The organism is Streptomyces sp. NPDC091280 (assembly GCF_044768565.1).
Classification (GTDB): domain Bacteria; phylum Actinomycetota; class Actinomycetes; order Streptomycetales; family Streptomycetaceae; genus Streptomyces.
In genome coordinates this window covers 1-115,343 of record NZ_JBIVUZ010000012.1, presented here as the reverse complement: position 1 = coordinate 115,343, position 115,343 = coordinate 1, and the positions used below count along the sequence as shown (strand labels likewise).

The following is a 115,343-nucleotide window of genomic DNA, read 5'->3' as shown; positions in this document are numbered from 1 at the left end:
GCGGATCAACAACAACGACGCCATCGCGCAGAGCGTCGAGGAGGCGTACCGGCTGACCGAGATGGGCTGCCGCGGTCTGATCGCGTACGACCTCGGTGTCATCAGGCTCCTCTCGGACATGCGGGCCGCCGGCGAACTGCCCGCCGACCTCATGCTCAAGGCGTCCTCGCACTGCATCGTGTCGAACCCGATGACCTCACGGATCTACGCGGAGAACGGCGCGGACAGCGTCACCACCACCCACGACCTCGGGCTCTCGGTGCTCCAGGAGATCCGCCGGGGCAACCCGGAGCTGACCATCGACCTGCCGACGGACGTCTACGGCAGCAAGGGCGGCTTCATCCGCTTCTACGAGGTGCCCGAACTGGTGCAGATCTGCGCGCCGATGATGCTGAAGATCGGCGCGAGCGCGCAGTCGCACCCGCACGACCCGGTCAACGAGAACACGATCCGCCAGCGCGTCCAGCGGGTCGCGCTGTGCCTGGACTACCTGGCGAAGTCGGGTATCGAGGCGAAGTACATCAGCGATCTGTCGCCGCAGCGCTGCGTGCCCGCGCAGGTGTGAGGCGGGGATGAGGCTGGTCGACGCGCAGGTCCACATCTGGGGCGCCGACACACCTGCCCGACCGTGGCCGGCGGGTGGTGCGGCGACCGCCCACCGCGTCCGTCCGGTCACGGCGGACGAGACCCTGGCGGTGCTGGACGCCGCCGGGGTCCACCGCGCGGTGCTCGTGCCGCCGTCCTGGGAGGGCGACCGCAACGATCTGGCCTGGGCGGCGGCGGCACTGCATCCGGACCGGCTCGCGGTGATGGGCCGTGTCCCGCTGACCGGCCCCGCGGACGCGGGACGGCTGGTCGGCTGGCGGTCCCGCCCCGGCAGCCTGGGCATTCGCCTCACGCTGCACCGCGAGCCGTGGCTGAGCCGGTTCCGGTCCGGCGACCTGGACTGGTTCTGGTCGGCCGCGAACTCCGCCGCGCTGCCGGTCATGGTCTACGCCCCCGGCCTGAGCGAGGAGTTGGGCGAGGTCGCCGGGCGGTTCCCGGACCTGAGTCTGATCGTCGACCACCTGGCGGTGCCGGTGGACGCGCGGGCCCCCGAGGCGTTCGCCCACCTCACCGATCTGCTCGCGCTCGCCCGGCACCCGCGGGTCGCGGTCAAGGCCACGGCGCTGCCCTGCCACGCGCGGCTGCCGTTCCCCTTCCGCGATCTCCATGAGCCCCTGGAGCGGGTGTTCGACGCGTTCGGCCCGCGCCGGATGTTCTGGGGCAGCGACTGGACACGGCTGCCGTGTCCGTACCGCGAGAACGTCGAACTGTTCACCGAGGCCCTCACCTTCCTGAGCCCGCCCGACCTCCGGTGGGTCATGGGGGACGCGATCCTGGAGTGGCTGAACTGGCCTGCCGCCGCCTGACGGTCCGACACCTGACGGTCCGGCGCCTGAGGGTCCGACACCTGGCGGTCCGGCGTCTGACGGTCCGGCGTCTGACTGTCCGACGCCGGATGTTCTCTCCCGCCCGGCCCGTGCGAAAGCTCAGGCCGGGCGTGGGAAGCCGGCTTCGGTCGTGCGGCCCTCGGTGAGCCCGGCGTCCCGGGCTATCAGGGCGGCACGCACGCGGTTCCCGCAGTCCAGCTTGGTCAGCAGCCGGCTGATGTGCGCCTTCACGCCTCCCTCGCTCAGATGCAGGGCGCGTCCGATCTCGCTGTTCGCCATGCCCTGGGCGACGAGCGCCAGGACCTCGCGCTCCCGCAGGGTGAGGCAGCCGATGAGTTCACGCGCCCGCTCGAAGCGCTCGGTGTCGATGCGGGCGACACGGTCCAGAACGTGCTTGGCGATCTCCGGGTAGAGGACCGCTCCGCCTCCGGCCACCACCCGTACGGCCGCGACCAGGTCCTGCGGGTTGCCGCTCTTGAGCAGACAACCGGCGACCCCGGCCCGCAGGATGCGGTCGATGTGGCCGCCACCCGGCGAGGACGCGAGCACCAGCACGGCCGTCGAGGGCGACAGCCGTCGTACGGTGTGGGTCACCCAGGCCCCGTGCGTGCCCGCCATACCGCTGTCGATCAGCAGCACGCGGAGCCGGTGGCGCAGTGTCATCTCGATGACGGAGCCCGCGTCACCGGTGTCGGCGACGACATCGATGCCGTGGGCCTGTTCGAGCGCGGCCCGGATTCCGCCGCGCACCAGCACCTCGTGGTCGGCGATGCCCACGACGACGGTGGCCTCGCCGGACCGCGCGACACCCTCGGGCGGTGTCACCTGAGGCGGTGTCACCTGAGGCGACGCCGTTCTCCGCACGGCAGTCCGGACGTCGTGTACGGCGGCGGGCCGTGCGGCCTTGACCGGGCCGAACGGCCACTCGGTCCGGAGCGGGGGTTGTGCCATGTCGTCTCCTCACAAACGCGTGGTGCGACGGGCAGCGCCCCCGGCGCCGCTGCCGGTCTCTGCCCGCTGGGACGGGACGTACTTCGACGGGTGGTCCATGAACATCGTCTGCACCGCGGGGACCGCACCGATGCGGGCCCTGCTGTCGACACGTCTGGGAGGCGGAATCGGTTCGGTCGGATGTGCGAGGTATTCGCCCCGATCTCCGGAGCCGTTCACCGAGGACGGCCCGGATCCGGCCACTGCCCACGTTCACGCGTCCCGCCCGGGTCCTTCCGGCCACGCGCTCCAGGGTGAGTGACGCGGGGTCAGACCTTGACGGACACGTAGAGCTTGCCCTCGCTGTTCTCCACCAGAACCTTGAACACGTCGGCGATGGGGACGTCCGCCGAGCCGTCGAGGTTGGCGCCCTTGGTCCGGTCCGCGACGACCCAGCTCCCCGCGATCTCGCGGCGGCCGTCCTTGGACTCCACGATCAGGCGGCAGTGCTCGCCCACCGGGATGCCGGCGACGGAGGCGTTCACCCGGACCCAGGAGGCGGCCGGGGTCACCTGAACCGTCATCCGGCTGCCGGTCGCGGTGCCGGTGCCGGTGGCCGTCCTGGTGCCGGCGGGGGGCAGGGTGGCGGGTGCCGAGACCGGGGAGCGCGGGGGTTCGGCCACCTCGCCCGTGGTGCCGCCCATGCTCTTCCCGAGGAGTACTCCGCCGCCGAGGAGGGCCGCCGCCGCGACCGCGGCCACGGCGGCCAGCAGGGCGCCGCGCCGACGGGTCTGGCCGTCGTGTTCGGCGCGCACCTGCCGCAGCGTGCGCCGGAGCAGCAGATCAGCGCCCTCCGGCGGGCCGTCGAGGAAGATCTCCGGGGGCACTTCGCCGAGCGCCCGCTCCATCTCCCGCAATCCGTCCAGTTCCCTACGACATCGGTCGCACGAGGCGATGTGCGCGTCGACCGCTCGTCTCTCCCGGTCGTCGAGGGTGCCGAGGACATAGGCGCCGAGCAGCGCGCTGTCGTGTTCCTGGATGCTCATGCCACCACCTCCTTCAGCGCGACGAACTCCGTTGCCGTGGGACTGTCCTTGTACATGTCCCGCAATTGTTTCAGGGCGTAGTGCGACCGGGACTTGACGGTACCGGGTGGTATCCCGAGGGACTCGGCCGCCTCGGCGACGCTGCGGCCGTGGAAGTAGATCTCGTTGAGCACGTCCCGGTGGTCCGGGGAGAGCCGGTCGAGGGCCTCCATCACGAGCATCGAGTCCACCACTCCGTCCGCGTGGTCCTTCTCCACCGGGGTGACACTCACCGACTCGGCGACCTCGATCGGCCGCGCGGCCTTGGCGCGGTGGCGGTCGGTGACGATGTTCCGGGCCACGGTCAGCAGCCAACCCCGCACCGAGCCCTTGCCGTTGAGCAGCGCCTCCTGGTTCTTCCAGGCGCGGATCAGGGTCTCCTGTACGACGTCCTCGGCGGCGGCGTGGTCGTTGGTGAGCCGTCGGGCGTAGGCCAGCAGCGCTCCGCCGTGCTCCTCGAACAAGGAGCGGATGAGCACTTCGTCAGTCGTCCTCTGCTTGTCCCGCCTGCGGGACCACAGCGCGGCCATGCACGTTCTCCCGTCCGCTCCTGGGCTGACGCGTGGTACACGCATGACAGCCGGAGCCGGTTCGATCCGGTGGGGACTTTCCTCAATGCTTCGATCGACGCGGCCCTCAGGCCGCCAGGCAGTGCCTGCCGCTGTTCAAGCAGTCGACCAGTACGGACATCTGACGGTCCGTCATGACGTCGATGAACATGCCGTGGTCGGTCCTCGGGTCGCGTTTCTCCTCCGGGAAGGAGTCCACCGCGTAAGGGACGCCGGACGGCAGGGAGTAGGTGATGGTGACGCGCAACTGCGGGATGGCGAAGGTCGCGTGCGGGCACAGTCCGTCGTCCGCCGGGAACACGACATGGGTACGGTGGTCGGGGCTGTCGGTGGACAGACCGTCCCAGCAGCTGGGGAAGTCCAGGGTGCGGGTCGGTCCACTGCCTCCGGGGCACAGGGTGTACCTGGTGGTGAAGCGGTCCGGGTAGCCCGAACACCCCCACTGGGCACGGATGTCGGAGCCGTCCGAGTACAGCGCGACGGCGTCGCCGGTGGCCAGCCGCAGGAAGCGGGGCATGGCGACGACCTTGCTGACCGGGTTGCCCCGGTACTCGATCACGACCTTGGACGGCGTCAGGATCCGGCCCATGTTGCCGTCCACACCGCCGCCGACCGCGTGGGCGTCGCTGCCCATCCGGTCCAGTCGGCGCAGCACGGGCCAGTAGTACGTGGACCGGTCGCCGCCGGCGCAGGTGGTTCCGGCCGCGGCGAGATCGGCGTTGCTGGACAGGGCGTTGGTCGACACGTTGCCGACGTAGTCGTGGACGTGATGGGCGGAGCCCGTGACACCCGGCGACACCAGCAGGTTGTCGGCGTTGCGGTGGGCGTCGAGGTTGCGGCCGCAGTCCTCCCGGTAGGTGCCGGTGGCGGCGTCCGGGCCGAGGGCGGGCAGCGGGGCCCGCGGGACCGAGTCGATGCCGACGTAGCGGTCGGAGGCCGGCCCGGCCATGGCCACGGCGGGCCGACCGGAGACGAGGACGAGCCCGGCCCCGAGGACGGCCGAGACGCCGACCGCCGCGGGGACGAGGATACGGAGCAGACGGGCTCTCAAACGGAAGAGTCGGATCCACACGCATGCAGAGTGACAGGGTTGTCCAGACCAATTCAAGTTGGCGGTTCAACCATGACGGAATCTGTACCTTGCGTGGCCCGAGTACCTCCCACTGTTGAACGGCGAGTCAGTAAACAGTCAGGTTTCTCCCGGACAGTCAAGAGGTGGCGGTGGTCGTGAAGTCGGCGAAATCGTCCTCACTCGGGTAGCCCGGGTTGGCGGCGGTGCCGAAGACGCCGACGTCCTGGGCGGTCGCGGCGGAGGGGACGTCCGCGGTGCTCAGCCGGGTCCAACTGACGTTGTCGGTCGAGTAGTAGCCGGTGTAGGTGGTGCCGGAGCGGACCAGCCGGATCCAGCTGGGCAGCACGGGCTTGCCGACGCCGGAGCCGTTGGCGGCCGTGCCGGAGTCGAGACGCCCGTCGCCGTTGGCGTCCCACTGCATGAAGTAGCCCTTCTTCGCGCTCACTCCCACGGTCACGAAGCCCGGTGAGCCGTCGGCGCCGGTGATGTCGTTGCGCACCATGATCCCGGTCTTGGCGCCGGAGCTCTGGTACCGCTGCCAGGTGACGCGGACGGTGGTGGTGGAGCCGTCGTGTTCCGCGCCGGGGAGGTAGAGCGCGCCGTACTGGTTCTTCGATCCGTAGACGTCCGAACCGGCCGCGCGGATGCCGAGGGCCGGGCCGACCTGGGAGAAGTCCGCGGGTTCGGGCGTGGAGGCGAAGGTGCGGAACGGAGCCTGGACGGGCGCGTGGAGCAGGACGGACGTGTGCCCGGTGGTGGAACCGGCGCCCTGCGCACCGGGCTTGGTGTACCAGCGGAAGCGGGCGGTGGCTTCGAGGCGTGCGGTCGGGAAGAGCTGGGTGCCGGACGCCGGTGCCGTGACGCGGAACGTCACGCGGACGGTCGCTCCGGGCGGGACGGAGGCGAAGGAGGCGGGCGACGCGGCGGCGGCCTTCCAGCCCTTCGGCACCGGCAGGCTGACCCGGACTCCGGTGGCGGCGGTGGTGCCCCAGTTGGTGAAGTCCGCGGTGACGGTGGCCTGTTGGCCGGTCTCCACGGTGGCGGGGGCGGTCACGGTGAGGCCGGTCTGTGGACGCCCGGCGGCCGGGCCCGTGCCCCACGGGCGCACCCGGAGCAGGGCGACACCGTGCGACGGGACCGAGGCCGCGACGGTGGCGCCGGAGGAACGCGTCACCTCGTGCGTCCACAGGTTGTCGAGGCGGTACGAGGAGGACGCGGGCAGACCCGCCGCGTCCGCGCCGACGGACACGGTCTGCGCGGTGGACCCGGTGTTGAACAGCCCCAGGACCACCTCGCCGTCCGGCTCCGTCTTCGCGAAGACCTGGGCGGTCGCGCTCCTGCTCACCCGGGAGGCGTCGACGGCGTCCTGGTCCACGGCGATCACGGCACGGTTCGTCAGCAGCTTGAGGTCGGCCGCGTCGAGCCTGGTGAGATCGGTGCCGAGGAGCAGCGGGGAGGCGGCGAGCGACCACAGGCTCAGCTGCGTCTGCCGCTCGTCGGGGGTCAGCCCGCCGTCGCTTCCGTTGCCGACCTCGATCGAGTCGTAGTCGTTGAACGCGCCGGGGCCGCCGTACGGTTGCCAGGCCGCGACCTGGTCGAAGCGGGCCGACATGCGCTGCCAGCTGGTCAGCGGGGTGCTGGATCCGTTGACGCCGCAGTAGCACTCGATGTCGCCGCCGGTGCGCCAGCCGTTGCTGGTCGCCTGCCAGGTCGCGACGTCGGCGATGCTGAGCGAGTTGGACAGCTCCAGGTGCATCGGACGGCCGGTGGTGGCGATGGCCCGGTGCCACGCGGTCATCTCGGGGCGGTTGTCGGCGGGGACGAGGCCGCCGCCGGGACCGACGAAGTCCATCTTGATGTAGTCGACGCCCCAGGAGGCGAACAGGTCGGCGTAGCCCTGGATGTACTCCTGGGCACCCGGCTTGTCGAAGTCGATGCGGTAGGAGTCGTTGTGGGTGTTGCCGGGCTGCGTCGGGTCCGCGATGTCCTGCATGTGGTACGGGGTGCCGTAGACCGGCAGGTTCTTCTGGTACGCCTCGATCGGGACGCCCGGTGTGAGGTAGATGCCGAACTTGAGCCCCATGCGGTGCAGATACGCGGCGAGGGCGGGGATGCCGTCGGGGAAGCGGGTGGTGTTCCACGCGGCGCGTCCGTAGGCGTCCAGATGGTCGGACCAGCCGGCGTCGATGTTGATGTACCGGTAGCCGTACCGCCGCAGTTCGTCGTGCATGACCCGCGCCTGGGCCTTGATCCCGTCCTGCGTCAGGTCGCCGCCTTCACGCAGCGCGCTCCAGCTGCTCCAACCCATCGGCGGCGTGGCCGAGTTGGAGGCGGAGGGGTCCGTCGAAGCCCCGGGCGCGGGCACGGCCGTCGCGGGCGACGTTCCCGACGCCAGCCCGAGAAGGAGGAGTAACGGCAGCAGACATCTGAGCAATCTCACACGCATCGAACGGCTCCTCAGGGTGGCCAACAGCAATGTGCCTTGTCCTTACCGGTCGAACCGCACATGTTCTATGCGCGATCCGCCGCCACGTCAACACATTCATCCGATGAATCACCGAGGACATTGCGGGCTCGAAGATCCCTCACTCCGGCCGGCGCCCGCTGCTCTCCCTCACCACCAGCTCCGTCGCCACTTCCACCCGGGTCGTCTCCGGCCGTTCCCCGGACAGCAGTCGCAGCACCATCCGGGCCGCGAGCGCGGTCATGTCGGCGAGGGGCGTGCGGATCGTCGTCAGGCGCGGGGTGACCCAGTCGGCGAAGGGCAGGTCGTCGAAGCCGACGACACTGACGTCGGCCGGGATGCCCAGGCCCAGTTCGGCGGCGGCCCGGTAGGTGCCCAGCGCCTGGTGGTCGCTGCCGGCGAAGATCGCGGTCGGGCGGTCGGGCAACGCCAGGAGTTCCAGGGCGTGTTGGTGGGCGAGGCCGTGGGCGAAGTCGCCGTAGCGCACGAGTTGGGGGTCGAAGGGGAGTCCCGCCTCCGTGAGGGCCGAGCGGTAGCCGTCGACCCGCGCCCGGGAGGTGAGCCTGCGCTCCGGGCCGCTGATGATGGCGATGCGCCGGTGGCCCAGTTCGATGAGGTGCCGGGTCGCGGCCAATCCGCCGGGCCAGTTGGTCGCGCCCACCCAGGGTGTGCCCGGCGCGGGTTCGTCGATCGGCATCACGAGGGCGTAGGGGATGCCGAGCCGGTTCAGTTCCTCGTGCTGCTCGGGTGTCAGTTCCGGTACGACGAGGATCGCGCCGCGCGTGGAGCGGGTGGCCAGCGAGTCCAGCCACTGCCGGGCGCGCCTGGTCCGGCCGTGGGTGGAGGAGACGACGAGTCCCATGCCCGCGTCGTGCAGCACGTCCTCCGCGCCCCGGATCAGCTCGACCGCCCAGGGGCTGTCGAGTTCGTTGATGACGAAGTCGATCAGGCCGCCGGGCGGGGCCGTGGTGGCCGCCGGGTGATGTCTGGCCAGGTAGCCGTGCTGTTCCAGCAGCCGCTGCACCCTCGCGCGCGTCTCCGCCGACACATCGGATCTCTTGTGGAGCACCTTGGAGACCGTGGACACCGACACGCCTGCCTGCTCGGCAATTTCGGCCAAGGTACGCCGTCTTCCGTCGCTGGATCCTGTCCGAACCGTTGACGTCATCGGATGAATCTCCTACGTTGCCGGTCGTTCTGATGTTGCGAAAACTATCGCAATCACCGTTCCGGGAGTAAGGCGCATCGGCCGCGGCGCATCGGCCGACCGGACGGTCCCGCGCGGGAAGGCCCCCACGCGGGACGGTTCCCGTGCAGGACAGCCCCCCCTTGAAAGGTGGTCCCCCATGAAGAGTTGGCGTATGACGTCCCTGGCCGCGACCGCGGCCGTGGCTCTGCTGCTCTCGGGCTGCGGCGGCACCGGTGGCGGTGACGGCGGCGGATCGGGCGGCGGCAAGGGCGAGTTACTGGTCTGGGTGGACAACACCCGGATGCCCGCGGCCCGGCAGTACGAGAAGGCCCACCCCGACGTGCGGATGCGCCTCGTCACCATCCCGCCGGACGCGGGCTACGTACCGACCAAGATCTCCCTCGCCAACCGCACCAGGAGCGGCTGGCCCGATGTCGTCTTCCTCGCCAACCCGGCCGAGGCCGCGACCCTCGCGAGCGCGAGATTCGGCTACGCGGCGCCGCTCGACGGCCTGGTCCCGAAGTCCGTCCGCGACGGCTTCACCCCCGGCTCCCTCGACACCTGCACCTTCGGCGGGAAGACCTACTGCCTGCGCAACGACATCGCCCCCACCGTCCTGTGGTACGACGCGAAGCTGATGCGGCGATACGGCTACCCGGTGCCCAAGACCTGGGCCGAGTACCGGAGGACCGGGCTGAAGGCGGCCTCCGAGCATCCCGGGACCATCGTCGGGGCCATCAACGGCAAGTACGGCGCCGGCGTCTACTTCGGCGGCAGCGGCTGCCCCACCCGCGACACCCTCAGCCTCACCGAGGTCCACATCGACCTCGGCCGGCCGGACTGCACGCGGGTCGCCGACCTGCTCCAGCCGCTCGTGCGCGCGAAGGCCGTCACCACCGTCGCGCCCATCGACCCGGGCTTCGCGAAGTTCGGCAAGGACGGCAGGATCCTGATGCTGCCGGCCCCGGCCTGGTTCGGCGACTTCATGTTCGCGCCCGCGTTCAAGGTGCCCAAGGGGCGGATCGCCGCCGCGCCCATGCCCACGTGGCCAGGTGAGCGCAGGTCGTACGCCGGGCAGGTCGGCGGCGGCGCCTTCCTCGTCTCCTCGCACGCGGGCGGACGCACAAACCAGGCGGCGGCCCTGGTGCAATGGATGACCACCGACGTCAACCTCCAGGCCCAGCAGCCCACTTACCCCGCGTTCGCGGCGGCGGCGAAGAAGTGGGGCGAGGCCAAGTCGAAGGACCCGTACTACGCCTCCGATCCGATGCCCGCCCTCAGCGCGGCGGCGAACTCGCTGCGTCCCGGTTTCGGCGCGGTCCGCTTCGAGGCCGACTGGCAGAGCAGCTTCAACGACACGTTCGTCAAGGCGGCCGACTCCGGCGGCAACCTCCTTGATTCCCTGCGGAGTTGGCAGAGCAAGCTGAAGGCGGCGGCCGAGACCGCCGGGTACACGGTCGGATGAGGACCCTCACACCCGCCCGTCCGCCCGCGGTCGCCGTCGCGCACCCCGTGACGCCCCGCCGCCGACGCACCCCCAGCGCGGCCGTCTGGATCCTCGTCGGCCCCTACGCCCTGTTCCTCACGGTCTTCGGGCTCGCGCCCGCCGGATACGCCCTGTGGACCTCCTTCGTCGTCAACGGCGCGTTCTCCGGCGGCCATTGGGCGGCCGTCCTCCACGACTACCGGCTGCGCGACGCGGTCACCCACGTCACCACCTACCTGCTGCTGTGGCTGCCGATCCTGCTGCTGACCGTCCTGTCCCTCGCGTTCACCCTGCACGCCCGCCCGGGCCGCACGTCGAGCGCGCTCCAGCTCGTCTACTACCTGCCCGGCGCCGTGACCGGCTCGGCCGCCGCCCTGCTGTGGCTGTTCATGGTCAGCCCCGACAGCAGCCCGTTCTCCCCCCTCCTCAAGCTGCTGGACATCCACAGCGCCACGGACGCGCTGTCCGGCGGCAGCCTCGTCGCCGTCCTGACCGTGATGGGCGTCGCGGTGCACGCGGGCGGCTGGATCGTGGTCCTGTACGGGGCGCTCAACGCCCTCCCGAAGGACGTCCTGGAGGCCGCGCAGGTCGACGGCGCCTCCGCCTGGCGGACCATGTGGCACGTCAAGCTGCCCATGGTCCGTACGTACGTCGCCTTCGTGCTGATCTCCAGTTTCGCGTCCGGCAGCCAGGTGTTCGTCGAGCCCACCGTGCTGTCCACCGGCGCCCCGGGCCAGATCAGCCCGACCTGGTCCGTCAACCAGCTCGCCTACGTCTACGCCACCCAGGACGGCGACTTCGGCAAGGCCGCCGCGCTGTCGCTGGCCATGCTCGGCGTCGGCGTACTGGCCGCGTGGATCGTGATCACCCGTACGCGCATGTACGCCACCCCCCACTCCCCCGACTCCCGGTGAACGAGGCGATGACCGCTCTCTCGCGTGGCGCCCGTGCCCTGTTCCTGCTCGGCGCGGCCGTCTTCTTCGGACTCCCTCTGCTGTGGCTGCTGTTGGCCCCCACCCGCACGGCCGACGACCTGACCACCGGCTCCCCGCTCGGCTTCGGCTCCCTGGGCAACGTAGGTGACGCGTGGTCACATCTGATGTCGTACGACGACGGTGAGATCACCCTGTGGATCGGCAACTCGGTCATCTACGCGGCGGCGAGCGTGGCCCTCGCCCTGCTGCTGTGCGTGCCCGCGGGCTACGCGCTGGCCAAGCACGACTTCGCGGGCCGCCGGATCCTGCTCACCCTGTCGATCGTGACGATGATCCTGCCTCCGGCCGCGCTGGTGCTGCCCCTGTACCTGGAGATGTCGGCGGTCGACCTCACCGGCACGGTCTGGTCGGTGATCCTCCCGCTGTCCTTCTATCCCTTCGGCGTCTATCTGGCCTTCCTGCACTTCCAGGCCCATGTGCCCGACAGCCTGCTGGACGCCGGACGCATCGACGGGGCGGGTGAACTGCGGCTGTTCTGGTCGGTGGCGATGCCACTGGGCCGACCCGCCGTCGCGCTGATCGCGTTCTTCGGCTTCGTGCGGTGCTGGACCGACTTCTTCCTGCCCTTCGTCATGCTCTCGGACGACCGCACCTTCACCCTCCAACTCGGGCTGATGTCCCTGCTCCAGTCGACCGGCGCCGTCAACAACTCCAGCGGCTTCGCGGACCTCGACATCCACCAGCCCGAGGCGGCCCTCGCCGGACTCGTCGCGTGCGCGCCGCTGTTGATCGGATTCGTCCTCGCCCAGCGTTTCCTGCGCACCGGGTTGCCGGCCGGAGCGGAGAAGGGCTGATGGACGACGCACGTACCGAACTCACCCGCTCGGTGCGGGACTTGACCGCGCCCCCGACATCGCGCTTCAGCGCGGGCCGGGCCCGCGTACGGCTCGGCGTGAACACCGCGATCCACGACGACACGGCCGCCGAACTGGAGGCGTTCGCCCGCCCCCTGTGGGGGCTCGCACCTCTCGTGGCGGGCGAACAGGCCGTGCCGCACGCCGAGTTGTGGGTCGAGGGGCTGGCTCACGGCAGCGATCCCGCGCACCCCGAGTACTGGGGTGAGCCGGTCGACCGCGACCAGCGCATCGTCGAGATGGCCGCCATCGGCTTCGCACTCGCGCTCACCCCCGAGCAGTGGTGGGACCCGCTCAGCGGCCCCCAACGCGACCGCCTGGCAAGGTGGTTGCTCAGTGCCCTGCCCCGGGACACTCCCGACAACAACTGGCTCTTCTTCCCGGTACTGGTCGCCCTCGGCCTCGACCGGGTGGAAGTCGCCTACGACCGCTCACTGATCACCGCGCGCCTGGACCGCCTGGAGACCTTCTGGCTCGGCGACGGCTGGTACGCGGACGGACCCACCGAACGGCGGGACTACTACGTCCCGTGGGCCATGCACTTCTACGGCCTGCTCCACGACACCCTCACGGGCAGCGACCGCTTCAAGAACCGTGCGGCCCGGTTCGCCGACGACTTCCGGCACTGGTTCGCCGACGACGGCGCCGCCGTCCCGTACGGCCGCAGCCTCACCTACCGCTGGGCACAGGCCGCCTTCTGGGGCGCGCTGCCCTTCGCCAACGTCGACGTCCTGCCGTGGGGCCAGGTGAAGGGCTTTCTGCTGAGGCATCTGCGCTGGTGGGACGGGCGACCGGTGACCGGACCCGACGGACTGCTCTCCGTCGGGTACGGCTACCCGCAGCCGGCGCTGGCCGAGCAGTACAACGCGTTCGGCTCCCCCTACTGGTCCCTCAAGGCGTATCTGCCGCTGGCGCTGCCCGCCGGGCATGCCTTCTGGGCGGCGCCGGAGGAGCCGCCGCCCGCACTGCCCGCCGTCAGCGCCCAGCCGCACGCCGGGGCGGTCCTGATGCGCACGTCCGGGGACGTGACCCTGCTCGCCGGACGTCAGCATCACCCGTGGGTACGCCACGGTGCCGAGAAGTACGCCAAGTTCGCGTACTCGACCCGCTTCGGCTTCAGCCTGCCGAACGGCACCCTCGGCCTCGAACAGGGCGCCCACGACTCGATGTTGGCGCTGAGCGACGACGGCGGAGCCCACTACCGGGTGCGCGAGGAACCGACCGGTCCCGAGGTCACGGCGGACACCGTCCGCAGTAGCTGGCGACCGTGGCCGGACGTGGAGATCACCACCTGGCTGACGGCCGCCGCGCCCTGGCATGTGCGCATCCACCGCATCCGCACCGGGCGCGCCCTGCACACGGCCGAGGGCGGCTTCGCCGTCGACCGCGACGCGGGAACGGACCGTGACACCGGTCCGGCGTACGCGAGGGTGTCGGCTCCCGCCGGGCTCACCGGACTGCGCGATCTCGACGGCCGGCGCGAGGGCGGGGTCATCGACTGCCTGCCCGGCACGAACGTCCTCGCCCGGCGCACCGCGCTGCCCGTACTGACCGGTCAACTCCCGCCCGGCGAGCACTGGTTGCGGTGCGCCGTACTCGGCCTCCCGGCGGGGCCCGCAGCCGGGACGGCCTGGCTCGAACCCCCGGCCGCGCCGCCTCTCCCCGACCCGCCCCAAGCCCCGACCACCGCACATCCGACGATCGGAGACGGAACGTGAGGCTCAGACACCTGTCCGTACTGGCCGCCGTGACCGCGCTGTTGGCCTTCCCGGTCCAGGCGCACGCGGCACCGCCCGCTCCTTCCGGCCGCGTCTACTACGTGACTCCCCAGGGCAGCGATCACGCGTCCGGCACGCAGAAGAACCCCCTGCGCACGATCGGCGCGTGTCTGCGTCACGTCCGCCCCGGCGACACCTGCCTGATCCACCACGGCACCTATCGCGAGCAACTCACCCCGCCCTCCGGCACGAAGAGCGCGCCGATCACGATCGCCGCCTACGGCGACGGTCCGGTGACCGTCGACGGGACCGAGCGGGTGACGGGCTGGAAGGACGCGGGCGGCGGACTGGTCGCCGCCGACACCGACCTGCCGCCCGACCCCGCCTTCAACGCGGTGTTCCTGGACAACAACCGTGCGGCGGAAGGCCGTTGGCCCAACTCCGGTGCCGATCCGCTGAACACCACCTGGGCCGAGGCCGACAGGACCTCCACCGACCAGCGCATCGACGACACCGACCTGCCGGACGCCGACTGGGCCGGGGCCACCGTGCATCTGTGGGCGGGCTCCAACCCCTGGGCGCAGCAGACCGGCACGGTCACCGAGAGCGCCCCCGGCACGCTGGACTTCAAGGGCGGCAACTACCGCTGCCCGCCGCTGTGCATGGGCGACCAGACCTACCGCAACTACTACCTCGTCGGCTCGAAGGCCGCCCTCGACCGGCCCGGGGAGTGGTACTACGACAAGGCCGCGCACCGGCTGTACATGGTCCCGCCCAAGGGTGGCATCGCCGGGCACACCGTGACCGCCAAGCACCGGCTGTGGGGCGTCGACCTCGGTGGCAGCTCGTACGTCACCGTGCGCGGCCTCAGCCTGTGGGGCACCTCCCTGCGAACAGGCCCGTCGAGTACGGGAGTTGTGGTCGACGGGCTGCACGCCACGTACATCTCCGAGTTCTCGACGCTGCCCATGCCACCGGACGGCGACCTGGCGATCCCGCCGTTCGAGGGGCACATCGTCGCCTCCCGCATCCTCGACTCCGGGGTGCAGATCCTCGGGACCGGCAACACCCTTGAGCACAGCGAGATCTCGCGGTCGGCCGGTGACGGCGTCCTGGTCCGCGGCACCGGCAACACCGTCACCGACAACTACATCCACGACGTCGGGTGGATGGGCAGCTACACACCCGGCATCGAGATCAACGGCAACGGCCACACGGTCACCCACAACACGATCCGCCGCACCGGCCGGGCCGCCATCGACACCGCCTGGCAGCTCAACGGCACCGAGTTCCACGACAACCGCATCGCCTACAACGACCTCTCCGAGGCCATGCGCACCTCCCGCGACGGCTCGCCCTTCTACGTCTGTTGCAGCCTCGACGGCTCGGGCACCTCCATCGACCACAACACCGCGCACGACGCCGACGGACAGAACGGCTACTACGTCGACAACTACTCCGGTCACTTCCGGCTGCACCACAACGTCGCCTGGAACACGGGCAGTCGGGGTGCCTTCTTCAACGGCCACACCGGACCCAGCATCGCCAACGAGGACCACAACTCCAGTTACGGGGTGGGCATCGACGTCGCCTCGGTCGCGCTCAGCGGCGCGACGGACGCGTCCGGCTCGTACTTCAGCAACATCGTCGGACCGAAGCCGGTCACCGCGACCCGGGCAGGGGACCCGCTCCCGGTCGTCCGCTCCAACCTGATCAGCGACCGGCCCGGCTACACGGACGCCGTCAACGGCGAACTGTGGCTGACACCGGGCTCACCCGCCATCGACGCGGGCGAAACAGTGGACGGCATCACCACCGACGTCCTGGGCTCGGCTCCCGACCAGGGCGCCTACGAGTTCGGCGCTCCCGTCTGGTCGACCGGCTGCGATCTCCCCGGCTGCCAGGAGCGGGTGCGGCACGGCGACTGGACCGCCACGGCGAGCGACTCCACGGATGCCTCCGCCACCGTCGACGGCGACATCAACACCCGTTGGACCAGCGCCCTTCCGCAGACCGCCGGCCAGTCCCTGACCGTGGACCTGGGCGAGGACAAGACCTTCGACCGGCTCTCCCTCGACGCCGGCCGCGACACCGACGGACAGCCGTACGGCTTCACCGTCTCCGTCAGCCGCGACGGCAGGCACTGGGGTGAACCGCTCGCCCGGGTCTCCGGCCGCTCCTTCACCCAGGACGCGGTACTCCCCCACCAGACCACCGCCCGCCACCTCCGCATCACCCTCACCGCGAGCGGCCCCACCCCGTGGGTCGTCAACGACATCCGGCTGTACGGCGACGGTCCCGACGCCTCCTCGACGCTCCAGGCGGAGCAGGCCACGGAGGTCCGGGGCGCGGAGCGAGGCAGCGCGTCGGTCGCCCTCCGCGGTGGCGACCGGGTGGGCTTCCATCGGGCGAACATCAGCGGCGGACACCTCACCGTGCGCCTCGCCCCGGCGTGCGCGCACGACTGCTCGCTCCAACTGCGCCTGGACGGACCGGACGGTCGCGTGGTGGCCGAGGTGCCGGTGTCCGGCACCGGGGACTGGCAGGAGCGGTCCGTGCCCCTCACCCGCACGGTCACCGGATCGCACGACCTGTACGTGGTGGCGAAGGGTACCGGCGAGGTGGCCGGGCTGGACTGGTTGACCATCAGACCTTGACCGGCGCAGCCGGGGGGGGGGCGGCACGCTCGCCCCCCGGCTGCGCTACGGCTGCGCTACGGCTGCGCTACGGCAGACCCCAGGCCGGGCCGGGTTCGGTGACGGTGACAGGCGCGATGACGAGGTCGGGACGGGAGCCGGAGTGGACGAGCACCTCACGGCCCCGGGGCAGGTCGATGGCGAGGGTGCCGTCGCCCAGGTCGCGGGTGCGGGCCGGAGTGCCGTCGTCCAGCAGCACGGTGAGGGTGCCGGTGAGGCCGTGCCGGAGCTTGAGCGGTTCGCCAGCCAGGCTCCTGATCCGGATGAACCTGGTCGTCCCCGCCTGCCGGACGGCGCTGACGAGGAACGCTCCCTGCGTGCGGAAGTCGTGCAGAGTGACGTCCGCCCAGGCGGACGGGACGGCCGGGAAGACACGGATCACTCCGCCCCAGCTCTGGCAGAACATGTCGTGCAGGGACTGCGAGGCGGACAGCGGTGTCTCGATGACCGGACCGGCCTCGGTGTAGTGGGTGTTGGCTCGGCAGGGGTAGCGGGTGGTGGGGTCGAAGAACTTCCGCAGATAGGTGATCGCGGTGTCGCCGTCGCCGGTCATCGCGTACATGGAGGCGGCCCCGGTGTAGCTGTAGCCGCGATGGGCGCCGGTCAGCGCATGCCAGTGGGCGACCGACTTCGCGATCAGGTCCCGGCTGCCGGGCTGGTCCCAGTTGACGAGGTACAGCGGGTACACCATCAGCAGGTGCGAGTAGTGCCGGTGCGACTGCGCGTAGGGGGTGTCGGCACCGATCATGAAGCCGTTGGCGTCGACCGGGTAGGGCGTGAGCCGAGCCAGCACCTCCTGCCAGCGCGGGGTCAACTCGTCCTCGATGCCGAGCAGTTCGGCCGATTCGATGAGGGTCTGGCAGCCCCAGCGGATCAGCGCCAGGTCGTAGTTGGTGTCCTGCGGCGGCACGACGGGGTACTCGGGCGAGAGCGTGCTCGGCAGGTGCAGCTTGCCGTCGCTGCCCGGGGTGAGGAAGTGCAGGTAGTAGTTGATCGCCCGGCGCAGCACGGGGAAGACCGTGTCGCGCAGCAGTGCCTTGTCCATGCTGTGGCGGTAGGACAGCCACACGTTGTGCAGGGCCCAGGTGAGGTCGCCGGTCTCGGCGCCGGTGCCCGGTTCGCCCACCTCGCGGTCGGCGAACATGTCGGAGCTGCGGCCGATTCCGGAACTGTCGGTGCGGTAGGCGGCGGGCACGTTGGCGGTGAGCTGTTCCTGGTTCTGCCGCAGGGTGGTGGCCAGCGAGTCCAGTTCCGGGTGGTTGAAGCCGTGGATGAGCCAGTACTCCAGCTGGACGTTGAGGTTCCACCAGACCGCGGGCCAGGGCGTGGGCTCCAGCCAGGGCCCGGAGGTGGCCATCACGGGGCCGCCCGCACGGCTGGCGGAGGCGACCTTGTAGAGCTGGATCCAGTGGAAGCTCTGAAGGCGCTGGTCGGGGAACGAGACGAAGCTCTTGCGGTAGAAGGCGTGCCACCACTGGGTGTGCCGTCGCCTGAGGGCGCTGTACGAGGCGACGCGTCGCAGGTTGCGCAGCGAGGCGGCTTCGGCGGCGGTGTCGGAGGGCGAGCTGTGTCCGACGCTGAGCAGCAGGTCACGGCCGGTGCGACGGTAGGCGGTGGCGGTCTGGCCGCCTCCGGTGAGCGGCTGGAGCACCTGCTCGGTGCCGTCCGCGGCGGTGCGGCTGGTCCAGGGCGGGTTGGTGGTGTAGCCGGCGGGCGGGGCCTCGCTGATGCGCCGGGGGCTGAGGGCGTCCTCGGGGTGGAACGTCCAGGTGACCCGTTCCGCGCCGCCGGCCGTCACCCGGGCGGCGAGGACCTCGTCGTGGATGAGGGCGGAGAGCGTGAGCGTGCCCGCGGTGGTGGTGATGGTGCCGGTGAGTTCGGCGTTCCACAGGCTCAGCCGCCAGTCGACGGACGTGATGGTGCCGACCGGTTCGAGCGTGAGGTGGCCGACCGGCAGACGGCACGTGCCCCAGCCGCTGCCGAACTCGGGCCGGTGGTCCTGGACTCGGCCGTGCTGGACGGTGAAGCGGACCTGGTTGGTGCCCGGCTCCTGGTACACCATGCTGCCGAGCAGCCCGTCACCGAGGAAGGGACCCTCGTACCAGAGGGCGGGCAGTCTGCTCCACAGCAGATCCTGGCCGCGCAGGAATCCTTCCCAGGCGCCGTCGCCGCTCATGGTGTCGCGAAGTTTCCAGGGTTTGTGGCGGACCCGGTCCACCGCGGCGCCGCCGCCGGACCGCACGGCCCGTCCGGTCTCTTCGGCATGGGCCGTCCCTCCGGGCAGGGCGGCCACGGCGGCTCCCCCGAGCGCGGTGCCGAGTACGACTCTGCGGGGCACCGGCGCGCGCTCTCCCGGCTGCGAGGTCATCATCGTCCTCCAGAACTGACGGTCGTCGATACATCGGGTGTATCGAGGAACGTAGGCATGCCTCGCGCGGCTGTCAACGCCCCTGACGCCAGCGAGAATTACGACGTAGAGCGCATCGGAGCCATCCCCCGAGGCAACATGCGCGCACCAACAATCATGGTCGAAGTCCTTGACTCATCCGATGTATTGCGGTTGCCTGCGGCCGTCCCCAATGGCCCAACGGCCTAACGGCCCAATGGAAGGACAGGCCATGAACAGGAGATCCCTCTTACGGGCCGGTACCGGTCTGCTGACCGGCGGTGCCGCGCTCGCCCTTCCGCAGGCCCCGCCGGCGGCAGCGGCCACGGACCCCACCGACGGCTGGACGCAGACCTCGTTCACCTACAGCTGGCAGAAGCCCTGGAACCTCGATCTCAGCGACCGGCACAGCAGCAGCGGTGGTGTCGACCGCATGTGGGTGTACGCCACTGACGAACCCTTCGAGGAAGGCAGTTCCACCGACCCGCGCACCGAGATGCGCTGGAAGGTCGACTACACCACGGGCAGCCACATGTGGGACGCCGACGTCTACCTGCCCTCCGGCACCGACGGCGCCTCCTTCGTCCAGATCCTGCGCAGCGTCCACCCTGCGGGGACCCCTGCGACCGACATCATGCTCAACGTCTACGACACCGGCGGCGGGACCGTGCGGCGCTACGACGGCACGGTGCTCAGGACCGGCGCGTACGACAGCTGGTTCAACGTGAAGATCGCTCACCGGGCGAGCAGCGGGACCGGAACCATCAGGGTCTACTTCGACGACTCCCTGGTCCTGACCGCCGACGACCGCGGGCCCGCCACCCGTTACTTCAAGAACGGCGTCTACAACCACGGTTCGGGCCGCGCCGAGGCCCGTTTCCGGTCCATCCGCTACTGGACGGGCGGATCACTCGCCTGACGGCTCGTATTCCGGAAAGGGGCCCGGTCTCGAAGACCGGGCCTCATGGAGTGCCCTTGCTCGGGGATCTCACACACGTCACGCGGTCGTCCTCGTGTCCGTGGGAAGCGTCGATCGGTTTTCAGGGGGAACTCGTTACGTCATCAGCACCCGGGGTTCCGCGCCGACCAGGGCGGAGCCGTCCGGTGCCAGCGCACGGGACGAACGAGGTACTCACCGTGGAAAGCCGCAACGAACCCGACGGCGTGACGCTGTCGTCGTACGAACTCCTCGCCCTGGCACGGATCGAGGCCGGGCTCCGCGAGGACCGGGACCTGGTCCGACTGATGCGTCACCCCGCTCCCCGGCCGTGGCTGCCCCTGTCAGTGGCCGCCCTGACCTGCGCCTCCCTGCTCCTTCTCGTCGTCGGAATCCTCTCCCCCTACGCGGCCGTGCTGTGGTGCCTGCTCGTGCTGTGGCCGTTCGCCGTCATGCTGGCGTTCCGGATGCTGCGCCGTCCGGTCGACGGCACGGGCCGTACCAGGTCCTGGCCGTGAACCACCCTTCACCGCACGGCAGTTCACAGCGGCACGGCCGCTCACCCGTCCCCCGGTCGGGACGCGTCAGGCGTCGGCGCGGACGAACACGGGCTTGAGGTGCTTCTCGGGCAGTGCGTCCGGGAGTTGCTCCCAGTCCAGGACGTGGGACACGACCCGGGCCGGGTCGACCGCTCCGGAGCGGGCCAGGTCGAGGGCGTCGGGGATGTGGACGCGGACGTTGTCGCGGGCGACGCGCAGCGTGACACCGGTGAGGTACATGTCGAGCAGCGGCAGTTCGCCGGGACGGAAGTGGTTGCCCGCGGACTCGCAGATCCCTTCCGGGGCGAGGGACTTGACGGTCAGGGCGAGTTGGTCGACGCGTCCGGTGGCCTCGACGGCGATGTCGAAGCCGTGCCGGACCGGTTCGAGCGTCTCCGCGGTACGGGCGCCGAAGCTCTCGGCGAGCTTGCGGTGTTCGGCGTCCGGGTCGACGTAGAGGACGTCGGAGGCGCCGAGCGCGCGGGCGATGTCGCAGACGTACAGGCCAATGCTGCCGCGCGCGACGACCAGCAGACGCGCGCCGGGCCTGTTCTTCAGGTGGGGCGCGACCAGCCGCCAGGACAGTGACCAGTTGTCGCTGGCGGACGCCATGGCGACCGGGTCGAGGCCGTCCGGCAGCGGTACGAGCATGGCGTCCGCGTAGGGCACGCGGACCAGGTCGGAGAAGAGGCCGCCCCAACTGCCGCCGATCGGGGCCCCGTACATGGCCATGTGCGGTACGGCCGTGCAGTGCGCGGTGAGCCCGGCGCGGCAGTGGTCGCAGGCACCGCAGTTGATGGACCAGGGGACCACCACGAGATCGCCCACGGCTACGGCCGTGACGTCGTCACCGGTCTCGACGACCCTGGCCACGCACTCGTGGCCGAGGGCGAACGGCGGGTCGATGAAGCCGTGTCCGGCCAGGATCGCGGTGTCGACGTCGCAGGAGGTCGCCGCCACCGGGGCGACGATCGCCTCCTGCCCGGACCTCGGCCTCGGGTCGGGTGCCTCGCGCCATTCGACGGTGTTGCGGGCGACGTAGACCAGTTCACGCATCGGTCCGCTCACCCTTCGCGAGGGCGACCAGGTCGGAGTGGCGGACGATGGAGCCGCCCGCGCCCCAGGTGCCGTCGGGCTGCTCGTGCACCAGCACCCACACCCGCAGGGCGTCGTCCTGACCGAGCCCGGCCGCCGCGAGGACGGTCCTGGTGGCGTCCTCGACCAGACCGGCCCTGCGCCGCTCGGACAACGCGCCCTGCGGCACCGTCACTTCGACGAGGTAGCGCGACGCGTCGTCCTCGGCAGTGGTCTGCGCTCCCTCGGGCAGCTCGACGAGATAGCTCCACGCCTGCGCGCGGAAGAACGCGGTGTCGGGCGCCCCCTCCCAGCGCAGCAGTACGGCGGCCAGGTCGCGTCGGACGGTCTTTCGGCCCTCCTCGGTCAGGGCGCCGGACGGGACGGTGAGCCGGATCATCGGCATGGCCATGTCTCCTCTCGTGCTCCACGCACGCTCTATGACGACTGTTATAAACGGAGGTCACGCTAGACTATGACGAGCGTTATAGCCAGTGGGGTCCAGACGGGAGCACGATCGTGGGCAAGTCCGGCGCGCCGTCGCGCGAGCGCATCCTGATGGGTGCCGCCGACCTGATCAGCAGGCGCGGCCTGAGCGCGGCGAGCATCCGGGAGCTGGCGAAACACGCCAAGGCGCCGCTCGGCTCCACCTACCACTACTTCCCCGACGGCAAGCAGCAACTGGCCACCGAGGCGGTGCGGTACGCGGGTGGCACGGTCGCCCGCGTGCTCCGCAAGGAGCTGGCGGCGGGTCCGGTCGCCGGGCTGCGGGCCTTCCTGGCGCTGTGGCGCGGCATCGTCGTCGACAGCGACTTCCGGGCCGGTTGTCCCGTACTGGCCGTCTCGGTCGAGGAGCCACCGGCCGACGAGAACCCGCCGGCACTGCTCGCCGCCGCCGAGATGTTCGAGGACTGGGAACGGCTGCTCGCCGACGCGCTACGAGAACACGGTGTCGCGCCCGAGCAGGCCCGGGGCATGGCGGTCCTCGTCGTCGCCGCCGTCGAGGGCGCCACCGCCATGTGCCGCGCCAAGCGCAGCGCGCAACCCCTGGACCAGGTCGCCCAGCAGCTCGAAGCACTGATCACCGGGGCGCTCGGCCCGTCGAACTGACTGTCCGGCCCCTACGGCGTCCCGCCTCGCCCTTCCTTCGTCCCGAGCCGCAGGTCGACCTCCTTCTCCTGGTCGCCCGACGCGGCGCCCCAGTGCTCTATGGCGAACGTGGTGCTCAGGGCTTCGAACAGTTGGTCCACCGCGACGTAGTCGCCTTGCAGCGTGGCGGAGACCGACCCCTTCAGAGGCATCGGATCGGTCGGGATCCACTCCTGCGTCGGCTCGAACTCCGCGCTCCACACGGCGGAGCGGTCGCCCAGCCGATCCTGCGGCACGTCGTCGAAGGCGCGGTCGGTGGGGAACGCCGTTCGCAGTACGGCGAAGACGGTGGCGGCATCTTCCTTGGACGCTCCGGTGAGGGACACGGTGGCCATCGGAGACACTCCTCGGGTACTCGGGGATTTCGCGTGCGGGTACCCAACTCATGCCATTTCAGGCGGGTGGGTGTCCCGGGTACCCACGCAACCGCCTCGTACCGGTGACCATCTCGCACCTTCGCGCGCGGCACCTCGTCGGGCTCACGTATCTCCTGGATCCCGAAGTGGCCCACAGATCTGCCATAGAAATGGACCATACCTATGGGCTACTCGGCGCCTAAGTTCGGAGGCATGGCGACGGACGGAGAGCAGTCCGGCTGCCGAAGCTCCGCCCAACAGACAAAAGACCGAGGAAGCGATTCCCATGAAAGCGATCGTGGTGACGGACCAGGCTGCGGGCACGGCCGGGATGACACTGGTCGAGCGACCCGAGCCGCAGGCGGCGATCAACGACGTCGTCGTGCGGATCCACGCGTCGGGCTTCGTCCCGACCGAGATGGAGTGGCCGTCGACCTGGACCGATCGCGCCGGCCGGGACAGGACACCGTCGATCCCCGGCCACGAGCTGGCGGGAGTGGTGACCGCCCTCGGCTACGGCACAACGGGTCTGTCGGTCGGGCAGCGGGTGTTCGGCCTGGCCGACTGGCACCGCGACGGCACCCTGGCGCAGTACGTGGCGATCGAGGCGCGCAACCTCGCACCGCTGCCCGGTGACGTCGACTTCCAGGTGGGCGCGTCCTTGCCCATCTCGGGACTGACCGCGTGGCAGGGGCTGTTCCAGCACGGCCGCCTCCAGGCCGGCCAGACCGTCCTCGCCCATGGCGCGGCCGGGGCGGTCGGGACGATGGTGACCCAGCTCGCGCGCGAGGCCGGCGCCTACGTCGTCGGCACCGGACGCGCCGCCGACCGCGAGAAGGCGCTCGACTACGGCGCTCATGAGTTCGTGGACCTTGAGAACGACTCCCTGGAAGACGTCGGTGGCGTCGATCTGGTCTTCGACGTCATCGGGGGCGACGTCCAGAAGCGGTCCGCCGCGCTCGTCAAGGCGGGAGGGACGCTGGTGTCCGTCACCGGCCCGGTCGAGGCGCGGCCCGCTGCCGGGCTGGCGGTGGACTTCGTCGTCGAGGCCGACCGTGCCGAACTGGTCGAGATCGTGCAGCGCGTGCGGGACGGACGACTGCGAACGAACATCGACGGTGTCTCGCCCCTCGACGATGCCGTCGCCGCCCTCAATCCGACCGAGCGGCGCAAGGGAAAGACGATCATCCGCGTCGGTCCGTGAGGACACGGGAACGGGCGCGGGCGCTCCCCGCCTCATGAACGGGCGGTCGGAAAACCCTCGGCCGAAGACATCGAGAATGTCCAGGGCATCCAGGACATACCGCGGCCCCGAGGCGATCGAAGCACTCGGGGCCGCTCTGCGCGTTGCGGGAATGGAGGGCGGTCGCCTACGCGGCGATGCGCTCTGCGGGGCTTCAGCCGGACGATCGTCCCCGCAGGCAATAGGTGAGGCCCGGGGACACTGTCCCCTCCACTCCCACGGTCCTTCCAACCACGCCGCCCCACCGCGCATTCCCGGGCGGCGGAGCCGCGTCCACGCTCAGGAAGCGGGCCTGTCCTTCGGGCCCGGCTTCCACTCCTCGACCAGGAGCCCGAGCAGCACCTCGTCGACGAACTCCCCCATCACCCAGGCCGCCGCCCGCAGCACTCCCTCACGGACGAAGCCGTTGCGCTCGGCGGAGCGCAGCATCGCGTCGTTGTCCGCCAGCGTCTCGATCTGCAACCGGTGCAGGCCGCGGACGACAAAGCCGTAGTGGCACAGCACCGCGACCACGTCGGTGCCATAGCCCTTGCCACGGGCGGAAGGCAGCAGCCCGAGGCCGATGTGCGCGATCCGGTTGTGCTCGTCGATGCCCCACAGCGCCGCGCTGCCGAGCAGGGTGCCGGAGTCCAGGTCCACCACGGAGAACGGCGCGTTCCCCCGCTCCTTGTCGTCCACCGCGAACGGCGAGTCCTTGGAGCCGGGTGTGATCGGCCGCCATGGCTTGCTGTTGGCCCGCGCGTGGGTGGCCACGTCGTCGTAGAGCTCCGAGTCCAGGAGGGGAATGTCGTCCTCGTGCCGGGCCCTGAGCCCGACCTTGTCGCCCTTCAGCATGTGAGATTCCTATCCGGGCGGGCCGACCGGCGGCAAACAGTTATCGGGCTTCGTCGGCGAGCGGTTCGGAGGCCGCCGGTTTCGTACCCTGGCGGCATGCGCATGCGTCCCACTCTCAGCTGGACCCCGCCCGGTGACCTCCCTCCGGGCACCACGGATCTGGGCGTGGTCACCGACCTGCTCAGCGCCGGGGGTGTGCTGGTGCTCAGCGGCGCGGGCATCTCCACGGAGTCGGGCATCCCCGACTACCGGGGCGACGGCGGAAGCCTGAGCAGGCACACGCCGATGCTCTACGAGGATTTCGTCGGCAGTGTCCAGGCGCGGCGCCGGTACTGGGCGCGCAGTCACCTCGGCTGGCGTGTCTTCGGCCGTGCCCGCCCGAACGCCGGGCACCGGGCGGTGGCCGCGTTCGAGCGGCACGGGCTGCTGACCGGAGTGATCACGCAGAACGTCGACGGCCTCCACCGGGCCGCCGGAAGCGTGGGTGTCGTGGAGCTGCATGGCGGCCTGGACCGCGTCGTCTGCCTCACGTGCGGTGCCGTCACTCCGCGCGGTGATCTCGCCCGCCGGCTGGAGGAGACCAATCCGGGCTACGGGCCCGTGGCCGCCGGTCTGAATCCGGACGGTGACGCGGACCTCACCGACGACCAGGTCGCCGGCTTCCGGCTGGTGTCGTGCGCGGACTGCGACGGCGTTCTCAAGCCGGACGTGGTGTTCTTCGGCGAGTCCGTGGCCCCGCAGCGGGTCGAGCGCTGCCGTGAGCTGGTCCGGGACGCTTCCGCCCTGCTGGTCCTGGGTTCGTCGTTGACGGTGATGTCCGGGCTGCGGTTCGTACGCCAGGCGGCCGAGGCCCACAAACCCGTACTGATCATCAACCGGGACCCGACCCGGGGCGACGCGCATGCCGTCGCCCGCGTCGAATTGCCGCTGGGGTCGGCGCTCACCACCGTGGCCGAACGACTGGGCGTCCCGCTCCACGACCAGCCGGAGAGCGACGGTTGACCGGCCCGGTCCGGCCGGAGGCGACGCGGTCGGCCGTGGACGCCCCCGCCGTGCGGACGACGGTCGGGTACGTGTCCTGAAGCGCTCGTGAGCCGGACAGCAACCTGATTGGATGGGCCACGTACCGGCGGGAGGTCACGCGGCAGGCCGTCACGGTTCGTAGTCCAACTGGTGTGTGACACAACCGAGTTAGGAACCACGCGATGAGCACCCCGGACGGGTTCCCCCTGAAGCCCGTCGCGATCCATGTGTCCGACGCGGTCCTCGACGACCTGCGCGCCCGCCTCTCGGCGACCCGTCCGCCCCTGGACGAGGGGAACGAGGACTGGTCCTACGGCGTCCCCGACAGCTATCTCCGCGAGCTTCTCGCCTACTGGCGGGACGGCTACGACTGGCGCGCGGCCGAGGCGGCCATCAACGTGCACGAGCACTACGAGGTGAGCGTCGCCGGTGTCCCGCTGCACTTCATGCGCAGGCCCGGCCGCGGCCCCCGCCCGATCCCGTTGATCCTGACCCATGGCTGGCCTTGGACGTTCTGGCACTGGTCGAAGGTGATCGGTCCGCTCGCCGACCCGGCCGCGTTCGGCGGTGACCCCGCCGACGCGTTCGACGTCATCGTGCCGTCGCTGCCCGGTTTCGGCTTCCCCGGCCCGCTCACCGGCTTTCCGGACGTCAACTTCTGGAAGGTCTCCGACCTTTGGCACACCCTGATGACCGAGACCCTGGGGTACGACAAGTACGCGGCCGGGGGCTGTGACATCGGCGGTGTCGTCACCAGTCAGCTCGGCCACAAGTACGCCGACGAGCTGTACGGCATCCACATCGGCTCCGGGTTGCCGCTCGACTTCTTCAACGGCCCCCGCGCCTGGGACTTCGGCAGCAGAAGGCCGCTCACCGACGACCAGCCCGCCGATGTCCGCGCCCGGATCATGCAGATGGACCGCCGCTCGGCCTCCCACCTCGCCGTGCACATGCTCGACGGCGCCACCCTGGCCCACGGTCTCAGCGACTCCCCCGCCGGACTGCTCGCCTGGCTGCTGGAGCGCTGGAACGCCTGGAGCGACAACCACGGTGACGTCGAGTCCGTCTTCACCAAGGACGACCTGCTCACCCACGCCACGATCTACTGGGCGAACAACTCCATCGCCACCTCGATGCGCTACTACGCCAACGCCAACCGCTACCCCTGGACACCCGCCCACGACCGCACGCCGGTCGTGCAGGCCCCGGTCGGTCTCACCTTCGTCGCCTACGAGTACCCACCCGGCGTCCACACCACCGAGGAGCGCGTCGAAGCGTTCGAGAACGGCCCGGCCGGCGCATGGTTCAACCACGTCAACGTCAACGCCCATGACCACGGCGGCCACTTCATCCCCTGGGAGAACCCCGACGCCTGGGTGAACGACCTGCGCCGCACCTTCCGCGACCGCAGGCCCTGAACCGCGCCGGGTACCGCACCCGGGACCGCTCCCCGCGCAAAGAGGACACCGGGTGGCCGGGCGCCGAGTGGGCGGGCGCCGAGTGGCCCGGCATCCGATCCTCAGGTCTGCCGCTCAGGTGCATACGCGCTGGCGTCCAGGCCGAAGGTCCAGGCGACCCCCGCTCTGGCCGTGCGGGTCGACGGCGGCACGCGCAGCCAGTAGGTGCGGTGTGTGCCGTCGGGCTCCGGTGTGGAGTTGACCACCTCCACCATCACCACGGGCTCGTCGTCGGCCAGGTCGATCCGCCACAGGATCCCCGTCTCGTCCCGGTGCAGGGGGCGGGCGTCCGAATCGCTCAGGTAGCGGTCGTAGCCGTAGTACTCCAGCATCACGCGGCGCAGCTCGGCGTTCTCCTCGGCCCGGATGCGTTCGGGGGTCAGCGTGGACAGTTCGGCCAGGAAGGCGGCCGGGACCGGCATTCCGCGCCAGGCGTGCAGGGCGAAGCCGTCCGGGTACGCGAGGGCCGGGCCGTCGCCGTGGTCGAGTCGTCCCGCCTCGTCGCGGTGGAGCGCGGAGGGGCGTTCCGACAGCACCGCGACCCGCGCGAACGGCCACCACCAGCCGGCGCCTCGGCACACCTCGGACAGCGCGTCGATCGGACCGTCACCGGCCGGGAAGGCCGCGAGCCACGGCGCGTCGTGCTGCCCGAGCACGGCGTCCAGGAGGATCAGCCGGATCTCCGCGGCCTCCTTCCCGGTGTCCCTCCCGGCCAGGTCCTCGATCACGCCCGCGCGGATCCGGTCCACCAGGGCCTGCGCCGACGGCCACAGCTGTCCACCCGTCGCCGCCCAGTGCGCCGACCATCCCGCGGGCCCCAACTCGGCGTGCAGCCGCCGCCTCGCCGCCGCCCACGGCGCGCTGCGCACCGCGTCCCGCACGCTCGGGCCCCGGTCGCTCAGCTCCCGGACGAGAGCGACCGCCGCGCGCGGTGAACCCGCCCAGACCACACGCTCCGGTTCGACGAGTCCCGCCAGCCGGTAGGCCCGCCGGACGCCCTCCTCCGCGCCCGCCCGGTCCGCGGGGCCGGTCGCCGTGGCCCACGCCCGCCACCGCGCGAGGTCGGCGGAGAGGTCGAACGGCGCAGCCCCGTCAGCGAGTTGGGCCCCGTCACTGCCCGGCTCCACGACCGCGGCCGTCACACTCCCCGCTCCCGCGCCCGACGCCCCGCCCGATGTCCAGTCCATCGTCCTGCCGTCCGCTCCCATGTCAGCCCCGCCCACGTACCTGTCCTCCACGCGCCTGTCCCGTCCTCCACGTCCCTGCCCGGCACTGTCGTAGCGCCTCCCGGTCCCTCAGTCGGCCACGATCCGTACGGACCCCGGTACGTACTCCCGCTGTCTGATCACCCGGAACCATCCCTTGGGCAGCACGATCACCGCGTGCTCCTCGTGCACCACCCGCCCGCCCTGCGGGAGATGGAGCAGCAACGGGCCGTAGGGGCCCGGCTCGCGCACCAACTCGCCCGGTCCGACGACCGCGTGGGCGTGGCCCGTCACCTCGCCCAGCGCCAGTACGAGCCGCCCGCGTCCGTCGCGTCGCTCGCGCGGGGCGTGCGCCGCGTGGGCGGGCACCGCGTCCTGCGCGACGGGCACGATCAGTACGTCTCCCTGTCGGTACATGGCTGTCCCCTCACCGCCGGGTGCTCCGCGCACCGGCCTCATGACCACGACGTTAGGCGCCGCCACTGACAACGCCCGTGCCGTGCCCCGCCGATGGGCGCTGTCAGTGCCGGTTGGTAGAAAGGCGCAGCACACACCACGCACTCTTTCTCCCAGGAGCGACCGCATGACCATCGGTGAGCACCTCGACGCGCTGTACGGGCTGCCGTCGTTCACCTTCCCCGGGCCGGGCGCCCCGGCCGACCGCCTGCCCGAGCCGGACTCGGTCGCCTGGCGCCTCGGCGGAGAGGTGTACGACAGCGACGAGGCATGGCCCGACACGTTCGCCCGCTTCCGTGCGGCCGTCGACACGACCCGGGTCCGGGCCGTGATCGTCGGTGGCTGGGAGGAGGCCTACGACACGGCTCCGACGCCGATCGTCGAGGCGTTGGTGGAGGCCCGGGACGCCTTCCCCGCGCTGCGCGCGCTGTTCCTCGGCGACCTGGTGATGGAGGAGTGCGAGATCTCCTGGATCCACCAGTGCGACGTCAGCCCGCTGCTCAACGCCTACCCGGCGCTTGAGGAGTTCGGGGTGCGCGGCGGTACCGGGCTGGAGTTCACCGCGCTGCGGCACGGCGCGCTGCGCCGGCTGGTGGCGGAGACCGGCGGGCTGCCCGTCGAGGTGGTGCGCGGCATCGGTGCCAGTGACCTGCCCGCGCTGGAGCACCTGGACCTGTGGCTCGGCACGCCGGACTACGGCGGGGACAGCGAGGCCGCCGACCTGGAGCCGATCCTGTCCGGTGCCCGGCTGCCGCGTCTGCGTCATCTGGCCCTGCGCAACAGCGAGATGCAGGACGCGGTGGCCGCCGCGGTCGCCGCCGCTCCCGTGGTGGAGCGCCTGGAGGTGCTGGACCTGTCGATGGGTGTGCTGACCGACGAGGGCGCGGTCGCGCTGCTGGGCGGGCAGCCGCTGACGCATCTCAAGAAGCTGGACCTGCACCACAACTACCTCAGCGAGGACATCGCGGAGCGCGTCCGGCAGACGCTGGTGGCGGCGGGCGTCGAGGTCGATCTGAACCGTGACGACGCCGACGAGGACACGGAGGACGACGGTACGGTCTGGCGCTACGTCGCCGTCGGGGAATGACCGCGTCCGCCGCGGCCGGACCTCTCGTCGCCGCACCGGCCGCCCGTACCGGTCCCCGGTTCGCCGTGGTCGGCAACCCCGAGAACCGCAGGGTGTCCCTCTTCGCGGACGCCGTGCGCGCGGCCGGGCTGCCCGCGCCCCGGGTCGTCGCCTGGTCGGACGTGCTCCGCACGCGGGGGGCGCGGTTCGCGGCCGACGAGTTCGTGCGGGTCGACTCGCCCGGTGAGAACCCGGAGGTCGACCGGCTGCTGCGGGGTGCCGCGAATCCGACCCGGGTGGAGGGTTCGGCCCGCTGGTACACGGGGTTCACCGCCGCGCTGCGCACCCTGCGCGGCGGTATCCCCCTCGCCGACCCGGACGACCTGGCGGTGCTCTTCGACAAGCGGGCCTGCCACGCGGTGCTGGACGCGGCCGGTGTGCCCGTCCCGGACTCGCCCACGTCGGGCCCGCTGGGCGCCCGCGTGGAGGGCTGGGACGACGTACGGGCGCTGATGCGCGAGCACCGGATGCCCCGGCTGTTCGTCAAGCCCGCGCACGGGTCGTCGGCGTCCGGTGTCCTCGCGGTCGAGACGGCGGGCGGTGGCCGGATCAGGGCGACCACGTCCGTCGAGACCGGTCCGGGCGGCGCGCTGCACAACTCCCTGCGGGTGCGCCGGTATCACGACGAGCGGGAGGTCGCACGCATCGTGGACGCCCTGGCACCGGACGGACTGCATCTCGAACGCTGGGTGCCGAAGGCCTCCCAGGCGGGCCGGGCGGCGGATCTGCGGGTGGTCGTGGTGGCCGGCCGGGCCACCCACGCGGTGGTGCGCACCAGCCGCGGGCCGCTGACCAATCTGCATCTGGGCGGCAGCCGCGGCGACCTCGACGACGTGCGGCGGGCCGTCACCGGCGCGGGCGCGCGGTGGTCCGACGTCCTGGACGTCTGCGAGCGGGCCGCGGCCTGCTTCCCGCGCACGCTGTGCGTGGGGGTCGACCTGCTGCCGGCCGTGGGCTGGCGGCGCGCCTTCGTCGGCGAGGTCAACGCCTTCGGCGACCTGCTGCCCCGGCTCACCGGGCTGCCCGGCAGCGGCGCGGAGGGTCTGGACACCTACGGCGCGCAGGTGGCGGCCGTCCTGCGCGCACCGGCCACGAGCGGCCCGCGTCACCCGTACAGAACAGGAACACCCCATGCCTGAGCCCGACATGAACGCGGTCGTCGGCGACCACGACATCCTGCTGGTCACCCTCGACACGCTGCGGCACGACGTGGCCGCCGAGTTGGCGGCCGAGGGGCGCATCCCGAACCTGGCCCGCCATCTGCCGGGCGGGCGCTGGGAGAAGAGGCACGCCCCGGGCAGTTTCACCTACGCCTCGCACCAGGCGATCTTCGCCGGGTTCCTGCCCACTCCGGCCCGACCAGGCCCGCATCCAAGGCTGTTCGCGGCGAGCTTCGCGGGCAGCGAGACGACCGCCGAGGGCACCTTCGTCTACGACACCCCCGACCTGGTGTCCGGACTGGCGGCGGCCGGTTACCGCACCGTGTGCGTCGGAGGCGTGGGCTTCTTCAACCGGCGCGGCCCGCTGGGCTCCGTCCTGCCCGGCCTGTTCCAAGAGGCGCACTGGGAGGAGGAGTTCGGCGTCACCTCGCCGCACTCCTTCGAGAACCAGATCGACCGCGTGGAACAGGTGGTGCGTCAACTGCCCGCCGAACAGCGCCTGTTCCTGTTCGTGAACGTGTCGGCGCTGCACCAGCCCAACTGGTTCCATCTGCCGGGCGCGACCCGGGAGGCGGGTGACACCCGGGAGACGCACGCCGCCGCGCTGGAGTACGTCGACCGGCACATCGGACGGCTGTTCGCCGCCGCGAGCTCCCGGCGCCCCTGCTTCGTCATCGTCTGCTCCGACCACGGCACGGCCTACGGCGACGACGGCTACACCGGCCACCGCCTGGGCCACGAGTCCGTGTGGACGGTGCCGTACGCCCACTTCTTCCTGGACCCCGCGGAGGCCGTCCGATGACCACCGCGCAGCGGACCAGTCCCTACCAGCACTACGTGTACGCCTATCCGCACAAGACGGCCTACCGTCGGCTGCAAGAGCGGCCCGCGCTGCGGAAGTTGTGGGCGTCGGAGGACCGGAGCGCGCTGTCGCTGTACGCGCACATACCGTTCTGCGAGGTCCGGTGCGGGTTCTGCAACCTCTTCACCCGCATCGGCGCCCCGGACGGGCTGACCGGCGCCTACCTCGACGCCCTGGAGCGGCAGGCCGACGCCGTGCGGGCCGCGCTCGGCGACGCGGAGCCGGTGCGCTTCGCCACCGCGGCGTTCGGCGGCGGCACCCCGACCTTCCTCACCGCGTCCGAGCTGGAGCGGCTGTGCGACATCGCCGAGCGGCGCATGGGCGCCGACCTGCGCGCGGTCCCGCTCTCCGTGGAGGCCTCGCCCGCCACGGCCACCGCGGACCGGCTCACCGTCCTCGCGGAACGCGGCGCGACCCGCCTCAGCCTGGGCGTCCAGAGCTTCGTCGACTCCGAGGCCCGAGCCGCCGTACGCCCGCAGCGCCGCGCCGACGTGGAGGCGGCGCTCGGCCGGATCCGGGACTCCGGCGTCCCGGTCCTGAACATCGACCTCATCTACGGCATCGACGGCCAGACCGAGCGGAGCTGGCGCGCCTCGCTGGACGCGGCCCTGGCCTGGCGGCCCGAAGAGCTGTACCTGTATCCGCTCTACGTCCGCCCGTTGACCGGCCTCGGCCGCCATCAGGGGGACGCCGGAGCCGACCCGGAGTGGGACGAGCAGCGGCTGCGCCTGTACCGGGCGGGCCGCGACCACCTCCTCGCGCACGGCTATGTCCAGCAGTCGATGCGGATGTTCCGCCGGGCCGACGCCCCGCCCCAGGGCGCCGACGACTACGCCTGCCAGACGGACGGCATGATCGGGCTCGGCTGCGGGGCCCGCTCGTACACGTCGGCGTTGCACTACTCGTTCGACTACGCGGTCGGCATGCACGAGATCCGCGGCATCATCGACGACTACGTCACGACGGACGACTTCGCGCACGCGGAGGTCGGCTACCGCGTGGACGGACACGAGGCGCGTCGCCGCCATCTCCTCCAGTCCCTCCTCCAGGCCGAGGGGCTGTCCGTCGCCGACTACCGCGCCCGCTTCGGGAGTTCACCCGGCGACACCTTCGGGCCGGAGCTGGACCGGCTGGCCGGGCGCGGCTGGCTGACCGACCCGAGGGGCGAGCGGCTCGTGCTGACCCCGGAGGGGCTGGCGCACTCCGACGCCATCGGCCCGGAGCTGTTCTCCCCCGAGGTGCGGTCCGCCATGGCCGCCTACGAACGGAAGTGACGGACCGTCATGGATCTCACCGTCCTCTACCGGGGCCCTCTCGCGTCCTGCGACTACGACTGTCCCTACTGCCCGTTCGCCAAGCGGCGCGACTCGACCGCCCAACTCCGCGCGGACCGCGAGGCGTTGGACCGCTTCGCACGCTGGGTGACGGAGAGCGAGGACGACCTGTCGATCCTCTTCACACCCTGGGGCGAGGGGCTGGTCCGCTCCTGGTACCGGCGCACCCTCACCGAGCTGTCCCGGCTGCCGCAGGTGCGCCGGGTCGCCATCCAGACCAACCTGAGCTGCCGGACCGGCTGGCTCGCCGACGCCGACCTCGACACACTCGCGCTGTGGTGCACGTACCACCCGGGCCAGACCCCGTACGACCGTTTCCTCGCCAAGTGCCGCGAACTGGCCGACCGCGGGGTGCGGTTCAGCGTCGGCGTGGTCGGCCTGCCCGCCCATCTGGCGGCGGCCCGCCGGCTCCGCGCCGACCTGCCCCCGCACGTCTACCTCTGGATCAACGCGGCCGAGGGGCACACCTACGGCGACGCCGAGGCCGACGACTGGACCGCGCTCGACCCCCTGTTCCCGTACAGCAGACACCCGCACCGCAGTGCCGGACTCCCGTGCCGTACCGGCGAGTCCGTGATCTCGGTGGACGGCGCCGGCACGGTCCGCCGCTGCCACTTCGTCCGCGACGAGCTGGGCAACCTGTACGACGGCTCCTACCGGGCGGCGCTGCGCCCGCGCGCGTGTCCGCTGGCCGTCTGCGACTGCCACATCGGCTATGTCCACCTGGAGACGCTGCCCCTGTACGACGTCTTCGCGGGAGGTGTCCTGGAACGGGTCCCCATGTCCGGGTCGTGTCCTCAGTGATCCCGTCCCTTCTCAGCCGTGTCTCAGGAGTGTCATCGGCTGAGGGATCGCCCCGGGGGCCCCGTGATGGAGGGAGAACGACCGCGGGGCAACCGCGGATCGGCCATCACGGGGAGAACACACCACATGAAGCTCAAGCGCTACGGCACCATCGCCGCGACCGCGATCAGCACCGCCCTGCTCCTGACCGCCTGCAACGGCGTGGACGGGGCGGCCGACACCACCGTCTCGCACCAGGCGGCAGGGACGGCGCAGGCGGCGGGTGCCCTCGGCCGCTACTCCGAGAACGCGCCCGGCGCGACGTACTTCACCTCGATCCTCACCGGCGACAACGAGGTGCCCGTCAAGGGCAAGCCCGCGGTCGGTGACAAGGACGGCAGCGCGGTGGCCCTGATGCGCATCCAGGGCGACACGGTGTCCTTCGCGTTCGCGTGGAGGGGCATCGACACTCCGACCATGGGCCACCTCCACCAGGGCGCACGCGGCACCAACGGCGACGTGAAGATCCCCTTCTTCATGGAGAAGCTCAAGGGAGGCACGCCGTTCGTGTTCGGGACCGTCAAGGTCAAGGACTCCGGCCTGCTGCGGAACATCAAGGCGCATCCCGACCGGTTCTACTTCAACCTGCACACCGCCGAGTTCCCCGGCGGCGCGGTCCGCGGACAGGCCCTCGCGCTGCCGGGCGCCGTCTCGCTGCCCGACGCCATCCGGCACTCGGCGCTGGCCGGCGTCGTCAAGGGGGCCCAGATCTACGCCTGCACCAAGCAGGACGACGGCTCCTACGCCTTCACGCAGGACAACGTCGACGCCACCCTCCAGGGCGGCATCCAGCACAGCTTCGCCAAGCACGGCCCCGCCGGCCCGCCGCAGTGGATCGCGCCCGACGGCTCCTCGGTGACCGGCACCGTCCTCAACAAGTTCCCCAACGGCACGGGCAACATCCCCCAACTCCTGCTCCGCGCACAGCAGACCGGCAAGAGTGAGGGACTCCTGTCCAGGACCACCTCGGTCCTGCGCCTCAACACCGCCGGCGGCGTCGCCCCGGCCGGCACCTGCGACCCGGCCACGGAGCCCACCGCCCGCGTCCCCTACACCGCGGACTACCTCTTCCTCGCCACGAAGTAGGGCGCCGCCCCGACCGTCCGCCCCGGACACCACCAGGTGATGCGAGTCCCCGCGGACTCGCATCACCGCGTGTGTCCGACAGCGTCACACGACATCCTCGATGTCGGGCTCGGCACCCTCCTCCGAACTGACCAGGGAGGAGATCGCCGCGAAGAAGGCGGCGATGCCCGGCAGGTTCGCCCCTTTGTCCCGGGAGGCCGCGAAGTCCTCCGGGCTGCGCCAGGTCACGATGTCCAGCCACTCGTCGTCCGGCAGACGGACCAGCCGGGCTCCGAGGAAACCGTCCCGATCGGCCCGGAAGTCGGCGAGCATCGCCGGCCTGCTGTCCAGCAACTCGGCCACCCTCGCGGGGTCGACACGGAAGCGGGTGAGTTCGACGGTCGGCATGAAACCTCCAACGGGGATCGGCACTGCCTCATGACACCATGGTCGGCGACGCGTGATCACTTCACCGCGGGACACCGACGTGCACCGCCGTACACCACGACGGCGCACCCCCGTCCGGGATCGGCGGTCACCCCGCCGTGTCGGTCAGCATCCGCCACCCCGGTGCGTAGTTGCCGTGCAGCACCAGTGAGGCCGCGCCCACCGCGCCGACCGTGTCCCCGATGACGCTCTGCTCGACCGTGACCGAGCGGATCGTGCGGGCGACGGACGTGCGGTTGACGGCGGTCTCGATCTCCTCCCGCATGATCGGCTCTATCCCGCGCAGCGCCTCGCCGCCCAGGACGACCCGGCTGACGTCGAGGAGGCTGGCGGCGCCCCGGGCGGCCTCACCGATCCGGCGCGCGGCTCGTCGTACGACGTCACAGGCGTCGGGGTCGCCCGCCCGGGCGGCGCGGCGCAGGGTCTTCCAGTCGTGGTGGACGGAGTCGGGGGTGCCGGTCAGGCCGAGGCGGTCGGCGGCTGCCCGGCCGTGCAGGCGCAGCAGGTCGTCGATGATCGCGGGCGGGCTGACGTAGGGGCCCAGGCAGTCGAGGGCGCCGCAGTGGCAGACGCGGTCGCCGGGTTCCACCGCCATGTGGCCGAACTCGCCCGCGTTGCCCGAATCGCCGTGCAGGACCGTGTTGTTGAGGACGACTCCGGCGCCGATGCCGGTGCCGAAGTAGAGGAAGAGGAAGCTGCCCGCGCGTTCGGCGCCGCCGATCCAGCGCTCGCCTATGGCCGCGGCGGTCGCGTCGTTGTCGAGGGCGACGGGCAGGCCGGTGGCGGCGCCGAACATGTCGGCGAGGGGGACGCGGCCCCAGCCGGGGAAGTTCGGCGGGGAGACCACCGCGCCGGTGGTGCCGTCGAGCGGGCCGGGCGCGGCGATGCCGAGGCCGAGCAGCCGGGCGCGGTCGACGCCGGTGCGTTCGACGAGCCGTCCGGCGGCGCGGGCGACCCGGTCCACGACGTCGGCGGGGTCGCCCGCGTCGGCGAGTCGCAGCCGTCGGCCGCCGATCACCTGGCCGGCCAGGTCGACGACGACGATCACCGCGGCGTCGGGGTCGAGGTGGACGCCGACGGCACAGGCGCCGTCGGCGCGGATGGTGAGCAGGGTGCGGCGCTTGCCGCCGCTGGAGGGGGCCTGTCCCGATTCCAGGACCAGTCCGGCGTCGAGGAGTTTGCGGACGACGTTGGAGACGGTCTGGTTGGTGAGGCCGGTGAGCTGCGCCAACTCGACCCGGCTGACCTGCCCGGTGGTCCGGATGGCGTCCAGCACGACCGCCTGGTTGTAGCCGCCGACGCGCGGCAGGTTCGTACCGCTGAGCGTCGTCACCTGTCACTCACCTGTGCCCCCTGTATGAGACCGGCCCCCGTGACCTTGCCGTGCGGCCGTCGGGAGGCATTCCGGCGGGTGCGCCGGTGGCGGAAGTTTACATACTCGAAGCATTGACTTCATCCATCAAATGGATTTAGCTAACGCCCACCAAATCCGGCCAACCAGGCCAGACAGCGCAGGGCGGCGCCGAGTGTGGGACGCCGTTCGTCTGGCCTCCCGTCCGGAAAAAAATCCCGGTCTTCCCTCAGGTTTCGCGTTCCGGAGGAACCACTGTGCGCTCATCGAGAATCGTCACCGTCGCGGCCGTCACAGCCGCCACCGCCCTGGTCGCCACCGGCTGCGGCTCGGGCTCCTCGGGCAGCTCGTCCAAGTCGATCAAGGTCGTCTACTGGCAGAACCTGGACAGCACCAACAAGCTCCAGGCCACGTTCCTCGCCTCGATGGTGAAGCAGTTCACCAAGGCCAACCCGGGCACCAAGGTCACCCTCGTCCCGGTGACGGCCTCCGAGAACGACTACTACACCAAGATCCAGCTCATGATGCGCTCCCCCTCGACGGCGCCCGACCTGGTCTACGAGGACACCGCGCTGATCAACTCCGACATCGCGGGCGGCTACCTCAAGCCCCTCGACGCCTACACGGCGAAGTGGAGCGACTGGTCGCAGTACGCCAAGGCCGCCAAGGGCGCGGTGACCGGCGCGTCGGACGGCAAGACCTACGCCGTGCCGGACGACACCGACACCCGGGGCATCTGGTACAACAAGGACCTCCTCAAGAAGGCCGGGGTCGCCGTGCCCTGGCAGCCCAAGACCTGGGCCGACGTGATCGCCACCGCCAAGAAGGTCAAGGCGAAGCTGCCCGGCGTCACCCCGCTGAACCTCTACACGGGCCAGGCGGGCGGCGAGGCGTCCTCCATGCAGGGCTTCGAGATGCTGCTCTACGGCACACCGGCGGCCGACAAGTCCCTCTACGACGCCTCGCAGAAGAAGTGGGTGGTGGGCAGCCAGGGCTTCAAGGACGCGCTGGACTTCGTGCACACCGTATACAGCCAGGGTCTCGGCCCGTCCAAGGAGCAGGCGCTCGGCGCCAACTTCGGTACCACGGTGGGCACCGAGCTGATCCCCGAGGGCAAGCTCGCGATCGACATCGACGGCTCCTGGATGCCGAACAACTGGAGCTCGGCGGCGGCCAAGCCGTGGACCGAGTGGCAGTCGGTGATGGGCACGGCGGCCATGCCGACGCAGAACGGCCAGGCACCCGGCCGGACCAGCATGTCCGGCGGCTGGGCCTGGTCGATCCCCGCGAAGGCCGGCAACGCGGATCTCGCCTGGAAGTTCCTGTCGACCACCCTCCAGACGAAGACCAACGCGGCGCAGTGGAACGCGACCAACGCGAACATCGCGGTCCGTACGGACGTGGCGACGGACGAGACGTATCTGAACTCGGTGCCGACCAACAAGTTCTTCACCGAACTGGTCGCCGACACCCACTACCGGCCCGGACTGCCCGCCTACAACCAGGTCTCGACCGCCATCCAGAAGGCGATGGAGTCGGTGACGACCGGTCAGGCCTCCGTCGACAAGGCCGCATCGACGTTTGATAACGATGTCAAGGCCGCGGTGGGCAGCGCCAACACCGTCGAGGGCAGCTCGTGACCGCCCTCGCCCCGTCGCCCCGCGGGACCGGCGCGCGCCGGTCCCGCGGGGCGTCCGCCCCCGCCGCCCGCTCGCTGCTGCGCGGCCTGCCGACGGTCCCGGCCGTGATCCTGCTCGCCGTCTTCCTGGCCGGGCCGATCGGGTACTGCGTGTACTACGCGTTCACCGACATGCAGCTCACCGGGGCCTCCGGGACCCACTTCATCGGTCTGGACAACTTCACCCGGGCCTTCAAGGACAGCGACTTCCTCAACTCCGTCAAACTCACCCTGGTGTTCGTGGTGGGCTCCGCGGTGATCGGCCAGAACACCTTCGGACTGGCCCTCGCGATCCTGATGCAGAAGGCCACCAAGCCGGTACGGGCGCTCGTCAACGGCGTCGTCATCGCCGCCTGGGTGCTGCCCGAGGTGGTCGCCGGCTACCTGATGTACGCCTTCTTCTACAACCAGGGCTCGCTCAACTCGCTGCTGGACGCGGTGGGTCTCCCGCAGCAGAACTGGCTATACACCATGCCGATCCTGGCGGTGTGCCTGGCCAACGTGTGGCGTGGCACCGCCTTCTCGATGATGGTCTTCACCGCCGCCATCAACGACGTGCCCGGGGAGCTGACGGAGGCGGCGGAGATGGACGGCGCCAACGCCTGGCAGCGGCTGTGGCGGGTCGTCCTGCCGGTCATCCGGCCGTCGATCCTGACCAACCTGATGCTGATCACCCTCCAGACGCTCTCCGTCTTCGGGCTGATCTACACCATGACCCGCGGCGGACCCGGCAACCAGAGCGAGACACTGCCGATCTTCATGTACCAGCAGGCGTTCCAGAACAGCCTGATCGGCTACGGCACCGCCATCGCGCTGGTGCTGCTCGTGGTCGGCGCCCTCTTCTCCGTCGTGTACATCCGGCTGCTGAAACTGGAGGACGACTGATGGCCGCCGTCGCCACGCCCCCCGCCACGTCCGCCGCCCGCACCGCCCCGGCGACGAACTCCCCGCGCCGGCGCCGCGTCCGGGCCGGCCGGGTCGCGGTCAACGTCGTACTCCTGGCCGTGTCCCTGCTGTACGTGCTGCCGATGCTGTGGATGGCGCTCGCCTCGGTGAGCGACACCAACTCCTTCCAGCTGCGGATGCCCTCGTCGCTGACCCTGGACAACTTCGACGCGGTCCTCAACGTCGACACCACTTACCGGCCGATGCTCAACAGCCTGCTGCTGTGCGGCTTCGGGACCGCGGTGACCGTCGTCGTGTCCGTGCTCGCCGCCTACCCGCTCTCGCGCTACCGCTCGCGGCTGCGGCGCCCGTTCCTCTACACGATCCTGTTCTCCACCGGTCTGCCCATCACCGCCGTGATGATCCCGGTGTACAGCATGTTCGTGCAGGTCAACCTGATCGACTCGATGCCCGCCACCACCCTGTTCCTGGCCGCCTCGGCGCTGCCGTTCGGCATCTGGCTGATGAAGAACTTCATGGACGGCGTGCCCGTCGTCCTGGAGGAGGCCGCCCGGATCGACGGCGCGAACACCATGCAGGTGCTGTGGCGGGTGGTGCTGCCGCTGATGCGGCCCGGTGTCGTGGTGGTCACCATCTTCACGTTCATCGGTATGTGGGGGAACTTCTTCGTCCCCTTCATCCTGCTGCTCTCCCCGGAGAAACTCCCCGCGTCCGTCAGCGTGTTCACCTTCCTCAGCGCCCACGACCAGACGCAGTACGGGCAGTTGTCGGCGTTCTCCCTCATCTACTCCATGCCCGTGGTCCTGCTCTATGTGCTGCTGTCCCGCAAGCTGGGCGGCGGATTCGCCCTCGGCGGCGCGCTCAAGGGCTGAACTCCCCCCACCTGTAAAGAGATAGAGACACCCATGCACAACGACCGTGATGTCATCGAAGCGCGGCTCGCCCGCGTGCTGGACGAACGCATCCGGCCCGCCGTCCACGCCCGGTCCGTCCCCCTGGACGTGGAGATCTGGAGCGTGCCCGGCGAACCGGTGCCGGTGCGCGAGGGACTCGCCGCGCCCTACGGTCCGGCGCGGGTGGGCGACCGCTGGGGGCCCGCCTGGTCGACGAGCTGGTTCAAGGTCAGCGGCACGATCCCCGCGGACTGGGCCGGCGAGACGGTCGAGGCCGTGCTCGACCTCGGGTTCGCCACCCACTCCCCCGGCTTCTCCGCCGAGGGGCTCGTCTACCGGGCCGACGGCACCGCGGTGAAGGCCCTCAACCCGCGCAACACCTGGGTCCCGGTCGCCGAACGGGCCGTGGGCGGCGAGGAGTTCACCGCCTATGTCGAGGCGGCGGCGAATCCCGTCGTCATGCACACCGCCCCCGACGAGCTGACCTTCGGCCCCACCCCCGTGGGCGGACGGGCCCCCTGGCTCGGCGACGGCACCGACGCCCCGGGCGAACCCCTGTACCGGCTGCGCCGGCTGGACCTCGCCGTCCTCGACCGCAACGTCCATGAACTCGTCCAGGACCTCGACGTCCTGGGGCAGTTGATGCACGAGCTGTCTCCCGACTCGCCGCGCCGCTGGCAGATCCTCCAGGCGGTGGGCCGCGCCCTGGACGCGATCGACCTCCAGGACGTGGGCGGCAGCGCGGCGGCGGCCCGCGCCCTGCTCGCCCCCGCCCTCGCGGCCCCGGCGCACGCGAGCGCGCACCGGGTGTCGGCCGTCGGGCACGCGCACATCGACACGGCCTGGCTGTGGCCACTGCGCGAGACGGTCCGCAAGGTCGCCCGGACGGTCTCCAACGTCACCCAACTCATGGACGACCACCCGGAGTTCAAGTTCGTGATGTCCCAGGCCCAGCAACTGGCCTGGCTGAAGGAGCACCGCCCCGAGGTGTACGCGCGGGCCCAGGAGAAGGTGAAGTCGGGGCAGTTCCTGCCGACCGGCAGCCTGTGGGTGGAGCCCGACACCAACATCACCGGCGGCGAGGCCCTGGTGCGCCAGTTCGTCCACGGCAAGCGGTTCTACCTGGAGGAGTTCGGGGTCGAGACCGAGGAGATGTGGCTGCCCGACACCTTCGGCTACAACGCGGCCCTGCCGCAGCTGATGAAGCTGGCCGGGGTGCGCTGGTTCCTCACCCAGAAGATCTCCTGGAACACCACCAACAAGTTCCCGCACCACACCTTCTGGTGGGAGGGCATCGACGGGACCCGCATCTTCAGCCACTTCCCGCCCGTCGACAGCTACAACGGCGAGCTGTCCGGCACCGAAGTCGCCCACACCGTACGGAACTTCCAGGACAAGGGCCCGGCCAACAGCTCCCTGATCCCGTTCGGCTACGGCGACGGCGGCGGCGGCCCCACCCGTGAGATGCTCTCCCGCGCCGAGCGCCTGAGGGACCTGGAGGGCTCCGCCCGCGTGGAGATCGAGCGGCCCACCGACTTCTTCGAGCGCGCCCACGCCGAGTACGAGGGGAACGGCGGCGCCCCCGTCTGGTCCGGCGAACTGTATCTGGAGTTCCACCGCGGCACCCTGACCAGCCAGCTCGCCACCAAGCAGGGCAACCGGCGCAGCGAACACCTCCTGCGCGAGGCCGAGTTGTGGGCCACGACGGCGGCCGTACGGCTCGGGCTGCCCTATCCGTACGAGGAGTTGGACCGGCTGTGGAAGACGGTGCTGCTGCACCAGTTCCACGACATCCTGCCCGGGACGTCGATCGCGTGGGTGCACCGGGAGGCCGAGGAGACATACGCCGAAGTCGCCCGTGAACTGGAGGAGTTGATCGGAACGGCGCAGCGGACGCTGGCCGGTCCGGGCGAGGGGACCGTCGTCTTCAACGCGGCGCCCCACGACCGTGCGGGGGTCACGGCGTTCGGCGCGCAGCCGCGTCCGGTCTCGCCGGAGGCTCCCGTGGCGCCGGTCGGCGACGGGGACGGATTCGTGCTCGACAACGGCCTGGTGCGGGTGGTGATCGACGGCCGGGGGCTCATCACCTCGGCCTACGACCACACGGCCGGCCGGGAGGCCCTGGCGCCCGGCGCGGTCGGAAACCTCCTCCAGCTGCACCAGGACTTCCCCAACCAGTGGGACGCCTGGGACATCGACGTCTTCTACCGCAACACCGTCCGCGACCTCACGGAGGCGGAGTCCGTCACGTCGACCGGCGACGCCGTGCGGGTCGTCCGCGCCTTCGGCGCCTCGCGCGTCGAACAGACCCTCTCGCTCGCCGCAGGCTCACGGCGCCTGGTGGTCGACACACTCGTCGACTGGCACGAACGGGAGAAGCTCCTCAAGGCCGCGTTCCCCCTGGACGTACGGGCCGCGTACTCCACGGCGGAGATCCCCTTCGGCCATGTCGAGCGCCCCACGCACACCAACACCAGTTGGGACGCGGCGAAGTTCGAGGTCTGCGCCCACCGCTTCCTGCACGTCGGCGAGCCGGACTGGGGTGTCGCCGTGGTCAACGACTCCTCCTACGGCCACGACGTCACCCGTGACGTCCGCGTCGACGGCGGTACGACCACGACGGTCCGGCTCTCCCTGCTCAGGGCGGCCCGTTTCCCCGACCCGGACCAGGACCAGGGCACCCACCGGCTCGGCTACGCGCTCCTGATCGGCGCGGACGTCACCGACGCCAGGCGCGAGGGCTACCGCTTCAACCTCCCGGAGCGGGCGGTGCCGGGCGGCAGCGCGGTCGATCCGCTGGTCACGGTCGATCAGGAGGGTGTGGTCGTGGAGGCGGTCAAGCTCGCCGACGACCGCTCGGGAGACGTCGTGGTACGGCTCTACGAGTCCTGCGGCACCCGGGCCCGCGCCACCCTCACCACCTCGTTCCCCCTGTCGGCGGCCATCGCCACGGACCTCCTCGAACGTCCCGTCGACGACCCGACGAGCCACCGGCGGACCGGCGACGGCGTCGAGGTGACCCTGCGTCCCTTCCAGATCCTGACGCTGCGGTTGCGGTCCGCCTGATCGGACCCCGTGGTCCGCGGTGCCTGCGGGCGCCGCGGACCACGGGCCGAACGCCGTGCCCCACAGGGGCCCGGTGATACGACAGGCCTAGCAGGTCCGGTAGTTGTAGCCGGCGATGCGGCCGGCGCCGGTCCCGTCGAGGAAGTGGTAGTAGCCGTCGCTGTCACGGGTGACGTCGATGATGAACTCGGTGCCGATGTACTTGGCCACGGTGCCGTCCGTGCCGTAGGACGAGTTGCGCAGCCAGTTGCCGGCCGCCGTCCAGGTGTTCTTCCCGGCCGAACCGTCGCTGGTGACCTGGAACTTGGTCTGCCATCTCTCGGTCGCGGCCTCGGTGTTGGGCCCGAAGTCGCCGTCGATGCCGGAGGCCGAGAGCTCGCCGTCCGCCCAGAGGATCTTCTGCCACAGGCAGGTCGCGTTGGACACGGTGTTGTGGCTGGTGTCGACGATGCCCTCGTTGTCCCAGTCGTCGGTGAAGACCCCGGCGCCGTAGACGTAGGCCAGGCCGCTGTAGCTACCGCTCGCGGACGCGGGGGAGGCGCTCAGGGCGAGGACTCCGGCCGTCAGCGCTCCGATGGTGCCGGCGGTCACTTTGGTTCGCTTCGAAAACACGCGTTCCTCCAGGTTCGGGCGGTCGAACATCGGATTCGGCCATGGTCGCGTCGTGGCCTTGCGGCACCTTGGCAGGGCCTCATCAACGGCGACACACTCTTGCGCCTGAGTGCAAATGTGGAGTTCCTCGGGGGGAATCACGTGCTCCGTATTCACTTCACCGAGGTGGATCTCGCCCGCCTCCGCGTGAGCGCCGAACCCGACCCGATGTGGGAAGTCCTCTCGACCCTGCACCGGTTGCAGTCCCGCGGCGGCCGTTGGCAGTTCGCGGCCTGGCACCGGAAGGTCCGGGCCGACCTCGACGCGGCCGGACTGTCCCGATCCGTGCGCACCATGCTGTTCCCGCTGTATCCCCTCGGGCCGTACCTGCCCGACTTCCTGACACCACCGGAGTCCGAGGGCGGGACCGCCGCGGCCTTCGACGCGATCCTCCGCCTGCCCGGACGGCAGATACACGCCGAGCTACGGCTCCTGGACCGGGTGTCCCCGGTGCCGGCCTGGGCACGGCGGCTGGATCAGGACGCCGAACGCCGGGACTTCACCGAACTGATCCGCCGGTACCACGCGGTGGCCGTCGCGCCGTTCACGGAACGCGCCACCTGCGGGATCGTCGCGCACCGGGCCCTCCTGGCCCGCGCGCTGCTCAACCGAGGCGTCGAGGGACTCCTGTCGAGCCTGGGGCCCCGGTTCCGCTGGCACCCGCCGGTCCTCGAAGTGGACTACCGGACGGACCGCGACCTGCATCTGCGCGGACGCGGCATCAGGATCGTACCGACGTACTTCTCGTGGGGAACGCCGGTCGCCCTCGCCGATGCCGGGCTGCCGCCCGTGCTCTCGTACCCGCTCACCCATCCGGCGCTGCCCGAGGACGCGCTCCCCGCGGAGAACGTGCCGCTGGGCGCGCTCCTGGGGTGCACCCGCGCGCGGGTCCTGCGGTGCGTCGCCGACGGGCCGACCACGGGAGAACTCGCACAGCTTGCCGGGATCTCGCTGTCCGCCGCCAGCCGGCACGCCTCGGTGCTCCGCGACGCCGGACTGACGACCAGCCGGCAGATCGGCCCCACGGTCCTGCACACCCTGACCCCGCTCGGGGCCGCGCTGCTGCGGCAGGCACGCGGCGCAGAGCACGAGAGCGGGGCTGCGCCTCGGGACCTGCCCTGACACAAGGGATCCTGACGCAAGGGATCCGGACGCGAGGGATGTCGAGCGGCACGGCCGTGACCCGGGTACCGGCCCTCACTCCGACGCGACCAGTTCGGCCGCGTGCGCGAGCATGCGGGTGCGGTCGGGCTCACGGCCGGTGAAGAGCCGGAAGGCGTCCGCGGCCTGGAACACGAGGAGGCCGACACCGTTCGACGCGGTGCACCCCCGGGCGCGCGCGACGCGCAGCAACTCGGTCTCCAGCGGCCGGTACACCACGTCGACGACCCACAGACCGGAGTGCAACAGCTCGGCGGGCAGCGGAAGTCCGGGGTGGGCGGCCGTGCCCGTGGGGCTCGCGTGGACGAGGCCGACCGCCTCGGCCATCGCCGCGGGGAGACCGTCCGGAGCACAGGGGTCGGCCCGGCCGTCGCCGAACCGCCGGTTCAGGGCGGCGGCGAGCGCCTCGGCCCGGTCCGTCAGCGGGTCGACGACGGTGAGGTGCCCGGTGTCCCGGGTGAGCAGGGCGTGGGCGACGTCGGCCCCCGCTCCCCCGGCGCCGAGCTGCACGACGCGTTGCCCCGGCGCGTACGCCGGTTCCCGGTCGAGGCAGGCCACGAAACCGGTGACATCGGTGTTGTGTCCTACGGCCCGGCGGCTGCCGCCCTCCCCTTCGAAGACGACGGTGTTGACGGCACCGATCGCCGCGGCCTGCGGAGCGAGTTCGTCGAGACTGGCGATCACGCGCTGCTTGCAGGGGTAGGTGATGTTGAGGCCGCGATAGCCGAAGTCCCGTGCGGCGCGCACCAGTTCACCGACCCGGTCGGGCGCTGTCCCGGTGCGGTCGAGGTCGATCAGGCGGTAGAGGTGGCGCAGGCCGTGCCGGTCCGCCTCCCGCTCGTGCAGCACGGGGCTGAACGAGTTCGCGATGCCCGAGCCGATCAGACCGACGAGATACGAGTCCCGGGTCGTCACCCCGCGCCCGTTCACAGGCCCAGGTAGATCTGCCGGACCCGGGCGTCGCGGCCGAGTTCCTCGGAGGTTCCCGTGATGGCGACGCTCCCGTTCTCCATGACGAGGCAGTGCGTGGTCGCGCCGAAGGTGAGTTTGGCGTTCTGCTCGACCAGGAGCAGGCTCAGGCCCTCCTCCCTCAGTCGGCGCAGGGTGTCGAGGATGAAGCCGACCAGTTTGGGTGACAGGCCCATCGACGGTTCGTCGAGGAGAAGGAGGCGCGGTCCGGCCATCAGGGCCCGGCCGATCGCGAGCATCTGCTGCTGTCCCCCGGACAGGGCACCGGCCGGCCGGCCGCTCATCTCCCGCAGTACGGGGAAGAGTTCGTGCACCTCGTCCAGGGTGGCCCGGGTCTTGTCGTCCCAGCGGCGCGCGTAGGCGCCGAGCAGCAGGTTCTTCTCCACGGACAGCCCGGGGAAGACATGCCGGCCCTCCGGTACGTAGCCGATGCCGTGCCGCACCATGTCGCGGGCGCGGACCCGCGTCAGGTCGTGGCCGCCGAGCGTCACGCGCCCGCCGCTGCGCGGGACCAGGCCCATCAGCGCCTTAAGCGTCGAGGTCTTGCCCGCGCCGTTGGCGCCGATGATGCCGACCGAGGCTCCGGGCTCCACGGTGAAGGAGATCGAGCGGACCGCGCACACTCCGCCGTAGTGCACGGAGAGGTCCTCCACGGCGAGTGCGGCGGCGGTCGTGTCGCGGGAAGCGGGGGATGTCCTCACCGGGTCGTCTCCTTCGGAGCGGGGGCCTGTGGCGGCTCCGGCAGCGGGACCTCCGCCATCACGGAGTCGCCGAGGTACGCCTCGATCACCTCGGGTGCCGCGACCACTTCGGCGGGCGTGCCCTCCGCGATGATCCGGCCGCTGGAGAGCACCGTGACGCGCTCGCACAGCGACATGACCAGGCCCATGTTGTGTTCGATCAGGACGACGGTGGTGCCGCTGTCCCGGATGGAGCGCACGATCTGCGCGAGTTGCCGCACCTCCTCTCCGTTCAGGCCGGCCGCCGGCTCGTCGAGCAGCAGGAGCCGGGGCCGGGCGGCCATCGCGCGGGCGATCTCGATGCGGCGCTGGATGCCGTACGGGAGCGAGCCCGGCGCGGCCTCCGCGAACTCGGAGAGGCCGAAGCGTGCCAGGAGTTCGTGGGCCTGTCCGCGCAGTCGGCGCTCGCGGCGCAGCACACCGGGCTGCCACAGCGCGTACTGCCAGACCGTGTAGGTGCGGGTGCGGTCCAGGGCGACCAGGATGTTCTCACGGACCGTCAACTGCCGGAACAGGCGCAGGTTCTGGAAGGTGCGGGCGAGCCCGAGCAGGGAGAGCGTGTACGGCCGGGCGGTGGTGGTGTCGCGGTCGGCGAAGCGCACACGCCCCGAACTCGGCCGGTAGAAGCCGCTGATGACGTTGAACAGGGTGGTCTTGCCGGAGCCGTTGGGACCGACGACACCGCGGATCTCGCCCGCGCCGACCGTGAGGGAGACGTCGTCCAGGGCGCGCAGGCCCCGGAAGTCCTTGGTGACGGACCGGATTTCGAGCAGGGGCGTGTCCGTGGCGGCGGGCGGGGCGACCGCGTCGTAGGGCTGGAAGGGGCCCAACTCCGGGCGCTGGGCGGCTCGTCCGCGTGCGCGGCGGACGAACTCCGCCGCCCGGGAGGGGATGCCGGCCAGGCCGGTGGGGGCGAAGACGACCATGAGGACGACCACGACGCCGTAGCCGAGCTGTGCGTATGTCGAGAAGTCCGAGAGCCACTCGCGGACGAGGGTCAGTCCGACCGCGCCGACGACACAGCCGATCAGGGAGTGCCGGCCGCCGATGACGACCATGGCGAGGAGGATGAACATGTTGGCGATGGAGAAGGTCTCGGGGGCGACGAAGCGGATGAGGCCCGCGTACAGGACGCCGGCCAGACCCCCGTACAGGCCGGCGAGGACGAAGGCGGTCATGCGCAGCAGTGGGATCTCGGCGCCGGTCGCGCCGGCCGCGAGGGAGTCGTCGCGCATCGCGCGCAGGCGTCGTCCGAGGGAGGTGCGGACGACGAACAGGCCGAAGCCTAGGCCGAGGGCGCAGACCGTCAACTCCAGGTAGTAGTAGAGGTATTCGCTGGAGAGGTCGATGCCCGGGAGGGTCGGCAGGGGGATGCCGGAGATGCCGTCGGCGCCGCCGGAGATCGAGGCGTTGGTGATCCAGTTGATGAAGCCGAGCGCCAGGCCGAGGGTGACGATGCCCAGGTAGTGGGACTGCATGCGCAGGGCGGGGATGCCCACGAGCAGGCCGGTCGCCACCGTCGCGAGCAGGGCGAGGACGGCCGCCGTCCAGAACCCGTACCCGGAGTGGGTGGTGAGGATCGCCAGGGTGTAGGCCCCGACGCCGAAGAAGGCGACCTGGGCGAGGTTGATCTGTCCGGAGACGCCCATGGCCAGGCCCATGCCGATGGCCAACAGGGCATAGATGATGGCGATGTTGACGACGTGGATGGAGTAGCCGCCCAGGCCGTACGGCAGCAGCCACGCCGCCACGGCCAAGGCTCCGAGCGAACCGATGCGGACCTTCACGCGCGGCTCACCGTCCTCTCCCCGAAGACGCCCGTCGGGCGGATCATGATGGCGGCGGTGAAGACCAGGAAGGTCACGAGGACCGAGTAGCCCTGGAAGTGGCCGGCCGCGTAGGAGTCGAGGACGCCGATCGCGAGGCCGCCGACGACGGCTCCGGGGACGGAGCCGAAGCCGCCCAGCATCGCGGCGGCGAAGCCCTTGATGCCGAGGGCCCCGCCGAGCGAGGCGTCGACGTACAGCATCGGGCCGACGAGACCTCCGGCCAGGGCGGCGAGACCGGCGCCGATGGCGAAGGCGAGCGCGTTGCTGCGGCCGACGTCGATGCCGACGGCGGTGGCCGCCTCGTGGTCCATGGCGACGGCCTGCATGGCCGCGCCGCGCTTGGTGCGCGCCAGGAACCAGGCGAGGCCGGTCACGGCCAGCGCGGCGACGCCCATGACGAGGAGGTCGTAGGTGCGGACCCGGATGCCGAACAGGTCGAGCGGGGCGGCCCGGACGGGCGAGGGGACGGCCCGTCCGGTGGTGCCCCAGATGAGGATGGCGACGGCCTGGAGGACGATGCCGAAGCCGATGGTGCCGATGAGCATCAGGTCGAAGTCCTTGTTCTCCAGCGGGCGCAGGACCCGCTCGATGACCAGGCCGATGGCGCCGGTGACGACGATCGCCACGGCCATGGCGACGGCGAACGGCAGCTTCGACGTGAGATAGAAGGTGGAGGCCGTGTAGGCGCCGATCATGGCGATGTCGGCGTGCGCGAAGTTGACCAGGCCCATGGTGCGGTAGACGAGGGAGAACCCCATGGCGACCAGGGCGTAGACCGCTCCCAGGCTCAAACCCCCGACGAGTGTTTGCAGTGTCTCTTGCACGGCGTGCTCCCGTTGCGCGTGGCCGGATGCCGGACGACTACTGCTGCGCGACGAGCTTGCCGTCGCTGATGACGCCGATCGTGGTCTTGGTGATGCCGACCCCGGTGGTGTCGTAGGCGAAGTCGCCGAGCAGGCCCTGGTAGGCGGTGGCGCGGATGGCGTCCGCGAGGGCCTTGCCCGTGGCGGCCTTGCTGGTCTTGAGGGCGGTGAGCAGGATGTTGGCCCCGTCGTAGGCCTTGGCTCCGTGCAGTTCGGCGTCCTTGCCGTACGCGGCCTTGTAGGCGGCGGCGAACTTCTTCGAGGCGTCGCTCGCGTCGTTGCTCAGATAGGGCGAGCTGACGATGGTGCCCTCGACGGCGGCCTTGCCCGCGGTGTCGATGAAGACGGGGGTGCCCTGCGGTGCGGCGCCCGCGAAGGGCGCGGTGATGCCCAGGTCGCGGGCCTGCTTGACGATCAGGCCGGCCTCGACCTCCTCGGAGCCGATGAACACGACCTGGGGCTTCTTGGAACGGATCTTGGTGAGGGCGGCGCTGAAGTCCTTCTGGTCGGTGGTGACCACCTGATCGGTGGACGGCGAGACGCCAAGTCCCTTGGCGGCCTTGAGGAACGCGTCGTGCTCGCCCGTCCCGAAGGAGCCGTTGTTCGTGATCATCGCGATCTTCTTGTAGCCCTTGTCCTTGATCAGGTACTGGGCGAGCGTCGAGTCGTAGGTGGTGCTGGTCGGCCCGTTGAGGAAGAGGTACGGGCTCTTCAGTTCGACCAGCTTGTCGGACTGGCCGGAGGTGATGTTGGGGATCTTCGCCTGCTGGAGCACCGGTGCCATGGCGATGGTCACCGCGCTCTCCGCCGTACCGAGCATGGCGACGTACTTCTCGTCGGCCAGTTTGCGGGCGATGTTGGTGCCGGCCGTCGGGTCGCCCTGGTCGTCGAAGAGCTTCAGCTGGATCTTGCGGCCGTCGATGCCGCCCTTCTTGTTCCACTCGTCGACGGCGAGCTTGGCGCCCTTGTACTCCCAGTCGCCGAGCGAGCTGAGCTGTCCGCTCTGCGCGTCGACGACCGCGATCTTGATGGGGCCCGAGGACGCCTTGCTGTCGCCGCCGGAGTCGCCGGGCGCGCTGCACGCGGCGAGGGCCGCGGTCAGTACGACCGCCGTGCAGAGGGTGGCGCGGGTCGTGGTGGATGGTCCTGGGATGCGGCTCATGAAGGTCACCTCGTCCTGGCAGAAGGGGAGTTCAGTCGGTGAAGGACCCGCGGTAGATGTCCTTGATGTTCCAGTGGCCGGGTGTCGGCACGGGTTCGTTGACCATCGGTACGTCGATGACGGCGGGCCGGCGTCGCGCGAGGGCGTCGGCGAGGGCCTTGGCGAGGTCGGCGGGGGTGGTGACGGTGTGTCCGTCGGCGCCGCAGGACCGGCCGAACGCCGCGAAGTCCGGGCTGTAGGGCCGCCCTTCGGCATCCTTGAACTCGCAGCCGTAGGAGCGTCCGAACGAGGCGGTCTGAAGGTCGGCGATGGTGCCGTGGGCGCGGTTGTTCATCACCACGAAGACGACGGGCAGCCCTTGTTCGACGGCCATCGGTACCGCGGGCAGCTGGGCGCTCATGCCGCCGTCCCCGATGAGCGCGACCACCACGCGGTCCGGCTGGGCGATCTGCACGCCGACCGCGGCGGCCGGTCCGAAGCCCATGGTGGACGCTCCGCCCGGGGTGATGAACCGTCCCGCGTCGGGGAGTTGATAGCACTGGGCGACGCCGTTCTTGTTCCAGCCGACGTCGGTGACGAGCACCGCGTCGTCGGGCAGCGCGTCCCGCAGGTCGGCGAGGATGCGCTGCGGGCGCAGCGGGAAGTCCTCGCTGCGTCCGTCCCGGCGGGCGGTGTCGAAGACGGCGCGCCGGGCGGTGGCGATGCTCGTACGCAATCCCTCCCTGCGCACGGGCTCGGGCCTCGCGGTCCGTACGGCGGCGCCGACGGCGCGGAGCGCGTCGCCCGCGTCCGCCACGGCACCGATCTCGACGGGGTAGTTGCGGCCGATCTCGGCGGGGTCGATGTCGATCTGGAGGAGCCGGCTCGGCGGGAAGTTCCAGGTGTACGCGGGATCCCAGGAGCTGGCGTCGGTCTCGGCGAACCTGGTGGCCAGCGCCAGGACCACGTCGGCGCCCTTGGTGTGGTCGTGTGTCGTCTCCAGTCCCCAGAAGCCCGGCATGCCGAGCAGCAGGGGATGGCTGTCGGGCACGACGCCCTTGCCCATCAGGGAGTGCGCGAGCGGGATGTCGAGGTGCTCGGCGAGGTCCAACAGGGCCTGGCGGGCCGCTGGTTGACGCAGGCCGCCGCCGAAGTAGATCAGCGGGCGTTCGGCGTTCAGCAGTGCCTCGGCGATACGTCCGGCGGTGGCCGGGTCCAGGGCCGGGAGCGGGGCGCCTCCGGGCAGCGGGTGCTCGCCCGCGTACGGCTCGACCTGTCGGCTCCACAGGTCCATCGGCACGTTGAGGAGTACGGCCCCCGGTCGCCCGGAGGTCGCGGTCCAGAACGCCCGCTCGGTGGTGCGGGCCAGGTCGTGGACCCGGTGGACGTGCCAGGCGCGCTTGGTGAAGGGGCGGTAGATCGCGGTCTGGTCGGCGTCCGCGTGGAGGTTGACCTCCTGGTGCGGGTGGCGGCCGTGGTAGTAGGAGGGGATGTCGCCGGAGATGACGACCAGGGGGATCGAGTCGAGGGCGGCGGTGGCGACTCCGGTGACGGCGTTCATCATGCCGGGGCCGACGTGGGTGAGCAGGACGCCGGGTTTCCCGGAGGCGCGGGCGTAGCCGTCGGCGGCGTGGGCGGCGGCCTGTTCGTGCCGGGCGATGACGAACTCGATCGGGCTGGGGCCGAGCGCGTCGAGCAGGGCGATGTTGGTGTGGCCGCAGGTGCCGAAGACGAACTCGACGCCGTACGACTCCAGTTGGCCGACCAGGGCCTCGGCCGCGGTGACGGTCATGCGCCGGTCCCTTCGTCGAGGGTGGTCGCGTCGCCCCAGACGGACAGGCCGCGCAGCACGAGGGTCTTGAGGACGGTGTAGTCCTCGATCATCGAGCGGGGGGTCTCGCGGCCGAAACCGGAGTCCTTGACCCCGCCGAACGGGACATGGTCGAGGCGGTAGTTGGAGCTGCCGCCGGCGATGAGCGCGCCGGTCTGCAACTCCCGCCAGGCGGTGACGACTCGGCCCAGGTCGCGGGTGAACAAGCCTGCCTGGAGGCCGTAGTTGCTGGCGTTGCAGGCGTCGATGACCGCGTCGAAGTCGTCGTACGGGAGCACCGCGACCAGTGCTCCGAAGACCTCGTGGACGACGACGGAGGCGGACTCGGGCGGTCCGGCGACGATGGTGGGCGCGGCGGTGGCGCCGTCGCGGGTGCCGCCGCGCAGCAGCCGGGCGCCGCAGGCGGCGGCCTCGGCGGACCAGCTCACCACGCGTTCGGCGGCCTCCTCGTCGACCATGGAGCCCACGTCGGTGGCCGGGTCGAGCGGGTCGCCGACCTTCAGGGTGTCGACGGCGGCGGCGAAGGCGTCGAGGAAGTCGTCGTAGCGGGAGCGGTGGACGTAGACGCGCTGGACGGAGATGCAGCTCTGGCCGGAGTTGCTGTATCCGGTGCGGGCGCACTCCTTGGCGGCCCGGGCGATGTCGGCGTCCTCGCAGACGATCGTGGCGGCGTTCCCGCCGAGTTCGAGGACCAGACGTTTGGCTCCGGCGGCCCGCGCGACGGCCCGGCCGCTGGCCGCGCTGCCGGTGAAGCTGATGACGGCGACCTCGTCGGCCGCGCACAGCGGCGCGCCGACCTCGGCGCCGCCGTGCAGCAACTGCACGGCCTGCGGGGGCAGTCCGGCCTCCAGGAGCAGCGCCACGATCGCGGCGGTGGCGGCCGGTGCCTGGGGCGGGGCCTTGACGAGGGTGGTGTTGCCGGCGGCGAAGGAGGCGCCGAGTTTGTGGGCGAGCAGGTTGGCGGGGGCGTTGAACGGCGTGATGGCGAGGGCCACTCCGGCCGGCGCCCGGTAGGTGAGGGCGGTGTTGCCGATGCCCCGGGCCCAGCCGGCGACGGGCAGGTTCTCGCCGCCGATGTGCCGGGCCTCGGACGCGCACACCGCGAAGGTGTCCGCCACGCGGTCGATCTCGCCGCGTCCGTCCTTGACCGGCTTGCCCAGTTCCAGGGCGAGCAGCCGGGCCAGTTCGTCGCGGTGCGCGAGGGCGGCGCGGGAGGCCCGGTCCAGGATGTCGGCGCGGGCGGCGGGGGCGAGCCGGGCCACGGCACGGGCCGAGGAGCGGGCGTAGCCGAGTGCCCGGGACACGTCCGCGTCGGTCGCGTGGGTCGTACGGCTGACAACTCGGCGCAGATACGGCCCTGTTCGGGTGACGGCCGGGCCCTCGCCGCCCCACTGGCCCGCGATGTACGGGGGCGCGTCGGCCACCGTCGCGTCCGCGCCGGCCTTGAGGAGTGAATCCAGCATGAGACCTCCGGGAAAACCGCTCAGTGGTACCGGTGGACTGCTCTGTGGGTCGGCGTGTAACGTACGGGCGCCAACTCGCGGTGGCAAGAGGACAGTTCGAGGAAGTTTCCGAGGGCGGTCCGTGGGGGCGGCCCGGCACGGAGGGAGAAGGCGCGTGGACGGGACCGAGCAGGAGCAGTCGGCCGAGGCGACCGGAGTGCGCAGTGTGCGCAGGGCCCTGGACATCCTGGGGCTGCTGACCGAGGATCGGCCGACCGTCACATTGCGGGAGATCGTCGACTCCACCGGTCTGGCGAAGACCACGGCGGTGCGTCTGGTCCAGACCCTGGAGCAGTGCGGTCTGCTGTGGGACACCCCGGCCGGATACACCGCGGGACCCGGCCTGTGGCGCTGGGCCCACCTGGCCCGGACGAGCTGGGAACTCCCCCGCGAGACACGCAAGTTGATGCGGGAACTGGCCGAGGAACAACAGGAGACGGTCAACCTCTTCATGCTGCGCGGACTGGCCCGGGTCTGTGTCGCGCAGCAGGAGAGCCCCCAGCCGCTGCGCCATGTGGTGCGGGTCGGCGACGAACTCCCGCTGTGGGCGGGCGCCTCGTCGAAGATCCTGCTGCGGACGGCCCCGGACAGCCTGCTGGAGCGGATCGCCGCGGACTCGCCGCACGGCGAGGGGCACGCCCGGCAGTTGCGGGTGTGGGCGGACATGGCGGCGGAGCGCGGTTTCGCGGTCAGCCGGGGCGAGCGCGACGAGGGGCTGACGGCCGTGGCCGTGCCGGTCCTCGGCCGCACCGGAGCCGTGGTCGCCGCGCTGTCGCTCAGCGGCCCCAGCCACCGTTTCCCCGAGGCCGTCGTCCAGCGTTTCGCCGACGCGCTCGCCGCCGTCTCCCGGCAGCTGTCCGAGCAGGGCTTCGACCATCCGCTCAGTCCGACGAAATAGCCCCCTGGGAATCCCTCGCAGAAACCTCAGAAGGAGCCGGTGCATGCCCGAACGACCGCTCTCAGGAATCCGCGTACTCGATCTCACCAATGTGCTCGCAGGACCGTATTGCAGTTACCACCTGATGCTCCTCGGCGCCGAGGTCGTCAAGGTCGAACAGCCGGGCAGAGGCGATCTCGCCCGGAATCTCGGCCCCGACCCGGAGCTCAACCGCGCCGGTATCGGCGCCTCCTTCCTGGCGCAGAACGCCGGCAAGAAGTCCCTCGCCCTCGATCTCAAGGACCCCGCGGACCGGGCCGACTTCGAGGACCTGGTGCGCGGCGCGGACGTCCTCCTCGACAACTTCCGGGCCGGGGTGCTGCCCCGCATGGGGTACGGCGCCGCCCGGCTCGCCGAGCTCAACCCGCGCCTGGTGAGCTGCGCGATCACCGGCTTCGGGCAGACCGGGCCGATGAGCGGGGCGCCCGCCTACGACCAGATCATCCAGGGCCTGTCCGGGATGATGAGCATCACCGGCACCACCGACACCGCGCCGCTGAGGGTGGGATTCCCGGTCTGCGACTCGCTCGGCGGACTCGGCGCGGCCCTCGCGATCAGCGCGGCGCTCCTCGGGCGGGAGCGGACCGGGCAGGGCGTACGGCTGGACGTCTCGATGCTGGAGGTCTCCCTCTCCGCGATGGGCTGGGCCGTCTCCAACTACCTGGTCAGCGGGGTGGATCCGGAACCGATGGGAGATCAGAACGCGACCGCCGCGCCTTCGGGGACGTTCGAGACCGCGGACGGCGGACTGAACATCGCGGCCAACCGGCAGGAGCAGTTCGTCACGCTCTGCCGACTCGCGGGGCTGCCCGGACTGGTCGACGATCCGAGGTTCGCCGAGCGCGAGGCGCGCAAACGGCACCGTGCCGAGCTCAACAACGAACTCAACGCGGCGCTGCGCCGCAGGACCGCCCTGGAGTGGGAGCGGACGCTGTCCTCGGCCGGGGTCCCGGCCGCGCGCGTGCTGACGGTTCCGGAGGCCGTGGCGCTCGAACAGCTCGCGCACCGGGGCTTCTTCACCGAACTGCCCTACCCGGACGGTTCGGACCGCACCCTGCGGGTCAGTGGCAACGGTGTCCTCGTGGACGGCGTGCCCCTGCCGCCGACCTCACCGCCTCCGCTGCTGGACCAGCACGGCGAGGAACGCGGCCCGCTCATCGCCCGCTGGCGGGCGCACGGCCGTACGGCCGCCGAGACGCCGGCCTCATGACCACGGGGCCGCAGGACGGCCTGGTCGCCCAGTGGTGGGCCACCGCCGTCAGCCGGATCGAACCCGGCGTCATCGAACTGCGCGAGCACCCGGTCCAGGACCTGATCGGCCGTACCACCTTCGTGGAGACGATCTGGCTGCTGCTCCGCGGCGAACTCCCCTGCCCCGAACAGGCGCGGCTCCTGGAGGCGGCCCTGGTGGCGGGTGTCGACCACGGCCCGCAGGCGCCCTCGATCGCCGCCGCCCGGATGGCGGCCACCTGCGGGGTGGGCCTCAACAGCGCGGTGGCCACCGGGGTGAACATGCTCGGCGACGTCCACGGCGGAGCCGGTCAGCAGTGCGTGGAACTGCTCACCGAGATCACCCAACAGCACGCTCAGGGCGGCGAGTTCGAGCTCGTCGCGGCCGAGGTGGTCGACAGGTGGCGGTCCCGGTCACGCTATCTGCCGGGCTTCGGCCACCGCTTCCACCCCCGCGACCCGCGCCGCGACCCGCTGCTCGCCCTGGTGGACCGCGCCGTGGCCGACGGGCTCGTCGAGGGCGCCCATCTGCGGGCCGCCCGCGCCGTCGAGTCGTACCTCAACCGCGGGCGCGAGGGGAAGAAGCCCGTGCCCATGAACATCGACGGGGCCACCGCCGTCATCTACGCCGAACTCGGCTTCGCGGCGCCGCTGGCCCGCGGCCTCTTCGTGCTCAGCCGCAGTGTCGGCATCCTCGCGCACGCCTGGGAGGAGACCGGGCAGGGCCGGCGCAACAAGAGCCCGATGCCGCCGTCCATGGTCCCGGTCCACCTGGCGGTACCAACTCGGCGCGCCTAGAACCCGGTTGGCACACCTTCCACAAAACCTTCTGCCGCACGTCTTGTCACGCGCGGACGCCGTCCCTAACGTGACGCTCCATCACACGGAACCGTTCTACGGGTTCTGCGAACCATCTAGTGGACCTTGATCGAATCGAGGGAACTCAACGATGGAAAGACGCTCCTTCCTCCTGTCGGCCGCGGCGGGCAGCGCTGCCACGGTCTCCGCCCTGACCTCCACCGCCGAAGCCACCCCCGGCTCCCCCGCGCTGGCACTCCCCGTACCGGCCCAGTCCGCCGCGCTCGGCACCACGGGAGCCGACTGGCCCAAGGTGGGCGGCAACTACGGCAACCAGAACCACTCCACGCTCCGCGCCATCACCCCCAAGAACGTCAAGAAGCTCGGCGGTGCCTGGCACATCAACCTCGAAGGCGGTTCGACCTCGGCCTACCAGCAGTGCACGATCGTCGTGCAGGACGGTGTGCTGTACGTCGAGACCACCCAGCAGAACGTCTTCGCGGTCAACGGCCGTACGGGCGAGGTCATCTGGAGGACGAACCTCGGCACGGAGACCACCAACATGCGCGGCGTCGCCGTGGCCGAGGGCAAGGTCTTCACCATCTCCGGCGCCAACATCGTCTACGCCCTCGACCAGCTGACCGGCGCGGTCCGCTGGCAGAAGCCGCTCATCGTGGACGACAACGGCGGTGACGGCGGGTGCAGCAACGACAGCGGCCAGTGCGGCGGCAACAGCGGCGGACTCGCCGGCGCGGTCGTCCACTTCGACGGTCTGATCTACGTCGGCACCGAGGGCTCCACGGCCGGCGCCCGCGGCCGGGGCTACGCCCTCGACGCGAACACCGGTGACGTCGTGTGGACCTTCTGGGGCCCGCCCGGCCCCGGCGAGTTCGGACACGACACCTGGGAGGGCGACTCCTGGAAGACCGGCGGCGCGGTCCCCTGGATCCACCCGGCGGTCGACCCCGAACTCGGCCTGGTCTACTGGACGTTCGGCAACCCCTACCCCCGTACGGACGGCTCCTCGCGCGGCGGCGACAACCTCTTCGCCAACTCAATCGTCGCGATCGACGCCAAGACCGGCGAACGGCGCTGGCACTTCCAGTCCGTCCACCACGACATCTGGGACGCCGACAACGTCATGGCGCCCGTCCTGGCCGACCTCCTCGTCGACGGCAGACGGCGCAAGGTCGTCGTGTACGGCTCGAAGACCTGCTGGTTCTACATTCTCGACCGGCGCACCGGCGAGGCCCTGCACGGCATGGAGGAGCGCGCGGTCCCCCAGCACGCCGAGCACAAGACCTCGCCCACCCAGCCGTTCCCCGGCGGCGAGCCCTTCACCGACCCGTTCCCGCGCCTCGACAAGGCGACCAGACCGGTGCCGTTCTACCCGGTGGGCGGCCTCTACTCGGTCTTCTGGGACCGGGCCACGATCATCTTCCCCGGCGCGGGCGGCGGCGGAGACTGGGGATTCCCCTCCTTCAGCCCGCGGACCGGCTACGTCTACATCGGCTACGGCCTGGTCAACTCCTCCTACTCCAACACCCACGGCGGCCGGGTCAACACCGCCCGTCCGCTGGGGGAGTTGTTCGGCGGCGGGCTGGTCGCCATGGACCCGCGCACCAACACGGTCGCCTGGCGCAAGGAGGGCGACTGGTCGCTCGCGCACGGCAACGGCATCCTCACCACCGCGGGCCGGGTGCTGTTCCAGGGCCGCCCGGACGGTGTCCTCGAAGCGATGGACGACACCAGCGGCGCGACCCTGTGGACCTGGCAGTGCGGCGCCGGGGTGAACACCATCCCCGTGTCGTACGAGATCGACGGCGAGCAGTACGTCGCCGTGCTCGCCGGGGGCAACGGCCTGCCGTTCCCCGACATCCCCAAGGGCGACCACCTGTGGGCGTTCAAGCTCGGCGGCAAGGTCGCGCCCGCCCCGGCGCCCACCCCGCCCTCCCGCCGCAACCAGATCCGGGTCGCCGCCGTGACCGGCGCGACGGCGCACAACACCGTCACGCTCGGCCGGATCTGGAGCAGCGGCAGCAACTCCCCCGGCGCCGCCGAGAACACGGTGGCCCAGAACGCCATGGCGCCCCAGTACCTCACCGTGCCGGTCGGCACCGAGGTCACCTTCACCAATCCCGCCGACAACAAGCAGGCGCACGGGGCGGCGGCGTTCTTCGACGCCGAGTTCGACACCGGGCTGCTGATGCCGGGCCAGTCGGCCACGCACACCTTCGCCACGGCCGGCGAGTACTTCTACAACGACCCGGCCTTCCCCCAGTCCACCGGCAAGATCGTCGTCCAGTGAGGGGACCGACTGTCATGACGGCAAGAACCCGCACCCCGCTGGCCGTGGCGCTGGCGATCGTCCTCGTCGCCCTGGCCGCCTTCTTCGGCGGCCGGTACCAGGCCGCCGCGCAGTCCCGGCCCACCGGCGCCCAGGAACTCGGCGACCCCGACTACGGCGTCTGCCGCGGCACCGACCCCAAGTGCTACCACGACTGGAGGAACTTCACCCCGGCCGCCGACGGCTACAAGGTGCTCCTCTACACCCGCACCGCCGGTCCGCGCCACGCCGACCTCGGCCCGGCCCTCGGCACCGGCCTGGACCCGGCGCTCACCGCCGCCAACGTCGTGCAGAACGCGATCGTCAAGCTCGGCCAGGACAACGGCTTCTCCGTCGACTGGACCGAGGACGTCACCCAACTGGCCACCCCCGCGCAGCTGTTCAAGTACAACGCGGTGATCTTCTTCTCCACCAGCCGTGACACCCTCGACGACGCGGCGCAGACCTCGCTGCGCCAGTACGTCCGGGGCGGCGGGGGCTTCGTCGGCATCCACAACGCGTTCGGCACGGAGTACAACTGGCCCTGGTACGAAGGCCTGTTGGGCGGTGCGAACTACTACGACCACGGTCCCGAGCAGGCCGGCACCATCGTCGTCCAGGACCGGCACGACGCCTCCACCGAGGGTCTTCCGGCCCGCTGGAACTTCACCGACGAGTGGTACAACCTCGTCCCGGCCCCGTCCAGGGTGCGGCTGCTCGCCACCGTCGACGAGTCCACCCTGCTCAAGGGTGTCACCGGCAGCATGGGCCATCCCGGGCACGGCAAGGTCCACCCGGTGGCGTGGTGCCAGTACTACGACGGGGGCCGCGCCTGGCTCACCACCCTAGGGCACGACGCCAAGGACTTCAGCACCGACGGTTCCTTCCCCGGCGCCGCGCAGTTCCAGAAGCTGATCCTCGGCGGCATCGAGTCCGCGATGGGCAAGGCCCCCTTCTGCCAAGGGCGTTGACGCAGCTCCGTGCCTTGTCACAGACGCGCGGCACCGGCGGCGTCACGGGGAACCGGCCGCTCCGTCGTCGCCCTCGGAGGTTCGTGGTGGGTTCGCGGCAGGACGGCGCACGTCCATTCCACGGTGCGGTTCACCAGCGTCTGGAGTCCGGCCGAGAGCGCCTCCAACTCGGCCATGGCGAACGGCGCGTCCGCGACGATCCTCCGTGGTGCGGTGTGCCGGGCCGCCGTCTGCTCCACCCCCGTCATGAGCCTGTCGGCGCTCATTGCCGGAAGCACGTCACGTTCAGCGGTGGTACCGGCCAGCATCTCGCCCGCGAAGCGCAGCACCATTTCCAGGGAGGCGGCCTGGTGCAGCAGGTGTCCCAGGGTGGTTCCGACGTCCGTCGCGGGGAAGGGAGGGGCGTGCTCCGCGCAGCGGTGGCCGCACCTGTCGACGGCGCCGGATCCCGGCCGGGGGTGGTCGGACGCCAGCAGCCGGGCGCGCAGGGCACGCAACTCGGGTCCCGCCCCGATGCCCAGTTCGGCGCGGAGGAGGCGGTCCCCGTCCTGGTACGCCTTCAACGCGTCGGCGCGGCGCCCGCAGCGCCACAGGGCGGTCATCTCCAGCACACGCAACTGCTCGCGCAGCGGATGCTCGGCCACCAGCCGGGTCAGCTCGCCGACCAGCCCGTCCGTGCCGCCGCTCTCCAGCCGCGCTCCGAACATGGCCTCGACGGCGGCGAGCCGCATCTCCTCCAGCCGGGCCGCCTCCACGCGCAGCGCGACGGTGACCGGCGCGCCCAGCGCCGGACCGCGCCACAGGCCGAGCGCCTGATCCAGGGTGTCGCCGGCCGCCTGGTACCGCCCTTCGGCGGCCTGGGCGCGGCCGAGGGCGGTCAGGGCCTGAAAGCGGTGCAGGTCCAGCTTCCCGTCGCCCGGTTGGAAGAGGTATCCGCCGGGCCGGGTCGTGATCACCTCGGCGGTGCCCGGCCGGTGCAGGATCTGGCGCAGCCTGGCCACATAGCTCTGCACCAGTTTGGCGGCGGTCCTCGGCGGATCCTGGCCCCACACGGCGTCGATGAGCCGCTCGGGCGACACCACCGTCCCCGCGTCGAGCAGTCCGGCGATCAGTAACGCGGCCGGCTTGCGGGCGATGGCCGGAAGGCGGCGTCCGGCCGCCCACACCTCCAGCGGTCCGAGCACACGGAACTCCACGCTTGCCCCCCAAAGCCGTTCTCAGATGGGCAACTGGCCTCGGTCCGTGGCCAGTTGCCCGCTCAGCGCAGAGACACGATGCCGTACGCCGAGCCCGTGACGCCAGAGGCATAAGGGGCGGGACCGTACGGGACTGCGCCACCGCTGCACCCGGGCTGCACCGGCACTGCACCGCCGTCGGACACCGTGGTGCCGGGGGCGCGTGTGACGCGGGTCAGTCGACCACCGAGAAGCAGTCCTCCGCTGATCCGTCGAAGGAGATCCTCGCAGCCATGAGACACATATGTCATGCCCCTGTTGACAGTGCGGCCGTCCCGCAGCGCCGGGCCGGAGCGGGGCCGCGCGGCGGGAAACAGCGGTGGCGGTCCAGAGTCGTCGTCCCCGCCACCTTCCTCGCCGTGCTGTCGGGCGGCACCGTGCTCGGCGCCACGCCCGCGGCGGCGGCACCGGCTCCCGTCAAACTGACCTCGTCCTCCTGCCCGACCACCATCCAACAGGGTCAAGTGAGCGGCTGCGTCACCGAGTTGCAGAACCTGCTCAACGCCCATGGCGCCGGCCTGGTGGTCGACGGGGAGTTCGGCGCCAACACGCTGTACGCGGTGCGCACGTACCAGTCGGCCACCGCCATCGCCGTGGACGGTCTGGTCGGCCCGCAGACGAAGTCCAAGCTGTACGCGACCGGGGGCTCGGCGCCCGCGCCGATCAACCTGAACTCCTCCTCCTGCCCGGCGAACGTCATCCAGGGCCAGAAGAGCGGCTGCGTCACCGAACTCCAGCGCCTGCTGCGGCACTTCGGCTACTCGGTCGAGGTCGATGGCGAGTTCGGCACGGAGACGTACACGGCGGTCCGCAGCTTCCAGTCCGCGCGCGGCCTCACCGTCGACGGACAGGTCGGCACGAACACCAAGACCGCGCTGTACAACACGGACGAGTCGGGGTCGACGGGCCTGGACCTGCGCTCGGCGTCCTGCCCGTCGAACATCGTCGAGGGCCAGACCGGCGGTTGCGTCTCCACCTTGCAGGCCCTGCTCAACGGCAAGGGCCAACACATCGCGGTCGACGGCGAGTTCGGCCCCGCGACGCTGGCCGCGGTGAAGTCGTTCCAGACGTCGGCGAACCTCTCGGCGGACGGCGAAGTCGGACCGAACACCAAGGCCGCGCTGTACTCCAACATCAGCGGCGGCGGAGGCAACGGCGCCCCCGCGCCGATCAACCTCACCTCCAGTTCGTGCCCCGCGAACATCGTGCAGGGCCAGAAGAGCGGCTGCGTCACCGAGTTGCAGAGCCTGCTCAACCACCACGGGGCGGATCTCGCCGTGGACGGCGACTTCGGTCCGCTGACCGACGCGGCGGTGCGCGACTTCCAGTCCGAGAAGGGCCTGTCGGTCGACGGTCAGGTCGGCACGAACACCAAGGCCGCTCTCTACGGCGCCGTCACCCCGCCCACCACGACACCGCCCGGCGGCGGCTACAGCAACATCCTCGCGGTCGCCGAGGCGGAGCTCGGCACGAAGGAGGGCAGCGCCCGGGCGAACAGCTACGGATCGGCTGTGGGCATGTCCTCGTCCACGAGCGGCTACGCCTGGTGCGCGACCTTCGTGAGCTGGGTGGCCAAGCAGACGGGCGCCTCCTCCTACCGCAGCACCTATGTGGTGGGCTGGGTCAGGCAGGCCAGGGCCGGCAACTACCACCTCTCGGTGACGACCAGCCCCCAGCCCGGCGACATCGTGGCCTTCGACTGGGACGGGGGCAACGACTACACCGGCGGCAATGAGCACATCGGCTTCGTCCGCACGGTGAACGGCTCCAGCTTCACCACCGTCGAGGGCAACACGGGCAACCCCGACAACGGCGGTGCCAACGACGGCGTCTACAGCAAGACCCGTTCGACGAACAGCAGTTACGACGTCCTGTTCATCCGCGTCCGCTGACCACCCGTGCACGGCGTCCCGTTCGTCGAACGGGACGCCTCAGTCCGCGGACGTCTCCAGCGGGGCCGGCGGGGCCGTCACCCGCTTGGCGAGGAATTCGCGCATACGCTCCTCCACTGCCTCGAACTGCCGGCCCGGGGCGGCGAAGCCGCGGAAGAGGGTCGTGCAGTACTCGTGGGAGAGGGACTCCGCGTCCCACTCGCCGTCGAGTTTGACCCACTGGTAGGTGTGGTTGTGCATGTTGAGGAACTGGAGCGTGGCCAGCCTCGGGTCCTGCTCGCGGAACGAACCGTCCTCCATCGCGAGCACGAGCAGCCCCTGCACGATGTCCTCGAACTCCTGGCGCTGCTTCAGCAGCCGCGCCAGGTTGGCACCGTCCAGGTTCCGGTAGTCGTGCTCGTAGACCCAGACGTGATCGAGCCGGGCGAGGATGTTCTCCACCAGTGTCTGCGACAGCATCCGCAGTCTCAGGACCGGGTCCTCCTCCACGTCCGCGATGCGGTGCGCGGAGGCCAGCAGGGGGCGCATGACCCGGTCCTGGATCTCGACCAGAAGGTTCTCCTTCGAGCCGATGTAGTAGTACAAGGCGCCCTTCGCCAGTCCGACCACGGCCCCCAGCTCGACGATGCCGGTCGCGGCGTAGCCCTTCCGCGCGAACAGGGCCGCCGCCTTGTCGATGATGTCCTGCCGTCTGACCTCGTAGTCCGGGCCGTGTCCTGGTGGTCTCGCCATAAGACATCACTTTAACGACCTCGCGCACGGTCGGCGGTGGCACACCGGACCGTGATCGTCGGTGATGGTCGTACGAGGGGGACCGCCGCCGGTTCCGTGCGCGCGCTACGGCACACTCACCCGCATGACCACCACTCTCCGGATCGGCCTCCTCGGGGCGGCGACCATCGCGCCGGCAGCACTGATCAAGCCGGCGAGGCGGAACCCACGCGTCACGGTGACCGCGGTCGCGGCCCGGGACCGAGGACGCGCCGAGGCCTTCGCGCGGAAACACGACATTCCCGTAGTGCACTCCGACTACGAAGCGCTGCTCACCGATCCGCAGATCGACGCCGTCTACATACCGTTGCCGAACGCCCTGCACGCGCACTGGACGCTCAAGGCCCTCGACGCGGGCAAGCACGTCCTGTGCGAGAAGCCGTTCACCGCCAATCGCGCCGAGGCCGAACAGGTCGCCGAGGCGGCCGACGCCGCCCACGCACGCACCGGTCTGATCGTGATGGAGGCCTTCCACTACCGGCACCACGCCCTGTCCGCACGACTGCTGGAGATCGTGCGGAGCGGGGAGTTGGGAACCCTGCGCCATATCGAGGCCGAGGTGTGCTTCCCGCTGCCCCGCTTCGACGACATCCGCTACGACTACGGCCTGGCGGGCGGCGCCACCATGGACGCGGGCTGCTACGCCGTGCACGTCGCGCGGCTGCTGGGCGGAGCGACCCCGGAAGTGACGGCCGCGCACCTGCTCACCCTGCGCAAGGACCCTCGTATCGACCGCGCCATGGAAGCCGAACTCGCCTTCCCCGGCGGGGCGACCGGACGGCTCCGCGCATCCATGTGGTCGCGCCGGGTGCTGTCGATCCGGGCCCGAGCAATCGGTTCGCAAGGCGAACTGACGGTCACCAACTTCCTGATGCCGCAGCTGCACCACCGGCTGACGGTCCGCACCACGAGCGGCCCGGACCGCCCCACCACCCGGCACGAGCGGGTGGCACGCCAACCATCCAGCTACGCCTGCCAGTTGTCGGCCTTCGCCGCGGCCGTTCTCGACGGCGACCCGGTGCTGACCTCGGCCCGGGACGCCGTCGAGACCATGGGAGTCATCGACGGCATCTACCGCACGGGCGGTCTGCCGCCTCGCGGCGAGGCCGGTCCGTCCTGAGTCGCTCGGCAGCATCTCCTGAAGCGACGCTGCCGGCGTGCGGCGGGAGAGTTCGTTCGTGTGCCACGCAGGCGTTCGGCCGCGCGCGCCGGGCGCGTCACCCGCAGGTGCGAGGAAGCGCCCGGCTTGCAGGGCCGCCGCATGGCCGGCTGCGCGGCCGGGCAGCACTGCGGCACACGACGCCATGTCCCGCACCGAGGGAGCCGTATGTGACCGATGTCGTCTTCACGGCCGATTTCACCTCCACCCGCCAATGGCTGGCCGGACATTCCTGGGCCTATCCGGACGGCGGCCCGACCAACCCCGGCGACAACAAGCTCGACCGTCTCACCCCCGACCCGGCCTACTCCCGCACCGGGACCTTCCGCGCCACCCGCAGGACCGACGGCTCCTGGGACACCGGGCTGCTGACCACCGAGGGCAGCGACGAGGCCTTCACGCTCCGCACCGGCGACCGGCTCAAGGCCCGCGTCCAGCTGCCCACCGGCATGGGCGCCTGGCCGGCGATCTGGACCTGGCGCGACGGAGGCAACGAGATCGACGTCTTCGAGTACCACCCCGACAACCCCGACCTGCTGGAACTCACCAATCACGTCCGCGAGAGCCACATGTACCTGCACCACCCGGCGGTGAGTCCGGGCGCCGTCATCGACCTCGGAGTCACCTTCGGCCGACGCAGCGTCGTCTGGACACTGAACGGGCAGCGGGTCTTCGCCGACGGGCGGGGCGTCGGATCGACCTGGCACGCCTACCTCATCGTCAACCTCTCCGTCTGCGCCGGCCTCTACCACCCCCGCCCCGACCCCGAGACCACGGAACTGTCCTACCGGGTCGAGAGCCTGACGGTGCAGCGGAGCGTGACGGCGCACGCAGCGGAGCCGGGAGCATGACGGGTGCGGAACTCTCCCAGCAGTCACTTGGGCACGCGCTCGTGACTGCCGGGGCGGCCTGCCGTCAGCGGTCCCGCACGGCCGCGTAGACCCCGCCGTCGACCAGGATCTCGACGCCGTTGAGGAAGCTCGCTCCGTCGGAGAGCATGAACGCCACGACAGCGGCGACCTCGTCCGAGCCGCCGGTGCGGCCGAGCGGTGTCACGTCGATGAGCTTCTGCATCGACGTCTGCTGGGCCGCTTCCTGGCGGCCCTGCGGGGTGTCGATGATGCCCGGCGCGAGCGCGCACACCCGCGCGCCGGCGGGTCCCAGCCGTACCGCTTCCTTGCGCGCGAAGCGGGCCACTCCGTGCTTGGCCCACGGGTAGGCCAGCGTGGACTGTTCGATGCCCGGTCCGACGGCCTCGCGGATCCGGTCGAGGAAGTCCTCCCGCAGCGGCTCGTCCAGGATCGCGCCGACGGCGGGATCGGGGTCGACGCCCGCGAGCAGGTGGGACATCGAGGAGAAGTACACGTGCGCGGTGCTCTTGGTGGCCAGGGGGCGCAACGCCTCGGCCAGGAGCGCGGTACCGATGAGGTCGACCTCGAAGACACGACGCCAGTCGGCCATGGTGGGCGATATCCCGGCCGCGTGGGCGACGGCACGCAGTTCGCCGAGTTCGGCGACGCGCTCGGCGAGCCGGGCCAGCCCCTCCCGGTCGGTGATGTCGAGGCCGAACGCCTCCGCGTGCGCCCTGCCGACCGCGCCGTTGAGGTGCTTCGCGACGGCTTCCGCGCTGTCCGCGTCCCGGTCGACGAGCAGCAGCACGTCCACCGCGTCGACGAGGTGTCGCGCGCACGCCTCTCCCATACCGCGTCCCGCGCCGGTGACTATCCCTACAGTCGTCATGCGTAACTCCTTGGTGAAATGGTGGTCTTCGTGTTCGGCCGCGACCTGGCGGCAAGGGCCCCAGCACGGGCCCCAGCGGGCCCTATGAGACCCAGCACCGCTCCATCGACGGCCGGACGGCCCTGCTGACCAGTTCGACACGGAAGCCCGTCGCGCCGGCGCTGCGGAGGAACGCGAAGAAGAGCCCTCCGCCGGGTGCCTCGCGGGTCGCTTCGGTCACGTAGCCGTGCCGTTCAAGGTCGGCGACGTCCGCCGCGACGTCGTCGGACCAGTAGCCGAGGTGATGGATTCCGGAACCGGGCGTCGGCTCCCACAGGGTCCCCGGGACCTTTCGGACGATCTCCAGGCGGGTTCCGGTACCCGAGGACCGGGCGTAGGCGCACTGGAAGTCGACGACCGAGTTCCCTCCCGACAGAGCGACCTCGGCGGGCCCGCCCATGTCCTCGCACCAGTCGAACCCGAAGAGCTTCGAGAGCTGATGTTTCGTCGCGTCGAAGTCCTCCGCGACGATCCCTATGTGGAACTGGTCCGCGGGCTTGAGGGTGCCGGCCATGGCGTCTCCCGGTCGGTCGGACTCCCGGGCCGGACGAGGACCAGGAGCCGTACGGTCGCTGTACCCGCATGGAAACGGGTACGGCTGACACCTCTCGGACGCCTTCCGGACATTTCCCGGACGTGACGGCCGTCACTCCCCCGGCCTCGACGGCCAGGTGATCCGGTGTTCGAGAGATCCGGTGATCCCGTGATCCGGCGTGCCTCAGCCCCGCGAGTGCCCGAGCCAGTAGCCGAAGCCCCGGCGCGTGTGGATCAGCGTGGGTTCCCCCTGGTCGACCTTGTGCCGCAGGCGGGAGACGAGCTTCTCGATCGCCTCGTTGGCCCGGAACTCGCCCCAGACGTACCGGCTGATCTGCTCCTTCGACAGCACCCGCTCGGCGTTGGCCATCAGGTGGCGCAGCAGCCGGTATTCAGCGGGGGTCAGCCCCAGCGGCCTGGCGCCCCGCCAGGCCTGGCAGTCCGCGTCGCTCAGGACCAGGTCGCCGTAGCCGCCGACCTCTCCCGAACCGGCCGCGGTGTTCCGCTCTCGCAGCAGGACCTGGACCCTGGCCAGCACCTCGTTGGTCCTGAGGGGTTTGATCACGTAGTCCTCCCGCCCCCGGCCGAGCACGGGCAGCAGCGAGTGGAGATAGTCGCAGGTGATCAGATAGAGCAGCGGCGGAAGATCCTCGGCCGCGATGCGACGGCCCCGGGCGATGTCCTTCAGGTCCGGCAGCATGGCGTCCCAGATCACCAGGTCGAACCGGCGCCGGACAACCCGCTCGACCCCCTCGAAGCCGGTTCCCGCCGTGCCCGCGACGGTGTACCCGGCGAGTTCCAGCGTGGTCGTCAGCAGATCGGTCTCCCGGACGTCCTGCCCGACGATCAGTACGTCTCCTCCGCCGTTGCGGGACAGTGCCCGCTGCCCTCCGGGGTTCACTCGCATGGCAGGCCCCTTCGTGGTGGCACAGGAACCACCAACCCTAACAGGAGCTTGCCTAACTCAAGCAAAAGCGTCCGGGGCGCCCGGCCGTCAGCGCGGCGCGCGCACCGACTGGCGGATCACGAGCTGGGTGCTCAGCACGACGTGGTCGTCGCCGCTGATGCGCTCCGTGCTGCCCAGCGCGAGCCGCACCGCCGTACGGCCGAGGTCCTCGTACGGGACCCGGACCGAGGTGAGGGAGGGGACGAGGTCCGCGGCGAAGGGGACGTCGTCGTAGCCGACCACCGAGACGTCGGAGGGGACGTCCAGTCCGGTGTCGCGCAGGGCGGCGAGCGCCCCGAGGGCGACCATGTCGGTGCCCGCGATGACGGCCGTGAAGTCCAGTCCCGCCTTGAGGGCGTCCCGTGTGCGCTGATAGCCGGAGACGCGGGTGTAGTCACCGGGTACGTCGAGTTCCTCGGCGTACGGCAGTCCGTGCGCGCGCAGGGCGTGCAGGTAGCCTTCCCGCCGCTGCATGCCCGTGCTCAGCCGGGGGTCGGCGCCGAGGAAGAGGGCGCGCCGGTGGCCCTGGACGAAGACGTGGTCGGCGGCCTGGAAGGCGCCGCCGCGGTTGTCGTAGTCGACGACGGTCACGGGCAGGTTCCCAGGCAGCGGCGGGCGGCCGACCAGCACCAGCCTCGATCCGGCGGCGTCCAGGGCGCGCGCGTACTCGCCCATGCGCCGGAAGTAGTCCTCGTCCTGCACCGTGCCGCCGACCAGCACGACCGCCGCCGCGTGCTGCTCGCGCATCAGCTGCACCAGGTCGTCCTCGCGCCCCGGATCCCCGTGGGTGGCACAGACCAGGCTCAGCCGGCCGCGCAGCGCCGCCTCCTCCTCGACGCCCGCGGCGACATGCGCCAGCGAGGGCCCGGTGATGTCGCGCAGGACCAGGGCGATGGGGCCCGCGACCTTCCCGGACAGTGCCTTGGCGTGGACGTTCACCACATAGTGCAGCTCCTCCACCGCGGCCATGACCCGGTCTCTGGTCGCGGTGGAGACGGGGTAATTGCCCGCCAGCGTCCTGGAAACGGTTGCTACCGAGACACCGGCCCGTACGGCGACATCGCGGATGGTGCTCGGGCGATCACCAGCTGCGGCCTTCTTCCGTCGGCGCTTGGCAGTTCGGGGCTCGGCGCCCGCGTCGGAGTCGTTCCCGTTCACTGTCACACCGCGACGTTACTGCATTCGGCGCCCTTGCGACCCCTTCGAAGCGATTACTAGTGTGGCAAATACAGTAATCGTTTACCGCCCCGCATCCCGCACCCCATGGAGTCGTGCACCGTGTCCATCACCTTCCTCAGCTGGGGCACCGCCGAACTGTCCCTGCTCCTCTCCTACGACGAGGCCGGACCCGTGCGGGTGCTGGCGGCCGGCGAGGCCGCCGCGCTGCCCGACCCCGCCCGCGATCCCGAGGCCGTGGACCGGCTCGTACGCGCCGCCCTCCCCCTGGTCGAGGTCCAGACGACGGGTGGCGGGCGGCTCGGCACCTCGGGCAAGCGCCATGTGGACGGCGCCGCCGCCCGCGCCCTGCGCCACACGGGTCATGAGGAGTCGACCGGCGCCGACGGCACCCGGACGCTGCGCGTGCTGATGGCCGACGACGCGAGCGGTCTGCGCGTCACGGCCGTCTGCACCGTGCGCGAGGGCGTCCCCGTCCTGCGCACCGAGGCGTGCGTCGAGAACACGGGCGGGCGGCCGGTGGTCCTGGAGTACGTCTCCTCCTTCGTGCTCTCCAACCTCGCCCACGGCCTTCCCGAGGGCCGCCGCTGGGAGGAAGGCCTGTACCTGTGGACGGCGGCCAACCCCTGGAGCGGCGAGTTCCGCTGGTCCCGGACCACACTCGCGGAGCGCGGACTGTACGACGTCGGGATGGTGGCCTTCGGCCAGACGGGATCCAAGAACCGCGTCTCCCTGACCAGCACCGGCTCCTGGTCCTCCTCCGAACACCTCCCGATGGGCTGCCTGGAGGAGCCCACGACCGGCCGGGCCCTGCTGTGGCAGATCGAGCACAACGGCTCCTGGCACGCCGAACTCGGCGACCGCTTCGACGACGTCTATCTCGCGCTGTCCGGCCCGACCGACCAGGAGCACCAGTGGCGGCGCAAGCTGGCACCGGGGCAGTCCTTCCGTACCGTCCCGGCCTCCGTCGCCCTGGTGCCCGAAGGCGGTTTCGAGGCCGCGCTCGCAGCTCTGACCCTGCACCGCCGCCGTACCCGCCGGGCGCATCCCGACCACGTGGGCCTGCCGGTGGTCTTCAACGACTTCATGAACTGCCTGATGGGCGAGCCCAGTACGAAGGCGCTGCTGCCCCTGGTGGACGCGGCCGGGGCGGCCGGCGCGGAGGTGTTCTGCGTCGACGCGGGCTGGTACGACGACGAGCCGCCCGGCACGGTCGGTCCCGGGGGCGTGCCCGGCTGGTGGGACGCGGTCGGCGCCTGGGAGGAGTCCGCCTCCCGGTTTCCCGGCGGGCTCGGCGAGGTCATGGACCGGATCCGGGCGGCCGGGATGGTGCCGGGGCTGTGGCTGGAGCCGGAGGCGGTGGGCGTGCGCAGCCCCGTCGCGACCGCACTGCCCGACGAGGCCTTCTTCCGCCGCGACGGCATACGCCTCGTGGAGTGGGGGCGCCACCAGCTCGACCTGCGGCACCCGGCCGCCCGCGCCCATCTCGACGGCGTGGTGGACCGACTGGTCGAGGACTACGGCGTGGGGTATCTGAAGCTCGACCACAACATCGACATCGGCGCCGGTACGGACGGCGGCGACAGCCCCGGCGACGGTCTGCTCGGCCACAACCGTGCCTACCTCGACTGGCTGGACGGGGTCCTCGACCGCCACCCCGGCCTGGTCCTGGAGAGCTGCGCGGCGGGCGGCAGCCGCACCGACCACGCGATCCTCTCGCGGCTGCCGATCCACTCGGTCACCGACCAGCAGGACTTCCGGCTGCTGCCCGCGACAGCCGCCGCCGCGCCCACCGCGGTCACCCCGGAGCAGGGCGCGATGTGGGCGTGTCCGCTGCCCGAACACGAGGCGGCGGAACTCGGGACGGTCATGGTCTCGGCCCTGCTCGGCCGCGTCCACCTCAGCGGGCGCCCCGACCTGCTGGACCCCGCGCAGGCGGCCGTCGTGCGCCGGGCCGTGGAGACGTACAAGTCCTACCGGCATCTCCTGCCGAGCGCCCTGCCGCACTGGCCGCTCGGCCTGCCCGGGTGGCGCGACGGCTGGATCGCCCTCGCCCTGACCGGTGAGGACGGTACGACGCTGCTCGCGCTGTGGCGCCGTGACGGGGCCCCGGACACCCTGACCGTCCCGCTCCCTCGGCTCTCCGAACACGGCACTCCACGCGCCCTGTTCACGGCGGGACCGCAGCCCGCGTACACGTGGAACGGCCGGGAACGCACCCTGCGGGTGACTCTCCCGGCCGAGCGGTCGGCGGTGCTGCTGGCGTTCGGACCGACCGGGGCTGTGTGACCCAGGGTTCCCCGCGCCCCGGAAGGAGCGCGGGGAACCGTGCCGCCGGTCAGTGCGGCGCGGCAGTCGGACAGCCGGCCGTCACGGCGACCGGGGCGGGGCTGCCAGCGGCAACCAGACCCGCATGCCGCCTGCCTCACGGTTGGCCCACGCGTAGTACGGCACCGCGGTCACGGCGACGCTCTCGCCGGACCGCGTGTCCTCGGACGCAAGCGGCCGGTAGGGCCGGTCGGTGGGACCGTCCGGGGCGAGCACGCGTCCCTCGGCGCTCACCGTGCTGATGCCGCCGAGGAGTTGGGGCTGTCCGTGCACGGTCAGGGGCGCTCCCGGATCCAGCGTGACGTCGTCGGGGTCCAGGCCTGCGGGCTGGTCGGTCTGTTCCAGGCAGTAGACCAGTGGCCCCCGCTCGATCGCGGCGCAGCCCCGGACCGCGTCGACACGCGGGTCCGCGACGGTGAGCCGGGCCGGCATCGCGAGTTCGAGCCGGACGGTGTCGCCGGGGGCGAAGGCGCGGGTGACCCGCAGCCAGCCGGAGTCCGCCCGCTCCTCAAGCGCGGTGCCGTTCAGGGCGAGCGAGTACTCCGCGCACCACTCGGGCACGCGCAGCGCCAGGGTCATCGACGCGGTGACGGCCTCCTCGACGGTGACCGTCACCGTGCCGTCCCACGGGTAGTCGGTCACCACCCGCACGGCGAGGCCGTCGCCGCCGTAGACGCCCGTGGCGTACTGGTGGAGGTACAGGCCGTCGTCGCCGGTCGTGGCGAAGTAGTGCGGCAGGCTCGCGAGCAGGCGCATCACGTTGGGCGGGCAGCACGCGCAGCGGAACCAGGGGGTGCGGTGCGCGCTCTGGTCGCCGGGGCGTTCGTGCGAACGGGCCCGCCGGTGCAGCGGGTTGACGTACAGCCAGGTCCGTCCGTCGAGGCCGGTGCCGGCGAGGAAGCCGTTGAACAGGGTGCGCTCGACGAGGTCGGAGTAGCGGGCCTCGCCGGTGAGCAGGGCCATGCGCCAGGAGAAGTGGATCGAGGCGATGGCGGCGCAGGTCTCGGCGTAGGCGCGGTCGGCGGGCAGTTCGTGGGCATCGCCGAACGCCTCCCAGTCGTGCCGGGAGCCGACGCCACCGGTGAGGTAGGTCTTTGTCGCGGCCATGTCCCGCCACAACCGCCGTACCGCCGCGCCCAGTTCCGGGTCGCCGGTCTCGGCCGCCAGGTCGGCGGCCCCGGCCAGCAGGTAGAGCTGGCGTACGGCATGGCCGACGACCTCGGTGGCCTCGCGGACCGGGGCGTGGTCCTGCCAGAACTCCGGGCCGGGATCGCGGTCGTGGCCGCGGTCGTCCCCGGAGGACAGCGTTCCGTGACCGCGCCGGTCGAGCAAGTGGCGGGCGAGGTCCAGATAGCGCCGTTCCGATGTGGTCCGGTACAGCTCGACGAGCGCGGTCTCCACCTCGGGGTGGCCGCAGACCGAGTCGGCCCGCTTGCCGGGGCCGAAGACGGAGTGGATGTGGTCGGCGAGCCGGCGCGCCACCCGCAGGAGCCGGTCGGAGCCGGTGGCGCGGTGGTGGGCGACGGCGGCCTGGATGAGGTGCCCGGCGCAGTACAGCTCGTGGCCCCAGCCCGGTTCGGTCCACGGCTCGCCGCCGCCGAGCTGGTAGTAGGTCTGTAGATAGCCGTCCTCCCGCTGGGCGGCGGCGATCAGCCCGACGACGGTCTCGACCTCGGCGGCGAGTTCCTCGTCCGGGGTGTCCGCCAGCTGCCAGCACGCGGCCTCCAGCCACTTGTAGACGTCGGAGTCCTGGAACTGGAAGTCGCCTGCGAAGCCGGGGGTCTCGGGTCCGCCCTGGGGGTGCGGGAGCGCGGCGGCGCGGAAGTTGGCGAGGTTCCCGGCCGCCTCAAGCCGCTTCGGGCCCTCGGCGAGGGACACCTCGGCGTTGACCCGGCGCCGCTCGGCCCAGAAGCCGCCCTCGACCCGGGCCAGGACGGCGGGACGCGACGGGGACACGGCACCGGGGGTGGGACGGACCGGTCCGGAGAATGCGGTGTTCAGGGGAACCTCCGAGGAAGAGCAGCCGGGGCGGCGAAGAGCGTCACGCGCGTGCCGGAAAGGAGAGAGCTGGAAAGGAGAGAGAACGGGGGGAATGGGAAGTGGTCAGGCGCTGATGGCGAGTTGGGCCCGGTGCACCGGGTGCGCGGGCGGGCGGCCGGTGCTGATGCGTTCCAGTTCCTGTACGACGGTCTCGCCGAGACGGGTGAGTTCGTTGCCCAGGGAGCCGGCGATGTGCGGGGTGAGGAAGACGTTGGGCAGGCTGTAGAGCGGGGAGCCGGCGGGCAGCGGCTCCGGGTCGGTGACGTCCAGGACCGCGCTGAGCCGCCCGGCGACCAGTTCCTCGGTGAGCGCGGTGTGGTCGATCAGGGCGCCCCGCGAGGTGTTGATCAGTACGCCGCCGTCGGGGATCAGCGCCAGTCGCGCGCGGCTGAGCATTCCCTGCGTCTGCGGTATGTCGGGGGCGTGCACGCTGACGATGTCGCTGGTGCGCAGCAGTTCGTCCAACGGGAGGGAGACGGCGCCGAGTTCCCGCGCCTCGGCCGCGTCGACGTAGGGGTCGAAGAGGCTCACCGACAGGTCGAACGGCCGCAGCAGCTCAAGGACCCGTCGGCCCACGCGGGAGGCGCCGATCAGTCCGACGCGGCGGCCTACGTTGCCCACCGTCGCGTACTCCGTCGGCGCGGGATAGACCTGCTCGGTGCGGAAGCGCTCGCGCAGTCCGAAGGCGTTCTTTCCGGAGAGCAGGATCGCGGCGAGCGTGTACTCCGCGACGGGCAGGGCGTTCGCCCGCACCGCGCTGGACAGGGTGATGCCCCGCTCCCAGAACGGCTCGCCGACCATGTGCCGGACGCTTCCGGCCGCGTGCAGCACGGTCCGCAGCCGTGGCGCCGCCTCCAGTGCCTGCGGGCCGATGTGGGGGCAGCCCCAGCCCGTGATGAGCACCTCGGCCCGGCTCAGGGCCGCCGCTGCCGCCGGGTCGGCGAAGTCCTGGACGACGAGCCCGGGATCGATCCGCACCAGCCGGCGGAGCCGGTCCATCAGCGGCGCGGGGAAGAGTTCGCGCAGGTGGACGGGGTTCATGACGAAGAGCGCGTGAGGCGATGCTGATGCCGACATGGTGATGCTCCTGCTCGGGCTCATGGGGGGCGAGCGAGACGCCGCAAGGTTAGTAAACGTATTCCAAGCTAGAAGCCGTCCCGGCGCCGGTCAATGCTTCACCACGGAGTGAACCGAGCGGCCGTGCGCGCGAGCCTGCGCCGAAATCACCGAACTGTGCAGGTAGAACGGGTCGAGAGGTAACGTTCTTGAAAGTTCGGCGAAACAATCCGGCGCCTCCCCCTTGTGGATCCGCCCGTTTCGGCCGTACGGTCCACGACAAACGATTACTGCTCCTGATGAGCAGTGCCGGTTTCACTCCCCTTTGCACCACACGACCGCGCCGCCTTCCCGACACCGCCGGCGCCGTCTCGTTCCCCTCGTGGAGGACCGATGTCCCACTTCCGCATCCGCAGCAGAGCCGTCGCCCCGGTGGCCGCCGTGGCGTCCCTGTCCCTGCTCCTGGCCGCCTGCTCGGACGGCAGCGGTTCCGAGGCCGCACCGAAGACGAAGGGCAAGGTCACCCTGGAGTTCTGGAGCTGGACCGACGGCATCGAGACCCAGACCAAGGTGTGGAACAAGGAGCACCCCGACACGCAGATCAAGTTCGTGAACGCGGCGGGCGACACCGTCTACCAGAAGCTGCGGGCCGCGGTGAACGCGGGCACCGCCCCGTGTCTGGCGAAGATGGACGGGATGAACCTGGCGAGCTTCGCCGCGGACGGCCTGCTCACCGACATCACGAAGACCGCCGCCCCCTACAAGGCGGCCTACACCACGGCCGCCTGGAACGCGGTCAGTCCCGGCGGCACCACCTTCGGCATCCCCACCGGCTCCTCACCCTTGTTCACGGCCTACCGCGCGGACCTCTTCCAGAAGTACGGCATCCAGGCGCCGAAGACCTGGGACGACCTGATCGCGGCCGGCGAGAAGGTCCAGAAGCAGGACAAGAACGTCAAGATCTTCAACATGGCAGGTGAGGACCCGAGCACGCTCGTCGACCTCTCCTGGTCCGCCGGCGCCCAGTGGTACAAGGCCGACGGCGACCACTGGGTCATCGACTTCACCTCGCCCGACGCGCTCAAGGCCGGCGATGTCGTCCAGCGGCTGGTCGACGACAACCTCGCTTCCAACGCCTCCTACGCCGACCCCGGCGTCTTCAAGACCTGGGACCTCGGCAAGACCATCGCGATGACCACCTCCACCTGGCAGTTGCCGATCTACGACACCAACTTCCCGAAGTCCAGGGGCGAGTGGCAGCTCGCCGACGCGCCGCTCTTCGACACCGCGAAGCCGCAGACGTCCAGCAACTTCGACACCACCGCCGTCCTCAAGGGCTGCAAGTACCCCGACCGCGCGGCCCAGTTCGCCGCCTGGCTCTCCAGCAGCAAGGAGTCCCTGACCGCGCTGACCGACCCGAAGTCCAAGTCGGGCCTCTTCCCCGCCGTCAAGGACGTCTCCCCCTACGTCGACAAGATCATCCCCACCGAGATGTTCAACGGCAGGTCCGACAGCGCGAACGTCATCACCACCGCCGCCTCCCGGGTCGGCGAGCAGTGGCAGTACGGCCCCGACTACGCCGCGATGTACTCCGAGATGCAGAAGCAGTGGGGCAAGGTCATGAAGAAGCAACTCACCGTCAAGGCCATGCTCACGCATCTCCAGCAGTGGACCCTCGACGACCTCAAGGGCAAGGGCATCAAGGCCGTCGCCGGCAGCTGACCCCAGGTCACCGCCTCCCCTCCTCGCACCGCACACCGGCCCGGCACCCGTGCCCGTCGGCGCACCTCATCTGGAGATATCCGTGTCCACCCAGACGCGACCGCCCAAGGTCGCCACCGACTCCCCCGTCCGGCGGTCCTCCCCCCGCCGGGCCGGGGGACGGGGGACCTACAAGGGAGTGCTGTTCACGCTGCCCTTCCTCGTGGGATTCCTGGTCACCTACGTGCTGCCGATCGGCTACGCGTTCGGCCAGAGCCTGTACAAGAAGAAGAGCAGCGGCCTCGGCTTCGGACCGACCCGCGTCGTCTACACCGGATTCGACAACTTCGCGTCGGTCCTGGGCAACCACGCCTTCTGGGCGAGCATGCTGCGCACCCTGCTGTTCGGCACGGTCCAGATCACGGTGATGCTGGGGATCTCCCTGCTGCTGGCACTGCTGCTCGACGGGGTCGCCGCGCGGGCGGTGCGCTTCTTCCGGGCCGCGCTGCTGATCCCGTACGTCGTGCCCGCCGTGGTGTCGACCGTCATGTGGCTGTTCCTCTACAGCCCCACGGGCAGCCCGCTGCTGGACCTGGCGCACCGGGCCGGTACCGACATCGACTTCTTCGGCGGCCTGAACACCTATCTCTCGCTGGGCAACCTGCTGACCTGGCAGGGGATCGGCTTCAACATGATCCTCATCTCCGCCTCGCTCCAGGCGCTGCCCCGTGAGCTGTACGAGGCGGCCCGGCTGGACGGGGCGAAGGAGTGGCGAATCGCCTGGTCGGTCAAGGTCCCGAACATCACCGGGATCCTGGTGCTGACCGGCATGTTCTCGCTGATCGGCCGACTCCAGCTGTTCACCGAGCCGCTGATGCTGCGGCAGATCGCGCCGGAGTCCATCAACACCGACTTCACGCCGATGATGGAGATCTTCGACCAGGCGTTCAAGGCCGGCAACTACCAGTACGCCGCCGCCGAATCGCTGGTGCTGGCCTGTGTCACCGGTGTCCTCGCCTTCGTTTTCCACCGCGTGACGAACAGGAAGATGTCATGAGCAGCCCTGCCTCCGGGGGCGGAGTCCGTCCCACCCGACGCGCCGTGGCCCTCACCACCGGTCTGCTGGTCCTCTTCCTGGTCTACTCGCTCGGCCCGACCTGGTTCCTGATCGTCTCCTCCACGAAGAACCAGAGCGACCTCTACTCCACCTTCGGTCTGTGGTTCTCCGGCAACCACCTCGGCGACAACCTCCAGCAGATCTGGACGTACCACGACGGTGTGTTCACCCGCTGGATCGGCAACTCGATCCTGTACTCCACGCTCGGCGCGGCCGGCTCGACGCTCATCTCGCTCGCCGCCGGATACGGGCTGTCGAAGTTCCAATTCCCGGGCCGGGGCGCCCTGTTCGCGGTCATCGTCGGCGCGTCCCTGCTGCCCAGCACCCTGCTGGCCTTCCCGCTCTACCTCGTCTTCGCCAAGATCGGCCTCACCAACACCATCTGGTCGATCCTGATTCCCTACTTCATCAACCCCTTCGGGGTCTACCTCGGCAAGGTCTACGCCGACAGCTCCGTACCCACCGAGCTGATGGAGGCGGCCCGTATCGACGGCGCCTCCGAGCTGCGGATCTTCTGGTCGGTCGCGCTGAAGCTCATGCGGACCGGCGGCATCACCATCTTCATGCTCGACTTCATCGGGATCTGGAACAACTTCTTCCTCCCCCTGTTCATGCTGAACGGCGAGCGCAGCTTCCCGGTCACCCTGGGCCTCTACTCATGGCTCCAACAGGCGCAGACCGCCCGCGACATGAACACGCTCGTCCTCACCGGATCCCTCCTTTCGATCGTCCCGCTCGCCGTGTTCATGTTCGCGCTCCAGAAGTACTGGCGCAGCGGAATCCTCATGGGCAGCCTCAAGTAAAGGACCATCCGTGCCCAACGCACCCAGACGACGTGACGTCCTCAAGTACGCCGGAACCACCTCTGCCGCAGCGGCCGGCTTCGGCCTGCTGAGCACCCGGCCCGCCCTCGCCGCACCCGCCGCCGCACCCGCGACCGCGACCGCGGTGTGCAAGCCCCTGGACGTGGTGGTCTTCGGCAACACCTCCTCCGAGTCCGCGCACCACCTCACCGCCACCCTCTCCGACACGGTCACCGGAGGTCTCGGCCAGCGGGCCCGGATCCTCAACCCGACGCAGCCGGCGACCTATTGGGGCGGCACGCTCAAGTTCGACGTCGCCGTCAGCCCGACCGACACCACCTACGTGACCGTCCGCCTGTGGGGCGACGACTACGACCCGACCTCCCAGCAGTCGGCGTCCGGCACGAACATGTGGCGCCTCCAGCTGTTCTGCGACGGCCTTCAGGTCGGCTACCAGGACGAGGGCGCCGTGGACAGCCTCGACATCCTCGACACGGCACCGCGCACCCCGGGCCGTTTCTTCTTCCACACCCTTCCGCTGCCCGAGCGGCTCACCCGGGGCAAGAAGAAGGTGACGCTGGAGATCCGCTCGATGGGCCGCATCTGGTCCTACGGCCAGAACGCCGACCAGCTCTACTACAAGATGACGACGTCCTCGCGCGGCATCTACCGCCTCTACACGCACACCGAGCCCTGCTTCGTCCCGCCCAAGGGCGAGGCGCAGGGACCGGCTCCCAGCCCCAAGGTGCGCACGGTCGAGGGTCCCGAGGCCCTGGACGCCGTCCGCAAGCGGGTCGACAAGGACCAGGCGTACTACCTGAGCGGTGCCAGCCCGGCCGGCATGGACGCCTGGGCCTTCCAGTCCCTCGCCGAGGGCTACCTCTGGTCCGGCAGCCCGGCGTACCAGAACCCCGTCGCGCTGGACCGGGTGCTGCGGGCGCTCGACGGCCGCTACATGGCCTGGAAGAACGACGCGACCGTGCTGACCGGCTCCGACCAGCAGTGGCAGGGCTTCGGCCGGGTCGGTCTGGTCCTCGCGCTCCTCTGGGAGCATCTGGGCGACCGGCTGGACCAGAAGGTGACCGGCTCGCCGTACGAGATAGCCAACCCCGGCTTCGAGGAGGGCGGCGACACGCCGGAGGGCTGGCAGGTGCCGGGCTGGGGCAGGACCGCCGACGCCAATTGGTCCCGGGACACCACCGTCGCCCGCTCCGGCTCCGCCTCCCTCAAGGTGACGGCGACTGCGTCCAACGGCTTCATCACGGTGTACTCCTCCCCCAAGACCCGTATAGGCAAAGGTACTTACACCTACGGCGCGTGGATCAGGACCGACGGCGTCACCGGGGACGGCGCCCACATCGACCCCCTCTTCTTCGACGCGAGCGGCAACCTCGTCGGCAGCGACCACCGCAAGTTCGCGACGACCGGCACCCACGACTGGCAGTACGTCTCCATCGACCTCGACACGCCGGACGGCGCCACCCAGTTGGAGATGCATCTGCGGCTGTCGGGGCCCGGCACGGCCTGGTTCGACTCCGTCGACCTGATCCGGCCCACCGAGCTGCGCAACCCCGGCTTCGAACTGGGCGAGGGCACACCGGCGGGCTGGGCCGTGCCCGGCTGGGGCAGGACCGCCGACGCCTCCTGGGCGCGCGACACGACCGTCGCCCGCTCCGGCTCCGCCTCCCTCAAGGTGACGGCGACCGCGTCCAACGGCTTCATCACCGCCTACAACACGGCGAAGTTCCAGGTCGGCGAGGGCACGTACACCTACAGCGCCTGGATCAGGACCGACGGCGTCACCGGGGACGGCGCCCACATCGACCCCCTCTTCTTCGACGCGAGCGGCAACCTCGTCGGCAGCGACCACCGCAAGTTCGCGACGACGGGCACCCACGACTGGGAACAGGTGTCGATCGACCTGGCGACCCCGTCCGGGGCGACCCAGGTCGAGTTCCATCTACGGCTGTCCGGTCCGGGCACGGCCTGGTTCGACGACCTGGTGGTCACCGCCCCGGCCGGCACCGGCACGGTGGAGCAGCCGGTCCGACGCGCCGCGTACACCGACATGCTCACGTCCAGCCGCGACTACTGGCGTCGGCACTTCCCGCACTACACCAACCAGTCGCAGATCTGCGCCATCGGCATCTACCAGGCCAACCGCGGCCTCGGTCTGCTCGACCCGGCCCTCGCGCTGTCCGAGGACAAGGCCCGCGGCTATCTGTACCAGTCGCTCGGCATGACGCCCTATCTCGGTCCCGAGGACGCGGACGGCAACCCGACCAAGCCGCTCGGCGAGAGCTACTACCAGGTGACGAAGGCTGGCCTGACCCGCGAGCTCGGCTATGTCGGCAGCTACGGCGAGGTGATCGACTGGCTCGTCATGATGTACGAGTCCGTCACCCGCGGCTATCAGGGCCAGGACGCGCCCGAACTGCGCAAGCAGATGGTCGACATCATCAAGGCGCGCGGCCGGTTCCGCGTCGTCGACGTCGACGAGACCGGCGCCCGGGTCGCCCGCATCGAGACGGTCATCGGCTGGCGCAACGAGGTCTACCCGGGCGAGATCGCGTACGCGTCCCGCACCGTCTGGGACTCCCACCCGGTCATGTCGGCCGTCGTGTTCAAGGATCCCGACATCGTCGGCTGGACCCAGGAGATGATGAACGACGGCCAGTTCTACCGGCAGTTGGACCTGCTCATCAACCACACCTGGACCCGCGTCGGGCTCGCCGCGCTGCGTCTGGTCTCCCGCGACTGGGACGCCTTCCAGGCGCTGCCCAGCCGTCCGGGCCGCATCCCCACGGACTGGGACAGGCCCGACTTCGTCTTCACCGACGAGGACAACGGCTGCATAGCCGTCAAGAACGGCCGCGAACTCCTCTTCGCCTCCCTGTACTGGCGGGCCCGCCAGGGCGTCAACGACTACGCCCGCATCCACCACGTGACCCCCGTCGACCAGCGGTCCGCGACCGTCCGCCAGCACTCCGCCGGCACCACCGACGACACGTTCACCGTCCGCGACTGGATCCTGTGGGACTACGCCATCAACGACCCCGCGGCCGGCGGCCTCCCGCCGGGCGGCTTCCCGCCCCCCGGTGACACCCTCCACCAGGCGCTGGCCGGAGACGTGTACCACCTCGCCCCCATCCCGGCGGACGTGCCCGACCCCGCCATCGGCGTCCACTTCGAGGGCGTGGAGACCATGCTCGTGGGCCGCGCGCCGTTCTATCTGTGCGAGTACGGCGACTACCTCATCGCCATGAACACCAGCACCGACAAGACCTTCACCCTTCCCGCGCGCCCCGCCTTCGGCCCGGCCCGCGACCTCGCCACCGGCAGGAACGTCGGCGCCGGACAGCGCCCCAAGGTCGGCCCGCACAGCACCCTCGTGCTCCACCGGGGCTCCCGCCACGACGGCTGACGCAGGCACACTCAACGACGAGTGAGACGAGAAGACCGCATGACCGAGCCGCACTTCCCCGTCCGTCCCACGTCCGGGACGCCCGCCCCCACCCGCCGCCGGTTCCTGAAGATCACCGCCGTCGGCACCGCCGCAGCCGCCACCGGGCTGGTCCTCGCCCCCGAGGCCGACGCCCTCACCTCCTTCATCCACCCCGGAGTGCTGCACAAGCTCTCCGACATCCAGCGGATGAAGACCCGGATCGCCGCCGGCACCGAGCCCTGGCTCAGCGGCTGGAACGTCTTCAGGGCCGACCAGTACTCGCAGTCGACGTACACCATGCTCGGCCCGTTCGCCTCGGTCGACCGGGGCTCCACCGAGCTGTACAACTGGGAGTTCTGGAACGACTGCAACGCCGCCTACCAGAACGCCCTGATGTGGAACCTCACCGGTACCACCGCCCACGCGACCAAGGCCCTCCAGATCATCAAGGCCTGGTCGTCGACCCTCACCTCGATCACCGGCAAGGACGCCCAACTCGCGGCCTCGATCTACGGGTTCAAGCTCGCCGCCGCCGCGGAACTCATGCGGTACACCGCGCCCTCCGGGACCTGGTCGGCGACGGAGATCACCCGGACCGAGAACCTCTTCAAGAACGTCTTCGTCCCTCTCGTCAACACCTTCGGTGACGCCGGCTGGGGCACCAACTGCGTCAAGGCGATGATGGCCATGGGGGTGTTCTGCAACGACACCTCCGTCTACAACGCGGCCGTCGACGCCTTCTATCTGCACGACTGCTGCAAGATCAGCCGGGTGATCGGCGACACCGGGCAGTGCGTGGACAGCGGACGCGACCAGGCCCACACCCAGCTCATCCTCGGCAGCATGGCCGAGGCCTGCGAGATCGCCTGGGTGCAGGGCCAGGACCTCTACTCCGCCTCGTCCAACCGGCTGCTCGCGGGGTACGAGTACACGGCGAAGTACAACCTCGGCAACGACGTCCCGTACGCCGTCTGGGGCTCCTGCCAGGCCACCTACAACGCGATCTCCACCGTCGAGCGCGGCAATCTGCGCCCGATCTACGAGCTGGCCTTCAACCACTACGTCAAGCGCCGCAGCCTGCCCACGCCCTGGACCTATGCCGCCGTCGAGCGACTCCAGCCGGAGGGCGCGGCGTTCCAGTGCGACCACGTGGGCTTCGGCACCCTGTTGTTCACCCTCTGACCGGAGCATCCGTGACCCCGCTGATCCAGAACCCCGTCCTGCGCGGCTTCGAACCCGACCCGGTGATCCTGCGCGTCGGTGCCGACTTCTACCTCGCCACCTCCACCTTCGAATGGTGTCCGGGTGTCCGGATCCACCACTCCCGGGACCTGGTGAACTGGCGGCCGTTGGGCGGGGTCCTGGACAGCACACGCCTGCTCGACCTGACCGGCGTCCCGGACTCCGGCGGGATCTGGGCGCCCGGACTGTCGTACGCCGACGGCCTGTTCCACCTCGTCTTCACCGTCGTGGACACCTACGCGGAGGGCTGGAAGGACCTCCCCAACTACGTCACCACAGCCCCGTCGATCGAGGGCCCGTGGTCGGACCCGGTCCCGCTGCACGGCCGCGGTTTCGACGTGTCCCTCTTCCACGACGACAGCACGGACGGCGACGGGCGCAGCTGGCTGCTGAACATGCGCTTCGACTGGCGGCCGGGCCACGAGTCCTTCGCCGGGATCGAACTCCAGGAGTACGACCGCGACAAGCGGGCACTGCGCGGCGAGCCACGGACGATCTCGGTCGGCACCGCCGCCGGAGTCGCCGAGGGCCCGCACCTCTACCGCCGGGACGGCTGGTACTACCTGGTCCACGCGGAGGGCGGCACCGGCTACGAGCACGGCGCGGCCGTCGCCCGCTCCCGCGACCTGTTCGGCCCGTACGAACCCGACCCGGCCGGGCCCCTGCTCACCTCCCGGCACGATCCGACGCTGGAACTCCAGAAGGCCGGTCACTGCTCCCTCGTCGAGACACCGGCGGGCGAGTGGTACTCGGCCCACATCGTCGCCCGCCCCCACACCGAGCGGGGCCGGTGCGTGCTCGGGCGGGAGACCGCACTGCAACCGGTGACGTGGACCGAGGAGGGCTGGCCCCGGATCACCGGAGCCGTCCCCGCCGTCACGGTCCCGGCGCCCGCCCTCCCACCGGTACCCGCGCCCCAACCACCGCCCGCCACCGACCACTTCGACTCACCCGCCCTGGGCCCCGACTGGTCCACCCTGCGCCGGCCGGCCGGCCCGGACTGGATCGAACCGGTACCCGGCGGACTGCGTGTCCGCGGCGGCCAGTCACCGGCCGGCCGCCGCGCCCCCAGCCTGCTGGCCCGGCGGGTGACCGCCCGCCGCTGCTCCTTCCGCACCAGCCTCACCTTCGCGCCCCGTTCCCCCGACCACCTGGCCGGACTCACGGCGTACTACAACACCCGCAACTGGCACTACCTCCACGTGACGGCCCAGGACGACGGCTCCCCCGTCCTGCGGACACTCAGCTGCGAAGCCGGGCGCCTCACCGCCCACCTGCCCGAAGTACCTCTGCTCCCCGGACGCCCGGTGGTCCTGCACGCCGACCTCGACCTGCCCGTCCTGCGCTTCTCCTACGACACCGGCGAGGGAATGCGCGCGCTGCCGCTCGAACTCGACGCCACCGTGCTGTCCGACGAGCACGCCGACGAATTCCACGACGGCCAACTACGGGTCCTCGGCTTCACCGGCGCGATGCTGGGACTGTGGGCGCAGGACCTCGACGGCGCGGGCGTGCACGCGGACTTCGCCTACGCCACCTACCTCACGGCCCCGGACGGCGACGCATGACCGACCACACCCCCGACCGTGTCCGCCTCTTCACCACCGTCCTCGGTCCCGAGGACGGGTCGCCGCTGCTCCTGGTGCACGGCTGGGGCGGAGACGGCCGCGAATGGTCCCCGCACGCCGAGGCCCTCGCCGACCGGTTCCGGGTCCTCGTCCCCGACCTGCGCGGGCACGGCCGCTCCGAGGTACCCGGCCAGGGGAACACCCCGGTCGAGATGGCCGACGACCTCGCCGCGCTGCTCGCCCGCACGGCCACCGGACCGGCGACCGTCGTGGGCCACTCGATGGGCGGCCAGGTCGTCAACCTGCTCGCCGTACGGCACCCGGCCCTCGTCCGCTCCGTCATCGCGCTCGACCCGGCGCACGGCGCGCACGGCGAGGAGGTGGCGGGGATCCCGGAGCGGCTGGCACGGTACCGCGCCCACGGCGCCCGCGCGGCGGCCGACTTCATCGCCGGCGCCTTCTCGCCGAGCGCCCCCGTGGGCCTTCGTACGGCGCACATCCGCACCATGCTCGGCACGCCCGACCACGTCGTCGCCGAGGCCTACGCCGGCATGTACACCGACCCGGACGCGGTGGGCGTCCGCCCCCGCAGCGAGGCGTATCTGCGGCAGCGGACCCGGCGCGCGCTGACGGTATGGACCTCGGCCGAGGCCGCCGCATGGGAACGCGGCACGCTGCACGTGCCGGGCTCCCGGGTCGACCACTGGCCCGACACCGGCCACTACCTGCACGAAGAACACCCCGAACGCACGGTCCGCCTCATCCGGGACTGGACGGCGACTACGGCTCCGTGACGGCGTCGATGACCGCGACCGTCCACACGGCACACGACCCGCGGGCGGCTCAGGGCGCGATGTCGGCCGCCCCGGGCACGGCCGGTGGCGAGTCCCCCTGCCGGGGTACGACGCCCTGTTCCCCGTGTCCGGTGCGGGTACCGGGGACGGTGAGCTGTGGGGGGTGTACGGGTTCGGCGCGGCCCGGCGTCAGGACCAGGATCTCGTCCTCCGCGTGCCACACCCGCCGTTCGGACTTGCCGGGGCACAGACGGACCGGCTCGTGGGGGCGGGGCGCGCGCGGATCGTGCGCGCGGTAGCCGATCGCGCACTCGCCGACGCGCAGCGCCGCCGCTACGACCGTGGCGAAGGAGGCCGCACGGCCGGGCCGGACGTACCGGTCGGCCGGGTGTAGCGCGAGGGCGCCGCCGCGTACGGCGAAGATCTCCTCGAACACGGCGGCGAGTTCGGGGGTGTGCACGATCTGGGCCATCAGCAGGGCGGTGAGTTCGCCCCGCACGATGACGTCCCCGGCGGGTCCGAGCGGGGCGATCGTCCGGCTGCGGTGGTCGCGCATCTCGGCCACGACAGGCAGCACCCCGGACGTCTCCTCCTCCCACGACCGCAGGTTCAGGATCGTCAACAGCGTGCGGTCGTCGGCCCGTTCGGGATCTCCGCCCTCCTGTCGGTCCGCGCCGAGGGCGATGACACCGTCGTAGGCGCGGAGGTCGAGGCCGGTGAGGGTCTCCGGTGCGCTCGGGTCGCCGGGGTGGTGGGTGAGCCGCAGGGGCGCGGAGTCCGTGCGGGGCTCGACGCGGGGTGGTTCGAGGCCGGTGACCAGGTCGAGCGTGGCGCCCGGTCGGGCGGTGCGGCGGAGAGTGTCGACGATCAGCGGGGCGCGCCTGTTCCAGCCCAACAGCAGCAGCCGCGAGGGGTGTTCGGGCGGCGGGCCGGCCGGGGCGAGGGCCGTGGGGTCGACCGGTGCGCGGTGGGCACCGAAGGGGGTGGGACCGTCGTCGTGGGCGACGGTCACCAGCCGGTCCCCCGCCTCCAGCACGGTCCCGCGCGGCGGAGTGAGCACGGGCCGGCCGTCGGCCCGCAGGAACCCCACGGCGCAGGACGTCTCCAGCCGCAGCGCGGCCTGCTCGAAGGACAGTCCCGCCGCCTGCGGGACGTCGGCGATGTGGAACTCGGCCCCGGAGAAGTCCAGGAGGTCGCGCAGCACCGCGGACATCCCGGGATGACGCGCCGACTGGACGAGCAGTCGCGCGGTGGTCTGGTCGGTGCCGAGCACGGTGCCGCGCGGTCCGGCGGCGAGCCGCGCGGCCTGGAGTCGCCGTCCGTCGTGCACGGCGGCCACCACCCGCGGCCCGCCTCGCGGACCGAGCACGGTCCGCAGCGCCAGCAGGGTCCGTACGACGGTCAGATCGCCGTCGGTGTCCTCGGCGGGCAGCACCACCACCGCGCGTGCGGCACCCGGGCTCACCAGGGCAAGCGCGCCGGGGTCGGAGGGCACTCCGGTGCGGCACTCCAGTCGGACGCCGGCGGTGACGCCCAGGACGGACGTGAGCGCCGTCTCCATCGCTTGCGGATCCCGGTCCGCGAGGACGGTGATCACCGGCCGGGTGCCCGTGGAGCGGGCGGCGATCAACTCGCCGACCACGGTGAAGACCTGGTCGGACCAGCCGAGCACCACGGTGTGCCCGCGCTCCACGACCCGCGAGCGGCCCCGCCGAAGTTCCGCGAGGCGGTCGCCCAGCCCCGTGGTGACGACGCCGACGACCGTCGACACGCACAACAGGGCGATCAGACCGAGCAGTACCGACAGCAGCATCCGCAGCGGCGCACCCGTCGCCACGCCCAGCCTCAGGGTCTCCGCACTGGTACGCCACACCTGCACCAGCCGCCCCGACAGCGAGCGCGGCGCGTTCGGGTCGGTCCACACCAACAGGGTGCTGACCGGCACGACGACCGCCAGGCAGCACACGGCGACCCACCCGAGCAATGCTCCCGTGCTGCGCGCGAGTGTCCTGTCGAACAGATACCGCGTGCGGTGGCGTAACGGAACCCGCTCGTGCCGCCGTCCCACATCGACTCCCTGTTGTCCGTCCGCCTCCGACACCCGAAGCGTGCCGGGATCGACGTTCGCGACACGCCGTTCCATCAGGAGTTTCATACTTTCGGGCAGTGCTCCCGGGCCGAAACCTACGCGTCCGGGCCCGCCCCGGCGCCGCGCCTCGCTCGTGCCGTCCAGCTCAGCGCGGCGGCTCTGGCCAGGTGCAGGTGCGATCGTTCCTCGGGGAGTCCTGGCCCGTGCGCGCGGACGTGGTGGAGATGCAGGAGGTCCGGGAGCAGCTCGCGCGCGGAAAGCATGCCCGAGCGGTCGAGCGCGCTGCGGTAGGCGGCCAGCGCGCTCCGGCGTGCGGACCAGCTCGCCGTGACGCGCGCGTCCGGCGCCAGGCGTCCGGTGAGCCCGGGGGTGAGGAGGGCGGTCGTCAGGGCGATGGCCTGGTCGTAGACCGCGCGGGGTGGCGCGCTGCGTTCCGTGTGGGTGTGTCCGATCAGCCAGCGCATCGCTTCCATGTCGTCGCCGAGGAGGCCTACGGCGATGTCCACCATGCTCGCGGCGGTCACCGCGCGGGCGTCGAGGGCGTCCGGGGCGGTCCGCGCGGTCAGTTGGGCGAGGGCGGCGGTCGCGTCGGCGGCGAAGTACTCCTCGGCCGCTTCCATCGCCTCGGGGCCGCCGAAGCGCCCGGCCTGCGGGTAGTAGGTCTCCAGGCTCGTGCGGGTGATGAGGCCCGCGTGCCGCAGCCGGCGGCTCCACTCGCCGACCTGCCCGAGAGCGGTTCCGAGTGCGCCGGGCGCGCAGGTCAGCCGGAGACGGACCTGATCCTCGGGGTCGCGGTGGCGGTCGAACCACCACCGCGGTTCTCCCAACTCCGCCAGCAGGCGCGGCAGATGGCCGGTCAGGAGGGCGTTCTGCCGGTCGCGAGGCCCGTGCAGGGCGAGGTAGAGGGAGTTGTCGCAGCCGGGCAGACGGCCGTGGTCCCGGCCGGTCGTCCTGCCCCGCCCGCTCACCGGTGTGCGGGGCCGGTCCACGGCGGCCAACGGGATGACGATCTCGTGGGCGCGCCCGCCGGTCCAGCCCAGGTCCCCGGGTTCGGGTGCGGCCCGCAGCAGCGCCTTGCCTTCGCGCTCCAGGTGGGTACGGAGCAGGAGCCGGTGCGAGGACTGCGTCAGGTCGAGGGTCATGCGCCGGTCGCCGTCGCCCAGGTACACGTGCTCGGGCAGGAACACGTCACGACGCCACTCGGTCATGGCCTCGTCCCAGCGCGGCCACGGTGTGTCCGCGTCGGGAAGGTCGTCGTGACCGAGTGTCCAGCGGGCCGGGGACAGGACGGTGCGCCCGTGGCGCAGGGCGGGCAGGAACGGCAGGGCGGAGACAGCGGCTCCCCACGCGAACCCGGTGCAGGGGACGGCCAGTGCCACCGGCGCCTCGATCAGGAACCGGGCCAGCGGATGGGTGTGGTGGGTGAGGTCCACCGCGTTCGGCAGCAGCGTGTGCACCGGGCGGCGGCGGGAGACCGAGACCAGGTGCAGTCGCTCGGCGTCGGCGGTCACCGCCAGGTCCGTCACGGGCAACTGGCCGGTGTCCGGGCCGTGGTGCTCACCGAGGGGGATCACCAGGTCCGTGAATTGTGGGGTGTGCGCGACGTTCGCCGAGCGGATGTAGAGCGGGGTGGCGCCGATCTGCGCGGTCAGCGCGTCCTGTTGGACGCCGGGCAGTCCCGCGTACACGTCGGTCATCCGGCGGCGGTCGTCGGCGTCGAAGAGGTGCAGAAAACGCCCGGTGGCCGTTCCGGCGGCGCGGGCCACCCCGGTGACATGGAGCGTGAACTCCCCTTGTGCCAGGGCGGACACGCTCGCGGAGTGGATCCGCACGGTCATCTCGGTGCTCGGCTGCACGGGCGTGCCGGGAGCTGTTACGGCGAGTGCGTCGATCGCGGCGTCGTCGAGCTGCACCTGACGTCGGCCTGCCGTCGCGGCGGTGTACGCGAGCCGTAGCAGTCGGCTGTCACGGGTGGTGAGGGTCGGGCCTGTCGCCGCGTCGGTGGTTCCGAGGTAGCCGGAGGGGTAGCCGAGGAGTTCGACGGCGTCCAGGACGGGTACCGCCGCTCCCGGCCCGTAGCGGTCGAGGAACCGGGCGTGCCAGGCGGTCCACCCAGGGCTCAGCGCGGCCCGGGGCGCCAGGCGCGTGAGCACGGTGGCGGCCGAGGCCGCCTCCTGGGCGACCGCGTCCGGGATCACCAGGTCCCAGTCCAGCCGCAGGTCGAGCGCGAGCGCCGGTTCCGCGCCGGGACACAGCCGTCGCATCACGGCGCTCACACGCACGCGCTCGGCACGTGCATCGTTACCCGTACCCGTCTCCGTACGCGTGGCGGTCGCGTCGTCGTGTCGTGCCAGTCCCGCCGCGACCTCGCGCAGCGCGGCGGTTTCGGCCGCGGGCAGGTCCGGCGTCCGCCCGAGCAGGGTGCCGATCGGGTCGGAGACCGTGACCGAGTGGCGCAGGCAGGTGATCAGGAAGCGCTGGCGTACGAGGTTGGCGAGGAGGTCGTCGATCGCGGTGGGCGAGGCGGCCGGGAATCCGGCGGAGAGGGTCGCGGCGAGAGCCGCCCACCGGACCGGCGCCCGCGCGCCCTCCATGGCCATGCGGACCGGGGCGGTCGCGCGTATCCCCACGTGCGCGGGCACTCCGTCGATCGCGGTGCTTGAGCGGTGCTCGACGATCAGGCGTCCGTCGCGTTCGAACGCGAGGCCGGAGGCGATCAGCGTCAACCGGGGCCGGAGCGCCCGGAGTTCCTCCAGTTGCTCGACCAGGGCCGCCGTCCAGGCCGCGTCCGGCCTGGTGACCGACCGGTGGGCGGTGCCGACGCGCAGCGTGGGAGCGGGCCCTGTGCGTGCGGGTGCGACACCGGCGAACAGGCCGAACGGAGTGGCACGTGAGCGGGCCCGCAGCAGGTAGCGCAGCACCGACAGGACCGCGCGCCGGACGGCGGGTTCCGGCACCGGTTCGCCCGCGCGTATCTGCTGCACCCGTCTCGCCAGGTCCGGGCTGGAGAACTCGACGGCGGTGGCGAACTCCCTTGTCCGCCACAGCTGTTGCAGCCACGCCCGCCACGCCTCCGGGTGCGCGGCCGGACCGGTCAGGTCGGGCCAGGCCGTGGGAAGGTCGGGAGGCCGGACCGCCGCCCGCACCACGACCGCGTCGACAGGGCGGTAGAAGTCGACGTGGCGGTGCAATCAGCCCTCCAGCGACTCAACGGCGTTGTGCGTGCGTGGCGTTGTCGCTCATTCTCCCCAACCGCCCGCCGCGCGGGGGCGATTACCCGCCATGGTCACGGTGAGGGCTGCGGTGCCGCCCCGCTGCGGCGAAGGGTCCGCACGTCGCTGAACTGGCTGGATGCGCGCCCAACTAAACGACGGCGTATGGGCTGTTGACGCACGTGTTGTCTGGCTTAGCCTGGGCGCCGCACATGGCGAACGGCACATTCCCATCACGCTGACGAAGGGAAGACGATCATGACCGCTGTGTCCCCCGAGAAGCTCGCCGATGAGGAATTCGGTGAGCTCGAAGAACTCCAGGTGATCGATTCCAGCGAGTTGAAGCTCGGCGCGGCCTATCACACGTACACCTACATCGCGGCGGAGAGCACGGAGGACATCCCCGACTAGGACGTCCGGGAGCCGAGGCGACTCTTCGACGGACGAGATCGGTGGGACGAGGAGGTGGGTCGTGCCGTCCAGCGAGTCGGCGGACCGTACCCGCACCGACGTCCTGTTGCTCTTCCCGCCGCAGACCGAGGCCAGGTTCTTCCCGTATCTGAGTCTGCCGTACCTGACCGGGCATCTGCGGCGCCGGGGTCGGCGGGTGCACCAGGCCGACCTGAACATCGCGTTGCTCCACGAGGTGCTGTGCCATCCCGCCCTGCTGGACGAGGCGGTCCGTGCCCAGGGCGCGGGTGGCGACGGTTCGGCCGTGAGCGACTGGTATCGCGGGGCGGTGGCCGATGTCTTCGCCGCGCACATCGGCGAGTTGCGTGCCCACGTGCTGCGCAAGGAGCCGGCGGGCGAGCTGGGCCCGGACCGCGCGGTCCGGCTCGCCACCCTGGCCCTGGAACTGCTGGTCCGCGACAGCCTCCTGGTGCGGACCTGGGAGGATCTGGGCCGGCTCGACGAGGCCGTCCGCCGGGCCGCGGACCGGCCGCCCGCCGACTCGGGCGTACCGGTCGCCTCGCTGCACCGCCTGCTGTCCGGGCTGCTCGGCCGGCATCGGCCCCGGGTGGTCGGCCTGTCCGTGGCGTTCTTCAGTCAGCTCGCGCCCGCGCTGCTGATCGCCGGCTGGGTCAGGCGACTTGCGCCGGACACCCTGGTCTGTCTGGGCGGTCAGCAGGTGATGCTCCGCCACGACGACCTCGCCCGGCTGCCCGGCGTCCGCGAGACGGTCCACGCCCTGTGCCCGACCGCCGGGGAACAGCCGCTCGAACGCTGGCTGGACGCGCTGGACGGGACGGTCCCGCTCGCCGCCGTGCCCGGCATGACCTGGCTGCCGCGCGCCGGTGCCGGGCCGCGCACGAGCCCGGCGGTGACCCTGCGCTTCCGTGACCTCGGGCCGCCCGACTTCACCGGCCTGCCGTTCCGCTCCTATCTCAACGACGCCCTGGAGCTGGCGATCGTCTCGTGCGTCGGCTGCTACTGGGGGCGGTGCGCGTTCTGCTCGTACGGCAACCGGGCGCTCCCGCAAGGCGGTTACCAGCAGGGCACCGCGATCCAGATCGCCGACGCCGTGGAGGCCGTGGTCCGCGCCACGGGCACCCGGTTCGTGTCGGTCGCGGACGAGAACACCAACCTGCGGCTCATCCTGCGGGCGATGCGCGAGGTGCGCGAACGCGGCGTCCGGGTCCGGTTCGGTGTCCGCGCGCGGCTGGAATCCGCCCTGACCGAACCGGAGTTGTGCCACGACCTCGCCGCGGTCGGCTGCGCGATGGTCTCGGTCGGCTACGAGGGCACCTCCCAACGCCTGCTGGACCGGATGGAGCGGGGCGTGCGCGCGGCCGACTACCAACTGATCCTCGACAACCTCGACGCGGCGGGCATCACCGTCCGCTTCACGGTGATGGGCCAGGTGCTCGACGAGACACCGGACGAGTTCGAGGCGTCCCTGCGCTTCCTCGTCGCCAACGAACGGCGCATCGGCATCGACGCGTTGGAGCTGATGGTGGCGGAGCCCGGCAGCAGACTGGCGGGCGACCCGGAGGGCTACGGTCTGACGCTCGACACCTCGGACCGCCTCGCCGGCAACCCCGAACTGAGCTATCTCTCCGGCCGGGTCGGCCACCCGCTGGCGGTCCGCGGCGGCCCCACCCGCACCGAGGCACTGGACCGGCTGGTGCGGATCTTCGACACCGTCAGACCGGGCCGCACGAAGGCCCCGGCACCGGCACGCCCCGCCGCCGACGGCCGTAGACCGCCCGCCGCCGCGACCCTGCGCCCGCACACGTGGATACGCACCGTGCCCGCCCACGCCGACGCCCCCACGCCGGACCGCGTCACCGTCGCCGACCTCGTCCGGGAACGGTTCTACGCCCTCCCCCGCGCCGACGTCGACCAGCGCCCGGACGGCCTCCTCACGGCCCGCACGGACCGGGGCCGCCGCCTCCTGGCCCGGCTGGCCGACGCGGGAGCGGGCATCCCCGACCCGGCACCTCTGTCCAACTCCGCACCCTCTGCCAGGAGTTCGTCATGACGCAAGCGCCGCGCACCGCACCCGGCGGCACCCGGACCGGCACCGGCCCCGCGCACCGGATGGGCCTGGGGGTCCTGATGGACATGCCGTGGGGCGGCGGACGCCTCGGCAGGCGCGGGATCGGATTCGTGGAGAGCGACGACGGCGGCGGGGACGTCACCGACCGGGTCCGCGCCTTCCTGCACCGCCACGGCGGCGACTTCGCGTACGCGGCCCTCGCGTTCCAGCCGCGCTCGCGCGCCCGCGTACAGGCGGCCGACTATGTGCGCGCCTACGACCGCTTCTTCGAGGCGGTGCCCGCCGGCTCGGCCCGCGCCTTCCACCAGACCGAGCTGAACATGGGCAGCCCGGAGCGCTACGACCGCCGCCCGGCCGCCGAGTTCACCAATGAACTGGCCGCCCGCTACGGCTTCTCCTGGGTGGTGGAGGACCTGGGCATCTGGAGCCTGCGCGGCATCCCGATGCCCTATCCGCTCCCACCGCCGCTGACCGGGCCGGGCCTGGAGATCGCCACGCGGAACGTGGCGGAGGCGGCCCGGCTGCTCGATCCGCCGCTGCACGTCGAGTTCCCCGGTTTCACCGAGGGCGGCTCGTTCGTCCTGGGCCACATGGACGCCTTCGAGTACTTCGCCCGCCTCGCGGAGGACGCCGACGTACGCGTCACGCTCGACGTCGGCCATCTCCTCAGCTACCAGTGGCTGAGAGGGCGCACCGGCCGCAGCATGTACGACGGGATCGAGGCCCTGCCCCTGTCCCGTTGCCGTGAACTGCACCTGTCGGGCTGCCAGATCGTGGGCGGCAGGTTCCGCGATCTGCACCACGGGGTCCTGCTGGACGAGCAGTTGGAGCTGACCGAGTATCTGCTGCCGCGCTGCCCGAACCTCCTCGGGGTGTCCTACGAGGACCCGATGTACCGCGAGGACGGACAACTGGTCGAGAAGTCCCGGCGGAACTACGCGCGGCTGCGGGACCTGGTCGCCGCCTGGCGGCGCGGGGAGGCGACATGACCGCGGTGGAGCCGGGCGCTTCGCTGGACGGCGCCCAACTGACCGACCTGCTCCTGCGGTTGCTGCTGGACGCGGACCTGCGCGCCCGGCTCGCCGACGAGGGCGCGGCGGCCGTGGCGGCGGATGCCGGCGAGTTGGAGTGCCTGGCGAGCGTCGACCTGGCCGAACTGGACACCACCGCACGCCGGTTGCGCTCGCAGGTGTGGCGGCCCGGCAGCGGCGGCAGCCTCGCAACCACGTTCCCGCGCGGTCTGCGTCTCCTCCAGGACGCCGGTGCCACGGAGGCCGGACTGCTCACCGGCTTCCTCGGCTCGCCGCACTTCGCCCGGTTCCGGCTGATCCCGTACACCGCTCCCGGGTTGTCGGTGGAGGAGGCGTTCGCGTCGTACCTGCTGGAGGGCACCGGGCCAGGGGCAGTGCGCGACACGGTGACCCACGAGCTGATGATCGCCCTGTTCACCGCGCTGGCGTGCGAGCAGCCGCTGTCGTTCGTGATCGAGGCGGAGGGCATCGTCCCGACCGACCGAGGCCATGCCGCCGTGCGGACGTACGAGGCCGCGTCCGTGGCCACTTGGGGCTCCGTCCCGGGCGAGCGGCGCGGTGCCGCGAGCGCGGAGGCGGTGCGCTACGCGTACTTCACCACGTCCGCCGGGCTGGCTCACGGCGTGGTGTCCGGGCGGGTCGCGGAGGCCTTCGAGGCCGGACCGTCGGACCGGCGCGAGACAGCGCGGCGGGCGCTGGCCGACCGTGGACTGTGGTGACGGGAAACGTGTCGCCGGGGAACGTATCGACGGGAAGAGGACTCGCCTTGCGCATCGTGTTGGTGGACATGCCGTGGTCGTCGCTCGACGCGCCGTCCCTCGCCCTCGGCATCCTCAAGCGCCGGATCCTCGACGTCTTCCCGGACGGCGCCGCGGACGTCGAAGTGGTGCACGCCAACCTCGACTTCGCCGACTGGGTGTCGGCCCGTACGGAATACGGCTTCGAGGAGTACGAGTTCTGCGCGACCTCGTACTTCTCCGGGCACAGCGAGTGGATCTTCTCGGCCGCGCTCAACGGCCGACCGCGTTGGCGGGTGGCCGAGTTCACGGAGCACTTCGGCGACAAGATGGCGCCGCACATGCTGGCCAAGGCGCGTGAACTGCACGAGCTGGCGCCCCTGTTCGTCCGGGAGACGGCCGCCAAGATCGCCGCCGCGGCACCGGACGTGGTCGGCTTCACCACCACGTTCGCGCAGAACGCGGCGGCCCTCGCGGCGGCCCGCGTGGTCAAGGAACTCTCCCCCGGCACCATGACCGTCTTCGGCGGCGCGAACTGCGACGGCCCGCAGGGCGCGGCGCTGCACCGCAACTTCCCCTACGTCGACTTCGTGGTGCGCGGCGAGGGCGAACTCGCCTTCCCACGGCTACTCGCCGCGCTCCGCGACGGCGACACCGACGGCCTGGCCGCCATCCCCGGCCTGTGCCGCCGTGATGCGCGGGGACGGTCCGTGGCCCGCCCCATGGACGCCGCCCCGCTGCCACCGGGAGCACTGGTCACCCCGGACTACGGCGACTACTTCGAGCGGCACGCGCGCTCCACCGCGGGCGGCTGGGTGGAACCGCGGCTGGTGGTGGAGGGCTCGCGCGGCTGCTGGTGGGGCGAGAAACACCACTGCACCTTCTGCGGGCTCAACGGCTCGTTCATGGAGTTCCGCAGCAAGGACCCGCGACGGTTCGTGGACGAGATCCTCGCCCTGGTCGAACGGCACCGGGTACTCGACGTGTGGGTCACCGACAACATCCTCGACATGACCTACCTCAACTCCATGGCCCCGCTCCTTGAGGAGTCCGGTTACGACCTGCGGCTGTGCTACGAGATCAAGTCGAACCTGCGGCGCGAGCAGCTGGCGACGCTGTACGCGGCGGGGATCAGCTATGTGCAGCCCGGTGTGGAGAGCCTCAGCAGCCGGGTGCTGAAGCTGATGGACAAGGGGGTGACCGGCTGCCAGAACGTACGCCTGCTGCGGGACGCGGAGAGCGTCGGGATCAACCTCAGCTGGAACTACCTCTACGGCTTCCCCGGGGAGACCGACGAGGACTACGACGGGATCGTCGGCCAACTCCCCGCGCTGCACCATATCGGCCCGCCGGCCAACTCCACCCGTCTGAAGGTCGAGCGGTTCAGCCCCTACTTCGACCGGCCGGAACTGGGCTTCGGAGACCTGCGCCCGGCCTCGCACTACCACCACATCTACGACCTGCCGCCGGACGAACTCGCCGACCTGGTGTACATCTTCGACTCACCGAACCAGGGCATCGCCGACGCCTGCCGCGACCGGCTGCGCACGGCCGTGGCCGACTGGACGCGGGCGTATCCGCGCAGCCGTCTGACCCACTGCGACCTCGGCACGCACATCGTCCTGGTCGACACCCGGCCGGGCTTCTCCTGGCGGCTCCTCGACCTCACCGACCCGTTCGAAGTGACGGTGTTCCGGCTGCTGGACACCCCGCACAGCGCGGCGGCGCTGCTGCGCAAGGCCGCCGCCCGGAGCGCGGAGGGCAGGGAGCCGGTCGGGGCGGTGACGGAGGAGCGCGTAGCCGGGCTGCTGGCGCGCTGGCGCGCCCTCGGCCTGGTCTTCACCGACGACGGCCAGTACGTACAGGTCGCGCCCGCCGTGGCCAACCAGGACCTGCTGCGGCTCGACGGCACCGGACTGCACCGCGACGACACCTCACTCGTGCCCGCGCTGGCGGCCCCGGCCGCAGGGAACACGAGATGAGGCCGGGGCTGACGTTGTGGAAGGACCGGGACCCGGCTGCCATGCGGCTGCCGGGCATCCACGGCGGCACCCTCGCCGGACCGCCGGACGACCCGGTGCACGCCGTGGGTCAACTCGCCGCCGAGGGCGTCCAGTTCGTCGAGGTGCACGAGCCCGTGGACCTCACCGATCAGGACGGCGGGTCCGCTGTCGCCGTCCTGCTCCTCGTCCGGGAACTCACCAGTCACGGCATCGCGGTGGACTGGACCCTGCGCATGCCCGAACCGGACCGGTGGCGCGCGTTGAGCCATCTGCACCCCCCGGCAGCAGTCCTGCGCGGCCCCACCGGAGAGGACATCGACGCGCACGTGGTCACCGCGTGGCGCGACTCCTTCCACATCGCGAAGTGCGGCTACCGGCGCGGCCCCGGTTTCCTGGAGATCCGTGACCACCGCTGGAATTCCTTCCGGCGGCTGGTCGTCAACGCCCCTCGGAGTAGAGCGTTCCAGGGGCTCCTGGACGGCGTTCCGGTGGTCGCGTCGGCGACGACGGAACGTGCCCTGGCGGGGTACCTGCGCGAGAACCTGGTCCACCGCGCCGGACGCCACCTGTGGTGGACGCCGTACCGCCTACGACGCTGGCCGCTCAGCACGACGATCCCGTAGGAACCGTTCGACCCACTGTTCCGTCAGCTCGTCGGCCTGGCGTCTGATCCCCGGCGCCGGCAGCGAGGCGGGGGCCTCGACGCCGAGGAAGTCGAGGCAGCCCCGCAGGCCCGTCTCGTAGTCCGCGACGAGGTCCTCGTAGACGACGACATGCGGGGTGACACCGTGCCGCGCGAAGTAGTCCTCCCAGACCGACGCGTCACGGTCGAGCATCCGCAGATGCCGCCGGATCTCCTCGTAGCCGTACCGGGGAGCCGCCCGCGGTCGACCCTCCGGCAGAAAGGTCCCGTCGACGATCCACACACCGGTCTGCTCGGCCATGGTGTACGACACGGCCTGCCGCAGCCGGTCCCCGCGCCGGATCCAGATGTAGCGGGGGGCGTGGAGGACGTCGTACGGGTCGACCTCGAGGCTCGCGAGGTGGCCCGCGTGGATCCGCAGCCCGAACACGCCGTTGGGGCTGGTCCGGCAGGTCATCAACTGCCGTACGTAGCCTGCCGCGAGCTCCTCCGGATCGCCGGAGTCGAACCCCCACCGCTCGAAGTAGTCCAGCGCGAAGGCGTCGGCGAAGTAGTCCTCGGCGAAGCCGGCCAGCCCGGTGTGCCACAGGGCACGGGCGAGCATGTTGCTGCCGCAGCGGGGCGTGGACGCGAGCACGTAGCGGACCGGCGGCAGACCGGTGAAGGGCGGGAAGTCGAACTCCGGGGCGTTGGTCCGGTAGCGCAGCACCATGCGCCCACTGTCGCGCCCGGCACCTGTGGTTGTCACCGGGACCGCCGTACGGCGGCCGAACTCCGTTGCGCCGCACGTCATTTGAGGCCGGAGTGGGACAGCCCCTCGACGAAGTGGCGCTGGGCCAGGACGAAGACCAGCAGCATCGGCAGGACGGTCATGGTGGCGGCGGCGAGTTGGGTGTTCCACATCTGGCCGCCGTAGGCGTCGGTGAAGCGGGTCAGGGCCTGCGGCAGGGTGAACAGGTCCGGGGACGTGAGGTACACGGTGGGTTCCAGATAGAGGTTCCAGGAGGCGAGGAACGTCAGGATCGCGACCGCCGACAGGGCGGGTTTCGCCAGGGGCAGGCAGATCCGCCACCAGATCGCGGGGCGTCCGAGGCCGTCGAGGCGGGCGGCCTCCTCCAGTTCGACCGGGAGCGCGATGAAGAACTGCCGCATGATGAACGTGGCCAGCACACACGGTCCGGCCAGCGCGGTCACCAGGATCAGCGGCCAGTGCGTGTTGACCAGGCCGGCCGATTTGAACAGCTGGAACAGCGGCACGATCGTCACCTCGCTCGGCACCAGCATCCCGGTCAGCACCACCAGGAACAGGGCGTTGGCCCCGGGGAACCGGATCCGGGCGAAGGCGTATCCGGCCAGGCTGGACACCGTCAGTGTGATCAGGGTGACCAGTACGGCGATGTAGACGCTGTTGAAGTACTGCCGGGCGAACGGCTGGAAGCGGAACGCCTCGGTGTACGCGGACAGGGTGGGTGAGTCGGTCCACAGCGACGGCGGTGACGCGAAGATCTCCGCCAGTGGTTTGACCGACGCGGCGACCATCCAGATCGTCGGCACCACGAACGGGATCGCCAGCACGCCCAGCGCGATCACCAGCAGTGCGGGCCTGAGCCTGTCAGTCCTCATAGAACACCCACTTACGGCGCAACTGCCACTGGAGCAAGGTCAGCAGCATGACGAAGGACAGCAGCATCAGGGCCAGCGTCGAGCCGTAGCCGATGTCGTTGAACTTGAAGGCCTGCTGGTACACGTAGTAGACGAGGACCGTGGTCGACAGGCCCGGTCCGCCGCCGGTCAGGACGGCGATCTGGGCGAAGGACTGGAGCGCGCCGACCACGGTGACGATGACGGTCAGCAGGACCGTCGGCGAGATCATCGGCAGTGTGATCCGGGCGAACACCGTGCGGCTGTTCGCGCCGTCGATGCGGGCGGCCTCGTACAACTCCCTCGGTACGCCCTGCAAGGCGGCCAGGAACAGCACCATGTTGACCCCGACGCTGCGCACCACCTGGGTGAGGATCACCGACACCATCGCGGTGTCGCCCTCCTTGAGCCAGTTCGGTCCGTCGATGCCGACCGTGTTCAGCAGGGCGTTGATGCCGCCGTTGTCCTGGAGCAGGAAGCCCCAGACCAGGGTCCAGGCGACGACGGAGACCACCACCGGGGAGAAGAACAGCGTGCGGAACACCGTGACGCCCCGGAACCTCCAGTTGAGCAGGACGGCGATCAGCAGACCGAGCGTGATGTTGACGATCACGACTCCGCCGGAGAAGAGCGCTGTCGCCAGCAGCACCTTGGGCAGTTGGGGATCGTCGGCCAGGGCCGCGTAGTTGGCGCCGCCGACGAAGGTCTGCCTGCCGGTGAAGATGTTCCACTTGTTCAGGCTGTACCAGACGGCCATGCCGACCGGGAGGAGCACGAACACCGCGACGCCGACGAGCTGCGGCAGGATGAACAGGTAGCCGGTCAGGTGGTCGCGGCGGCGGGTCGTCCAGAACGTCGGCCCCGATGCGCGGGCGGGCCGGTCCCCGGTCGGCGCGGCGGGCCGGCCGGCGGCCCGCCGCACGGGCCGCCCGGCGGTGCGGGTCCCGGTCACTTGGCCAGAATCGGCTTGAGCGCGGCGCACACCGACTTCAGGACGGCCGGGATGTCGGCATCGGCGTGCCACATCGCGTCGAGCGCCGTCTTGCCCTTCTGGGCGATCTCCGCCGGGCTGGTGTGGTTGGGCAGGGTGACGGCGTCGGGGAGCTGGTCGACGACGGCGTCCTGCAACTGGGCGGCGCTGAGCACCTTGTTGTTCGCGGCGAGCTTGGCGCCGGTCAGCAGCGACTTGCGCGGCGGCGGGAAGTACTGCGCCAGCTTGGCGGCGTTCTCCGGATCGGTCAGGTAGGCGAGGAAGTCCGCCGCCTGCTTGGGGTGCTTGCTGGAGGCCAGTACGCCCACCCCGGCCTGCCCGAGGACGGAGTACTTGCCCTTGGGCCCGGCGGGCAGCGGGTACAGCGAGAACTTGAACGAGCCGGTCAGCAGCGAGGCCCGGGAGACCTGCGCGACGGTGAAGGCGGCGTCGCCCGCGAAGAAGTCGGCGGTGGTGCCCGGACCGGGCATCGCCTTGCTCTTGAACGCCGCGTCGTGCAGGAAGGTGAACGCCTGCCGCATCTCGGGCGAGTCGAAGGTGCAGGTCTTTCCGTCCGCGCTCCACGCCGAGGCGCCCCAGCCCGTCCACACGGTGGCCAGCGTGTTCCACGCCGTGTAGTCGAAGTCGCGGACGACGAACCCGGCCTTGCCGGTCTTGGCGTGGACGGCCGCCCCGGCGGCGGCGACCTGGTCCCAGGTCAGACCGGCCGGGTCGATCTTCTGGCCGGCCTTGGCCAGCAGGTCGGTGTTCACGTAGAGGGCGTAGGGCGAGTTGGAGAACGGGTAGGCGTACAGCGTGCCGTCCTTGCTGAACTCGGAGGTCACGCTGCCCAGCAGGTCGTCGTACTTCCAGCCGGGTGTCGCCTTGAGCTTGTCGGTCAGCCCGACGAGGGCGTCGGAGGCGATGAGGTCGCGGGACAGGTCGCCCATCCAGGCGAGGTCAGGGGCGTTGCCGCCGGCGATCTGGGTGGTGAGCGTCGTGTTGTAGTCGGCGAACGGCAGGCTCTCGAAGGTGATCTTCGTGACGTCGGGATGGCCGGCCCGGTAGGCGGCGGCGATGCCGTTGAGCAGTTTGAGCTGGGCCGCGTCCGAGGTCCAGACCGTCATGCGCAGCTCGGCCGTCTTCTCCGAGGTGCCGGAGGACGGTCCGGCGCAGGCCGCGCCGAGTGCGAGGACCGTCGTCAGGGCGACGGCGCTCAGCGCCTTTCTGGTTCTGGTCATGGGTGGTTCCCTTCGCTGTGCGGGTGCGGGAGGCGCTACGGGAGGGGCGGCTCAGTAGCCGGCGACCTCGGGCCAGTGGAGTTCGACGCCGGCCTCGGCCAGGCGGTGCTGGAACCGGTCGACGAGGGCCGGTTCGGTGGCGACCTGGCGCGGGCCCAGTCCGCGCTCCAGACAGAACGCGGCCAGTTCGCCCGCGGATTCGCCGATGTTCCACTCGACCGGGTGGAGCCGGTAGGCGCCGTTGGTGATGTGGGTGGTGCCGATGTTCTTGGCGGCGGGGATCAGGTTCTGGGTACGGACCGGGACCAGGGCGCCCAACGGGATCTCGAACGGCGCCGACTCGACGTCGATGTAGTTGTCGCCGCCGGTCGAGGGGTGCAGGTCGATCCGGTACATCCCCACCCCGACGGACGCGTCGAAGCGGGCGGGCGCGTCCGATCCCCGGGACTTGATCGAGATGTCCTGTTCGCGGACGGTGGTCAGTGCCCTGATGCGGCGGGACTCGCGGATGTACGGGGCCTGCGCGAAGCCGTCGCCCGTGCCCACCAGGTCTCCGCGCAGCCGCAGTCCCGGCCAGCCCCGGCCGCCGTCCGGGCGGGGCGCCTCGGTCTGCAACCAGTGGACGTACGCCCGGGACTGCGCCTTCGCGGCGGCCAGGTGCCGCGACCGGTCGTCGGTGTCGATGATCGAGCCGCCGACGTAGTCGAGTTGGGGCCAGTTGGCCAGCACGATGTCGCTGTCGTAGAGGCCGTCCGCGAAGGTCTGCCGGGCGGCGATCCGCCGGAACTGCCACAGGTCCCGGTCACCGGCGTCGAACCGCGGATCGCCGGAGAGTTCCTGCTCCGGATTGACGATCATGGTGCGCTGCTCCGGCACCAGGGTGCGGGGGTCGGGGGCGGTGAACGACAGCATCGGCGCGCCCCAGTAGGGCAGTTCGAAGGAGCGCCAGTAGTCGTAGTCGTCGGGCCGGTCGATGGTGTGGTCCCCGGTGACGTGGTCGAAGACGAAACACCAGGCGATGGACTGGACGTTGGCCGGGTCGGCGGTCTCGGGGGCGCTCGGTTCCCCGGTGTCGGACCGCGCTTCCGCGCCGACGACGTACTCGGTGCCGGTCAGCGGCAGCAGGTCACCGGTCTCGGTGCCGTCCAGGACGAATTCCGCGGTGATCGCGGTCTCCGTCCCGGTCTGCGGGTCGGCGACCGTGACGGTGCGGACCACTCCGTCCACGACGTCGGCCGCGACCGGGACCGCGGGCTGCACGACGGTCAGCCGGCCGCTCGACCGGTACGGGGCGAGAAGTGCCTCGATGACCGCGAGCGCCACCCGGGGTTCGTGGCAGAGTCGGCTCACCCGGCCCCGCCCGGGGTTGAGTTCGCGGTCCGCGCGGGCCGCCGCCGAGAGCGGATAGTGGTCGCGGTAGTAGCCGCGGATGTTCTCCCGCAGGGTGCGGTAGCGGGCGGTCACACCGAACTGCTCGACCCATATGTGCTCGTCCGGCGGCACCGCCTGTGATGTCAACTGGCCGCCCAGCCAAGGATGTTCCTCGGTCATGACCACCCGGTGGCCGCGCTGGAGCAGCGCGAGGGCGGCTGCCACCGATCCGAGACCGCCGCCGATGACCGCCACGTCCGCGGTGAGCCTGTTCACGAGAGCCCCGCCTGCCGGGCGACGACGGTGTCACCCTCCTCGACCTCGGCGGCCAGCAGCCGCTGGGTGTCGAGACCGGCCCACTCCTGCGGGTCGGTGACGACCAGCTGCCGCAGCAACTCCAGTGCCTCGGCGGCGACTTGGGTGCGCGGCACACGGAATCCCGTGAGCGCCCGGCCGTCGGTGCGATGCCCGCGGACCTCGCCGAACGCGGCGACCGAGATCTCGCCGGGCACGTCCACCCCGGCCCCGACCAGCGAGAGGACGACGTCCTCGGTGAGGAAGGCGTCCTCGGCGATGATCAGGGTGGCCTCGGTGGCCCGGGCCAGCCGGGGCAGTTCGGCGACGCGCTCCTCCCCCACCAGCATGAAGGCCATACGGCCCGCCGCCGAGGCGCTCTCGACCGCGCCGCGCCGGTCCCGCGCGGTGGCGGTGTCACGGCCCCGGTGCACGTACAGGGCCTGGCGGTGTCCGTGTCGTGCGGCGAGGTCGATCACGGCGTGCGCCGGGGTGACGTAGTCGACTCCGACGTAGGGGACGGGGGCGGTCGTCTCGTCCCTGCGGCCGACCGCGACGAACGGGAACTGTTCGGCGACCAGGCGCTCCAGTTCGCTGCCGACCATCTGCTGGCCGAGCAGGACGCAGCCGTCGGTGAGCCGCAGCCGGGTCTTGCGGTGGAAGAGGCTGCGGGTGCCGTTCTCGACCGGCGAGGAGGTGAAGAACAGCAGGTCCCAGCCGATCTCCTCGGCCGCGCGCTCGATGCCGTTGAGCAGCGGGCCGTAGAAGTCCAGGCTCTCCGGCGACAGGGCTTCCTCGTAGGTGAAGACGCCGATGATCTGGTTGTCCAGACCGGCCAGGCGGCGGGCCGCCGGATCGGCGACGTACGTGGCCTGCTCGATCGCCTGCCTGACCCGCGCCCGGGTCTCCTCCGGGATCCGCACGTTCGTGCCGTCACGGTCGTTCAGCACGACCGAGACGGTGGTCTGACTGACCCCCGCGATCTCGGCGATCTCGCGCTGGGTGACCCGGCGCGGCTTCGATGGCATCGATCCTCCGTTGATAATGCGTAACTTCAGCGGGACGTGAGAGACGTTAAACCGCCGGAAACAAGAGTGCAATACCCCTTGACCAACGGGCTGCCCGGTTGAGACCGTCCGTGGCACGGCCTTGAAGATACGCATTATCGCAACAGTCCGTGGCCAGACAGGAGCAGACGATGACCACTCCACCTGCCGAAGGCGCCCACCTCAGCCGCCGCCGTCTCCTCGGCGCCGTGCTCGCGGCCGGCGTCGTGCTGATCGCCGAACCCACCGCCGTCACGGCGCACGCCGCCGACGGCGACGTCACCCTGACCGCCGGCGGAATCAGCCTGCTGGCCAGCCTCGGCGGCCGGCTCGCGATCCGCGACGCGGCCGGGGTCACCCGCAGCGCCGGGTCGAAGTTCCAGGTCAAGGACCAGCTCACCGGCATCCACCTGTCCACGGGCGGCACCCCCGCCCTGGCCACCCTGCCGGACGGCACGCCGGCGATCCGGATGGACTACACCTTCGACGCCGCCGCCGGGCCCACCACCGTCACCGGCTGGTTCAGCGTCACCACCGGGCACGCCCGGCTGGAGTGGCGGATCACCGGCGCGACCACCCTGCTCCCGGACGGCTTCCTGTTCAGCCGGGCGATCCAGGCACCGACCGCGCCCGACGACTACATCGCGATCACCGAATGGGTGCGCGACAGCGGCGGCGGCATCCCCTACGAGGAGACGGCCGGCGTCGCCCACACCTCGACCTGGGGCAGCCTGCACGGACTGTTCCTGCTGGACCGCTCGCGCCAGGCCTGGACGAACTCCACCTGGATCCACGCCCCGGGGACCGCCGACGCGGCCGGCGGGTGGACCAGCCGCGCCGACTTCTTCTTCTCCGAGACCAGACCGTCGGCCACCGCCACCATCGGCCGAGGCGTCGAACTCGGCCTGGAGCTGACCACCGACCGCGAGTTCAACCTCTACGACGTCCTGGGCGAGCCGATGCAGCTCACCGCCCTGGTCGCCAACGGCGGCGCCGCCCGCTCGGCCGAACTGGAGCTGTCCGTAAGGGACTTCAGCGGTACACAGCTCGTCTCGACCACCGTGACCGGGAGCATCGCCGCTGCGGACACCTGGCAGCACACCTTCACCGTGCCCGCGCCGGCCGCCGGAATCGTGTTCGCCGAGGTCGTCGTGCGGTCCACGGGCGACGAGGCCTTCGCCCGGACCAACCTCGCGACCCTGGAACCGTTCACGTACCAGGCCGGTACGGACAGCATGTTCGGGATCGCCAACTACCCCTGGCTGCAACGGCCGAGCGCCGACGCCGTGCTCGACCTGTGGCAGCGCGTCGGCATCTCCCTCGTGCGCATCGCCTACGACGGCGGCCCGGGGCTGCCGCCCGCCGCCTTCGACGCGCGCGGCATGCGGCACAACATCGAGTTGCAGCCGTCGCTCGACGCCACCGACACCGAGGCCGCGGCCTGGGCGGCCGACAAACTGGCCGTGGCGCTGGCCGCCGGGGCCGGCCGCTTCGAGGTAGGCAACGAACTGAACCGTCCCTTCAACACCGGTACGGCCGCCCAGAGTTACCTGGACAAGGCACTGCGTCCGGTCTTCGACCGGCGGGCTGCGATCGGCGCCACCGTCAAGCTGATGAACAACGGCCTGGCGGGGATGGACAAGCCCTGGGTGGAGAACTTCGTCGCCGCCGGCGGCTGGGACCTCATCGACGCGTTCGCCTACCACCCCGGCCGCGGCAACTTCACCCCGGACTACATCCCGTCGGGCGACGACTGGAGCACCGGCTCCTCGGGCACGTACTGGAACTTCTACGGCGGGCTGAAGCAGCTCAAGTCGCTGATGGCGCAGCACGGTCCGAAGGAGATCTGGCTGACCGAGGCGTACGCGCCGACCAAGCCGAACAGTTGGTGGCACGACACCTACCGGCACGCCGCCGAGAACGTCCTGCTCAGCCTCGCGCTGGCGAAGGCCGAAGGCGTCACGTGCGTGTGCTGGTACCAGTTCCACGACAGCGTGCTGGGCATGCCCCAGGTCGCCGACCCGGACAACGTCGAGTACCACTACGGCCTCATGAACCGCGACCTCAGCCCCAAGCCGTCGCTCCTGGCGTACGCCACGGCGGCCCGGGTGCTCGACCGGGCCACCTTCCGGGGCTGGTTGACGTTCCCCGATCCGCAGACCTTCGGCCTGTGGTTCGACACACCGGACGGTCCGGCGGTCGTCCTGTGGAACCGCGCGGACGGCTACATCCTCAACACCGCAGGCCAGCGCACCGACTGGCACTTCCCGGCGCCCGAGGCGTGGGTCGATCCCTGGCCGACGAAGACGCTCCTCACCGTCACCGCCGACAACACCGCACGGGAACTGGACGCCATCGGCCGCAGCCGCCAACTACCCCTGTCCCAGGGCAGGTCGACCCTCACACTCGACGGCGCACCCCGCGTCTTCTACGGCCTGACCCCGCTGGCCGGACCCGATGGCGTCAACACACTGGCCGGCTGCTGCGACGCATAGCGGCACGGCGAAACCCCGGCCACAGCCAGTCATCTTCCGCCGACACCCCGCGCACCGGAGGAGCAACACTCCCATGTCCCAGCCGAGCAAGGCCCCTTGGTGGCGCAGCGCCGTCATCTACCAGGTCTACATCCGCAGTTTCGCCGACGGCAGCGGCGACGGTGTCGGCGACATCGCCGGCATCCGCTCCCGGCTGCCGTACCTCAAGTCCCTCGGCGTGGACGCCATCTGGATCAACCCGTGGTTCAAGTCGCCCCAGGCGGACCACGGTTACGACGTCTCCGACTACCGGGCGATCGACGAGCTGTTCGGGACCGTGGCCGAGGCCGAGCAACTCGTCGCCGAGGCGCACCGGCACGGGATCCGGGTCGTCCCCGACATCGTCCCGAACCACACCTCCGACCAACACGCCTGGTTCCGGGCCGCGTTGGCCGCGGGGCCCGGCAGCCCCGAGCGGGAGCGGTACATCTTCCGGCCGGGCCTGGGCCCCGACGGGACGCTCCCGCCCAACAACTGGGTCTCCGAGTTCGGCGGCCCGGCCTGGACGCGGCTCCCGGACGGCGACTGGTACCTGCACCTGTTCGCGCCCGAGCAGCCCGACCTCGACTGGAACCACCCCGATGTCCACGCCGAGTTCGAGGACGTCCTGCGGTTCTGGTTCGGCCGGGGCGTGGACGGGTTCCGCGTCGACGTCGCCCACGGCCTGGTCAAGGCCCCCGGGCTGCCCGACCTGACGCCCCGGCCGGACCCGGTGCCCGGTGAGCCCCGCCGGCACGTCGACCACCCGCACTGGGACCGCGACGAGGTCCACGACATCTTCCGGGCCTGGCGAAAGGTGGCCGACGAGTTCCCCGGCGACCGGTGCTTCGTCGCCGAGGCCTGGGCGGACACCCCGGAGCGGCTCGCCGCCTACGTCCGCGCGGACACCCTGCACACCGCGTTCAACTTCGATTTCCTCACCGCGAGTTGGGACGCCGAGGAGCTGCGCACGGTCGTCGACGACTCGCTCGCGATGCTCGGCGCGGTCGGCGCGCCCGCCACCTGGGTGCTCTCCAACCACGACGTCGTACGCCATCCCAGCCGCTACGGCCGACGCGGCGCCGGGCACTGGGCCGGCGCGCGCTACGCACCCGACGGCCCCCTCGACCCGGCCCTCGGCATCCGCCGGGCCCGCGCCGCGGCCCTGCTCAGCCTCGCCCTCCCCGGCAGCGTCTACGTCTACCAGGGGGAGGAACTGGGCCTGCCCGAGGTCGAGGACCTGCCCGAGTCCGTCCGGCAGGACCCGATGTGGGAGCGGACCGGGCACACCGATCCCGGTCGTGACGGCTGCCGGGTGCCCCTCCCCTGGTCCGGACAGCGCACGCCGTTCGGTTTCAGCCCCGACGACGCCACCGCCGAACCCTGGCTGCCCCAGCCCGCCAGCTGGCACGAACTCACCGTCGAGGCGCAGACCGGCGACCCGGCGTCCGTGCTGGAGCTGTACCGCGCCGCCCTGCGGCTGCGCCGCGCCCATCCCGCCCTCGGCGACGGCACCCTGGCCTGGCTGGACACACCGCCCGGGGTCCTCGCCTTCCGCCGCGACCCCGGCTTCGTCTGCGTGGTCAACCTCTCCGCCGCCCCGTATCCGCTGCCCGGCGACTCCCGTGTCCTGCTCGGCAGCGCGCCCGTCGAGGACGGCGTGCTGGGCACGGATCACGCGGTGTGGCTCGAAATCCAGGACGTGCAACCATCGACGCCATGACGATCACCGCGGGCGCACCGCCCAGGCTCGGCACACCCGCCCGCCTCGTGGTGGCCTTCCTGACGGGTGGGGTGATCGGCACCTCGCTGGCCGCCTTCGTCTGCGGGTGCGTCCTCCAGAAGGTGCCCCTGGTCGTCGCGGGGCTGGCGCTGCCCACCGGCTACGCCCTCCTCTTCTTCCTCTGCGGCCTGCCGCGCCGCGCCCGTGAGCGGGCCGTCGCACCGCGCACGGCGCTCGCCGTGATCGAGCGGCGGGAGGCGGTCGGGGGCGAGTCCAGCGATGTGCCGGTACGGTTCGAGCTGTCCGTGGTGCCGGACGACGCGCCCGCGTTCCGCGTCGAGTTCCGGCAGGACGTCAACCTCGTCGAGCTGCCCGACTACCGGCCGCGCGGGATCGTGGTGGTCCAGTACCGGCCGGACCGGCCGTGGAAGACGCGGATCGTGAAACGGCCCACCCCGGAGTGGGAGGAGCGCGCGGCCGTGGCCCGGCTGGACTCGGTCCCCGGTCCGGCCATGAACGGCGATCCCGTCGAGAGCGGCGCCGGCGACCTCCTCTTCCTCCTCGGCCTGCTGCTCGGAGCGGCAGCGGTGGTGCTGCTGCTCCGCGCCGACCTGTTCGACGCCGACGACAAGGCCGCCCCACCGACACCGTCCGTCTCCTCCTCGTCGTCCACGACCACGACCACGACCATGACGTCGGCGACCGGCACCGTCACCCTCGGCCCCAGTCAGTCGATGCTCGACCGGGGTCAACTCCGCGCGGCCGTCGAGTCGTTGACCCAGGCGGCGGACAAGCGCCGGGCGCTCACCGTCGTCGTACAGGACCGCACGCTGACGGTCGTCTTCTCCCCCACCACCGTGCGGACGTCCGGCTTCGACCTGACATCCCTGCCCTACGACCGTGTCCCGGCGCTCGTCGAGAACGCGCGGACCACCCTCGACGTGCCCGCCCCACGGAACTGGCAGCTCACCGCCGACGGCCTGACCGGCGCGATCACGCTCAGGGTCGTCGTCACCGGCGGCGGGCACGCGGGAACGCTGGAGGCGGACGGCCGGGGCAAAGTGCTGCGGCGCGACGGCAGTTGACCGGACGGGAGGGAGGAGGAGCCGATGGAGTGGGAACAGGTCCTGGTGCTGTGGTGCGCGGGGTGGGGTGCGGCGGCGCTGGTCGGGTACGCCCTGGCGCTGGCCGGAGTGACCGGGGCGCAGCGCATGCGCCACTTCACGGGCCGGGTCGAACGCGTGCGGGAGCCCCGGCACGGCGGGTCCCGGGTGGGCGGGATATCGGTGGTCGTCTCCTACCGCGACCCGGTGTCCGGACAGGACATCCAGGTGACGAACGACGGCGAGCGCGGCGACGCGATCACCGCGGCCTGGGTGGGCCGGGAGATCAGGGTCAGCCACCCACCCGGCAGACCGCACGCCTACCGGTTCTCCGCCATGGCCGAGAAGCCCGGTCGCGGGCTGTCCGGGCCGGGTTGCGCGGTCTTCCTCGGCTACGTGGGACTGGTGGCCCTCGCCTCGGTCGAACGGGGGTGGCCGTGGGCGCTCATCGGCGTCGGCGGACCGGGGGCGATCGTCGCGGCCCTGCATCTGCCCGGGGCGTTGCGTGCCAGGAAGGACCGCCTCGGCAGGCTCGCCGCGATGGACGCCGTACGGGGCCGGGTCGTCGCGGTCCTCAAGGACGTCAGTGTCGACCAGGACGACGGCCATGTCTCGACCACCATCACCCCTGTCGTGTCGTTCAGCACCCGTGAGGGCATGGCCGTCACGGCGCACTGCCCGTCGGGCCTCCCGGACCCCGCCGGTTCGTACGGCCGTGACGTCACCGTCCACCACGCACCCGCCGATCCGGCCTGCTTCACCCTGGACGTCGAGGCCGCGCGCCGCTCGGAGGCGTGGGAGATCGTGTTCGACGTGCTCGCGATCGTCGTGCTAGGGGCCACGGCCGCGGCGGGGGTCGCGTTGCTCTGACCGGCACACCGCTGTCGGGAGTGCCCGTGGACCGGGCGCCCGGCGTGAGCCACTACGCGGGCACGGGGTCGGCCTGCGGTCCGTGCCAGTCCAGGCACAGGGCGGTGGCGTCGTCCTGCGGGTTGCCGTTCCAGGCGGCGGTGACGGCCGCCGCCAGCTTCCGGGCGACCTCGCGCGGATGCTCGCGGGCGGTGTCCCGGATGAGGCAGCCCAGGTCCACGTCTCTCGCCCGGCGCTCCTGCATGCCGTCGGTGTAGAGCACGAGGCGGTCGCCGGGCCGCAGGTCGAGGTCCTGCACCTGGTACGGCGCCTCCGCGGCGACGCCGAAGGGCAGGTTCACGGCCAGCCGCAGCTCGGTGACCGTGCCGTCGCGCAGGCGAAGCGGCCTGGGGTGGCCGGCGTTGACGAGTTGGGCGCCGCTGCCGTCCAGGGCGATCCGCAGCAACTGACCGGTGGCGAAGGTCTTCCGGCCGTGGTCCAGGAGGGCCTGGTGGGTCTGGCGGGCCTGTTCGGCGAGATCGGTCCCCGCGCGGCGGGCGCCGCGTGAGGCGTTGACCAGGAGGGTGGCCATGAGGGCGGCGTCGACGTCATGGCCCATGGCGTCGGTGACGGACAGGTGCAGGGTGTCGTGGTCCAGGCTGTAGTCGTAGGTGTCGCCGGCGATGTCGGCGGCCGGGACGAGGGCGGCGGCGAGGGCGAACTCGGCGGCCTCGCAGGAGGGGGCCGACGGCAGCAGCTGGCGCTGGATCTCGGCGGCCAGGCTGACCGAGGTGGTGCGGTTGCCCCAGTGGTAGAGATCGGTGAAGCGGCGGTCGGTGACGACGATGTAGGCCAGCGCGTGCGCGGCCTCCTCGACCTGGTCCAGCAGATCCTGGTCGACCTGGGGAAGGGACAGTTCCAGTACGCCGATGGCGTCGCCGCGGTTGGTGACGGGGGCCAGCACCCACTGTCTCCGCTCGCTCTGCGGGATCCACACCACGTGCTGTGTCCGCAGCACCTCGTCGTAGACGTCGTCGTCGAAGGGGACCTGTTCGGCACGGCGTTCCTGGGACATGACGGACTGCTCGCTCACCCGCAGCAGCCGCTGCCCGACGACGTCGACGAACAGGAACGACACGTATCGCGCCCCGAACCGGTCGCGCAGGTTGCGCGCCACGACGTCCAGGGAGGCCACGGGCGCGGCGTTCTCCGCAGCCGCCAGGACCTCGTGCAGTCCGATCCGATCGCGTGCCATGTCAGCCTCCTCCTGGGTCGGAGACTCGTCTTCCCGCTGATCCGACAGGTACAGCACGACTGTGACGCTCACCTCAGCGCGGGGCGGGTGAACGGCCTGCCGGGAGACGCCCTCCGCGCCGGACGGCGGGTGTTCAGCCCGCCGAGCGGTCCCGGTGCGCGGCTGCCGCGAGGACGGTGGCCGCCGCGGCCGTTCCGAGGACGGCGCCGGCGACGACGTCGCCCGGGTAGTGCACCCCGGTGTGGACACGTGAGTAGCCCACGGCGCACGCCAGCAGACCGAGCGGGAGCGTGGCGGCCGGGAACGCGGGCCCGACCGCGGCGGCGAAGGCGACGGCCGAGGCGGTATGGCCGGACGGGAAGGAGGCGGACGCCGGCATGGGGACGTGCCGGCCGGGGAAGGGCGAGTCCTCGGCACGGTGCGGTCGGGGCCGCCGTACCAGCCGCTTGCCGAGCAGGTTGGCCGTGGCGGACGCGACGCCGACCGCCGCGATGCCGAGCACCGCCGCACGGCGTGAGCGGCCGGGGCGCGCGGCGAGGGCCGCGGCGATCAGGAACGAGACCTTGGAGTGGTCGGCCGCCGCGGACAGCCGGCGCAGCGCCGAGTCCAGCGCGGGTGTGCTGGTGACCGTCACCGCCTCGTAGAGCGCCTGGTCGAGGGCGGCGAGATCGCGCAACAACCCCTGCGGTACTCGTTGTCGGCGGGGGTGACGGTCAGACATCGCGCTGCTCCTGGTTCTGGTCGTGGTGGCGGGCGGCGGCTGCCCGGTCGTGCTTCTCGTGGCCGTAGGGCGACCGGTCGAAGGCGAGGCGGAGGACGCGGTACCAGTCGACGGTCGGCGCGACGTACGGTGCCCCGGGACGGTGCCGGGGCACGCGCACCCGTAGGGCGCCGGGCCGTACGGTGCACACGACGGGCGGCGGGAGGGTGAGGGCCTCGCCGTCCACGGCCACCGGGATGCTCTCCTCGTCGGACTCCACGACGACGCTGCGGGACGTCAGGGTCGTGATGCCGCTGGCCCGCTCGCCCAGCAGCGCCAGTTCGGCGGCCTGCACCGCGCCGCCGACCCGGACCGCGATCACGCCGAGCGCACCCGTGTCGAGCCGCTCCCTGCGGCCACCCGTCAGGGGGTCGGCCCGCGCGTAGGGGTTGTTGCTGACCAGCACCGCTTGGGGCGCCTCCAGCGCCTCGTCGTCGGTGCGGGCGTTCAGCGCGGCACCGGCGTCGCCGGTCAGCAGGTCGGGCAGCTGGTCAAGGGCCGTTGCCGCTTTGGCGTCACGGTAGTCGGGGCTCTGCACGATGTGCGCGTACGTGCCGAAGGATGCGGTGTTGACGAAGGGGCGGCCGGAGATGTCGCCGAGGTCGACGCGGAGTTCCACGCCGTTCGAGAGTGCCTCCAGGCTGCTCACCGGGTCGTCCCGGTCCAGCCCGAGGTCCATGGCGAAGTGGTTGCGGGTCCCGGCCGTCACGACCATGAACGGCAGACCGTGCTCGGCGGCCACTCCCGCCACCAGTGCCTGTGTGCCGTCACCGCCCGCCACGCCCAGCAGGTCCGCGCCCTCGGCGACGGCCTGGCGTGCCAGCGCCACGGGGTCCGGATCGGTGTCGAGGTCGAGGAGGATCACGCGCGCGCCCAGTGCCTCGGCGCGCTCGACCAGCCCGAACCGGCCCACCTTCCCGCCGCCCGACCTGGGGTTCATGATGAGCACGGCGCGGCGGGGCGGACGTACCGCGCGGGTGTGCATGCCGTGCGGCTTGCGCAGTCGGCGCAGGGCGCTGCGCGCGCAGCCGAGCGCGGCCGTCCAGGCGGCGAGGGCGACCACCGCCACCACCCACAGGCCCGACACGGCGTACAGCACCAGGACGCCGACAGGTGCGGTGATCGCGAGCACGGCGCCGAGGAGGCGGGCGAGGCCGCGGTGCGCCAGCGCCCACCACAGGCCCGCGCCGGCCAGCCCGAGGCCCGCCAGGCCCAACAGCAGGATGAGGATGTGTCCGGTGCCGGCCACCACCGCGGCCACGGCTCCGGCGAGGCACAGCAGGGCGAGCCGGGCCAGGACTCGGGCCGGGCCGACACCCGCGTCGGGTTCGGGACGCCGCGCCTCGCGCGTCGTTCTGCTCTCGTTCATGTGGGTTCCCGGTCTCGGCAGGGGTGGACGGTCGCCATCGGTCGGACAGCGTCTGTCCCGCTTCGGTGCCTGCCAACCGCGGTCGGCGGATCGAATACGCGCGGCGCGCTCGATCGGGTGCCCTGTGCGTGCGTGACTACGGGCCCGTCGCCGCTGTCCGACACCCCGCCTCCTCGCGCCCACCGGTGATCGACCGAGCCTCCACGACGTGCGTCGCAGAGTGGATCAAGAATACAAGCCGGGCGCCGACGAGGCCGCGATCCGGTGCCCGGCCGTGGTGACGATCGGTCGACCGCTCCGGGTCACGCTGATGTGGGGTCCGGGTTGCCGTAGTAGGCGTCGGGGCCGTGTTTGCGGGTGTAGTGGCGGGCCAGGAGGTGCGGGGGCGGTGGGGCGGTGGGGGCCAGGGCGAGGGTCTGGATGGCGATGTCGGCGACCGCCTCGCAGATGATGGCGTGTTCGAGGGACCTGCGGGCGGAGGAGCCCCAGGTGAAGGGGCCGTGGTTGGCGACGAGGGCGGCGGGGACCTCGACGGCCCGCCGGTCGTCGCCGGCCAGCAGGTCGACGATGACGCGGC

At 71.3% G+C, this 115,343-nt stretch carries 93 protein-coding genes (1 of these 93 running past the window's edge); 50 read left to right on the top strand and 43 right to left on the bottom strand.

The window, feature by feature from the left end; all coding sequences use genetic code 11:
- A protein-coding gene (locus ACIQPR_RS33285) for a hypothetical protein (RefSeq protein ID WP_403655822.1) crosses the window boundary here: on the top strand, positions 1–565 show its 3' portion. 392 nt of this gene lie to the left of the window's left edge; the window shows 565 of its 957 coding nt (coding positions 393–957); the start codon falls outside the window, past its left edge; the stop codon is at positions 563–565.
- A 7-nt stretch (positions 566–572) separates the two neighbouring features.
- On the top strand, positions 573–1,412 hold the full coding sequence (locus tag ACIQPR_RS33280) for an amidohydrolase family protein (RefSeq protein ID WP_403655820.1): 840 nt from the start codon (positions 573–575) through the stop codon (positions 1,410–1,412).
- Positions 1,413–1,532: 120 nt separating this feature from the next.
- Here ACIQPR_RS33280 and ACIQPR_RS33275 read toward each other — a convergent pair whose 3' ends face one another.
- The 6 genes from ACIQPR_RS33275 to ACIQPR_RS33250 form a co-directional block, all read right to left on the bottom strand.
- Positions 1,533–2,384 carry a LuxR C-terminal-related transcriptional regulator gene (locus tag ACIQPR_RS33275; RefSeq protein ID WP_403655818.1) on the bottom strand — a complete coding sequence of 284 codons (852 nt, stop codon included), beginning with the start codon at positions 2,382–2,384 and terminating at the stop codon, positions 1,533–1,535.
- A 308-nt stretch (positions 2,385–2,692) separates the two neighbouring features.
- Positions 2,693–3,409: a zf-HC2 domain-containing protein gene (locus ACIQPR_RS33270; RefSeq protein ID WP_403655816.1), complete on the bottom strand. Its 717-nt coding sequence runs from the start codon at positions 3,407–3,409 to the stop codon at positions 2,693–2,695.
- Positions 3,406–3,978, bottom strand: coding sequence for a sigma-70 family RNA polymerase sigma factor (locus ACIQPR_RS33265; RefSeq protein ID WP_403655814.1), 573 nt, complete (start codon positions 3,976–3,978; stop codon positions 3,406–3,408). The genes ACIQPR_RS33270 and ACIQPR_RS33265 overlap by 4 nt, the downstream gene beginning before the upstream one ends.
- A gap of 106 nt (positions 3,979–4,084) precedes the next feature.
- Positions 4,085–5,068 (bottom strand): DUF1996 domain-containing protein, encoded by a 984-nt coding sequence (locus ACIQPR_RS33260; RefSeq protein WP_403655812.1) that lies wholly within the window; start codon positions 5,066–5,068, stop codon positions 4,085–4,087.
- A 157-nt stretch (positions 5,069–5,225) separates the two neighbouring features.
- Positions 5,226–7,529, bottom strand: coding sequence for an NEW3 domain-containing protein (locus tag ACIQPR_RS33255; protein WP_403655810.1), 2,304 nt, complete (start codon positions 7,527–7,529; stop codon positions 5,226–5,228).
- Positions 7,530–7,674: 145 nt separating this feature from the next.
- Positions 7,675–8,673 carry a LacI family DNA-binding transcriptional regulator gene (locus ACIQPR_RS33250; protein ID WP_403655808.1) on the bottom strand — a complete coding sequence of 333 codons (999 nt, stop codon included), beginning with the start codon at positions 8,671–8,673 and terminating at the stop codon, positions 7,675–7,677.
- Positions 8,674–8,899: 226 nt separating this feature from the next.
- On the opposite strand from ACIQPR_RS33250, the gene ACIQPR_RS33245 reads away from it, so the two are divergent.
- Genes ACIQPR_RS33245 through ACIQPR_RS33225 form a run of 5 tightly spaced genes read left to right on the top strand, consistent with a single transcriptional unit; the run spans position 8,900 to position 16,452 of the window.
- Positions 8,900–10,207 (top strand): ABC transporter substrate-binding protein, encoded by a 1,308-nt coding sequence (locus tag ACIQPR_RS33245; RefSeq protein WP_403655806.1) that lies wholly within the window; start codon positions 8,900–8,902, stop codon positions 10,205–10,207.
- Positions 10,204–11,142 carry a carbohydrate ABC transporter permease gene (locus ACIQPR_RS33240; protein ID WP_403655804.1) on the top strand — a complete coding sequence of 313 codons (939 nt, stop codon included), beginning with the start codon at positions 10,204–10,206 and terminating at the stop codon, positions 11,140–11,142. Before ACIQPR_RS33245 ends, ACIQPR_RS33240 begins: the two co-directional genes overlap by 4 nt.
- Before the next feature lie 8 nt (positions 11,143–11,150).
- A complete protein-coding gene (locus ACIQPR_RS33235; RefSeq protein WP_403655802.1) occupies positions 11,151–12,017 on the top strand; it encodes a carbohydrate ABC transporter permease in 867 nt (288 codons plus the stop codon).
- Positions 12,017–13,795: a DUF2264 domain-containing protein gene (locus ACIQPR_RS33230; protein ID WP_403655800.1), complete on the top strand. Its 1,779-nt coding sequence runs from the start codon at positions 12,017–12,019 to the stop codon at positions 13,793–13,795. Before ACIQPR_RS33235 ends, ACIQPR_RS33230 begins: the two co-directional genes overlap by 1 nt.
- Positions 13,792–16,452, top strand: a complete 2,661-nt coding sequence (locus tag ACIQPR_RS33225) for a discoidin domain-containing protein (protein WP_403655798.1) — start codon at positions 13,792–13,794, stop codon at positions 16,450–16,452. The genes ACIQPR_RS33230 and ACIQPR_RS33225 overlap by 4 nt, the downstream gene beginning before the upstream one ends.
- A gap of 67 nt (positions 16,453–16,519) precedes the next feature.
- Here ACIQPR_RS33225 and ACIQPR_RS33220 read toward each other — a convergent pair whose 3' ends face one another.
- Positions 16,520–18,859, bottom strand: a complete 2,340-nt coding sequence (locus ACIQPR_RS33220) for a glycosyl hydrolase family 95 catalytic domain-containing protein (protein WP_403655796.1) — start codon at positions 18,857–18,859, stop codon at positions 16,520–16,522.
- A gap of 250 nt (positions 18,860–19,109) precedes the next feature.
- Here ACIQPR_RS33220 and ACIQPR_RS33215 point away from each other — a divergent pair, with 250 nt between their 5' ends.
- A complete protein-coding gene (locus ACIQPR_RS33215; RefSeq protein WP_403655794.1) occupies positions 19,110–19,796 on the top strand; it encodes a polysaccharide lyase family 7 protein in 687 nt (228 codons plus the stop codon).
- Positions 19,797–20,014: 218 nt separating this feature from the next.
- A complete protein-coding gene (locus tag ACIQPR_RS33210) occupies positions 20,015–20,332 on the top strand; it encodes a DUF3040 domain-containing protein (protein ID WP_403655792.1) in 318 nt (105 codons plus the stop codon).
- 66 nt (positions 20,333–20,398) lie between these two features.
- On the opposite strand, the gene ACIQPR_RS33205 is transcribed toward ACIQPR_RS33210, so the two are convergent.
- Together ACIQPR_RS33205 and ACIQPR_RS33200 are read right to left on the bottom strand one after the other, a co-directional pair.
- Entirely contained in the window at positions 20,399–21,409 is a 1,011-nt protein-coding gene (locus tag ACIQPR_RS33205; RefSeq protein ID WP_403655790.1) for a zinc-binding dehydrogenase, read from the bottom strand.
- Positions 21,402–21,833, bottom strand: a complete 432-nt coding sequence (locus ACIQPR_RS33200; protein ID WP_403656467.1) for a 4-oxalocrotonate tautomerase family protein — start codon at positions 21,831–21,833, stop codon at positions 21,402–21,404. Before ACIQPR_RS33200 ends, ACIQPR_RS33205 begins: the two co-directional genes overlap by 8 nt.
- 113 nt (positions 21,834–21,946) lie before the next feature.
- Between ACIQPR_RS33200 and ACIQPR_RS33195 the strand changes: the two genes are divergently transcribed.
- Entirely contained in the window at positions 21,947–22,537 is a 591-nt protein-coding gene (locus ACIQPR_RS33195) for a TetR/AcrR family transcriptional regulator (RefSeq protein WP_403655788.1), read from the top strand.
- An 11-nt stretch (positions 22,538–22,548) separates the two neighbouring features.
- On the opposite strand, the gene ACIQPR_RS33190 is transcribed toward ACIQPR_RS33195, so the two are convergent.
- Positions 22,549–22,911: a hypothetical protein gene (locus tag ACIQPR_RS33190; RefSeq protein ID WP_403655786.1), complete on the bottom strand. Its 363-nt coding sequence runs from the start codon at positions 22,909–22,911 to the stop codon at positions 22,549–22,551.
- Between the two features lie 307 nt (positions 22,912–23,218).
- Between ACIQPR_RS33190 and ACIQPR_RS33185 the strand changes: the two genes are divergently transcribed.
- On the top strand, positions 23,219–24,136 hold the full coding sequence (locus tag ACIQPR_RS33185; protein WP_403655784.1) for an NADP-dependent oxidoreductase: 918 nt from the start codon (positions 23,219–23,221) through the stop codon (positions 24,134–24,136).
- A gap of 318 nt (positions 24,137–24,454) precedes the next feature.
- On the opposite strand, the gene ACIQPR_RS33180 is transcribed toward ACIQPR_RS33185, so the two are convergent.
- On the bottom strand, positions 24,455–25,009 hold the full coding sequence (locus ACIQPR_RS33180) for a GNAT family N-acetyltransferase (RefSeq protein ID WP_403655782.1): 555 nt from the start codon (positions 25,007–25,009) through the stop codon (positions 24,455–24,457).
- Between the two features lie 96 nt (positions 25,010–25,105).
- On the opposite strand from ACIQPR_RS33180, the gene ACIQPR_RS33175 reads away from it, so the two are divergent.
- On the top strand, positions 25,106–26,011 hold the full coding sequence (locus ACIQPR_RS33175; protein ID WP_403655780.1) for an NAD-dependent protein deacetylase: 906 nt from the start codon (positions 25,106–25,108) through the stop codon (positions 26,009–26,011).
- Positions 26,012–26,214: 203 nt separating this feature from the next.
- The gene (locus ACIQPR_RS33170) at positions 26,215–27,450 is read left to right on the top strand and encodes an epoxide hydrolase family protein (protein WP_403655778.1); all 1,236 of its coding nucleotides are present in this window, start codon (positions 26,215–26,217) and stop codon (positions 27,448–27,450) included.
- Positions 27,451–27,551: 101 nt separating this feature from the next.
- On the opposite strand, the gene ACIQPR_RS33165 is transcribed toward ACIQPR_RS33170, so the two are convergent.
- Together ACIQPR_RS33165 and ACIQPR_RS33160 are read right to left on the bottom strand one after the other, a co-directional pair.
- Entirely contained in the window at positions 27,552–28,712 is a 1,161-nt protein-coding gene (locus ACIQPR_RS33165; protein WP_403655776.1) for a DUF6745 domain-containing protein, read from the bottom strand.
- Positions 28,713–28,784: 72 nt separating this feature from the next.
- Positions 28,785–29,111, bottom strand: coding sequence for a hypothetical protein (locus ACIQPR_RS33160; protein ID WP_403655774.1), 327 nt, complete (start codon positions 29,109–29,111; stop codon positions 28,785–28,787).
- Positions 29,112–29,277: 166 nt separating this feature from the next.
- Between ACIQPR_RS33160 and ACIQPR_RS33155 the strand changes: the two genes are divergently transcribed.
- The 6 genes from ACIQPR_RS33155 to ACIQPR_RS33130 all read left to right on the top strand — a co-directional run bounded on the left by ACIQPR_RS33155 (position 29,278) and on the right by ACIQPR_RS33130 (position 35,561).
- A complete protein-coding gene (locus tag ACIQPR_RS33155; protein WP_403655772.1) occupies positions 29,278–30,237 on the top strand; it encodes an STM4015 family protein in 960 nt (319 codons plus the stop codon).
- Positions 30,234–31,415, top strand: a complete 1,182-nt coding sequence (locus ACIQPR_RS33150; RefSeq protein ID WP_403655770.1) for an STM4014 family protein — start codon at positions 30,234–30,236, stop codon at positions 31,413–31,415. The genes ACIQPR_RS33155 and ACIQPR_RS33150 overlap by 4 nt, the downstream gene beginning before the upstream one ends.
- A gap of 7 nt (positions 31,416–31,422) precedes the next feature.
- Positions 31,423–32,238 carry an STM4013/SEN3800 family hydrolase gene (locus ACIQPR_RS33145; protein ID WP_403656464.1) on the top strand — a complete coding sequence of 272 codons (816 nt, stop codon included), beginning with the start codon at positions 31,423–31,425 and terminating at the stop codon, positions 32,236–32,238.
- Entirely contained in the window at positions 32,235–33,572 is a 1,338-nt protein-coding gene (locus tag ACIQPR_RS33140; RefSeq protein ID WP_403655768.1) for an STM4012 family radical SAM protein, read from the top strand. The genes ACIQPR_RS33145 and ACIQPR_RS33140 overlap by 4 nt, the downstream gene beginning before the upstream one ends.
- Before the next feature lie 9 nt (positions 33,573–33,581).
- Positions 33,582–34,436, top strand: coding sequence for an STM4011 family radical SAM protein (locus ACIQPR_RS33135; RefSeq protein WP_403655766.1), 855 nt, complete (start codon positions 33,582–33,584; stop codon positions 34,434–34,436).
- A gap of 126 nt (positions 34,437–34,562) precedes the next feature.
- Positions 34,563–35,561 carry a CHRD domain-containing protein gene (locus ACIQPR_RS33130; RefSeq protein ID WP_403655764.1) on the top strand — a complete coding sequence of 333 codons (999 nt, stop codon included), beginning with the start codon at positions 34,563–34,565 and terminating at the stop codon, positions 35,559–35,561.
- Between the two features lie 84 nt (positions 35,562–35,645).
- Here ACIQPR_RS33130 and ACIQPR_RS33125 read toward each other — a convergent pair whose 3' ends face one another.
- On the bottom strand, positions 35,646–35,948 hold the full coding sequence (locus tag ACIQPR_RS33125) for an antibiotic biosynthesis monooxygenase family protein (RefSeq protein ID WP_403655762.1): 303 nt from the start codon (positions 35,946–35,948) through the stop codon (positions 35,646–35,648).
- Between the two features lie 127 nt (positions 35,949–36,075).
- Positions 36,076–37,320, bottom strand: a complete 1,245-nt coding sequence (locus ACIQPR_RS33120; protein ID WP_403655760.1) for an ROK family protein — start codon at positions 37,318–37,320, stop codon at positions 36,076–36,078.
- A gap of 275 nt (positions 37,321–37,595) precedes the next feature.
- Here ACIQPR_RS33120 and ACIQPR_RS33115 point away from each other — a divergent pair, with 275 nt between their 5' ends.
- The 4 genes from ACIQPR_RS33115 to ACIQPR_RS33100 are packed head-to-tail and all read left to right on the top strand — an operon-like array spanning position 37,596 to position 43,881.
- Entirely contained in the window at positions 37,596–38,978 is a 1,383-nt protein-coding gene (locus ACIQPR_RS33115) for an extracellular solute-binding protein (RefSeq protein ID WP_403655758.1), read from the top strand.
- Complete coding sequence (locus ACIQPR_RS33110; protein ID WP_403655756.1) at positions 38,975–39,901, top strand: carbohydrate ABC transporter permease; 927 nt, start codon at positions 38,975–38,977, stop codon at positions 39,899–39,901. Before ACIQPR_RS33115 ends, ACIQPR_RS33110 begins: the two co-directional genes overlap by 4 nt.
- Positions 39,901–40,794: a carbohydrate ABC transporter permease gene (locus tag ACIQPR_RS33105; protein ID WP_403655754.1), complete on the top strand. Its 894-nt coding sequence runs from the start codon at positions 39,901–39,903 to the stop codon at positions 40,792–40,794. Before ACIQPR_RS33110 ends, ACIQPR_RS33105 begins: the two co-directional genes overlap by 1 nt.
- 33 nt (positions 40,795–40,827) lie before the next feature.
- Positions 40,828–43,881: an alpha-mannosidase gene (locus ACIQPR_RS33100; RefSeq protein ID WP_403655752.1), complete on the top strand. Its 3,054-nt coding sequence runs from the start codon at positions 40,828–40,830 to the stop codon at positions 43,879–43,881.
- 87 nt (positions 43,882–43,968) lie between these two features.
- Here the strand turns inward: ACIQPR_RS33100 and ACIQPR_RS33095 are convergent, their stop codons facing one another.
- Positions 43,969–44,493: a peptidoglycan-binding protein gene (locus tag ACIQPR_RS33095; protein WP_403655751.1), complete on the bottom strand. Its 525-nt coding sequence runs from the start codon at positions 44,491–44,493 to the stop codon at positions 43,969–43,971.
- A 141-nt stretch (positions 44,494–44,634) separates the two neighbouring features.
- Here ACIQPR_RS33095 and ACIQPR_RS33090 point away from each other — a divergent pair, with 141 nt between their 5' ends.
- Positions 44,635–45,654, top strand: coding sequence for a helix-turn-helix domain-containing protein (locus tag ACIQPR_RS33090; RefSeq protein ID WP_403655749.1), 1,020 nt, complete (start codon positions 44,635–44,637; stop codon positions 45,652–45,654).
- 75 nt (positions 45,655–45,729) lie between these two features.
- On the opposite strand, the gene ACIQPR_RS33085 is transcribed toward ACIQPR_RS33090, so the two are convergent.
- The 7 genes from ACIQPR_RS33085 to ACIQPR_RS33055 all read right to left on the bottom strand — a co-directional run bounded on the left by ACIQPR_RS33085 (position 45,730) and on the right by ACIQPR_RS33055 (position 54,529).
- Positions 45,730–46,608 (bottom strand): shikimate dehydrogenase, encoded by an 879-nt coding sequence (locus ACIQPR_RS33085; RefSeq protein ID WP_403655747.1) that lies wholly within the window; start codon positions 46,606–46,608, stop codon positions 45,730–45,732.
- An 11-nt stretch (positions 46,609–46,619) separates the two neighbouring features.
- Positions 46,620–47,363: an ABC transporter ATP-binding protein gene (locus tag ACIQPR_RS33080; protein WP_403655746.1), complete on the bottom strand. Its 744-nt coding sequence runs from the start codon at positions 47,361–47,363 to the stop codon at positions 46,620–46,622.
- A complete protein-coding gene (locus tag ACIQPR_RS33075) occupies positions 47,360–49,189 on the bottom strand; it encodes an ATP-binding cassette domain-containing protein (protein ID WP_403655744.1) in 1,830 nt (609 codons plus the stop codon). Before ACIQPR_RS33075 ends, ACIQPR_RS33080 begins: the two co-directional genes overlap by 4 nt.
- Entirely contained in the window at positions 49,186–50,022 is an 837-nt protein-coding gene (locus tag ACIQPR_RS33070; RefSeq protein ID WP_403655742.1) for a branched-chain amino acid ABC transporter permease, read from the bottom strand. Before ACIQPR_RS33070 ends, ACIQPR_RS33075 begins: the two co-directional genes overlap by 4 nt.
- A gap of 70 nt (positions 50,023–50,092) precedes the next feature.
- Positions 50,093–51,256 (bottom strand): ABC transporter substrate-binding protein, encoded by a 1,164-nt coding sequence (locus tag ACIQPR_RS33065; protein ID WP_403655740.1) that lies wholly within the window; start codon positions 51,254–51,256, stop codon positions 50,093–50,095.
- Positions 51,257–51,287: 31 nt separating this feature from the next.
- The gene (locus tag ACIQPR_RS33060) at positions 51,288–53,027 is read right to left on the bottom strand and encodes a thiamine pyrophosphate-binding protein (protein ID WP_403655738.1); all 1,740 of its coding nucleotides are present in this window, start codon (positions 53,025–53,027) and stop codon (positions 51,288–51,290) included.
- Positions 53,024–54,529 (bottom strand): aldehyde dehydrogenase family protein, encoded by a 1,506-nt coding sequence (locus tag ACIQPR_RS33055; RefSeq protein WP_403655736.1) that lies wholly within the window; start codon positions 54,527–54,529, stop codon positions 53,024–53,026. Before ACIQPR_RS33055 ends, ACIQPR_RS33060 begins: the two co-directional genes overlap by 4 nt.
- Before the next feature lie 154 nt (positions 54,530–54,683).
- Here ACIQPR_RS33055 and ACIQPR_RS33050 point away from each other — a divergent pair, with 154 nt between their 5' ends.
- The 5 genes from ACIQPR_RS33050 (at position 54,684) to ACIQPR_RS33030 (ending at position 60,830) form a co-directional block, all read left to right on the top strand.
- Positions 54,684–55,466: an IclR family transcriptional regulator gene (locus tag ACIQPR_RS33050; protein ID WP_403655734.1), complete on the top strand. Its 783-nt coding sequence runs from the start codon at positions 54,684–54,686 to the stop codon at positions 55,464–55,466.
- A gap of 43 nt (positions 55,467–55,509) precedes the next feature.
- On the top strand, positions 55,510–56,715 hold the full coding sequence (locus tag ACIQPR_RS33045; RefSeq protein WP_403655732.1) for a CaiB/BaiF CoA transferase family protein: 1,206 nt from the start codon (positions 55,510–55,512) through the stop codon (positions 56,713–56,715).
- The gene (locus ACIQPR_RS33040) at positions 56,712–57,533 is read left to right on the top strand and encodes a citryl-CoA lyase (protein WP_403655730.1); all 822 of its coding nucleotides are present in this window, start codon (positions 56,712–56,714) and stop codon (positions 57,531–57,533) included. Before ACIQPR_RS33045 ends, ACIQPR_RS33040 begins: the two co-directional genes overlap by 4 nt.
- A 151-nt stretch (positions 57,534–57,684) precedes the next feature.
- Positions 57,685–59,841: a PQQ-binding-like beta-propeller repeat protein gene (locus tag ACIQPR_RS33035; protein WP_403655729.1), complete on the top strand. Its 2,157-nt coding sequence runs from the start codon at positions 57,685–57,687 to the stop codon at positions 59,839–59,841.
- A 14-nt stretch (positions 59,842–59,855) separates the two neighbouring features.
- Positions 59,856–60,830, top strand: coding sequence for a ThuA domain-containing protein (locus tag ACIQPR_RS33030; RefSeq protein ID WP_403655727.1), 975 nt, complete (start codon positions 59,856–59,858; stop codon positions 60,828–60,830).
- A 17-nt stretch (positions 60,831–60,847) separates the two neighbouring features.
- On the opposite strand, the gene ACIQPR_RS33025 is transcribed toward ACIQPR_RS33030, so the two are convergent.
- Positions 60,848–62,014 (bottom strand): BTAD domain-containing putative transcriptional regulator, encoded by a 1,167-nt coding sequence (locus tag ACIQPR_RS33025; RefSeq protein ID WP_403655725.1) that lies wholly within the window; start codon positions 62,012–62,014, stop codon positions 60,848–60,850.
- A 284-nt stretch (positions 62,015–62,298) separates the two neighbouring features.
- Here ACIQPR_RS33025 and ACIQPR_RS33020 point away from each other — a divergent pair, with 284 nt between their 5' ends.
- A complete protein-coding gene (locus tag ACIQPR_RS33020; RefSeq protein WP_403655723.1) occupies positions 62,299–63,957 on the top strand; it encodes a peptidoglycan-binding protein in 1,659 nt (552 codons plus the stop codon).
- A gap of 39 nt (positions 63,958–63,996) precedes the next feature.
- Here ACIQPR_RS33020 and ACIQPR_RS33015 read toward each other — a convergent pair whose 3' ends face one another.
- On the bottom strand, positions 63,997–64,689 hold the full coding sequence (locus ACIQPR_RS33015; protein WP_403655722.1) for a TetR/AcrR family transcriptional regulator: 693 nt from the start codon (positions 64,687–64,689) through the stop codon (positions 63,997–63,999).
- Positions 64,690–64,813: 124 nt separating this feature from the next.
- Between ACIQPR_RS33015 and ACIQPR_RS33010 the strand changes: the two genes are divergently transcribed.
- Both ACIQPR_RS33010 and ACIQPR_RS33005 read left to right on the top strand, forming a co-directional pair.
- Positions 64,814–65,848, top strand: a complete 1,035-nt coding sequence (locus tag ACIQPR_RS33010; protein WP_403655720.1) for a Gfo/Idh/MocA family protein — start codon at positions 64,814–64,816, stop codon at positions 65,846–65,848.
- A 209-nt stretch (positions 65,849–66,057) separates the two neighbouring features.
- The gene (locus ACIQPR_RS33005) at positions 66,058–66,738 is read left to right on the top strand and encodes a beta-glucanase (protein ID WP_403655719.1); all 681 of its coding nucleotides are present in this window, start codon (positions 66,058–66,060) and stop codon (positions 66,736–66,738) included.
- A gap of 64 nt (positions 66,739–66,802) precedes the next feature.
- On the opposite strand, the gene ACIQPR_RS33000 is transcribed toward ACIQPR_RS33005, so the two are convergent.
- The 4 genes from ACIQPR_RS33000 to ACIQPR_RS32985 form a co-directional block, all read right to left on the bottom strand.
- On the bottom strand, positions 66,803–67,627 hold the full coding sequence (locus tag ACIQPR_RS33000; protein WP_403655717.1) for an SDR family oxidoreductase: 825 nt from the start codon (positions 67,625–67,627) through the stop codon (positions 66,803–66,805).
- A gap of 82 nt (positions 67,628–67,709) precedes the next feature.
- Entirely contained in the window at positions 67,710–68,180 is a 471-nt protein-coding gene (locus tag ACIQPR_RS32995) for a VOC family protein (protein WP_403655715.1), read from the bottom strand.
- Positions 68,181–68,384: 204 nt separating this feature from the next.
- Positions 68,385–69,107 (bottom strand): response regulator transcription factor, encoded by a 723-nt coding sequence (locus ACIQPR_RS32990; protein ID WP_403655713.1) that lies wholly within the window; start codon positions 69,105–69,107, stop codon positions 68,385–68,387.
- Between the two features lie 87 nt (positions 69,108–69,194).
- Entirely contained in the window at positions 69,195–70,310 is a 1,116-nt protein-coding gene (locus tag ACIQPR_RS32985; protein WP_403655711.1) for a LacI family DNA-binding transcriptional regulator, read from the bottom strand.
- A 114-nt stretch (positions 70,311–70,424) separates the two neighbouring features.
- Between ACIQPR_RS32985 and ACIQPR_RS32980 the strand changes: the two genes are divergently transcribed.
- Entirely contained in the window at positions 70,425–72,611 is a 2,187-nt protein-coding gene (locus ACIQPR_RS32980; protein WP_403655709.1) for a glycoside hydrolase family 36 protein, read from the top strand.
- A gap of 81 nt (positions 72,612–72,692) precedes the next feature.
- Here ACIQPR_RS32980 and ACIQPR_RS32975 read toward each other — a convergent pair whose 3' ends face one another.
- Both ACIQPR_RS32975 and ACIQPR_RS32970 read right to left on the bottom strand, forming a co-directional pair.
- Positions 72,693–74,651 (bottom strand): glycoside hydrolase family 127 protein, encoded by a 1,959-nt coding sequence (locus ACIQPR_RS32975; protein WP_403656461.1) that lies wholly within the window; start codon positions 74,649–74,651, stop codon positions 72,693–72,695.
- A 102-nt stretch (positions 74,652–74,753) separates the two neighbouring features.
- Positions 74,754–75,767, bottom strand: a complete 1,014-nt coding sequence (locus ACIQPR_RS32970) for a hydroxyacid dehydrogenase (protein ID WP_403655707.1) — start codon at positions 75,765–75,767, stop codon at positions 74,754–74,756.
- Positions 75,768–76,139: 372 nt separating this feature from the next.
- Between ACIQPR_RS32970 and ACIQPR_RS32965 the strand changes: the two genes are divergently transcribed.
- The 7 genes from ACIQPR_RS32965 to ACIQPR_RS32935 all read left to right on the top strand — a co-directional run bounded on the left by ACIQPR_RS32965 (position 76,140) and on the right by ACIQPR_RS32935 (position 86,416).
- Positions 76,140–77,468, top strand: coding sequence for an ABC transporter substrate-binding protein (locus ACIQPR_RS32965; protein WP_403655705.1), 1,329 nt, complete (start codon positions 76,140–76,142; stop codon positions 77,466–77,468).
- 82 nt (positions 77,469–77,550) lie between these two features.
- Entirely contained in the window at positions 77,551–78,504 is a 954-nt protein-coding gene (locus ACIQPR_RS32960; protein ID WP_403655703.1) for a carbohydrate ABC transporter permease, read from the top strand.
- Positions 78,501–79,367, top strand: a complete 867-nt coding sequence (locus tag ACIQPR_RS32955) for a carbohydrate ABC transporter permease (RefSeq protein WP_403655701.1) — start codon at positions 78,501–78,503, stop codon at positions 79,365–79,367. The genes ACIQPR_RS32960 and ACIQPR_RS32955 overlap by 4 nt, the downstream gene beginning before the upstream one ends.
- A gap of 10 nt (positions 79,368–79,377) precedes the next feature.
- A complete protein-coding gene (locus ACIQPR_RS32950; RefSeq protein ID WP_403655699.1) occupies positions 79,378–82,791 on the top strand; it encodes a Tat pathway signal sequence domain protein in 3,414 nt (1,137 codons plus the stop codon).
- A 39-nt stretch (positions 82,792–82,830) separates the two neighbouring features.
- Entirely contained in the window at positions 82,831–83,994 is a 1,164-nt protein-coding gene (locus tag ACIQPR_RS32945) for an alginate lyase family protein (RefSeq protein WP_403655697.1), read from the top strand.
- Between the two features lie 20 nt (positions 83,995–84,014).
- Positions 84,015–85,622 (top strand): glycoside hydrolase family 43 protein, encoded by a 1,608-nt coding sequence (locus ACIQPR_RS32940; RefSeq protein WP_403656458.1) that lies wholly within the window; start codon positions 84,015–84,017, stop codon positions 85,620–85,622.
- A complete protein-coding gene (locus ACIQPR_RS32935; protein ID WP_403655695.1) occupies positions 85,619–86,416 on the top strand; it encodes an alpha/beta fold hydrolase in 798 nt (265 codons plus the stop codon). Before ACIQPR_RS32940 ends, ACIQPR_RS32935 begins: the two co-directional genes overlap by 4 nt.
- Before the next feature lie 49 nt (positions 86,417–86,465).
- Here the strand turns inward: ACIQPR_RS32935 and ACIQPR_RS32930 are convergent, their stop codons facing one another.
- Together ACIQPR_RS32930 and ACIQPR_RS32925 are read right to left on the bottom strand one after the other, a co-directional pair.
- Positions 86,466–88,559: an NAD-binding lipoprotein gene (locus ACIQPR_RS32930; protein WP_403655693.1), complete on the bottom strand. Its 2,094-nt coding sequence runs from the start codon at positions 88,557–88,559 to the stop codon at positions 86,466–86,468.
- Positions 88,560–88,600: 41 nt separating this feature from the next.
- Positions 88,601–91,696 carry a lantibiotic dehydratase gene (locus tag ACIQPR_RS32925; RefSeq protein WP_403655692.1) on the bottom strand — a complete coding sequence of 1,032 codons (3,096 nt, stop codon included), beginning with the start codon at positions 91,694–91,696 and terminating at the stop codon, positions 88,601–88,603.
- 279 nt (positions 91,697–91,975) lie between these two features.
- On the opposite strand from ACIQPR_RS32925, the gene ACIQPR_RS32920 reads away from it, so the two are divergent.
- The 6 genes from ACIQPR_RS32920 to ACIQPR_RS32895 all read left to right on the top strand — a co-directional run bounded on the left by ACIQPR_RS32920 (position 91,976) and on the right by ACIQPR_RS32895 (position 98,611).
- The gene (locus tag ACIQPR_RS32920; protein WP_280882897.1) at positions 91,976–92,128 is read left to right on the top strand and encodes a hypothetical protein; all 153 of its coding nucleotides are present in this window, start codon (positions 91,976–91,978) and stop codon (positions 92,126–92,128) included.
- 61 nt (positions 92,129–92,189) lie between these two features.
- On the top strand, positions 92,190–94,199 hold the full coding sequence (locus tag ACIQPR_RS32915) for a B12-binding domain-containing radical SAM protein (RefSeq protein ID WP_403655689.1): 2,010 nt from the start codon (positions 92,190–92,192) through the stop codon (positions 94,197–94,199).
- Entirely contained in the window at positions 94,196–95,206 is a 1,011-nt protein-coding gene (locus tag ACIQPR_RS32910) for a DUF692 family multinuclear iron-containing protein (RefSeq protein ID WP_403655687.1), read from the top strand. Before ACIQPR_RS32915 ends, ACIQPR_RS32910 begins: the two co-directional genes overlap by 4 nt.
- Entirely contained in the window at positions 95,203–95,967 is a 765-nt protein-coding gene (locus ACIQPR_RS32905) for a hypothetical protein (RefSeq protein WP_403655685.1), read from the top strand. Before ACIQPR_RS32910 ends, ACIQPR_RS32905 begins: the two co-directional genes overlap by 4 nt.
- 56 nt (positions 95,968–96,023) lie before the next feature.
- Positions 96,024–97,967 carry a RiPP maturation radical SAM C-methyltransferase gene (locus ACIQPR_RS32900; protein WP_403656455.1) on the top strand — a complete coding sequence of 648 codons (1,944 nt, stop codon included), beginning with the start codon at positions 96,024–96,026 and terminating at the stop codon, positions 97,965–97,967.
- Positions 97,964–98,611 carry a DUF5825 family protein gene (locus tag ACIQPR_RS32895; protein ID WP_403655683.1) on the top strand — a complete coding sequence of 216 codons (648 nt, stop codon included), beginning with the start codon at positions 97,964–97,966 and terminating at the stop codon, positions 98,609–98,611. The genes ACIQPR_RS32900 and ACIQPR_RS32895 overlap by 4 nt, the downstream gene beginning before the upstream one ends.
- Here ACIQPR_RS32895 and ACIQPR_RS32890 read toward each other — a convergent pair.
- The 6 genes from ACIQPR_RS32890 to ACIQPR_RS32865 all read right to left on the bottom strand — a co-directional run bounded on the left by ACIQPR_RS32890 (position 98,576) and on the right by ACIQPR_RS32865 (position 105,176).
- A complete protein-coding gene (locus tag ACIQPR_RS32890; RefSeq protein WP_403655681.1) occupies positions 98,576–99,343 on the bottom strand; it encodes a Stf0 family sulfotransferase in 768 nt (255 codons plus the stop codon). The two genes, ACIQPR_RS32895 and ACIQPR_RS32890, sit on opposite strands and share 36 nt — an antisense overlap.
- 77 nt (positions 99,344–99,420) lie before the next feature.
- Positions 99,421–100,254, bottom strand: coding sequence for a carbohydrate ABC transporter permease (locus ACIQPR_RS32885; RefSeq protein ID WP_403655680.1), 834 nt, complete (start codon positions 100,252–100,254; stop codon positions 99,421–99,423).
- Positions 100,244–101,224 carry a carbohydrate ABC transporter permease gene (locus ACIQPR_RS32880; protein WP_403655678.1) on the bottom strand — a complete coding sequence of 327 codons (981 nt, stop codon included), beginning with the start codon at positions 101,222–101,224 and terminating at the stop codon, positions 100,244–100,246. Before ACIQPR_RS32880 ends, ACIQPR_RS32885 begins: the two co-directional genes overlap by 11 nt.
- Positions 101,221–102,483, bottom strand: a complete 1,263-nt coding sequence (locus tag ACIQPR_RS32875; protein WP_403655676.1) for an extracellular solute-binding protein — start codon at positions 102,481–102,483, stop codon at positions 101,221–101,223. Before ACIQPR_RS32875 ends, ACIQPR_RS32880 begins: the two co-directional genes overlap by 4 nt.
- A gap of 51 nt (positions 102,484–102,534) precedes the next feature.
- Complete coding sequence (locus tag ACIQPR_RS32870) at positions 102,535–104,130, bottom strand: FAD-dependent oxidoreductase (RefSeq protein WP_403655674.1); 1,596 nt, start codon at positions 104,128–104,130, stop codon at positions 102,535–102,537.
- On the bottom strand, positions 104,127–105,176 hold the full coding sequence (locus ACIQPR_RS32865; protein ID WP_403655672.1) for a LacI family DNA-binding transcriptional regulator: 1,050 nt from the start codon (positions 105,174–105,176) through the stop codon (positions 104,127–104,129). The genes ACIQPR_RS32870 and ACIQPR_RS32865 overlap by 4 nt, the downstream gene beginning before the upstream one ends.
- A gap of 170 nt (positions 105,177–105,346) precedes the next feature.
- Here ACIQPR_RS32865 and ACIQPR_RS32860 point away from each other — a divergent pair, with 170 nt between their 5' ends.
- The 4 genes from ACIQPR_RS32860 (at position 105,347) to ACIQPR_RS32845 (ending at position 111,403) form a co-directional block, all read left to right on the top strand.
- Positions 105,347–107,689, top strand: a complete 2,343-nt coding sequence (locus ACIQPR_RS32860; RefSeq protein ID WP_403655670.1) for a hypothetical protein — start codon at positions 105,347–105,349, stop codon at positions 107,687–107,689.
- Positions 107,690–107,762: 73 nt separating this feature from the next.
- A complete protein-coding gene (locus ACIQPR_RS32855) occupies positions 107,763–109,430 on the top strand; it encodes a glycoside hydrolase family 13 protein (protein WP_403655668.1) in 1,668 nt (555 codons plus the stop codon).
- Positions 109,427–110,515 (top strand): hypothetical protein, encoded by a 1,089-nt coding sequence (locus tag ACIQPR_RS32850; protein WP_403655666.1) that lies wholly within the window; start codon positions 109,427–109,429, stop codon positions 110,513–110,515. The genes ACIQPR_RS32855 and ACIQPR_RS32850 overlap by 4 nt, the downstream gene beginning before the upstream one ends.
- A 24-nt stretch (positions 110,516–110,539) precedes the next feature.
- Positions 110,540–111,403 carry a DUF3592 domain-containing protein gene (locus tag ACIQPR_RS32845; protein ID WP_403655664.1) on the top strand — a complete coding sequence of 288 codons (864 nt, stop codon included), beginning with the start codon at positions 110,540–110,542 and terminating at the stop codon, positions 111,401–111,403.
- A gap of 52 nt (positions 111,404–111,455) precedes the next feature.
- Here ACIQPR_RS32845 and ACIQPR_RS32840 read toward each other — a convergent pair whose 3' ends face one another.
- The 4 genes from ACIQPR_RS32840 to ACIQPR_RS32825 all read right to left on the bottom strand — a co-directional run.
- On the bottom strand, positions 111,456–112,637 hold the full coding sequence (locus ACIQPR_RS32840; RefSeq protein WP_403655662.1) for a PP2C family protein-serine/threonine phosphatase: 1,182 nt from the start codon (positions 112,635–112,637) through the stop codon (positions 111,456–111,458).
- A gap of 133 nt (positions 112,638–112,770) precedes the next feature.
- Complete coding sequence (locus ACIQPR_RS32835) at positions 112,771–113,358, bottom strand: phosphatase PAP2 family protein (RefSeq protein ID WP_403655660.1); 588 nt, start codon at positions 113,356–113,358, stop codon at positions 112,771–112,773.
- On the bottom strand, positions 113,351–114,766 hold the full coding sequence (locus ACIQPR_RS32830) for a diacylglycerol/lipid kinase family protein (protein WP_403655658.1): 1,416 nt from the start codon (positions 114,764–114,766) through the stop codon (positions 113,351–113,353). Before ACIQPR_RS32830 ends, ACIQPR_RS32835 begins: the two co-directional genes overlap by 8 nt.
- 302 nt (positions 114,767–115,068) lie before the next feature.
- A partial coding sequence (locus tag ACIQPR_RS32825) for a class II aldolase/adducin family protein (RefSeq protein WP_403655656.1) occupies positions 115,069–115,343 on the bottom strand: 275 nt, incomplete at its 5' end.

Excerpts from the sequence above, each read along its gene's own strand:
- ACIQPR_RS33065 (WP_403655740.1), bottom strand. The coding sequence starts at position 51,256 with ATGAGCCGCATCCCAGGACCATCCACCACGACCCGCGCCACCCTCTGC.
- ACIQPR_RS33030 (WP_403655727.1), top strand. The coding sequence starts at position 59,856 with ATGACGGCAAGAACCCGCACCCCGCTGGCCGTGGCGCTGGCGATCGTC.
- ACIQPR_RS32995 (WP_403655715.1), bottom strand. The coding sequence starts at position 68,180 with ATGGCCGGCACCCTCAAGCCCGCGGACCAGTTCCACATAGGGATCGTC.
- ACIQPR_RS32990 (WP_403655713.1), bottom strand. The coding sequence starts at position 69,107 with ATGCGAGTGAACCCCGGAGGGCAGCGGGCACTGTCCCGCAACGGCGGA.
- ACIQPR_RS32840 (WP_403655662.1), bottom strand. The coding sequence starts at position 112,637 with ATGGCACGCGATCGGATCGGACTGCACGAGGTCCTGGCGGCTGCGGAG.
- ACIQPR_RS33220 (WP_403655796.1), bottom strand. The coding sequence starts at position 18,859 with ATGACCTCGCAGCCGGGAGAGCGCGCGCCGGTGCCCCGCAGAGTCGTA.
- ACIQPR_RS32910 (WP_403655687.1), top strand. The coding sequence starts at position 94,196 with ATGACGCAAGCGCCGCGCACCGCACCCGGCGGCACCCGGACCGGCACC.
- ACIQPR_RS32935 (WP_403655695.1), top strand. The coding sequence starts at position 85,619 with ATGACCGACCACACCCCCGACCGTGTCCGCCTCTTCACCACCGTCCTC.
- ACIQPR_RS32860 (WP_403655670.1), top strand. The coding sequence starts at position 105,347 with ATGACCACTCCACCTGCCGAAGGCGCCCACCTCAGCCGCCGCCGTCTC.
- ACIQPR_RS32865 (WP_403655672.1), bottom strand. The coding sequence starts at position 105,176 with ATGCCATCGAAGCCGCGCCGGGTCACCCAGCGCGAGATCGCCGAGATC.
- ACIQPR_RS33270 (WP_403655816.1), bottom strand. The coding sequence starts at position 3,409 with ATGAGCATCCAGGAACACGACAGCGCGCTGCTCGGCGCCTATGTCCTC.
- ACIQPR_RS33010 (WP_403655720.1), top strand. The coding sequence starts at position 64,814 with ATGACCACCACTCTCCGGATCGGCCTCCTCGGGGCGGCGACCATCGCG.
- ACIQPR_RS33000 (WP_403655717.1), bottom strand. The coding sequence starts at position 67,627 with ATGACGACTGTAGGGATAGTCACCGGCGCGGGACGCGGTATGGGAGAG.
- ACIQPR_RS33180 (WP_403655782.1), bottom strand. The coding sequence starts at position 25,009 with ATGCTGAAGGGCGACAAGGTCGGGCTCAGGGCCCGGCACGAGGACGAC.
- ACIQPR_RS33200 (WP_403656467.1), bottom strand. The coding sequence starts at position 21,833 with ATGCCGATGATCCGGCTCACCGTCCCGTCCGGCGCCCTGACCGAGGAG.
- ACIQPR_RS33275 (WP_403655818.1), bottom strand. The coding sequence starts at position 2,384 with ATGGCACAACCCCCGCTCCGGACCGAGTGGCCGTTCGGCCCGGTCAAG.
- ACIQPR_RS33215 (WP_403655794.1), top strand. The coding sequence starts at position 19,110 with ATGAACAGGAGATCCCTCTTACGGGCCGGTACCGGTCTGCTGACCGGC.
- ACIQPR_RS32970 (WP_403655707.1), bottom strand. The coding sequence starts at position 75,767 with ATGTCGGCATCAGCATCGCCTCACGCGCTCTTCGTCATGAACCCCGTC.
- ACIQPR_RS33045 (WP_403655732.1), top strand. The coding sequence starts at position 55,510 with ATGCCCGAACGACCGCTCTCAGGAATCCGCGTACTCGATCTCACCAAT.
- ACIQPR_RS33130 (WP_403655764.1), top strand. The coding sequence starts at position 34,563 with ATGAAGCTCAAGCGCTACGGCACCATCGCCGCGACCGCGATCAGCACC.
- ACIQPR_RS33170 (WP_403655778.1), top strand. The coding sequence starts at position 26,215 with ATGAGCACCCCGGACGGGTTCCCCCTGAAGCCCGTCGCGATCCATGTG.
- ACIQPR_RS33125 (WP_403655762.1), bottom strand. The coding sequence starts at position 35,948 with ATGCCGACCGTCGAACTCACCCGCTTCCGTGTCGACCCCGCGAGGGTG.
- ACIQPR_RS33160 (WP_403655774.1), bottom strand. The coding sequence starts at position 29,111 with ATGTACCGACAGGGAGACGTACTGATCGTGCCCGTCGCGCAGGACGCG.
- ACIQPR_RS33055 (WP_403655736.1), bottom strand. The coding sequence starts at position 54,529 with ATGCTGGATTCACTCCTCAAGGCCGGCGCGGACGCGACGGTGGCCGAC.
- ACIQPR_RS33205 (WP_403655790.1), bottom strand. The coding sequence starts at position 21,409 with ATGCGTGAACTGGTCTACGTCGCCCGCAACACCGTCGAATGGCGCGAG.
- ACIQPR_RS32965 (WP_403655705.1), top strand. The coding sequence starts at position 76,140 with ATGTCCCACTTCCGCATCCGCAGCAGAGCCGTCGCCCCGGTGGCCGCC.
- ACIQPR_RS33040 (WP_403655730.1), top strand. The coding sequence starts at position 56,712 with ATGACCACGGGGCCGCAGGACGGCCTGGTCGCCCAGTGGTGGGCCACC.
- ACIQPR_RS33175 (WP_403655780.1), top strand. The coding sequence starts at position 25,106 with ATGCGCATGCGTCCCACTCTCAGCTGGACCCCGCCCGGTGACCTCCCT.
- ACIQPR_RS33235 (WP_403655802.1), top strand. The coding sequence starts at position 11,151 with ATGACCGCTCTCTCGCGTGGCGCCCGTGCCCTGTTCCTGCTCGGCGCG.
- ACIQPR_RS32920 (WP_280882897.1), top strand. The coding sequence starts at position 91,976 with ATGACCGCTGTGTCCCCCGAGAAGCTCGCCGATGAGGAATTCGGTGAG.
- ACIQPR_RS32930 (WP_403655693.1), bottom strand. The coding sequence starts at position 88,559 with ATGGAACGGCGTGTCGCGAACGTCGATCCCGGCACGCTTCGGGTGTCG.
- ACIQPR_RS33015 (WP_403655722.1), bottom strand. The coding sequence starts at position 64,689 with ATGGCGAGACCACCAGGACACGGCCCGGACTACGAGGTCAGACGGCAG.
- ACIQPR_RS33280 (WP_403655820.1), top strand. The coding sequence starts at position 573 with ATGAGGCTGGTCGACGCGCAGGTCCACATCTGGGGCGCCGACACACCT.
- ACIQPR_RS32875 (WP_403655676.1), bottom strand. The coding sequence starts at position 102,483 with ATGACCAGAACCAGAAAGGCGCTGAGCGCCGTCGCCCTGACGACGGTC.
- ACIQPR_RS32955 (WP_403655701.1), top strand. The coding sequence starts at position 78,501 with ATGAGCAGCCCTGCCTCCGGGGGCGGAGTCCGTCCCACCCGACGCGCC.
- ACIQPR_RS33135 (WP_403655766.1), top strand. The coding sequence starts at position 33,582 with ATGGATCTCACCGTCCTCTACCGGGGCCCTCTCGCGTCCTGCGACTAC.
- ACIQPR_RS33155 (WP_403655772.1), top strand. The coding sequence starts at position 29,278 with ATGACCATCGGTGAGCACCTCGACGCGCTGTACGGGCTGCCGTCGTTC.
- ACIQPR_RS32845 (WP_403655664.1), top strand. The coding sequence starts at position 110,540 with ATGGAGTGGGAACAGGTCCTGGTGCTGTGGTGCGCGGGGTGGGGTGCG.
- ACIQPR_RS33035 (WP_403655729.1), top strand. The coding sequence starts at position 57,685 with ATGGAAAGACGCTCCTTCCTCCTGTCGGCCGCGGCGGGCAGCGCTGCC.
- ACIQPR_RS33190 (WP_403655786.1), bottom strand. The coding sequence starts at position 22,911 with ATGGCCACCGTGTCCCTCACCGGAGCGTCCAAGGAAGATGCCGCCACC.
- ACIQPR_RS32945 (WP_403655697.1), top strand. The coding sequence starts at position 82,831 with ATGACCGAGCCGCACTTCCCCGTCCGTCCCACGTCCGGGACGCCCGCC.
- ACIQPR_RS33020 (WP_403655723.1), top strand. The coding sequence starts at position 62,299 with ATGAGACACATATGTCATGCCCCTGTTGACAGTGCGGCCGTCCCGCAG.
- ACIQPR_RS32895 (WP_403655683.1), top strand. The coding sequence starts at position 97,964 with ATGAGGCCGGGGCTGACGTTGTGGAAGGACCGGGACCCGGCTGCCATG.
- ACIQPR_RS33100 (WP_403655752.1), top strand. The coding sequence starts at position 40,828 with ATGCACAACGACCGTGATGTCATCGAAGCGCGGCTCGCCCGCGTGCTG.
- ACIQPR_RS32890 (WP_403655681.1), bottom strand. The coding sequence starts at position 99,343 with ATGGTGCTGCGCTACCGGACCAACGCCCCGGAGTTCGACTTCCCGCCC.
- ACIQPR_RS32850 (WP_403655666.1), top strand. The coding sequence starts at position 109,427 with ATGACGATCACCGCGGGCGCACCGCCCAGGCTCGGCACACCCGCCCGC.
- ACIQPR_RS33060 (WP_403655738.1), bottom strand. The coding sequence starts at position 53,027 with ATGACCGTCACCGCGGCCGAGGCCCTGGTCGGCCAACTGGAGTCGTAC.
- ACIQPR_RS33240 (WP_403655804.1), top strand. The coding sequence starts at position 10,204 with ATGAGGACCCTCACACCCGCCCGTCCGCCCGCGGTCGCCGTCGCGCAC.
- ACIQPR_RS33145 (WP_403656464.1), top strand. The coding sequence starts at position 31,423 with ATGAACGCGGTCGTCGGCGACCACGACATCCTGCTGGTCACCCTCGAC.
- ACIQPR_RS32830 (WP_403655658.1), bottom strand. The coding sequence starts at position 114,766 with ATGAACGAGAGCAGAACGACGCGCGAGGCGCGGCGTCCCGAACCCGAC.
- ACIQPR_RS33265 (WP_403655814.1), bottom strand. The coding sequence starts at position 3,978 with ATGGCCGCGCTGTGGTCCCGCAGGCGGGACAAGCAGAGGACGACTGAC.
- ACIQPR_RS32855 (WP_403655668.1), top strand. The coding sequence starts at position 107,763 with ATGTCCCAGCCGAGCAAGGCCCCTTGGTGGCGCAGCGCCGTCATCTAC.
- ACIQPR_RS32905 (WP_403655685.1), top strand. The coding sequence starts at position 95,203 with ATGACCGCGGTGGAGCCGGGCGCTTCGCTGGACGGCGCCCAACTGACC.
- ACIQPR_RS32835 (WP_403655660.1), bottom strand. The coding sequence starts at position 113,358 with ATGTCTGACCGTCACCCCCGCCGACAACGAGTACCGCAGGGGTTGTTG.
- ACIQPR_RS33230 (WP_403655800.1), top strand. The coding sequence starts at position 12,017 with ATGGACGACGCACGTACCGAACTCACCCGCTCGGTGCGGGACTTGACC.
- ACIQPR_RS33245 (WP_403655806.1), top strand. The coding sequence starts at position 8,900 with ATGAAGAGTTGGCGTATGACGTCCCTGGCCGCGACCGCGGCCGTGGCT.
- ACIQPR_RS33140 (WP_403655768.1), top strand. The coding sequence starts at position 32,235 with ATGACCACCGCGCAGCGGACCAGTCCCTACCAGCACTACGTGTACGCC.
- ACIQPR_RS33185 (WP_403655784.1), top strand. The coding sequence starts at position 23,219 with ATGAAAGCGATCGTGGTGACGGACCAGGCTGCGGGCACGGCCGGGATG.
- ACIQPR_RS33150 (WP_403655770.1), top strand. The coding sequence starts at position 30,234 with ATGACCGCGTCCGCCGCGGCCGGACCTCTCGTCGCCGCACCGGCCGCC.
- ACIQPR_RS32885 (WP_403655680.1), bottom strand. The coding sequence starts at position 100,254 with ATGAGGACTGACAGGCTCAGGCCCGCACTGCTGGTGATCGCGCTGGGC.
- ACIQPR_RS33105 (WP_403655754.1), top strand. The coding sequence starts at position 39,901 with ATGGCCGCCGTCGCCACGCCCCCCGCCACGTCCGCCGCCCGCACCGCC.